The sequence below is a fragment of the Pseudomonas sp. R3.Fl genome (genome assembly GCF_023516765.1).
Taxonomy (GTDB): domain Bacteria; phylum Pseudomonadota; class Gammaproteobacteria; order Pseudomonadales; family Pseudomonadaceae; genus Pseudomonas; species Pseudomonas citronellolis.
Genome location: NZ_JAMGSO010000001.1, coordinates 2,978,539 through 3,091,672, shown reverse-complemented (window position 1 = coordinate 3,091,672; position 113,134 = coordinate 2,978,539). Strand labels below are relative to the sequence as shown.

Sequence of the window (113,134 nt, the reverse complement as noted above, 5' to 3'; positions counted from 1 at the left end):
TCGGCCTGGATGTGGTCAACGCCGAGGTCAAGCAGCTCGGCGGTTCCATGAGCATCCAGTCGGAGCCGGGCAAGGGTACGCGCTTCGCCATCCGCCTGCCCTTCACCGTGTCGGTGAACCGCGCGCTCATGGTGCTTTCCGGCGAGGACCTGTACGCCGTGCCGCTGAACACCATCGAGGGCATCGTCCGCGTTTCGCCCTACGAGCTGGAGGCCCTCTACGAGGAGGGCGGCAGGCAGGGCCATGCGCCGCACTTCGAATACGCCGGGCAGGACTACGAGCTGAAATACCTGGGCGACCTGCTGAACAACGGCCAGCAGCCCAAGCTGGTGGGCCAGTCGCTGCCGCTGCCGGTGATCCTGGTGCGCTCCGCGGAACACGCGGTGGCGGTGCAGGTGGATGCCCTGGCCGGCTCCCGCGAGATCGTGGTGAAGAGCCTGGGCGCGCAGTTCGCCGGGGTCAGCGGCATCTCCGGGGCGACCATCCTCGGCGACGGCCGCGTGGTGGTGATCCTCGACCTGCTGGCGACCATCCGCGCCCGCCTGGCCAGCCTCGCCCTGCACGCCCAGCCGCGCCGCGCGCTGCCCAATGCGCCGCAGGCGGACAGCGAACAGCAGCGCCCGACCCTGGTCATGGTGGTGGACGACTCGGTCACCGTGCGCAAGGTCACCAGCCGCCTGCTGGAGCGCAACGGCATGAACGTGCTGACCGCCAAGGACGGGGTGGATGCCATCGCCCAACTGCAGGAACACAAGCCCGACATCATGCTGCTGGACATCGAGATGCCGCGCATGGACGGCTTCGAGGTGGCCACCCTGGTGCGCCACGACGAACGCCTGAAGGACCTGCCGATCATCATGATCACCTCGCGCACCGGCGAGAAGCACCGCGAGCGGGCCCTGGCCATCGGCGTCAACCGCTACCTGGGCAAGCCCTATCAGGAGTCCGAGCTGCTCGACAGCATCCAGGCGCTGGTGACCGTCCATGCCTGAGCAGAGCGGCGCAAGGATCGCGATCATCGCCGACACCTCGCTGCAGCGCCACGTGCTGCAGCAGGCCCTGGTCGGGCATGGCTACCAGGTGGTGCTCAACGCCGACCCCGGGCGCCTGGACGAGGCCCAGCTGGCCGCCTGCGAGACCGACCTGTGGCTGGTCGACCTGGCCCAGCAGGAAGACACGCCGCTGCTCGACAACCTGCTGGAGCAGGCCCAGGTGCCGGTGCTGTTCGGCGAGGGCCATGCCCCCGAGCGGCTTTCCGAGCACTATCCGCGCTGGGAGCGGCGCCTGGTGGGCAAGCTGCGGCGCCTGGTGGGCGACCCCAGCGCCAGTGTCGGCCAGAGCCTGGAGGCGCTGCTGAGCGAGGCCCAGCGGCCCAACCGCATCGCCTTGCCCGACGGCCTGGCTGCCTCGCCGCTGCAAGTGGGCGAACCGGCGCGCCAGGTCTGGCTGCTGGCCGCCTCCCTGGGCGGCCCGGCGGCGGTCAAGGCGTTCCTCGATGCGCTGCCGGGCGGCCTGCCGCTGGCCTTCCTCTATGCCCAGCACATCGCCCCGTCGTTCGAGCAGAGCCTGCCGCAGGCGGTGGGGCGGCATAGCCAGTGGCGCGTCAACCTCGCCCGCGACGCCGACTGGCTGCGCTGTGGCGAAGTGGTGGTGGTGCCGGTGCAGCACGAGCTGGGCTTCGCCGAGGATGGCCGCATGCGCCTGGGTCAGCGGGCCTGGCCGGAGCCCTACAGCCCGTCCATCGACCAGATGATGCTCAACCTCGCCCAGCAGTTCGGCAGCCGCTGCGGGGTGATAGTCTTCAGCGGCATGTGCAGCGACGGCAGCGCCGCGGCCGCCTATGTGCGCCGCCAGGGCGCCGAGATCTGGACGCAGCGCGCGGACGGCTGCGCCTGCTCGAGCATGCCCGACAGCCTGCGCGAGGGCGGCTACAGTACCTTCTCGGCCGATCCGCGCGAGCTCGCCGCGGCGCTGGTCGAACACCTGGCCGCGCAGTGTGCGGCCACTGGAGTGGAGTCATGAGTGATCTTTCCCTGCCGCAGGAAGCCCCTGTGAACGGCACCCCGGCCAATCTCGGCGCCGACGAGGCACCCGCCAGCCTGACCGGGCTGCTGGTGCCCCTGGCCGACCGTACCCTGCTGCTGCCCAACGTGGCCGTGGCCGAACTGATCGCCTACCGCGCGCCCCAGGCGCAGCCGGGCCTGCCGGCCTGGTACCTGGGCCAGGTGGCCTGGCGCGACCTGCGCCTGCCGTTGCTGTCCTTCGAGGCGGCCTCCGGCGGCGCGGCCCAGGTCGGCCCGGGGGCGCGGGTCATCGTCCTCAACGCCCTGGGCGGCCGGCCCCACGTGAAGTTCCTGGCGTTGCTGGCCCAGGGCATCCCGCGTTCGCTCAAGGTTGGTCCCGAGCTGCCCCGCGCCGAGGCCGAACTGGCGCCGCTGGAACTGGCGGCGGTGAGCGTCGGCGACGATCTGGTGCGCATCCCCGACCTGGTGGCGCTGGAGCAGAAGCTCGCCGACGCCGGGCTGATCTGAGCCCCGGCCATGGCGCTGCGTCACGCTTGGCTGGGCGATGGCTGCGAAGTGGCCAGCGCGGCGCTGAGCGGGCACCGCTTCGACAAGCACAGCCACGACGAATTCGTCATCAGCGCCAACCTCTGCGGCAGCGAGGACATCTGGCTGGACGGCCGCAGCTTCCAGGCCGGCGCCGGCGACATCACTCTCTACAACCCGGGGCAGATCCAGGGTGGCGGCGCCGCCGACGGCCAGCCCTGGCGCTTCGTCAGCCTCTACCTGGCGGAAAGCGTGCTGGCCGAGAGCCTGGGCCTGCAGCGCCTGGCTTTCGAGCGGCCGCTGCTGGCGCATCCGCAGCTGGCGGTGGAACTGGCCCGTGCGGTGGAACTGGCCCTTTCCGGCGACACCTTCCTGCGCGAACGCGGCGAGGAGTGCCTGACTCTGGCGCTGGCCGAACTGGCGCGACACGCGGGCACCCGCCCTCCGGCCACGGCAGCCCTTGGCCGGCGTCCAGTGGAGCGCCTGCAGGAACTGCTCGCCGCCAACCTCGCCGAGCCGCTGAGCCTGGAGGCCATGGCGCAGCAGGTGCAGGTCTCCAGGTTCCACCTGCTGCGGGCCTTCAAGCAGCACACCGGGATGAGCCCGCGGCAGTGGGCCATGCAACTGCGCACCCGGCGCGCGCTGGCGCTGCTGCGGGCAGGCGTCGCCGTGGGCGATGCCGCCCATGCCCTGGGCTTCGCCGACCAGAGCCACCTGACCCGCCACTTCCGCAGCGCCTACGGCATCAGCCCCGGCCGCTACCAGCGCACGCTGCGCGGCTGAAGCGGCGCAATCCGGTTCAAGTTTTTCCGCCGCCGCCTGGCGAGAATGGGCGCATTCCCGCTTTCCGGAGTTCCGCCCCATGCTCGCCATCTTCCTTGCTGCCCTGCTGTTCGGCTTCGCCTTCAACATCTCGCCGGGGGCGGTGTTCAGCGAAACCCTGCGCCGTGGCCTGACCGGCGGTTTCCGTCCGGCGCTGCTGGTGCAGCTCGGTTCGTTGATCGGCGATGCGGTCTGGGCCTTGCTCGGGCTGACCGGCCTGGCCCTGCTGCTGGCCCACGAGCAGGTGCGCGTGCCGCTGACCCTGGCCTGCGCCGGCTACCTGGCCTGGCTCGGCATCCAGGGCCTGCGCGACGCCTGGCGCCCGCCGCTGGACGACCTGGAGGCGGCCACCAGCGCCGGCAACGCCTTCGCCTCCGGGGCGGCCATCTCGCTGTCCAACCCGAAGAACGTGGTCTACTGGGGCGCGCTGGGCAGCGCCCTGGCCGGCATCGTCGAAGGCGCCCCGAGCCAGTCGCAGTCGCTGGTGTTCTTCGCCGGCTTCATGCTCTCGTCGCTGATCTGGTGCTTCCTCTGCGCCGGCCTGGTGGACTGGCTGCGGCGCAACACCTCGCTGTTCTGGCACCGCGTCAGCTACGCCGGCTGCGGCCTGCTGCTGCTCGGCCTGGCCGGCCTGGCTCTGCGCGGGCTTTGAGGACACGCGTCTGGCGCGCCAATCGCTACGGCGATGGGTATCGCTTCGCTCAACCCATCCTAGGGGGCTTCGAACCCACCTGTAGGCGCGGATTCATCCGCGATCCGGCCGACGGCCGGTTCCGGGATATCGCGGACGGAGTCCGCTCCTACGCTGCGCCAGCCACGGTGTTCCCCTGTGGGAGCGCGCCCTGCGCGCGAACCGCGGGCATGGCCCGCCACGATGGGGCCGGGGAGGCACGGTCGCAGGACCTTGTCCGCGATAGCCGAGGGTTCCGGCGGCTACCTCAGAAATCGCCCCACAGCTGCTGCGCCACGCTCAGTGCCACTACCGGCGCGGTCTCGGTGCGCAGCACCCGCGGGCCCAGGCGGGCGGCGTGGAAGCCGGCGGCCCTGGCCTGTTCCACCTCGGCGTCGCTCAGGCCGCCTTCCGGGCCGATGAGGAAGGCCAGGCTGCCCGGGCGGGCGTGGCTGGCCAGGGGCTCGGCCACCGGGTGCAGGACCAGCTTGAGGTCCGCTTCGGTGGCCTGCAGCCATTCGGCGAGGCTGACGGGGGCGTCTATCTGCGGCAGCACCGAGCGGCCGCATTGCTCACAGGCGCTGATGGCGATCTGGCGCCAGTGGGCGGTGCGCTTGTCGGCGCGTTCGTCCTTCAGGCGCACTTCGCAGCGTTCGCTGACGATCGGGGTGATCCGCGCGGCGCCCAGTTCGGTGGCCTTCTGGATCGCCCAGTCCATGCGCTCGCCGCGCGACAGGCCCTGGCCCAGGTGCAGGCGCAGCGGCGACTCGGCCAGGCCGGCGAAGCTTTCGCGCAGCTCCACGCGCACGTTCTTCTTGCCTACTTCCACCAGTTCGCCGAGGAATTCCTGGCCGGAACCGTCGAACAGCTGCACGGCATCGCCAGCGGCATGCCGCAGCACGCGGCCGATGTAGTGGGCCTGGGCCTCGGGCAGCTCGTGCTGGCCGAGGGAGAGGGGGGCGTCGATGAAGAAGCGGGAAAGGCGCATAGGAAACAAAGCCGCTGAAGGCTGGAGGCTGAACGAAGAGCGGCATGGTGCAGCCCGCTTTGCATTTCGTCCAGCCTTCAGCCTCCAGCGCTCTTCTCGGCTCTCAGCCGCTAGCCCGGATCCCGATGATCCGGATACAACCCGCTGACCGCCACGCTCACCGAGTCCCGGCAGGCGATGTCGATGCCTTCGCTGGCCACTTCGGCGAGGAAGTCGATTTCCTCCGGGGTGATCACGTAGGGCGGCAGGAAGTACACCACGTTGCCCAGCGGGCGCAGCATGGCGCCGCGTTCCAGGGCGTGCTGGTAGACCTTCAGGCCGCGGCGTTCCTGCCAGGGGTAGGCCGCGCGGCTGGTCTTGTCCTGGACCATCTCGATGGCCAGGGCCATGCCGGTCTGGCGGACTTCGGCCACGTGGGGATGGTCGGCCAGGTGCGCGGTAGCCGAGGCCATGCGCGCGGCCAGGGCCTTGTTGGCCTCGATCACGTTGTCCTGCTCGAAGATGTCGAGGGTCGCCAGGGCCGCGGTGCAGGCCAGCGGGTTGCCGGTGTAGGTGTGCGAATGCAGGAAGGCGCGCAGGGTGGCGTAGTCGTCGTAGAAGGCCTGGTAGACCTTGTCGGTGGTCAGCACCGCGGCCATCGGCAGGTAGCCGCCGGTCAGCGCCTTGGACAGCACCAGGAAGTCCGGGGTGATGCCGGCCTGCTCGCAGGCGAACATCGTGCCGGTGCGGCCGAAGCCGACGGCGATCTCGTCGTGGATCAGGTGCACGCCGTAGCGGTCGCAGGCTTCGCGCAGCAGCTTCAGGTACACCGGGTGGTACATGCGCATGCCGCCGGCGCCCTGGATCAGCGGTTCGACGATGACCGCGGCGACCTCCCGGTGGTGCTGCTCCAGGGTGCGCTCCATGTGCTCGAACATGGCCCGCGAATGGGCCTCCCAGCTCTCGCCCTCGGCGCGCAGGTAGCAGTCCGGGCTGGGCACCTTGAGGGTGTCCAGCAGCAGCGACTTGTAGGTCTCGGTGAACAGTGCCACGTCGCCAACCGACATCGCCGCCACGGTCTCGCCGTGGTAGCTGTTGGTCAGGGTGACGAAGCGCTTCTTCGCCGGCTGGCCGCAGTTCTGCCAGTAGTGGTAGCTCATCTTCAGCGCCACCTCGATGCCCGAGGAGCCGTTGTCGGCGTAGAACACCCGCGACAGGCCCTCGGGCGTGAGGCGTGCCAGGCGCTCGGACAGCTCGACCACCGGCGCATGGGTGAAGCCGGCGAGGATCACGTGCTCCAGCTGGTCGACCTGGTCCTTGATGCGCTGGTTGATGCGCGGGTTGGCGTGGCCGAAGACGTTCACCCACCAGGAGCTGACCGCGTCCAGGTAGCGCTTGCCCTCGAAGTCCTCCAGCCACACGCCCTTGCCGCGGCGGATGGGGATGACCGGCAGGCGCTCGTGGTCTTTCATCTGGGTGCAGGGGTGCCAGAGCACCTCCAGGTCGCGCTGCATCCACTCGGCGTTCAGGCCCATGGAAGGTCTCCTCTTGAAGTCGTCGGGCAAGCCTATGCAATGGGACATGGACGGACAAGGCGCGCGCCGCGACACACGGCAGAGGGTGGCATCTGGCCGGCCACTGGGCGCTGGCGTATGCTGCGCGCCTTCGCACCATGTTGGGGGATGCACGATGAAGATTCGATGGCTGCGCGCGGCCTCGCTGCTGGCGCTGGCAGCGTTCAGCGCGTTCGCGTTGGGCAAGGACAAACAGCCGACCGCGATCGTGGTCGGCGGCGGGCTGGCGGGCCTCAGCGCCGCCTATGAACTGCAGCAGTCGGGCTGGCAGGTCACCCTGCTGGAGGCCAAGCCGCAGATCGGCGGGCGCTCGGGCCTGGCCACCAGCGAATGGCTGGGCAACGCCAAGGCCCAGCCGACCCTCAACGGCTACCTGGACACCCTCAAGCTGAAAGCGGTGCCGGCGCCGGAATTCGTGCGTACCCCCAGCTACCTGATCGACGGCGTCTACTACAGCTCCGCCGACCTGAAGCAGAAGATGCCCGCCGTGGCCGCCGACCTGGAGCGCTTCGAGAAGTCGCTGAACGATCTCTCGGCGTCCATCGACGACCCGCTCGACCCGCTGGCCAACAAGACCCTGTTCGCCCTCGACCAGCTCAACGTCGCCCGCTGGCTGGACAAGCTGAATCTGTCGCCGACCGCGCGCCTGCTGGTCAACCAGCGCATCCGCTCGCACTACGACGAGCCCTCGCGCCTGTCGCTGTTGTACCTCGCCCAGCAGGGCCGGGTGTACCGCAACGTCGACGACCGCGACCTGCGCGCCGCGCGCCTGCCGGGCGGTAGCCAGGTGCTGGCCCAGGCCTTCGTCAAGCAGTTGAAGACCATCAAGACCAACGCCCGCGTCAGCGCCATCGTGCAGGACAAGGACGGCGTCACCGTCAAGGCCGGCACCACCGGCTACAGCGCCGACTACGTGGTGCTCGCCGTGCCGCTGCGCGCCCTGGCCCAGATCCAACTGACCCCGGGGCTCAACGCCAGGCAGCAGGAAGCGCTGAAGAACACCAACTACGGCTGGCGCGACCAGATTCTGCTGAAGTTCAAGCGCCCGGTGTGGGACGACAAGTCGCGCCTGTCCGGCGAGATCTACAGCGACCAGGGCCTGGGCATGATCTGGGTCGAGCCCGCGCTCAAGGGTGGCGCCAACGTGCTGATCAACCTCTCCGGCGACAACGCCCGCGTGCTGCAGGCCTTCGGCGACCGGCAGATGGTCGACCAGGTGCTGATCCGCATGAACAAGTACTACCCGAAGATGCGCGGCGCCTATTCCGGCTATGAAATGCGCCGCTACAGCACCGACGTCAGCACCGGCGGCTCCTACCTGGCCTACGGCCCGGGGCAGATCAGCCGCTTCTGGCGCGCCTGGGAACAGCCGCTGCCGCGCGTCGCCTTCGCCGGCGAGCACACCGACGCGCTCTACCCGGGCACCATCGAGGGCGCCCTGCGCAGCGGCAAGCGCGCCGCCGCGCAACTGCGCGACCTGGCCGACGGCAAGAGCGTCAGCATCCCCGCGCCGGCCAAGGCCAGCGAAGCGCCGGCGGCGCCGGCCGCGGGCGAGGGCAAGAAGAAGGGCGCGTTCTCCTGGTTCACCGACATGTTCTGAGCCGCGGTTCCCGCCACTGCCTGTGAAAAAGGGGCGCCTTCCAGCGCCCCTTTTTCTTTGGCGGCGAATAATTCCCGCGCCCGGGGTGTTATCTCGAAAGAGGCACAGAAGGCTCTGGAATGGTCGTTAGCCAGCGAAGCTATCTTGTGAATCGATGTTTCAAAGCAGTAATTTCCACTTTTATCCGATCGTTTTGCCGCTAGTCTTGATGCTCCGGCTTTATCAGGAAACCTTTCGATGCAATGGCGTAATTCGCCCTCCCGTTACGGTCTGGTCAGTCTCTTCCTGCACTGGGGCAGCGCCCTGGTGGTCTTCGGCCTGTTCGGCCTGGGCCTGTGGATGCGCGAGCTGGACTACTATGACACCTGGTATCACCGCGCCCCGGAAATCCACAAGAGCATCGGCATCCTGCTGGCCATCGCCCTGATCGTGCGCATCGCCTGGCGCTTCCTCAGCCCGCCGCCGCCGGCCCCGGCCAACCATGGCGCGCTGACGCGCAAGGCCAGCAAGCTCGGCCACCTGGCGCTGTACGGGCTGCTGATCGCGGTGATAGTCGCCGGTTACCTGATTTCCACCGCCGAGGGCAAACCCATCAGCGTGTTCGGCTGGTTCGACGTGCCGGCGACCTTGAGCGGGCTGCCCGAGCAGGCCGACACCGCCGGCGCCATCCACCTGTACCTGGCCTGGGCCCTGGTGGTCTTCGCCGTACTGCACGCCCTGGCGGCGCTCAAACACCATTTCCTCGACCGCGATGCGACACTCACGCGCATGCTCGGCCGTTCCACGGATTGACCCCACCTAGCACCATATGGAGATCACCATGCTGAAGAAGACCTTCGCCGCCCTGGCCCTGGGTACCGCCCTGTTCAGCGCCGGCCAGGCCATGGCCGCCGACTACAAGATCGACAAGGAAGGCCAGCACGCCTTCATCGAGTTCCGCATCAAGCACCTGGGCTACAGCTGGCTGTACGGCCGCTTCGACGACTTCGACGGCGCCTTCACCTTCGACGAGAAGAACCCGGCCGCCGACAAGGTCAAGGTCACCATCAACACCAACAGCGTGAACACCAACCACGCCGAACGTGACAAGCACCTGCGCAGCGGCGACTTCCTCAACGTCTCGAAGAACCCCACCGCGACCTTCGAGTCCACCGGCGTCAAGGCCGACGGCAAGAACGCCGAGATCACCGGCAACCTGACCCTCAACGGCGTGACCAAGCCGGTCACCCTCAAGGCCGAGCTGATCGGCCAGGGCGACGACCCGTGGGGCGGCTACCGCGCCGGCTTCCTCGGCACCACCACCCTGAAGCTGAAGGACTTCAACATCCAGCGCGACCTCGGCCCGGCTTCCCAGGAAGTCGAGCTGACGCTGTCGGTGGAGGGTGTGCGTCAATAAGACGCGGTTGCAGCGAAACGCCGGCGCAAGCCGGCGTTTTCGTTACTGCGGCAGCTCTTCCTGGGCGTCCAGGCAGCGTTGTAGCAGGTGTGCCATGCAGCGCTGCTCCTCGGCATCCAGCGGTGCAAAGAGCCTGTCATGGGTGCATGCGAGAATCGCCTGGGCCTGGGCATGGACGACCTTGCCGGCCTCGGTGAGGAACAGCTGGAAGCTGCGCTGGTCCCCCGGGTTGCGCTCGCGGCGGACCAGGCCGCGGCTCTCCATCTCGCGGACCTTGCGGGTGATCAGCGCCTTGTCGCGGCACATCTGCCGGCCGACGTCCTGCAGGTTGATGAGGCCCTCGGCCTCGGCGATCAGCTCCAGCAGGCGGATGTCCGGCGGCGCCAGGTCGATGCCCTGGGCGAGCAGGCCCATCTGCAGCTGGTTGCGCAGATGCTCGAAGAGCGCCATCAGGTTCTGTGGCAGGTCGGGATTCACGGGACGGGTCATGGCCTGGACGGGGTAAACGGAATGTAAAGCCGATTGATCGGCCGATTCATTTTCCTTATTTTAGTTGACGCTATCAACTTTATGACAAGCCGCTCACGCCGAACGGGAATCGTCTGAAGCACCCGCCATGGGCTAAAACGTTTCAGTTGGTTACCGACAAGGCTTTCGGTCGTTTACAAACAAACCTGAATGTAAGTATTTTGCCAGCCTTTCCGGCCCGGCTGCCGCCGTGGTGCCGGATGCTTTCGCTTACGAGGACAACGATATGCAACGAACGCCAGCCAAGCGCGCCCTGGTTCCGGCCCTGCTCGTCGCCATGGCTACCCTTGCCGGTTGCGGCAAGAACGAGGCCCCGCAGCAGGCGCAGACCCCCGAGGTCGGTGTGGTGACCCTGCAGGCCCAGACGGTGCCGCTGAGCACCGAGCTGCCCGGCCGCACCACGGCGTTCCGGGTGGCCGAAGTGCGGCCGCAGGTCAACGGCATCATTCTCAAGCGCCTGTTCAAGGAAGGCAGCGACGTCAAGGAAGGCCAGCAGCTGTACCAGATCGACCCGGCCACCTACGAAGCCACCTACCAGAGCGCCAAGGCCAACCTGATGTCCACCCAGCAGCAGGCCGAGCGCTACAAGCTGCTGGTGGCCGACGAGGCGGTGAGCAAGCAGCAGTACGCCGATGCCCAGGCCGCCGCGCTGCAGGCCAAGGCCTCCGTCGACCAGGCGCAGATCAACCTGCGCTACACCAAGGTGCTGTCGCCCATCTCCGGGCGCATCGGCCGTTCGGCGGTGACCGAGGGCGCGCTGGTGACCAACGGCCAGGCCACCGCCATGGCCACCGTGCAGCAGCTCGACCCCATCTACGTCGACGTCACCCAGCCCTCCACCTCGCTGCTGCGCCTGCGCCGCGAGCTGGCCGCCGGCAACCTGCAGAAGGCCGGCGACAACGCGGCCAAGGTCAAGCTGTTCCTCGAGGACGGTTCGGCCTATCCGCTGGAAGGCAAGCTGGAGTTCTCCGAGGTCTCGGTGGACCAGGGCACCGGCTCGGTGACCGTCCGCGCGGTGTTCCCCAACCCCAAGCATGAATTGCTGCCGGGCATGTTCGTGCATGCCGTGCTGCAGGAAGGGGTGAAGGACAAGGCCATCCTCGCGCCCCAGCAGGGCGTGACCCGCGACCTGCGCGGCCAGCCCACCGCCCTGGTGCTGGGCGCCGACGACAAGGTCGAGCTGCGCAACATCAAGACCGACCGCACCGTGGGGGCCTACTGGCTGGTCACCGAGGGCCTGAAGCCCGGCGACCGCCTGATCACCGAAGGCCTGCAGTACGTCCAGCCCGGCGCCAAGGCCAAGGCCGTGCCGGCGAAGAACGTCGCCCCCGCGCCGGAGGCCGGCAAGCCCGCCGCCTCGGACAGCCAGGGTTAACCAAGGGGTTTCGCAATGTCGAAGTTTTTCATTGACCGGCCTATCTTCGCCTGGGTTATAGCCCTGGTGATCATGCTGGCGGGCGGGTTGTCGATCCTCTCGCTGCCGGTGAACCAGTACCCGGCCATCGCCCCGCCGGCGATCGCCATCCAGGTCAGCTACCCGGGCGCTTCCGCGGAAACCGTGCAGGACACGGTGGTCCAGGTGATCGAGCAGCAGATGAACGGTCTCGACCATCTGCGCTACATCTCCTCGGAGAGCAACTCCGACGGCAGCATGACCATCACCGTGACCTTCGATCAGGGCACCAGCCCGGACATCGCCCAGGTCCAGGTGCAGAACAAGCTGCAGCTGGCCACGCCGCTGTTGCCGCAGGAAGTGCAGCAGCAGGGCATCCGCGTGACCAAGGCGGTGAAGAACTTCCTGATGGTCGTCGGCATCGTCTCCGAAGACGGCAGCATGACCAAGGAAGACCTGTCGAACTACATCGTCTCCAACATCCAGGACCCGCTGTCGCGGACCGCGGGCGTGGGCGACTTCCAGGTGTTCGGTTCGCAGTACGCCATGCGCATCTGGCTGGACCCGGCCAAGCTCAACAGCTACCAGCTGACGCCCAACGACATCGTCACCGCGGTGCAGGCGCAGAACGTGCAGATCTCCTCCGGCCAGCTGGGCGGCCTGCCCGCGTTGCCGGGGCAGCAGCTCAACGCGACCATCATCGGCAAGACCCGCCTGCAGACCGCCGAGCAGTTCGGCGACATCCTGCTCAAGGTCAACACCGACGGCTCCCAGGTGCGCCTGAAGGACGTCGCCCGGGTGGCGCTCGGCGGCCAGGACTACAGCATCAACGCGCAGTTCAACGGCAAGCCGGCCTCGGGTATCGCCATCAAGCTGGCCACCGGCGCCAACGCGCTGGACACCGCCAAGGCGATCCGCGCCACCATCGGCCGCCTGCAGGAGTTCATGCCCGAGGGCATGAAGGTGGTCTACCCGTACGACACCACCCCGGTGGTCTCCGCTTCCATCCATGAAGTGGTCAAGACCCTCGGCGAGGCGATCCTCCTCGTGTTCCTGGTGATGTACCTGTTCCTGCAGAACTTCCGCGCCACCCTGATCCCGACCATCGCCGTGCCGGTGGTGCTGCTGGGCACCTTCGGCGTGCTGGCGGCGTTCGGCTTCTCGATCAACACCCTGACCATGTTCGGCATGGTGCTGGCCATCGGCCTATTGGTGGACGACGCCATCGTGGTGGTGGAGAACGTCGAGCGGGTGATGGCCGATGAAGGCCTGCCGCCCAAGGAGGCTGCGCGCAAGTCCATGGGCCAGATCCAGGGCGCGCTGGTGGGCATCGCCATGGTGCTCTCGGCGGTGTTCCTGCCGATGGCCTTCTTCGGCGGCTCCACCGGGGTGATCTACCGGCAGTTCTCCATCACCATCGTCTCGGCCATGGCCCTGTCGGTGCTGGTGGCGCTGATCCTCACCCCGGCGCTGTGCGCCACCATGCTCAAGCCCATCGAGAAGGGCGACCACGGCGAGCACAAGCGCGGCTTCTTCGGCTGGTTCAACCGCAAGTTCATCGACACCACCCACGGCTACGAGCGTGGCGTGACCTCGATCCTCAAGCACCGCTCGCCGTACCTGCTGCTGTACGTGGTCATCGTCATCGGCATGGCCTGGCTGTTCACCCGCATTCCCACCTCCTTCCTCCCCGACGAGGACCAGGGCGTGCTCTTCGCCCAGGTGCAGACGCCGCCGGGTTCCACCGCCGAGCGCACGCAGAAGGTGGTCGACCACATGCGCGAGTACCTGCTGGACAAGGAAGGCCAGGCGGTCAGCTCGGTGTTCACCGTCACCGGCTTCAACTTCGCCGGCCGCGGCCAGAGCTCGGGCATGGCCTTCATCATGATGAAGCCCTGGGAAGAGCGCCCCGGCTCGGAGAATAGCGTGTTCGCCGTGGCCGAGCGCGCCCAGCACTACTTCTTCAGCATCAAGGACGCGATGGTCTTCGCCTTCGCCCCGCCGGCGGTGCTGGAGCTGGGCAACGCCACCGGTTTCGACATCTACCTGCAGGACCAGGCGGGCGTCGGCCACGAGGCGCTGATGCAGGCGCGCAACCAGTTCCTCCAGCTCGCCGCGCAGAACCCCGTGCTGCAGCGCGTGCGCCCCAACGGCCTGAACGACGAGCCGCAGTACCAACTGCTGATCGACGACGAGAAGGCCAGTGCGCTGGGCGTTTCGCTGGCGGACATCAACAACACCATCTCCATCGCCTGGGGTTCGAAGTACATCAACGACTTCATCGACCGCGGCCGGGTGAAGAAGGTGTACGCCCAGGGCGAGCCCGGTGCGCGCATGAGCCCGGAAGACCTGGCCAAGTGGTACGTGCGCAACAGCAGCGGCGAGATGGTGCCCTTCACCGCCTTCGCCACCGGCAAGTGGACCTACGGCTCGCCGAAGCTGGCGCGCTACAACGGCGTGCCGGCCATGGAAATCCTCGGTGAGCCGGCCCCGGGCCGCAGTACCGGCGAGGCCATGGCGGCGGTGGAAGAGATCGTCCAGCAACTGCCCAAGGGCGTCGGCTACTCCTGGACCGGCCTGTCCTACGAGGAACGCCTGGCCGGCTCGCAGACCACCTCGCTGTTCGTGCTCTCGGCCATCGTGGTGTTTCTCTGCCTGGCGGCGCTGTACGAGAGCTGGTCGATCCCGTTCTCGGTGATGCTGGTGGTGCCCCTGGGGATCATCGGTGCGCTGCTGGCCACCTCGATGCGCGGGCTGTCCAACGACGTGTTCTTCAAGGTCGGCCTGCTCACCACCATCGGCCTGTCGGCGAAGAACGCCATCCTCATCGTGGAGTTCGCCAAGGAACTGCACGAGCGCGAGGGCAAGCACATCGTCGACGCGGCCATCGAGGCCTGCCGCATGCGTCTGCGCCCGATCGTCATGACCTCGCTGGCGTTCATCCTCGGCGTGGTGCCGCTGGCGATTTCCAGCGGCGCCGGCTCCGGCAGCCAGCACGCCATTGGTACCGGCGTGATCGGCGGCATGGTCACCGCGACCGTGCTGGCGATCTTCTGGGTGCCGTTGTTCTACGTGGTGGTCAGCACCCTGTTCAAGGACAAGGCGTCCAAGGAACAGGCGACCACCGAGAAGGGGCATTGATATGAGAAAGTCCTTACTCAGCCTGGCCCTGGCGACCGCCGCGCTGTCCGGCTGTTCGCTGATCCCGGACTACCAGCGCCCCGAGGCGCCGGTAGCCCAGGCCTACCCCCAGGGCCCGGCCTATGCCGGCGCCCAGGGCGGCGGCGCGAGCGCCGCCGCCGACCTCGACTGGCAGAACTTCTTCAGCGACCCGCAGCTGCGCCGCCTGGTCGAAGTGGCCCTGGACAACAACCGCGACCTGCGCGTCGCCGCGCTGAACGTCGAGGCCTACCAGGCGCAGTACCGCATCCAGCGCGCCGAGCTGTTCCCGGCGGTGAGCGCCGACGTGAGCGGTTCGCGCCAGCGCCTGCCGGAGCGGGTGTCGACCACCGGCAACGACATGATCAGCAGCCAGTACGGCGCCACCCTGGGCGTCACCGCCTGGGAAGTGGACCTGTTCGGCCGCCTGCGCAGCCTGCGCGATGAGGCCCTCGAGCAGTACCTGGCGACCGAAGAGGCGCGCCGCAGTACCCAGACCGCGCTGGTGGCCAACGTCGCCAACGCCTACCTGACGCTGCGTGCCGACCAGGCCCAGCTGAAGCTGACCCGCGACACCCTGGCCACCTACCAGAAGACCTACGACCTGACCAAGCGCAGCAACGAGGTCGGCGTCGCCTCGGCCCTGGACCTGCGCCAGGCGCAGACCTCGGTGGAAAGCGCGCGGGCGACCCTGGCGCAGTACACCCGGCTGGTGGCCCAGGACCAGAACGCCCTGACCCTGCTGCTGGGCAGCGGCGTGCCGGCCGACCTGCCGCAAGGCATGGACCTGGAGCAGCAGGTGCTGGCCCAGGTGCCGGCGGGCCTGCCCTCGGACCTGCTGCAGCGGCGCCCGGACGTGCTCGAGGCCGAGCACCAGCTCAAGGCGGCCAACGCCAACATAGGCGCGGCGCGCGCGGCCTTCTTCCCGAGCATCAGCCTGACCGCCAACGCCGGCAGCCTGAGCCCGGACCTGTCCGGCCTGTTCGACGCGGGTTCCGGCACCTGGCTGTTCAAGCCGTCCATCAGCCTGCCGATCTTCAACGCCGGCAGCCTGAAGGCCAGCCTGGACCTGGCCAAGGTGCAGAAGAACATCTACGTCGCGCAGTACGAGAAGGCCATCCAGAGCGCCTTCTCGGAAGTCGCCGACGGCCTGGCCGCACGGGGCACCTACGGCGAGCAGTTGACCGCCCAGCGCGCCCTGGTCAAGGCCAGCGAGGACTACTACCGCCTGGCCGAGAAGCGCTACCGCACCGGCGTGGACAACTACCTGACCCTGCTCGACGCCCAGCGCTCGCTGTTCAGCGCCCAGCAGCAGCTGATCACCGACCGCCTGAACCAGCTCACCAGCGAGGTGAACCTGTACAAGGCGCTCGGCGGCGGCTGGCAGGAAAGCACCGCGCAGAAGCAGTCGCAGCCACAGCCCAAGGGCTGAGGCCTCGGCCCACGGAAACGCCGCCCCTCGGGGCGGCGTTTTCGTTTGTGGGGCCCAGCGATTTTCGTAGGAGCGGATTTATCCGCGATTTTCGTGCATGGGATCGGCCCATCGCGGACGGAGTCCGCTCCTACGATCGTGCCTCCCGGGAATTGTAGGAGCGGGCCCTGCCCGCGATTCGCGCGCAGGGCGCGCTCCTACAGGGGGAGTGGCGCGGGTAGGGTTGTGTAGGAGCGGATCTCATCCGCGAATCGCGCCGGGACGTCCGGCTATCGCGGACAAGGTCCGCTCCGATCGTGCCTCCCGGGAATTGTAGGAGCGGGCCCTGCCCGCGATTCGCGCGCAGGGCCCGCTCCTACAGGGGGAGTGGCGCGGGTAGGGTTGCGTAGGAGCGGATCTCATCCGCGAATCGCGCCGGGACGTCCGGCCATCGCGGACAAGGTCCGCTCCTACGGGGGAATGGCGCGGGTGGGGTTGCGTCGACATCGTAGGATGGGTTGAGCGGAGCGATACCCATCGCCATGGTCCGATGGGTATCGCAAGCTCAACCCATCCTACGAAGAGCGTCCCTGCACGGTTGGCGTACAACCGCGAACGGTTGTACGCCCTACAACGCGGCGCCTTGCCCCGCCGGGCGGATGTCGTGGTCGGCCAGCCAGTCCAGGGCGCATTCGCGCAGGCGTTCGGATTGATAGTCGTACCAGGCCTGGAGCAGGTCCGGGTAGCCCATGAGCACGTGGCGGAAGGCCTTGAACGGCTTGCGGCCTTCCAGGGCCGAGGCCATTGCAGCGTAGGCGTGGGGTTCGCCGACTTCGCGGAGGAAGTCGCGCATCAGCTCCAGGGATTCGCGGCTGCTCAGCGGCTCGATCGGCAGCAGGCGTTCCGGGTCCTGCTCCAGCAGGAGCAGCAGGTCCGGGTCGGGGGAGTCGCTCAGCAGCGGCACCACCTGGCCGCTGCCCAGGTCCAGGTAGTGCTCTATGTCGCTGGTGTCGAGGGCGACGGCGAGTTCGTCGAGGTCGATGGTCAGCGGGCGCATGGTCACTCTCCGGTTGGGCGAGAGCCCCAGCCTATCCCATGCGCGGCCTTCCTGTCCGCTGCAATCCTGTTACAGGCGGAAGCGCCCGACCTGGCCCTGCAGGTCGCCGCCCAGGCGCGCCAGTTCGTTGCTCGAGGCGGCGGTCTGCTGGCTGGCGGCGGCCGACTGCTCGGCGATGTCGCGGACCTGGCCGACGCTGCGGCTGATCTCGGCGGCGACGCTGCTCTGCTGTTCGGCGGCGGAGGCGATCTGCAGGTTCATGTCCTGGATCTGCGCCACGCTGCGGGCGATGGCGGACAGCGCGTCGCCGGCGCGGCGCGTCAGCTCGACGGAGTCGCCGGTCAGCACGCGGCTGTCGTCCATGCATTGCGCGGCATCCTCGGCGCCGCGCTGCAGGGCGGCGATCAGCGCCTCGATCTCGGCGGTGGACTGCTGGGTGCGCTGGGCCAGCGCGCGTACTTCGTCGGCGACCACCGCGAAGCCGCGCCCGGCCTCGCCGGCGCGGGCCGCTTCGATGGCGGCGTTGAGGGCCAGCAGGTTGGTCTGCTCGGCCACCGACTTGATCACGTCGAGCACGCTGCCGATCTTCCCGCTGTCGCCGCGCAGGCGCGCCATGGCCTGGGTGGAGCGTTCCACCTCGGCGGCCAACTGGTCGATGCGGGCGATGGCCTGGCCGACCACCTGCTCGCCGTCGCGGGCCTGGGCGTCGGCCTGGCGGGCGGTGCCGGAGGCCTGCTCGGCGTTGCGCGCCACTTCCTGCACGGTGGCGGCCATTTCCTCGATGGCGCTGGCCACCTGCTCGGTTTCCAGGCGCTGGCTGTCGACGCCGGCGCGGGTCTGCTCGGTGACCGCCGACAGCTCGTCGGCGGCGGTGGCCAACTGGCCGACGCTGCCGCCGATGTGGCCGATCAGCTCGCCCAGGCTGTCGCGCATGCGCAGCATGGTGCGTTGCAGCTGGCCCAGCTCGTCGCGGCGCTGCAGGTGCAGGTCGCCGCCCAGGTCGCGGGACAGATCGCCCTGGGCGATGTGTTCGGCCAGTTCGAGGGATTCGTGCAGCGGGCGGACGATCTGGCGGTTGATCGCCCACACCGAGAGGGCGCCGAAGAACAGCGCGAACAGGGCGGTCAGCGCCTGGTGCCATTGCGCTTGGCTGGCCGCCGCGTCGCGCTGCTGCAGCCCTTCTTCGAACAGGGCGCCGCTGGCGCGGAACAGGGCTTCGGCACGGCTGTCGAGGCCGGGGTTGGCCTGGCTGCGCTGTTGTGCGTCGGCGCGCAGCAGGTCGTCGGCGGCCTGGGCGTAGTCGGCAAGGGCCTGGCGCAAGGCGTCGAGACGGGGCCCGGCGAAGCCGTCGCGGGCCAGGCGTTCGCTGCCGGCCTGCAGCTCGCCCAGTACCGAACGCAGGCGCTGGGCCTGTTCCGCGCTGCCTTCGAGCTGGTAGCGCAGGCGCGCCAGTTCCGCCTGGCGGGCGCCGGCGTCGAGCTGGCCGATGTGCGTCAGGCGTTCGCTGTAGGCGCCCTGTTCGTTCAGGCCCTGGATGCCGCCGAGCAGCACCAGCAGGGTCAGCAGCAGGCAGATGCCGAAGCCCACGGTGAGCTTGAGGCTGACGTTCATGCGGCCGAGCTGAAGGACCAGCCAATCGTACATGTCGAATACTCCAGGCAGACGAGGCCGCGGGACGGGCCCGAAGCCGGAAATGCAGGCTGTTTTGTCGTTCTTCTTGTCGTGCAGGCGAGGGACTTTTTCGGGACGCATCTGTGTGCGTCAAAGCTTATCGGCGATTTTGTCTGAAACTTCAGTGCCAAATTCGTAATTTTTCGTACGTCGGCAAAGGCCCGCCAGGACGGCGGGCCGGAGGGGGAGGGCTCAGAGGCGGAAACGGCCGACCAGGCCCTGCAGCTCGGTGCCCAGGCGCGCCAGCTCGACGCTGGAGGCGGCGGTTTCCTCGCTGGCGGCGGCGGTCTGCTCGGAGATGTCGCGCACGCTGAGCACGCTGCGGTTGATCTCCTCGGCCACCGCGCTCTGTTGCTCGGCGGCGGCGGCGATCTGCTGGTTCATCGACTGGATGCCGGAGACGGTGCGGGTGATGGCCTCCAGCCGCTCGCCGGCGCGGCGCGCCAGTTCCAGGGTGTTGTCGGTGAGTTCGCGGCTGCTCTCCATGCGCTGCACGGCCTGCTGGGTGCCGCTGTGCAGGCCGGCGATCAGTTCCTCGATCTCCTCGGTGGACTGCTGGGTGCGGCGGGCCAGGGCACGCACCTCGTCGGCGACCACGGCGAAGCCGCGCCCGGCGTCGCCGGCGCGGGCCGCTTCGATGGCGGCATTGAGGGCCAGCAGGTTGGTCTGCTCGGCCACCGCCTTGATCACGTCGAGCACGCTGCCGATCTTCTCGCTCTCGCGCTTGAGCTGCTGCACCGCTTCGTTGGAGCGGCCCACCTCGCCGGCCAGGCGGTCCATCTGCCCGACCGCCTCGCTGACCGCCTGGGCGCCGGCGCCGGCCTCGCGGTCCGCGGCGCTGGCGGCTTCCGAGGCTTCCTCGGCGTTGCGCGCCACTTCCAGCACGGTGGTGGCCATCTCGGTCATGGCCGTGGCCACCTGGTCGGTCTCGCTCTTCTGGTTGTTCACCCCGGCGCTGGTCTGCTCGGTGACCGCCGAGAGTTCCTCCGCGGCGCTGGCGATCTGGGTGACGCCGTCGTGGATGCGGCCGATCAGCTCGCGCAGCGACTGGCTCATGCGCTGCATGCTGGCCTGCAACTGGCCCAGCTCGTCGCGGCGCTCGACGCGCAGTTCCTGGCTGAGGTCGCCGTCGGCGATGCGCGCGGCGGCGGCCAGCGACTGGCGCAGCGGCAGGACGATCTGGCGGGTGATCAGCCAGGCCGCCAGCACGCCCAGCACCAGGACCAGCAGCGAGGCCAGGGCCAGCAGTTGCCTGGCCTGGCTGGCGTCTTCATCGCGCTTGGCCGTCTGGCCGTCGCTCAGTTCGGCGCTGAGTTTCTCGATCAGCAGGCCGCTGTCGCGCATCTGGTTGCGCGCCTGCTGGCTGTTGTTGACTTCGTTGCGGTAGCGGTCCAGCGCCTTGCGGTAGTCGCGCAGGGCGTTCACCACGGCCTGGTAGTTGGCCTGCTGCTCCGGCACGGCGGCCTGGGCGTGCTGTTCCACGGTGGCGGTGACCTGCTCCAGGGCGCTGATCGCGCCCTGTTCGAGGCTGGGGTCTTCGTTGGCGGTGTAGCTGAGCACCTGGAAGCGGGCGTCCATCAGCTGGCGGCCCAGCTCGGAGACGTCGGCGATGGCCTTGAGGGAGTCGACGCTGCCGCTCTCCACCAGGTGCTGCTCCACCAGTTCCAGCCCCTGGGTGACCACCGAAGCCTTGCGGATCAGCGTCTTGCGCGCGCTGTCGCGGCTGTCGAAGGACTTGTGCAGGCCTTTGAACAGGGTGCGGTACTGGCTGGTGAGCTGGCGTTGCCGCTCGACCTTCTCCAGGTCCGAGGAGGCGACGAGCAACTGGCCGACGCGCTGTTGCTGCTGGTCCAGCTCGTTGATGCTCTGTTCCACCAGCTTGGCGTCTTCCGCGGTGCGGCTGGACTGGTATTTCAGGCGGGTGGTGCGCAGGTCCTTGGTCATGGCGAGTAGCTTGGAGATTTCGCCGATCTTGTCGCCCCGGGATATCAGGCTGTTCAGGTTGAGCGCGCCGGTCAGCGCGATGAGCAGGGTGAGCAGCAGCACCAGGCCGAAGCCGATGGCGAGTTTCCAGTTGACCGTGAGATTGCTGAACCAGCGGGACATGAACGCGGCGCTCCAGGGGACGATGGGGCTGCGGCTGCCGCGGGGGCGGCCGCCGATTGACCAATGCCTGTCATATCGGCGAGGCGACACGAATCTGAAATTTCTTTAGTAAATTTCTGACCGACGATTCCCGGTAGGGCTGCCGAGAGGGTTCGGGTCAGAACAGTCGGGCCAGCAGGGCGGTGACCGCGGTTTCCACGCGCAGGATGCGCTCGCCCAGTTGCACCGGGGCCAGCCCGGCCTCGCGCAGTTTCTCGACCTCGTAGGGAATCCAGCCGCCCTCGGGGCCGATGGCCAGGGTCACGGCCTGCTCGACCGCCCGCGGGCAGTCCGGCCAGGGCCCGGGGTGGCCGATCAGCCCCAGGCTGCCGGCGGCCAGAGCCGGTAGGCGGTCTTCGACGAAGGGCTTGAAGCGCTTTTCGATGGTCACTTCCGGCAGCACGGTGTCGCGGGCCTGCTCCAGGCCCAGGACCAGTTGCTCGCGGATGGCCGCGGGCTCCAGGAAGGGCGTCTGCCAGAAGCTCTTCTCCACCCGGTAGCTGTTCAGCAGGACCAGGCGCGGCACGCCCATGGCGGCCACGGTCTGCAGCACGCGGCGGAGCATCTTCGGCCGCGGCAGGGCCAGCAGCAGGGTCAGCGGCAGCTTGGCCGGCGGCGCCTGGGTGAAGCTCACCTGCAGTTCCGCCTCGTCGCGGGAAAGGCTCAGCACGCGGCCTTCGCCCATCAGCCCGCCCAGGCGGCCGACGCGCAGGCTGTCGCCGCTTTCGGCGCGGTGCACTTCGTGCAGGTGGGTGAGGCGGCGGTCGCGCAGCAATACGCGGTCCGCCGCGACGAAGTCGGCGTCGTCGAGCAGCAGCAGGTTCACGGGCGCGTCGCTGGCGGCTGGTCGCCTTTCTCTTCGGATTGCGCATCCTCGTCGCGGTTGCGCTTGCGGATCAGCCGGCTGAACAGCACCCCGGCCTCGAACAGCATCCACATGGGCACGGCCAGCAGCGTCTGCGACATCGGGTCCGGCGGGGTGAGGACCATGCCGACCACGAAGCAGCCGATGATGACGTAGGGGCGGATCTTCTTCAGGTAGGCCACGTCGACCACCCCGATCCACACCAGCAGCACCGTGGCCACGGGGATTTCGAAGGCCACGCCGAAGGCGAACAGCAGGGTGAGGAAGTCCAGGTAGCTGTTGATGTCGGTCATCGGCGTCACCCCTTCCGGGGCCTGGCCGAGGAAGAAGTGGAACATCAACGGGAACACCAGGAAGTAGGCGAAGGCCATGCCGGTGTAGAACAGCACCACGCTGGAGGCCAGCAGCGGCAGGGCCACGCGCTTCTCGTGCTTGTACAGGCCGGGGGCGATGAAGCCCCAGATCTGCGCCAGGATCACCGGCATGGCCAGCAGCACGGCGACGATCATGGTCAGCTTCAGCGGCGCGAGGAACGCCGACGCCGGGTCGATGGCGATCATGGTCGCGCCTTCCGGGAGGAAGCGGCGCAGCGGCGCGGAGGCCAGGGCGTAGATCTTCTGCGAGAAGTACAGCAGGCCGATGAAGATCACGAAGATAGCCACCACGCAACGCAGCAGGCGCGTGCGCAGCTCGGTCAGGTGCGAGACCAGGGGCATTTCCTGGTCGTTTTCGGGCTGTTCGGGTTTTTCGTCGCTCATGGGGTACGCGGCGTCTCGGACGGAGGGGCGGCGGCCGGCGCGGCCGTGGCCTCGGGCGCGGCTGGCGCGGCGGGTGCCTCGGGTGCGGCCGGGATACCGACGCCGGGCATGTTGGCCAGGCGGCTGTTCGGTGCGATGGTCGGCGGCGCAGGCGGCGCCGTGGGCTCGGCCTGCGCGGCGCTATCGGCCGGCGGCTGCTGGCCGGTGAGCGGCGCCATCAGCTTCTGCGCTTCACGCTCCATCTGCAGGATGTGCTCGTTGTGCAGCTGCCGGCGGATTTCGTCGGCGCCCAACTCGCGCTCCACTTCCTGCTTGATGGCGTTGAAGCTGCGTTTCAGCCGGCCGATCCACAGGCCCGCGGTGCGCGCGGCGCCGGGCAGGCGCTCGGGGCCGAGCACCAGCAGGGCGACCAGGCCCACCAGCAGCAGTTCGCTGAAGCTGATTCCGAACATGGCGTTCTTCCCATCAGTCCTTGCGCTGCGGCTCTTCGACCTTCTGCGCCTGGGCGTCGATGGTGTGCGGCTGGTTCAGCGGCGGGTTGGCCGGCGGCTGCTGCTGGGGCTTCTCCTCCTCTTCGGTGTTCATCGCCTTGCGGAAGCCCTTGACCGCCTCGCCGACGTCCGAGCCCAGGGTCTTCAGGCGCTTGGTGCCGAATACCAGCACCACCACGATCAGGATGACGACCCAGTGTTTCCAGTCAAAGATGCCCATCTTGTTCTCCTCGAAGTAATCGGGTTCAGGCCGACGGCTGGCGCGCGGCTTTCTCGTCGTGGCCGGAGAGTCCGAAACGGCGCTCCAGCTCGTCCAGTACCGCCTGGGGATGCTGGCCGAGGGCGGCGAGCATGACCAGGGAATGGAACCAGAGGTCGGCGGTTTCGTAGATCAGGTCCGTGCAGTCGCCGCTCTGCGCGGCGTCCTTGGCGGCGAGGATGGTTTCCACCGATTCCTCTCCGACCTTTTCCAGGATCTTGTTCAGTCCCTTGTGGTACAGGCTGGCCACGTAGGAGCTTTCGGGGGCGGCGTTCTTGCGCCCCTCCAGCACCTCGGCCAGGCGCGCGAGGGTGTTGTCACTCATGGCTGTGCCCCGGCTTGTCGTAGATGGCGTGCGGGTCCTTGAGCACCGCGTCGACGACCGTCCAGCCGCCGTCCTGGTAGACCCGGTAGAAGCAGCTTTCGCGGCCGGTGTGGCAGGCGATGCCGCCGACCTGCTCGACCATCAGGATGACGACGTCGGCGTCGCAGTCCAGGCGCAACTCGTGCAGCTTCTGCACGTGGCCGGATTCCTCGCCCTTGCGCCAGAGCTTGCCGCGCGAGCGCGACCAGTAGATGGCGCGGCCCTCGGCGGCGGTCAGGGCCAGGGATTCGCGGTTCATCCAGGCCATCATCAGCACGCGGCCCGTCTTGTGGTCCTGGGCGATCGCCGGCACCAGGCCGTCGGCGTTCCAGTGAATTTCGTCCAGCCAGTCTTTCATCTTCGCTTCCGTACAGCGGGCGTTCTCACGCCCCGCGGCAGTTTCATCAACGACCAAGTGTGCCAGCAGTGGCGACGACTGGCTATCGGCGCAGAATCAGATACAGACCACCGGCCAGCATGGCCCAGGCCGGCCAGGCCTCGATACTGTGGGTGGCCAGGCCGATCTGGGTGGCGCCGGCCACCAGCACTGCGCCGATCAGTCGCGGCACCCAGGCGCCGGACAGGGGCTGGGCGCCGGTCGCTTGCGGCTCCTGGGGTTGCGCCAGGCGCTCCAGGGTGTCGCGGGTCATCTGCGCCAGGTGCGGCAGCTGCTCGACGTGCTGTTGGGCGTTGCGTAGCAGCTGGGCGGGGCTCATGCGCTCGCGCATCCAGCGTTCCAGATAGGGCTGGGCGGTGCTCCACAGGTCCAGCTCGGGGTAGAGCTGGCGGCCCAGGCCCTCGATGTTCAGCAGGGTCTTCTGCAGCAGCACCAGTTGCGGCTGCACTTCCATGTTGAAACGCCGCGCGGTCTGGAACAGGCGCAGCAGCACCTGGCCGAAGGAGATGTCCTTGAGCGGCTTCTCGAAGATCGGCTCGCACACCGTGCGGATCGCCGCCTCGAAGTCGTTGACGCGGGTTTCCGCCGGCACCCAGCCGGAGTCGATGTGCAACTGGGCGACCTTGCGGTAGTCGCGCTTGAAGAAGGCGATCAGGTTGCGCGCCAGGTAGTCCTGGTCCTCGTCGGTGAGGCTGCCGACGATGCCGCAGTCCACCGCGATGTACTGCGGGCTCCAGGGCGTGCGGGTGCTGACGAAGATGTTGCCCGGGTGCATGTCGGCGTGGAAGAAGCTGTCGCGGAACACCTGGGTGAAGAAGATCTCCACGCCGCGCTCGGCCAGGGCCTTGAAGTCGGTGCGCTGGTCGCGCAGGGTGTTCAGGTCGGTGACCGGGATGCCGTAGATGCGCTCCATCACCAGCACCTTGGGCCGGCACCAGTCCCAGTACACCTGGGGCACGTAGAGCAGCGGCGAGCCGTCGAAGTTGCGCCGCAGCTGGCTGGAGTTGGCCGCCTCGCGCAGCAGGTCGAGTTCGTCGTAGATGGTCTTCTCGTAGTCGCTGACCACCTCCACCGGGTGCAGGCGGCGGGCGTCGGCTGAGACGCGCTCGGCCAGGCGGGCGAGGATGAACAGCCAGGACATGTCGGCGCGGATCACGGGCTTGAGGCCCGGGCGGATCACCTTGACCACCACTTCCTCGCCGCTTTTCAGCTGTGCGGCATGCACCTGGGCCACCGAGGCCGAGGCCAGCGGCTCGCGCTCGAAGCGGGCGAAGACCTGCTCGACCTTCGCCCCCAGCTGCTCCTCGATCAGCGCCACCGAGGCTTCCGGCGGGAACGGCGGGACCTTGTCCTGCAGGCGCGCCAGTTCGTTGGCGATGTCGTCGGGCAAGAGGTCGCGGCGGGTCGAGAGGATCTGCCCGAACTTGATGAAGATCGGCCCCAGGCCTTCCAGGGCCAGGCGGATGCGCTCGCCGCGGCTCAGCTCCAGCTTGCGCCGCGGCAGCCAGCGCCAGGGCAGCAGGCCGCCGAGCAGGCGCAGGTACCAGGGCAGCATCGGCAGTTCGAGAATGAGATCGTCGAGGCGGTAGCGGATCACCACGCTCTGGATGCGCAGCAGGCGGCGGAAGGCGAGCAGCTTCATGCGTCGGGTTTCAGCTTCTTGGACAGGCGCGCCAGGCGCGCGTCGAGGCGATCGAGGGCGATCTTCAACTGGTCGAGTTCGGCGAAGCGCGCTTCGGCCTCGTTGCGCCCGACCAGGGTGCGGCTTTCCTCGGCGAGGTAGTCGGCCAGGCTCAGGCGCAGGCTTTCCAGGCTGTCGCCGGCCCAGCGCGCGCCGCCGCGCAGGCGGCTGCCGAGCAGTTGCGCGGGCAGCGGGCCGAGCCAGCGCTGCACTTCGTATTCCCAGTCCAGCTCCAGGCTCTGGAGGATGTCGGCCAGCTCCAGGAGCAGGGCGCTATCGCCGCCCATTTCCACTTCCGGGCTGTGCAGCACGCTGGTCTTGTCGGCGGCCAGGGCCAGCTGTAGCAGGCGCCCGGCCGGAGCGCGCAGGGTGCAGTCGACCGCGGCCTCGTGGTGCGCGGCCAGGTGCAGGCCATCGGCGTCGGGGAGGATGAACAGGCGCAGCGGCGGCGCCTGGCAATCCACTTCCAGGACCCGCCCGGCGAGCCGGGCGAGACGCTGCAGGGCCACACCGTCCAGGCGCAGCACGTGGTTCACGCCGGCTTCGGCGCTGGCCAGCAGCGCCTGGGTCAGGAGCGCCATTTCAGGGCTTGATGCCGCGGTGCAGAGCGACCACGCCGCCGGTCATGTTGTGGTAGGTGACGCGGTCGAAACCGGCCTCGACCATCATCGACTTCAGGGTTTCCTGGTCCGGGTGCATGCGGATCGACTCGGCCAGGTAGCGGTAGCTCTCGGCGTCGTTGGTGACCAGCTTGCCCATCAGCGGCAGCAGGGTGAAGGAGTAGGCGTCGTAGGCCTTGGACAGCAGGCTGTTGGTGGGCTTGGAGAACTCCAGCACCAGCAGGCGCCCGCCCGGCTTGAGCACCCGCAGCATGGAGCGGATGGCGGCGTCCTTGTGGGTGACGTTGCGCAGGCCGAAGGCGATGCTCACGCAGTCGAAGTGGTTGTCCGGGAAGGGCAGCTTCTCGGCGTCGGCCTGGACGAACTTGACGTTGCCGGCCACGCCGCTGTCCAGCAGCTTGTCGCGGCCGACCTTGAGCATGGAGGCGTTGATGTCCGCCAGCACCACCTCGCCGGTGGGGCCGACCAGGCGCGAGAACTGGCGGGTCAGGTCGCCCGTGCCGCCGGCGATGTCGAGCACGCGGTTGCCGGCGCGCACGCCGGACAGCTCGATGGTGAAGCGCTTCCACAGGCGGTGGACGCCGCCGGACATCAGGTCGTTCATCAGGTCGTACTTGGCGGCGACCGAATGGAAGACCTCGGCGACCTTCTCGGCCTTCTCGCTCTCGCGCACGGTCTTGTAGCCGAAGTGCGTGGTGGGGTCGGCGGGGCCCTGGTCCCCGGCGGGTTTGCGCGGCTCGCTCATGGCGTTTCTACCCTGGAAGTCAGTGGCGGGCATTCTAACAGGATGTGGGAAAAACGCCGCCCCGGGGCGCGGGGTGCGGCGAAACGTCGTGCGGCGTATCATCCACCGGTCTGTCATTCCGGAGTCGCCCATGTCCCGCATCCACGTCGAACGTCCCCATTGCCTCGGCCGCGAAGCCGCCCGCGAGAAGGCCCAGAAGCTGGCCGAGAAGCTCGCCCGCGAGCATGGCGTGAGCTACGAGTGGCATGGTGACGTGCTGGCCTTCAAGCGCAGCGGCGTGGACGGACGCATCGAGGTGGGCGAGGACCGCGTGGCGGTGGAGGTCAAGCTGGGCCTGCTGCTGTCGGCCATGGGCGGGATGCTCAAGGGCGAGATCGAGCGCGCGCTGGACAAGGCGCTGGCCTGACCGGGCCGCACCCGCACTTTGTAGGAGCGAGCTTGCTCGCGAACCCTTCGGTTCCCTTCCAGCTTCCAATATCGTCATCCCCGCGAACGCGGGGAACCAGAGGCTCTGGGCTCCCGCGTTCGCGGGAGTGACGTCTGCGATTTTCGGTGCGGGTGGTGGTTCGCGAGCAAGCTCGCTCCTACAGGGGAAATGCCGACCGCCCCGGCTGGTATGTGTTTTCTAATTTTCCCCGATACCTTGCACTCAAGCTCGCAACGCTGCGGGCCTCTACGGACCCCCGAGAACAGTGTGAGGAAACCATCATGGCCAAGGTCGCCAGCAAGAAGAAAGTCGAGAAAGCCGTCAGCGAATCGTCCCTGATCACCGACGTCAAGCATTACGCCCGCCAGATCTGGCTGGCCGGCTTGGGCGCCTATGCGCGCGTCGGCGCCGAAGGCACCGAGTACTTCAAGTCGCTGGTGAAGGAAGGCGAAGGCCTGGAAACCAAGGGCCGCCAGCTGGTGACCGAGCAGGTCGAGTCGGCCAACGACAGCGTCAAGAGCAGCGTCTCGCTGGTGAAGGACAAGTTCGAGGTGCAGCTGGACAAGGTCGAGAAGGCTTTCGACAGCCGCGTGGCCTCCGCGCTGAACCGCATCGGCATTCCGTCGCGGCAGGATGTCGAGGCGCTCTCTGCTAAGCTTGACGAGCTGAGCGCGGTGCTCGAGCGTGTCGCGAAAACTCATTGAGGAGAGCGGGATGGCTGGCAAGAAACCTACCGATAAAAAAGAGTCCAGTTGGGTCGGCGAGATCGAGAAATACTCGCGGCAAATCTGGTTGGCTGGTCTGGGGGCTTACTCGAAGGTCAGCAAGGACGGCAACAAGCTGTTCGAGACCCTGGTCAAGGATGGCGAGAAGGCCGAGAAGCAGGCCCGGACCGAAGTCGATAAATCCGTCGGCGCGGTGAAGTCCACCGCCCGTTCGGCGCGTTCCAAGGTCGACGAGGTGAAGGACCGCGCCCTGGGCAAGTGGGGTGAGCTGGAAGAGGCGTTCGACAAGCGCCTGAACAGCGCCATCTCGCGCCTGGGCGTGCCGAGCCGCAACGAGGTGAAGGACCTGCATGCGAAGGTCGAGACTCTGACCAAGCAGATCGAGAAACTCACTGGCGTCAGCGTCAAGTCGGTGGCCAAGCCCGCCGCCAAGGCCGCTGCGAAACCTGCGGCCAAGGCTGCAGCGAAGCCCGCAGCCAAGCCGGCCGCCAAGACCGCGGCGGCCAAGCCCGCTGCCAAGGCTGCTGCGAAACCGGCTGCGAAGCCGGCGGCCAAACCGGCTGCGGCCAAGGCAGCGGCGAAGCCTGCAGCCAAGCCGGCCGCCAAGCCTGCTGCTGCGAAGGCCGCGGCGAAACCGGCTGCGAAGCCGGCCGCCAAACCGGCTGCCGCCAAGCCTGCGGCGAAACCGGCTGCTGCGAAACCGGCTGCCAAGCCGGCTGCGGCGAAGAAGCCGGCGGTGAAAAAGCCCGCAGCGCCCAAGGCGGCCAAGCCTGCTGCACCGGCCACGCCGGCCGCGGCTCCGGCTCCGGCGGCCACCCCGGCGCCGGCTGCGGCAGCTCCGGTCGCTCCGGTAGCGGCTCCGGTCACGCCGCCGACCCAGGCCTGACGCGTTACCCGTGGTACCCGACGCCCGGCCTCGTGCCGGGCGTCTTCATTTCGGCTGCGCCTCAGGCGTTCAGGTAGCGCTGCGCCAGGCGCTCGGCGGCCAGCCGCGAGTCGCCGCGCAGGTGCGGCGCCACCAGCATCATCACCTGGTAGACCACCAGGCGTATCTCGCCTTCGCGGCCGAGGATGCGCTGGTAGTCCAGGGAGAACAGCAGGGTCAGGGTGATCTGCTCCACCAGTTGGCCGAGGGCGTCGGTGTCGCTGGTCAGCTCGCCGTCGGCCTTGAGCCGGGCGAGCAGGGCGGCCAGGGTGCGCTTGAGCGCGTTGAGCCAGTTGCGCATGCCGCGGGCCAGCTTGGGCAGGCGCCCGGCCAGGTTGGAGAGGTCCTGGAAGAGGAAGCGGTAGTGCGCCAGGCGCTCGACGATCAGGTGCAGGAACAGCCAGTAGTCCTCGGCCCCCAGGCGCGCGTCGGCAGGCGGGTCGAGCAGCGGCTGCAGCTCTTCCTCGAAGCGGGCGAACAGGGCCAGCACCAGCGGCTCCTTGCCGTGGAAGTGGTAATACAGGTTGCCGGGGCTGATGCCCAGCTCGGTGGCGATCTCCAGGGTGGAGACGTTGGGTTCGCCCTGCTCGTTGAACAACAGCAGGGCGCATTCGAGGATGCGGTCGCGGGTTTTCATCCGTGTGCTGGTTCTGGCCTCGGGAGGTTCGACGATAGCCGGGGTGGGGCGCGCCGGCCAGTCCCTCGAAAGCGTGAGGGGGTGGGTTTTTCGTGGGAGATCCGGCTATCGCGGACAGAGTCCGCTCCGTACGGGCGGGTACGGCTTCTCGTAGGAGCGAGCTTGCTCGCGAACACACTCCGCTGCGGGGCTCGTTCGCGAGCAAGCTCGCTCCTACGAAGAGCATCCCGGCTGCACCGAAGTGCCTTTCGTAGGATGGGTATCGCTTCGCTCCACCCATCCTACGGGGTGTCGTGTCAGGACGTGCAACGGCTGTTCACCGCTCGTGCACGTAAGTCCCCGGCGCCGCTTCCATCGGCGGGTGCTCGGCGTTGCCCAGTTCGAAGCTCACCGGCCGGCGTTCGCCCGAGCGTTCCTGGATCCACGCCAGCCACACCGGCCACCAGCTGCCTTCCTGGCGCTGGGTGTCGTAGTACCAGGCGCGCGGGTCGGAGGCGAGCTTGCCGTTCTCGAAGTAGCAGGCCTTGGGGTTGCCCGGCGGGTTGAGGATGCTCTGGATGTGCCCGCTGTTGGACAGCATGAAGCGGCTGTCGCCGCCCAGCAGCAGGGCCGAGCGGTAGACCGCGTCCCAGGGGGTGATGTGGTCGGTGATGCCGGCGACGTGGAAGTTGTCCACCGCCACCTTCTTCAGGTCGATGGGCGTGCCGCAGATTTCCATGGCGCCGGGCCGGGCCAGCGGGTTGTGCTTGAAGAAGTCGAGGAAATCGCCGTGCAGCGCCGCCGGCAGGCGGGTGTTGTCGTTGTTCCAGTAGAGGATGTCGAAGGCCGGCGGCAGCTTGCCCAGCAGGTAGTTGTTGACCCAGTAGTTCCACACCAGGTCGTTGGGGCGCATCCAGGCGAACACCTTGGCCATGTCCTTGCCCTCCAGCACGCCGTGCTGGTAGGAGCGGCGCTTGGTGCTTTCCAGCGTCTGCTCGTCGGCGAACAGCGCCGCCGGGGTCTCCACCTGGCTGTCCAGCAGGCTCACCAGGTAGGTGGCGCTGCTGATTTTGCGCAGTTGCCGGCGCGCCTGCAGGTGGCCTTGCAGCGCGGCGATGGTCAGGCCGCCGGAGCAGGCGCCCATCAGGTTGACGCTGCGGCTGCCGCTGATCGAGCGGACCACCTCGATGGCTTCGTCCAGGGCCTTCACGTAGGTCGACAGGCCCCATTCGCGGTGGCGCGCATCGGGGTTGCGCCAGCTGACCATGAACAGCTGCAGGTTGTTCTTCAGGGCGTACTGGACGAAGCTCTTTTCCGGGCTCAGGTCGAAGATGTAGTACTTGTTGATCTGCGGCGGGACGATCAGCAGCGGCTTGGCGTGCAGGTGCTCGCCCAGGGGCTTGTACTGGATGAGTTCGAGCATCTCGCTGCGGAACACCACGGCGCCCGGGGTGGTGGCCAGGTTGCGGCCGACCTCGAAGGCGTGCTTGTTGACCTGGCTGGGCATGCCGCCGTTGTGCAGCAGGTCGTCGAGCAGGTGGCGGCCGCCCTTGAGCAGGCTCTGTCCGCCGGTGTTGAACAGTTCCTTCACCGCCAGCGGGTTGATCAGGCTGTTGGTCGGCGCCATGGCGTCGGCGAACAGCGACAGCAGGAAGCGCGCGCGGGCGCGGTCGTCGCCGTCCAGGTCGCTCTCGTCGATCCACGCCAGCAGTTGCTGCTGCCAGGCCAGGTAGGCCTGCAGGGTGCGCCGGTAGAAGGGGTTGAGGCGCCAGGACGGGTCCTGGAAGCGGGTGTCCTGGGGGTTGGGCTGCAACGGCGAGTCACCCAGCAGCACGTGGCCCATCTGCTTGCCGAAGGCCGCCAGGTGGCGGGCGCTGTGCAGCGGCCGGCGTACGCCCTGGACGGCGAGCTGGCGCAGGGTGGACAGCATGTCCTTGCCGCGCAGGCCGACCATGGCGCTCTGGGCGTTCATGAAGTCGGCGGGGGCCGGCAGCCTGCCGGTGCTGGAGTTCTCTCGCATGTGCAGCTCTCCCTGGGAAAAGAACCGTCGTCAGTCGGGCGCAGCAAGGCCCGTACCAGAATCGGCGCAGGTGCATTCCTGACGCACGCAAGGGCTGAAGCATAGGCACGAATCGGCGCGCCTGCCGGTCACCGACGATGAACGTGCACTGTTACGAGGCGATGATCGAGGCCGGGGGTCAGCCGGCCTTGGGGGCGAACGGGCGCGGGTGCATGACCGCGCGCTGCCGTTCCTCGGCTAGGAACTTCATGATGATCGGCGCCACCGTCTCGGCGCGGGTCACCAGGAACAGGTGGCCGTCGTCGATCACGTGCAGCTCCGCGTTGGGGATGCGCCAGGCCAGCAGGCGCATGTTCACCAGCGGGATGATCGGGTCGTCGTCGCCGGCCAGCACCAGGGTCGGCTGCTGGATGCGGTGCAGCCAGTGGATGCTGGTCCAGCCCAGGCCGGCGAACAGCTGCCAGTAGTAGCCCAGCTTGCCCGAGGAGCGCACTTTGGCGGCGAAGGCCATGGCCAGCCGGGGATCGCGGCGGAAGGCCCCGCCGTAGATGTCCGGGGCGATGTGCGCGCCATAGGACGGCTGGATGTAGCGCCGCGGGCTGGCCATGCGCCAGAGCACCTTGGGCTTGCCCGGGACCATCACCGCCCCGGCGGCGGTGGCCGCCAGGATCAGCTTCTTGCAGCGCTCGGGATAGTCATGGGCGAACTGCTGGGCCAGGGCCCCGCCCCAGGACACGCCGATGGCGGTGACCTGCCCGTAGTCGAGGTAATCGAGCATGCGCGCGGCCAGCTTGGCCAGGCCGGGGAAGCGGTAGGGCGTGCTCGGCGTGGACGAGCCGCCGACGCCGGGCACGTCGAAGGCGATCACCTCCAGGTCCGGGTCCAGCGCGGCGACGAAGGGGAACACCAGCTCCAGGTTGGCGCCGATGCCGTTGAAGATCAGCAGCGGCGTCATGTGTCCCTTGCCCGGGCGCACGGCGGTGCGGATGGTCTGCCCGTCGAGGTCGATGGTGCGGAACACGAAGGGCTGCGGCGCGAGCACGCGCGCCCGCGTCTCGGCCGGCTGCTGCGGCTCGGCCGCCTTGGCGGCGGGGCGCGCCTTGCGCTGGCGCGTGGCCTGCGGCGCCGGCTCGGGCTGGGCCGGCGCGTCCTGCTGCTCGGTGGCGTCGGGTAGGTTTTCTGTCTTCATCGTTCGTGTACGTAGGTGCCGGGGGATGCTTCGCCAGCCGGGTGGGCCTTGTTGCCCAGGGCGGTCGGCGCCTTTTTCAGCTTGCCCGCGCGCTCGGCCAGCCACTGTTGCCAGTGCAGCCACCAGGAGTCGGCGTGCTTGCTCGAGTTTTCCTGCCAGGTCTTCGGATCGACGGACAGGTCCGGGCCGGTCATGAAGCGGGCCTTGGGGTTGCCCGGCGGGTTGAGGATGCTCTGGATGTGCCCGCTGTTGGAAAGGATGAACTCGCACTTGCCGCCGAGCAGGCGCGCCGAGCGGTAGCAGGCTTCCCAGGGGGTGATGTGGTCGCTGAGGCCGGCCACGCAGTAGAAGTCGCAGGTGACCTGCTTGAGGTCGATGGGCGTGCCGCCCACTTCCAGGGCGCCGGGGCGCGTCAGTGGGTTGCTCTTGAACATCTCCACCAGCTCGCCGTGCAGCGCGGCCGGCAGGCGCGTGGTGTCGTTGTTCCAGAACAGGATGTCGAAGGCCGGCGGCTCGTTGCCCAGCAGGTAGTTGTTGACCCAGTAGTTCCAGATCAGGTCGTTGGGGCGCATCCAGGCGAACACCTTGGCCATGTCCTTGCCCTCCAGCACGCCGGACTGGTAGGAACGGCGCTTGGCGGCTTCCAGGGTCTTCTCGTCGGCGAACAGGGCGACGGTGGTGTCCAGCTCGAAGTCCAGCACGCTGACCATCTGGGTGAAGGCGTGCACCTTCTCCTCGCCCAGGGCCGCATAGTGGCCGAGCAGGGTGACGGTGGTGATGCCGCCGGAGCAGGCGCCGAGCATGTTCAGGTCCTTGCTGCCGGTGATGGCCAGGACCACGTCGATGGCTTCCTTGAGCGCCTCGATGTAGGTGGTCAGGCCCCATTCGCGCTGGGCCTTGGTCGGGTTGCGCCAGCTGATGATGAAGGTCTGCACCTGGTTGCGCAGGCAGAAGCGCGCCAGGCTCTTCTCCGGCGACAGGTCGAAGACGTAGAACTTGTTGATCTGCGGCGGCACCACCAGCAGCGGGCGTTCATGCACGCTCTCGGTGATCGGCCGGTACTGGATCAGCTCCAGCACGTCGTTGCGGAACACCACCGCGCCCTCGGTCAGGGCCAGGTTCTTGCCCACCTCGAAGGCGTCCATGTTGACCTGGCTGGGCATGCCGCCGTTGTTCACCAGGTCCTTGGCCAGGTGGCTCAGGCCGTCGAGCAGGCTCTTGCCGCCGGTCTCGAAGAAGCGTTTGACCGCGGCCGGGTTGCTCAGGGTGTTGGTCGGCGCCATGGCTTCGGTCATGAGGTTGATGACGAACTGGCCGCGGTTGATGTCCTGGGGCGACAGGTCGCTGTTGCCGATCCACTGATGCAGCTCCTTGCGCCAGGCCAGGTAGGTCTGCAGGTAGCGGCGGTACAGCGGGTTCTGGCTCCAGGCCGGGTCGTTGAAGCGGCGGTCGTCGTCGGCCGGGCGCAGCTCCGAGGTACCGAGCAGGACATTCTTCAGCTCCAGGCCGAAATGGCCGACGTGCTTGACGCTGTGGAAGGGCTGCCGGAGAGCCTGCAGCAGCACCATGCGGGCAGTGGACAACAAATCCTTGCCGCGAATGCCTATCACCGGGTTGAGGTTCAGGGTGTTTTCCGCGGCTTGCTGGGGCAGATCGTTGTTCTTCTTTTCGGTCATCGGCGACGCTCCATTGTCCTGAGACGAATACTGGCGGGGCTGCACCTAGGTGACGGGCCAAGTACTGCTCGGGTTAGCGGAACGTGGAGCAGGCTCCACGCATGTCAACACTTGGCGGCATCGCTGGGGTCCTGGGCCCGCGTCTGCAACGGCGTTGCACTGACTTGGTTACCCGAGATTCCCCCGCCGCGCAAGCTGGTGCAGCGTGGTTCCCTGCGCCCGAGTATGTCGCGAAAGATTAGAAAACGCGCCCTAGAGCGCTCGCTCGTCCGCAGCTCGAATACAGGAAACACGCGGTTTCCAGTGTGCAGGGCGAATGTTGCAAATGACGTGCCCTGATCGGGGGCAGGAGGATGGCGAGGCGCCGGCGCTCGGTAAACCGGCGCAAAGGTGGGTTCAGAGCATCAGCCGGACCACCGACTCGTCGGGGTCGCGGGACTTGCCGGCGGCGGCCAGCTCGGCGAGGTATTCGGCCCACAGCTGGTCCTTGCGGGTGCACAGCTGGTAGAGGTAGTCCCAACTGTACAGGCCGCTGTCGTGGCCGTCGTCGAAGGTCAGCTTGAGCGCGTACTGCCCGGCCGGCTCCAGGCCGATGAGGGCGACGTTCAGCTTGCCTACCTGCAGCACCGGGTTGCCATGGCCCTGCACCTCGGCCGAGGGCGAATGCACGCGCAGAAACTCGGCGGAGAGGTCGTAGGACTGCTCGCCGTACTTCAGCGTGAGGGTGCGCGAGGCCTTGTGCAGCTGGATGGCAGAGGGAATGTGCATGGGGGCTCCCGCATAGAGGCTTGGAGGCTGGAGGCTGGAGGCTGGAGGCTAGGAGCGTACGGCACCGTCGCCGGGACAAAGCTTTTCGCTCTTGCCTATAGCCTTCAGCCTATAGCCTCTAGCGGCTGTTAGAGAATATACCGCGACAGGTCCTCGTCCTGGGCCAGCTCGCCTAGGTGGCCGTTGACGTAGGCGGCGTCGATCACGATCGGCTTGTCGCTGTGCTCGCTGGCCAGGTCCGCCGCATCGAAGGAGACTTCCTCCAGCAGGCGTTCCAGCAGCGTGTGCAGGCGGCGGGCGCCGATGTTCTCGGTCTTCTCGTTGACCTGCCAGGCGATCTCCGCCAGGCGCTGGATGCCGTCGTCGGCGAAGGCGATGTCCAGGCCCTCGGTCTTCAGCAGCGCGGTGTACTGCTCGGTGAGCGAGGCGTGCGGCTCGCGCAGGATGCGCTTGAAGTCGTCCGGGCTCAGGGCCTTTAGCTCGACGCGGATCGGCAGGCGGCCCTGCAGCTCCGGCACCAGGTCGCTGGGCTTGGACAGGTGGAAGGCGCCCGAGGCGATGAACAGGATGTGGTCGGTCTTGACCATGCCCAGCTTGGTGTTGACGGTGCAGCCCTCGATCAGCGGCAGCAGGTCGCGCTGCACGCCCTCGCGGGAGACGTCGGCGCCGCCGACGTTGCCGCGCTTGGCGATCTTGTCGATCTCGTCGATGAAGACGATGCCGTTCTGCTCCACGGCTTCCAGGGCGCGGGCCTTGAGGTCTTCCTCGTTGACCAGGCGCTGGGCCTCCTCGTCGCGGATCAGCTTCATGGCCTCGGCGACCTTCAGCTTGCGCGTCTTGCGCTTGCCCTTGCCCATGTTGGAGAACAGGTTCTGCAACTGGTTGGTCATCTCCTCCATGCCGGGCGGCGCCATGATTTCCACGCCGGCCGGGACGTCGGCCACCTCGATGTCAATCTCCTTGTCGTCCAGCTGGCCTTCGCGCAGGCGCTTGCGGAACAGCTGGCGGGTGTTGGAGTCCTCGCGCGCCGGCTCGTCGCCGAAGCCGGCGGTTCGCGCCGGCGGCAGCAGGGCGTCGAGGATGCGTTCCTCGGCGGCGTCCTCGGCGCGGTACTTGACCTTCTGCACTTCCTGCTCGCGGAGCATCTTGATCGCGGCGTCGGCCAGGTCGCGGATGATCGACTCGACGTCACGGCCGACGTAGCCCACCTCGGTGAACTTGGTCGCTTCCACCTTGATGAACGGGGCGTTGGCCAGCTTGGCCAGGCGCCGGGCGATCTCGGTCTTGCCGACGCCGGTGGGGCCGATCATCAGGATGTTCTTCGGCGTCACCTCGGCGCGCAGCTCGGCCGGCAGCTGCATGCGCCGCCAGCGGTTGCGCAGGGCGATGGCCACGGCGCGCTTGGCGTCGTCCTGGCCGATGATGTGGCGGTTGAGTTCGTGGACGATCTCGCGGGGAGTCATGGACATTTGTTCGGCTACTCCGGAGCGACAGGGCCTCAGACGGCGCTGTCGAGCTCCTCGATGGTGAGGTTCTGGTTGGTGAACACGCAAATGGAGCCGGCGATGTTCAGCGCCGTTTCGGCGATCTCGCGGGCGGACATGGCGTCATCGGCCTTCTGCAGCAGGGCCATGGCCGCGGCCTGGGCGAAGCCGCCGCCGGAGCCCATGGCGATCAGGCCGTGCTCGGGTTCGACCACGTCGCCGTTGCCGGTGATGATCAGCGAGGCGTCCTTGTTGGCCACCGCCAGCATGGCTTCCAGGCGGCTCAGGGAGCGGTCGGTGCGCCAGTCCTTGGCCAGCTCGACGGCGGCGCGGACCAGGTGCCCCTGGTGCTTTTCAAGCTGCTGCTCGAAGCGTTCGAAGAGGGTGAAGGCGTCGGCGGTGGCGCCGGCGAAACCGGCCAGCACCTGGCCGTGGTAGAGGCGGCGGACCTTCTTCGCGTTGCCTTTCATGACGGTGTTGCCAAGGGAAACCTGGCCGTCGCCGCCCATGACGACTTTGCCGTTGCGGCGGACAGAAACGATAGTGGTCAAGGGGGAGTTCTCCACACAGCGGGGCATTGGTGCCCGAATGCGGAGTCATATGGGGATGAAGGACGCGGCCTTCAAGGCAGGGCGACGGACGTGCCTTGAAGGCGGCGTCCGACGGACGCCGCGCGAACCCGCCCAAGGCGGGCCCGCGCGGGGCTTCAGCGGGTCTGGCGCTGCTGTAACAGCAGGTTGCTGAAGCCGTTGGCCGACAGTTGTTTCTGCGCCGCGGAAACCTGCGAGCGGTCGCTGAACGGCCCGACCATCACCCGGTACCAGGTCTCGTCGCGCACCGCGCCGGATTCCACCCGCGCGCTCTGGCCGAGGAGGATCACCTGGGCGCGCACGCGGTCGGCGTCGGCCTGCTTGCGGAACGACCCGGCCTGCAGGAAGAACTGGGTGGCGGCCACCGCCGGCGGGGCGATCGGCTTGCTCGCCGGGGCCGTGGCCGGCGGCGTGGCCTTGGCCTGGGCGGCCGGCTGCTGCGCCGTTGCCGGTTGCGGCGGCGTGGCCGGCTTGACCACCGCCGGCGGCGGCGGGGTCTGGCCGTTGAGCGCGGCCTGGGCGCGGGCGGCGTCGATCTTCGCCGCTTCCTCCGGGGTGCTGACCACCGTCGGCGTCTGCGGCTTCTCCGGCACGGCTTCCGGCGGCACCACCACTTCCGAACCCGGCAGCAGGGTGTAGAAGTCGTACTTGGGCTTCACCGCCACCGCCGAGGGCTGCTGCGCCGGCGTGGCCGGCTTGGCGCCCTGGGCGATGCCCGGCTTCTGCTGCTCGGGCTTCTCCCGGCGCACTTCGTTGCGGCCCGGTTCCAGCTTCATCAGGAACATGATGAAGCCGCCGATGGCAAGGCCTGCGACCAGCCACACCCAGCCGGGGACCGAGGTCTTCTTGGCCGGGGCCTGGTAGCGGCTGGCGCCGCGCTTGGGAGCGGGTTTCTTCTTGGCCATGGAGGGTTACATGCGTTCCAGGGTTTCCAGGCCCAGCAGCTCCAGGCCCTGCTTGAGGGTGCGGCCCGTCAGTGCGGCCAGTTTCAGGCGGCTTTCCTGCTGCTCCGGGGTCTGCGCGGCGAGGATCGGGCAGTGCTCGTAGAAGCTGGAGAACAGCCCGGCCAGTTCGTACAGGTAGGCGCAGAGGATGTGCGGCACGCCCTTGAGCGCGACATTGTTGAGCAGGTCGCCGAACTGCGCCAGTTGCGCGGCCAGGGCCTGCTCCTGCGGAGCCTCCAGGACGATCTTGCCGCCGACTTCGTCATAGCCCTTGCCCAGCTTGCGGAAGATGCTGGCCACGCGGGTGTAGGCGTAGAGCAGGTAGGGCGCGGTGTTGCCCTCGAAGCTGAGCATCTGCTCGAAGTTGAAGCTGTAGTCGCTGGTGCGGTGCTTCGACAGGTCGGCGTACTTCACCGCGCCGATGCCCACGGCATGGGCGATGTGGCGCAGCTCGGCGTCGCCCAGCTCGGGGTTCTTGGCCTTGACCAGGGTGTAGGCGCGTTCCTCGGCTTCGTCGAGCAGGTCGATCAGCTTCACGGTGCCGCCGTCGCGGGTCTTGAACGGCTTGCCGTCAGCGCCGTTCATGGTGCCGAAGCCCATGTGCTCCAGGTCCATGCCGGCCGGGACGAAGCCGGCGCGGCGCGCCACTTCGAACACCTGCTGGAAGTGCAGGGCCTGGCGCTGGTCGACGAAGTACAGCACGCGGTCGCAGTGCAGCACCTTGTTGCGGTAGCGCATTGCCGCCAGGTCGGTGGTGGCGTACAGGTAGCCGCCGCCGGCCTTCTGCACGATCACCGGCAGCGGGTTGCCTTCGGCGTTCTTGAGCTCGTCGAGGAACACGCATAGGGCGCCGTCGTCCTCGGTCAGCAGGCCCTTGGCCTTGAGTTCGTCGACCACGTTGGCGAGGTCGTCGTTGTAGGCGCTCTCGCCCTTGACGTCGGCCATGGTCAGCTTCACGCCCAACTGGTCGTAGACTTTCTGGCAGTGCGACAGGGAGATTTCGTTGAAGCGCGTCCACAGGCGCAGGCACTCGGCGTCGCCGGCCTGCAGCTTGACCACCAGTTCGCGGGCGCGGTCGGCGAACTCGGGGGACTCGTCGAAACGCTTCTTGGCGGCGCGGTAGAAGACTTCCAGGTCGTGCAGTTCGGCCTGGGCGTCCACCGGCTGCTCTTCCAGGTAGGCCAGCAGCATGCCGAACTGGGTGCCCCAGTCGCCCACGTGGTTCTGGCGGATCACGGTGTCGCCGAGGAACTCCAGCACCCGGGCCACGGCGTCGCCGATGATGGTCGAGCGAAGGTGGCCGACGTGCATCTCCTTGGCCAGGTTCGGCGAGGACAGGTCCACGGCCACGCGCTGCGCCGGGCTGGCCTTGCGCACGCCCAGGTGGTCGTCGCGCAGGGCGGCGTCGAGGCTGGCGGCCAGCCAGGCCTGGTCCTGGAAGAAGTTGAGGAAGCCGGGGCCGGCGATCTCCACCTTGGCCACCTGCGGGTTGGCCGGCAGCGCGGCGACCAGCTTGGTGGCCAGGTCGCGCGGCTTCAGGCCGGCGGGCTTGGCCAGCATCATGGCGATGTTGCTGGCGTAGTCGCCGTGGCTGCGGTCCTTGGTGGTCTCGACCTGGATGTCCGGGCTCAGCCCGGCCGGCAGGGTGCCGTCCTCGACGAGGCTGGCGAGGGCGTGCTGGATCAGCTGGCGGATGGTGTCTTTCATGGCGTTTCTCCGTGCTCGCGCGCGACTCGGGGCGCTCGACCGCATATCTGGCTCAGAACCGCGCATTATCGGTGCCCGGAGGGCGCAGCAGCAAGCCGTAAGCTTAAAGCTACAAGCAAAAGCCCATCTGGACCTTGATTTCTGCCAGGGTGGGAGAGGGCGGTGGGGCGTATACCCTACTGCGGCTATGGCGTATCGGGTCGTGATTGCCACTTAAAGAGCGCGCTGCAGTGTCTTTGCGAGCTGTCTTGTCAGGAGCGCCGGTGCTTCTTGGTATGAGCGGGCTTTCATTGAGGCTCTGAATATAACGGCCTCTTTCTTATATTGATGGCACCGTAAATCACTATCTTCCTAATTCAGATATTCGACATGCCGAGCCATCAGGTTGGGGCGCGAGAAGGTATCGATGGCCTCTATTTTCACTGTCATCTCACGGCAGTGAGCCTTGAAGGTTTCATCGTCCATATCGATCCAATAGCGAGGGTTGCGGCCGGTTTTGCGGTCATGCTCGGCAGTGATCGGGTCGTTGGCGCGGTACTCTTCCAGCGCTGGCGTGTCGGGCAGAGGACGACTGGTATCCATGTAGTTCTGAAGTAGATCCCAGAGTGCACAAACTTCCTGCGGAGTCTGTTCGGCTCCGAGCAATGCGCCGACCTTGACCCGGATATCGCGGTAGCGATGCATCAGGAACAGCACATTGAGCGGGGAGCCTTGGCGATCCGGGCTGGTATGGATATAGGCATCGAACTCATAGAAAGGCGCGCTGACTTCACCGATCACACCGGTCTTTTTGAAGGTCTTGTAGTCATACAGCGTGACGAGACCTGTTCGGCGATTCAAGTCCCAGAGTGGGCCTTTGGGAGGGCGGAACCAAAAGCCAGGAAAATAATTAACAACGATATGTCCTACTGCCCAACACACTAGAGTTGGGATGAGTATGGGCAGATATCCTGATAGCAATTTGTACCACTCTCCAGCTTCCCACTGGTAAGTACTTAGCTTTGATAAAATTAATAAGTAGCTGATTGGAAATGCCACCATAAAAAAGATGGTTGATATTTTTCCGAAAAACTCCAGTATCAACCAAAATTGGGAGCTGCCTGGTAATCTGGCCATTCTAAAATTCTGGTGATCATATTTTTGATGTAGCTCTACATCGTCGAAAGGAGTTTTCTTATAGGTTCCATTTTTCAGCTGCTCAGATTTTTCCTGATGTATCTGGTCATGCCTGCGTATAGCTTGGGGCGTTAAAAAGCCCAGAAGATTGGAGGGGATAACATCCTGCGTACATCCCCAGGGCAGACGAGTGCAGGAAAATTTCTGATACAGACCTCGCGCCTGCGAGGCTGGTTGATCCGGAATCCGATCCGGACGGTAGCTGGTAGGCGAGTAGTAGTCCTGGCTTGTCATCAATTGCTTGCCTGATGGGTTTGCTCGTCGGCCCAGAAGGGGCGCCCTGTACTGCCGAAGTCCGGCTTGGCGTACTCCGGCCCATAAACCGTTGCCGCCTTGATGCCTGGCGTGGGGAATATACGGTTTTGCCCTGCGCCCTGAAGGATGAACTGCGCCCGCACGGCCCAGCGCTGGGCCAGAAACTGTTCCGGCTTGTGGGGTTGCAACACATGGACAGCCGGCGTCTGGAAGTACAGTTCCAGTGCATCGGGAAACAGCCGCTGGGCCAGCGGCGCCTGGGGTGGCTCGTGAGTCGCCGAGCGGACCTCCGTATAGGCGGCTTCGCCTTTTACGTTGACGGTATGCACCGGGCGCAACCGGCATTCGGCGCGAATGTCGACGTTACCCAGGTTCGCCAGCAAGCCGGGCAAGGCGCTTTCCAGGCGGATCAACGTGTTGGCCTGGCGGACGCGGAAGGGAATCGGCTCGTTTACATCCAGTTTGGCGGCGGGTTCGAAGCGGGGATTGGGCTGGATGCTGATGCGGATATTCGCGAGCACGCCCACCAGGCGGTAGAACGCCTCGTCGGAGTTAAGTAGGTGGGCGGCCTTTTCGCCCTGCCCTTCGCCAAAGGGACCATTGCTTAGCCAGTCCTGCAAAGGCGTAGAGGACAATGCGTAGACCAGGCCTGCCCCTGCGCCGACCAGTAGCAGGCAGAGCCAACCCGCAGGGGTAAGGCCGAGGAAAGTGGCACTGCCAGCCAACCAGCCTCCCGCCGCCCCAATCAGTGCGCCACTGGCCATGAGCAGGTAGCCATACATGGCTTGATCATGCCATTGCCAAGCGTACCAAGCGTCGTAAAGACTCACACCGCAGAATACTATTCCAGCAAAGGATTGCAGTATCAGCCGCCCCGTGATGCTTTCTATTATCGAGATCCCTAACTCCCCCATGGCTTTTGTAATTACCTGTGGGACCCGAAATAGAGTTTTACGTGCTATAGCTAGGGAAGACTGGTTGCCAGCCAACTTGACCGTCAGAGCCTCCATAGCAACCAACGTGTCAAAAATAGCACTTAAAGTCCCACTAACTGACCTATATTGCCCTTTCTCTCGTGTGTTCTGATCCCACGCATTCCACTCCGCCCTCACATTCCACATCTCCAACATCAACACCGCTGCTGAAAACGGTGTGGAATTGAGTATGCGATAGGCCCGCGCATTCTTCTGCTCTTGCAGTGCTCCCACCGCTTCGCTCAGCGCGGCGCCGCGTACCTGTGCCTCCCGGGCGGCAACCTCGGCGGCGGCGTCGGCGGCCTGGGCCGCGGTGAGGCGCTTGTTCATCTCGCCGACCAGGCGCGCGGTCGAGTGGTTGCGGGGGATGGCGATGACCCAATGATCGCCTTTCACGATGTCGTCGCCCTGGATGCGCTGGCGGTCGGTGCTGCCCAGCACCTTGCCTTGCGGGCTGAGGTATTCGCCATAGTAGCGGGTGGCCGTGCGCGGCCGGGTCGGCAGGTCTTCCATGCCGAACAGGTAGTGAGTGGTCCTGTCGAATTGGTTACGCCGCACGAATACGGCGTAGCCGAAGGTGCCCGGCAGCATGCTGCGCAGTTGCTGCAGCCCGGGGCCATGCAGGCCAAGGGTGATCGGCCGGCCTTGCCGGCCAAGCTGCCGCCGCGTCTGGGCGAGTCGGGCGTCGGCGCTCTTGGCGGCCTGCTGGGTGGCATTGGCGTTGGCGATGGCCTGGCTGGACAACTGACGCACGTTGTCCAGCGCGTCCTGGGCGACTTCCATCGCCCCTTGCAAGGTGTCGAAAACGCTCATCAGCGCGCCGTTGAGGTTTTTGCCGCCGAGCGTCAGGAAGCTGTCCAGGCTGGCGCCGGCGAGCAAGGCGCCGAGCAGTGTTTCATCGAGGGTGAGCCAGTTGTCGGCGGGCGGGACCACGGCGTTTTCCAGCTTCGCCAGTTCTTCTCCACGGAATTGCCCGGTTCCCGGATTGGGCGCGACGGGTTTGGGTTCGTGCGCCTTGCAGAGCCGGGGCTCGTCCACGTCGGGCCAGAGCAGGCGATGCAGGGGGGACCGGGTGTCTTGCTGGAGCTTCGCGAGGAACTTCTGCCCCTCGCTGACGCGCGGGCTGGTGGGGCTGCCGTTACCCGTGGCGTCGTTGAGATCGCCAGTCGGCGCGAGGGGGTCGACCTGTGCAGGATTCAGCGCCAGACAGGCCAGGGTGCGCGTCGTGGCATGCAGCGCGCCCAGGTACTGGAATCCCTCCAGGCTCAGGTGATCGGCCAGCGTGGCGACGCTACGCGTCTGTTCCAGCGCTTCACGCAGCAGGTTCTGCGCGGACATGAAGCCTTGCCACGCCTCGATACGCTCGAGTACCGCGGTATTGCGATTGATATCGTACAACCCCTGGCGGCTGAGCTTGTCGATCTCCTTGTGCAGTGGATTGGGCTTGCCTTGCAGGGTGCGGGCGACAACCAGCTGTTGCACCAGCAATGCGCTGCCATGGTTGGGCTGCGTGGCGGCGTGGCGGGCACAGACCTGCAGCAGCTGACGATGATTGTCTATGCGGCTTTCCAGGTGGCGCATGCGATACCGCGCATCGTCCAGAAGCACGCCGCAGAGCTGCCGTGGGCGTACCTTCGCCAATACGTCCGTCGCTCCCGGCTGCGCTTGCCAGACATCTTCCTCCGGCGGCGCCGCTTCCCCCGCCGGCGGTTGCGCCGTTTTCAGGCTTCTCGACAGGGCATCGGCGACGGCGCTCAGTTCCAGCAGGTGAGTCGGGCTGGTCTTTTCTCCCAGCATGCCCTGGTTGAGGAAGGCCATCGCCCGTCGGTATTCCTGATCGGGAAACTGACCGCTGAGGTCGCAGAGGTAGCGGGCGGGGTGCTCCAGCAGATACTCGAAGATCTGTGCGCGGGCGCGCTGGGGGGCGACCAGCGAAAGCGGGAAGGCGCGGTGGTCCAGGTTCAAGCGCGCGACCTGCGCCGGCACGCTGGTGGATACGGAAACACTGTCGCGGGCGTCGAACTGCGAGAAATGCTCGAGCATGGCGGCGCCATCCGGCTTGCCCCGATAGAGGTCCTTGAAGACGCGCGAGCTTGCCTGCAGCCGGAACGACTGGCAGCGTCGGGCCAGTTCGTCGGGATGGCATTCGAGGAAGTTCAGGCGCGCGGCTCCCAGCTGTATCTCCGAGTAGCAGAGGCGCAGGTCCGAGACGTCCCGGTCGTTCCATCGGGCCGGTAGCCAGATATCTTCCAGCCCCTGCCCCGTGGCCTGGCGTACCTCGGGTTTGAAGCCCTGGCCGGTGCGGTAGCGCGCGACATCGATGTCATGGAAGAGCGTCTTGTCGCTATCGGTGCGAATCTCCAGCTCGCGCCACAACTTGTCTCGATAGAAGACATAGAGGTAACCGGGGCGGCACAGCACGGGCGCACCGAGGTCGTAAGGGCTCTTGGCGCCCCTCAGGGCGGTGAGGGGTAGCACGGGGATGACCTGGTTCCACTGCGCGTCAGCTTGCCTGGGGGTCACCCGCAGGTCGTCGCATAGCGGCACCCGGATGGGGCTCCCTTTCTGCGAGGCGATTTCCAGCCAGAGATGACGCTTGGGTTGCCCGCTCCAGTCCCACACATGCAGAACGCTGCTGCACAGTTCGTCGGCGAGGTTCTCCGGCTTGCCCTGCTTGGTGAGCCACTCCTGCTGCTGGCTATCCTTGTCATCGTAAATCACCAGTTTCTGGCTGGCCGGATGTTCCTTGCCGATAACCTGAACGATGAGTTTGCCGGTCTCGCACGCCGGGCCTCCGCCCAGTTTGCCGATCGATGCGGTCATATATGGTCTTCCTTGTTCATGCTGCCTTGCCGCAGGTGCTCTTCCAGGTAGGCCAGGCGCTCGTCTGCGGTATTTCCGGAGAGTTCCGCGGGCGCCTTCTGGCCGCGATAGGCGACACGAAGGTCGAGGTAGCGCGACATGGGGTCGCTTTCCTCGAAGCCAACGGCCAACCCTTCTCCGAAGTACTCCCAGGCTTCGGCGAAGGGCTGCCCGGGTGTTTCCAGCCACTGGAAGACAAAATGTTCTCGCTGTTGTTGCAGCAATGCGGCTTCCTGCTCGGCGCTGAGGCAGGGGGGCAGCGAGTCCTGGGGGGAGACCCAGCGTTCGAACCGCGGGTTGTCCCGATTCCTCCAGCCTTCGCGCCCCTCGGCCTTTTCGCGCCAGGTCCCGCCATGCCAGCCGAGTCTCTCGATCGGCCCCATCCAGCGGGCCTGTTCCTCCATATTGGCCGAAAAGAAGTAACTGGCGGTTCGAGGGCTCCAGTAGCGCAGCAGGCCCCGGCGCAAGCCACCGTCGAAACGCACCACGAGAATCCGGCGGAGATGACCGAGCAGGGTGCGCTCGTCGGCCCGGCTGTGGATCAACAGGCCCGGCCACTGTTCGGGGGCTTCCTGGAACGCCGACAGCAATGCCTGCCCCGCGGGCATCCATACCGGGCTCTGATCGACGTAGAGCGACAGTTCGGTCTGATGGAAGAGCCGGCGTGGAGCGCGGCCTTCTCCGAGCAGTGCGAGGCGCTGGAGCAGGTCGTCCGAATGGTCCAGCAGAACGGAGGTTGGCATGTTCAGAGCACCTCCTTCATCGCCTTGCGGCATGGGCAGTCACTGAGCGGGCACTGCAGTGGGGTGCCTCCCCTGGGCTTCTGGCACAGTTCTACGATCGGCATTTCCGATTTGAGGCGATGCTGCAGGACAGCACCCGGAGCGCTCTCGTCCGGCGCTTGGAGCTTGCCTGGCAACAACGGCGCCGCCGGCGTGCCCAGGCCCGGGCTGCCGCCGCTGTTGAGCATCACCTCGGCACCGCTGAGGGTGACGCCGCCGGGGTCGAGCTTGACGAAGCTGCCGCCGGCCTTGAGGGTCAGTTCCTGGCCCGCGTCGATCGCCACCTTCTCGCCGGCGTAGTAGTGGATTTCGTTGCCAGCCTCGATGAACTGGCCATTGCCGAGCTTCACGTGCTGGTCATTACCCACCGAGAGATGGTCGTCGGCGCGCACCTCGACCTTGCGGTCGCCATGGGTGGTGCGGTGTTCCTCGGCCTTGAACTCGCTGTAGGCGTTGGCTTCCACGGTGTCGTGGCGTTCGTGGCCGACGCGGATCTTCTGGTCGTGCTCGATGTTCTCGTCCCAGTCGCGCTGGGCATGCAGGTAGATCTGCTCCTGGCCCTTGCGGTCCTCGATGCGCAGCTCGTTGTAGCCACCGCCGCCAGGGCTGGAGAGCGTCTTGAACAGGCTGCGGGTCTTGTTCGCCGGCAGCTCGTAGGCCGGCAGGTGCTCGGCGTGGTACAGGCAGCCGCTGATCAGCGGCTGGTCCGGGTCGCCTTCGAGGAAGGTCACCAGCACTTCCATGCCGATGCGCGGAATGGCGATGGCGCCGTACTGCTTGCCGGCCCAACTGGAGGCCACGCGCAGCCAGCAGCTGGTCTTGTCGTCGGCCGCACCGATGCGGTCCCAGTGGAACTGCACCTTGACCCGCCCGTACTTGTCGCAGTGGATCTCCTCGCCCTTCGGCCCCGTCACCACGGCGGTCTGGCTGCCCAGCACGCGCGGCTTGGGATGCGCCAGCGGCGGGCGGTAGGGCACGTCCCAGGGCGTGGCGAGGAAACGGTTGCGGTAGCCCTGGTGGAAGTCGTCCTGGCCGTCGCGGGTGTTGCTGGTGACCGACTCTTCCAGCACCTGCGGCTGCTTGCCTTCGTGCAGCACTTCGGTAAGCAGCCAGAGGTCGTTCCACTCGCCGCGCGGGTGCTCGCGCAGGGGCAGGAAATGGCCGCTGCGCAGGCTCGGCTGGTCGCTGCGGCCCTCGGCCTGGCGGTAGTCGGCGCGGTGCCTTTCCAGGCTGCGCTGGCTCAGCAGCTTGCCGCGCTCGCGCTCGGTGAAGCGGCCGGGGTAATCGTAGTCCTCGAGATCCGGGCGGCTGTCGCTGCGGGCCATGCTTTCCAGTTGCAGCCTGGGCTTCTCGAAGTCGTAGTCGCGGCGGCTGACGCGGGCGGTACGGGTTTCCAGGCGCTGGCCGAAGCGCTTGATCACCGGCTGGTCGGCAACCAGGCCGGAGTCCTGCTGGTAGGCCACCGGGGCCAGCTTGGGGAAGGCCGTCTGGTCGTCGCCGAACACCAGCAGGTGCCCGTCGGGGCTGTGCTCGAAGTGGTAGTGGAGGCCTTCCTCTTCGCACAGGCGCTGGACGAAGTGCAGGTCGCTCTCGTCGTACTGGGTGCAGTAGTCGCGCGGCGGGTAGACGGTGGGGCCGAGCTGGAGGCGCTGGGCATCGGCGAGGATGCCGTGCTCTTCCAGCACCTGGGTGATGATCTGCGGCACCGTCAGCTGCTGGAAAATGCGCTGGTTATGCCGATGCGCGAGGTAGGCCAAACGTGGCACCAGGCTCACTTGGTAGCGGGTCAGGCGCTGGCCGGATTCGCCCTGGGCCACCCGGTGCAACTGGCCATGGATGCCGTGGCCCTGCCCCAGGTCCAGGTAGGCGCCCTTGTGCAGCAGGCTTTCCAGGTCCAGGTCGGGACGTTCGCTGACCAGCTCGATGTCGAAGCGATAGGGTTGGTTCAGGGCTTCGCGGCCATGGAATTCGAGCACCTGCAGGTCGCTGTCGAGGCCGTCGATATTCAGGCTGAAATGGGGCTGGTTGGCCGGGGCGAACATCCTATGTTCCTCTGCGCGGAGGGCCTGCCCGGCAGTTGCCGCAGCGCCGGCTCAGGCCTGGAAAAGACACATCGGCCGGAAACCCGGCCGATGTGAACAGCACGTGTCGCGACCGATCAGGAGGCGATCGGGGTGCGCCAGTCGTCGGAACCGGAGGTACCGGAAACCTCATGGGTCCAGACGATCTTGCGGTAGGTGAAGTAGACGTCTTCCAGGTGGGTGAAATGCGCCATGTTCGGGTCCTGGCAGTTCGGCATGCGCGACTGCACGTCGACGATCACCGCGTCTTCCAGTTCGATGGTGAAGTAGTGCTCCTGGGTGCCGGTGGAGGAGGTGCGGTACCACTCCAGGCGGCACTTGTTCAGGCGCTCGCCGGAGGTCAGAGCGTTGAAGATCAGCGGCGAGGACTTGTCGAAGACCTTGGTGATCATCAGCGGCTTGTGCACGCGCTGGCCGGTCGGCTGGCCGGACTGCGGGTCGCGCGGGATGATGACCTGGTGGTTGAACGCCTGGACCAGGACCTGGTCTTCGTGGCCTTCCTGGAAGATGTTGCCGACCGAGTCCTCGGTGAAGGTGCCGGCGGTGATCAGGCCCTGTTTGGTGCCTTCGAGGGACAGATACGCGGGTGTTGGCATGAAAGCTCTCCTTGCCGTGTGAGTTGATGGCCCCGGGGTTCACGACCCAGTGGGAGCCCTGGCAACACAATTTGCGTGCCAGCAACCCTGCAGCGCCCGCCTCCTGGGAGCTGCAGCAAACCTGCAGCTGTTGTCCGAAGGCGTTACAGGGACTTTCTGCGCAACTTCTTGCGCGCTGCTGTGCAAGAACTTGCCATCCCCTTGCAGGCAGCGTGAACAAAGGCTTCCAGCGGTCTATCCACAACCCTGCGCAAGATAGGCCGTGCAAGAAGTTGCGCGCCCCGCAAGCCCCTCGCGCCCACGGAGCTTTTCAGCTTGCAGCCGCTTTTCTAGAACAGATCGATCGGATCGACGTCCAGCGACCAGCGCACCTGGCGCCCGCCGGGCATGCTTTCGAGGATCGGCAGCCAGCACGACAGCAGGCGGTGCAGCGGCACGCGGGCGCTGCTCATCAGCAGCAGCTGGGCGCGGAAGCGGCCGGCGCGGCGTTCCATGGGCGCCGGCACCGGGCCGAGCAGCTCGACGTCGCTGCCCAGTTGCGCCTGCAGGCGCTCGGCTTCGGCGCAGGCCTCGTCGAGGAAGCCTTCGGCCTGGCCCGGCTTGTGCGCCTCGGCGCGCAGCAGGGCCAGGTGGCAGAACGGCGGCAGGCCGGCGGCGCGGCGTTCGGCCAGGGCCTGGTCGGCGAAGGCGAAGTAGCCCTGCTCGGTGAGTTGCACCAGCAGCGGGTGGTCGGCCAGGTGCGTCTGGATCAGCACCCGGCCGGGCTCCTCGGCGCGCCCGGCGCGGCCGGCGACCTGGACGATCTGCTGGGCCATGCGCTCGCTGGCGCGGAAGTCGGCGGAGAACAGCCCGCCGTCGGCGTCGAGGATCGCCACCAGGGTGACGCGCGGGAAGTGGTGGCCCTTGGCGAGCATCTGGGTGCCGACCAGGATGCACGGCTCGCCCTTGTTGATGGTGGCGAACAGGTCGCGCATGGCGTGCTTGCGCGAGGTGCTGTCGCGGTCGATGCGCAGCACCGGGTAGTCGGGGAAGAGGATGCGCAGGCGCTCCTCGGCGCGCTCGGTACCGGCGCCGACCGGGCGCAGGTCCAGTTGGCCGCACTTGGGGCATTGGCGCGGCGGGCGCTCGCGGTGGTCGCAGTGATGGCAGCGCAGCTCGCCGGAGCCCTGGTGCAGCGTCATGCGTGCGTCGCAGCGCGGGCACTGGCTGATCCAGCCGCAGTCGTGGCACAGCAGGGTCGGGGCGAAGCCGCGGCGGTTCAGGTACACCAGCACCTGCTGGCCGGCGCCGAGGGTTTCGCCGATGGCGCGCTGCAGCGGCATCGACAGGCCGGCGTCCAGCGGCAGGCTCTTCACGTCCAGGCGCTGGAACTTCGGCGCCTGGGCGCCGCCGGCGCGCTGCGTCAGGCGCAGCAGGCCATAGCGGCCGCTGGCGGCGTTGTGCAGGCTTTCCAGCGAGGGCGTGGCCGAGCCGAGCAGGATCGGCACCTTCTCCAGGCGCGCGCGCACCAGGGCCAGGTCGCGGGCGTGGTAGCGCAGGCCTTCCTGCTGTTTATAGGAGGCGTCGTGCTCCTCGTCGATGATGATCAGCCCGGGGTTCTTCAGCGGGGTGAACAGCGCCGAGCGGGTGCCGATGACGATGTCGGCCTCGCCGTCGCGGGCGGCCAGCCAGGCGTCCAGGCGCTCGCGGTCGGTCAGCGCCGAGTGCAGCAGGGCGATGCGCGCGTTGAAGCGGCGCTCGAAGCGGCTCAGCGTCTGCGGGCCGAGGTTGATCTCCGGGATCAGCACCAGCGCCTGCTTGCCGGCCTCCAGCACCTGGTGGATCAGCTGCAGGTAGACCTCGGTCTTGCCGCTGCCGGTGACGCCGGCCAGCAGGTAGCTGTGGAAGGCGCCGAAGCCGGCGCGCACCGCTTCGCAGGCGGCGCGCTGCTCGGCGTTGAGCGGCAGCTCGGCCTGGGCCAGCCAGCCGCCGTGGTGTTCCGCCGGCACGTGGCGGCGGCTCTCCAGCGTGGCCAGGCCCTTTTCCACCAGCAGGTCGAGGCTGTCCTTGTTGATGTCCAGCTGGCCGAGCAGTTCATGGAGCACGCCGTGGGGGTGCTGCTGCAGCGTCTGCAGGGCCTGGCGCTGGCGCGGCGCACGGGCCAGGCGCGGGTCGTCCAGGCGCGCGCCGGGGACGGCGAGCCAGAAGCGCTGCACCCGCGCCTCGGCCGGCTCGCCCTGGCGCAGCAGGTTGGGCAGCGCCCAGGACAGGGTGTCGCCGAGGCTGTGCTGGTAGTACTGCGCGGTCCAGCGGCACAGCTCCAGCAGGTGCGCCGGCATCGGCGGCTCGCGGTCGAGCACGGCCAGCGCCGGGCGCAGCTTGTCCTCGGGCACTTCCGAGGTGTCCGCCAGCTCCACCAGCACGCCGACGATCTCGCGGCGGCCGAAGGGCACGCGCAGGCGTACGCCGGGCTGCAGGCGGCTGGGGTCGAGCCCGCGCGGCGGCAGGTAGTCGAACAGGCGGCGCAGCGGCGAGGGCAGGGCGAGGCGCAGGATGCTGGGTCGGGGCACGCTGTGGGCTTTCCGGGGCGTCGTGAGGCGGCGATCTTAGCACGGGCCGCGGCGACGGTCGGTCGGCGCCCCGACTTGCGCTGGCGGAAGTCTCTGGTATGATCCACGCCCTTAATTTGCGTGCGGTGCCCGGTAAAGATCCCGCCCGCGGTCCTCGAAGGCCGTGGCTCGGCTTCTGCCAGAGACTGGGTGGCGGCACACCAACCAGAGGAAGACATCATGAAACCGGAAATCCATCCCGCGTACGAAGAAATCGAAGCCACCTGCAGCTGCGGCAACGTGATCAAGACCCGTTCGACCCTGTGCAAAGGCATCCACCTGGACGTCTGCTCCGAATGCCACCCGTTCTACACCGGCAAGCAGAAAGTCGTGGACACCGGTGGCCGTATCGATCGCTTCAACCAGCGTTTCGCCATGTTCGGCGGCAAGAAGTAAGAGCGATTTCCGGAAAAGCCCCGATGGCCTTTCCCGATCTGCTGAAAAAGGCGCCCCTGCGGGGCGCCTTTTTTGTGCTCGCGATTTGCCTGGGCGCACCGGCCCTGGCGGCGTCCTGCCCGGCGCCCAGCGACGCCGGCACGGTGCGCGTGGCGCGGGTGGTGGATGGCGACACCCTGAAGCTGTCCGATGGCCGCAACGTGCGCCTGATCGGTGTCAACGCCCCGGAGCTGGCCCACGGCGGGCGCAGCACCGAGCCCTTCGCTGAGGCCGCGCGGCAACGCCTGCAGGCGCTGGTGGCGACCAACGACGGCGAATTAGGGTTGCAGCTCGGACGCCAGGGCAAGGACCATTACGGCCGCACCCTGGCGCACCTGTACGACCGCCAGGGGCGCAACATCGAGGCGCAACTGCTGGCCGAAGGCCTGGGCTACTTGGTGGCGGTGGCGCCCAACACCGAGCTGACCGCCTGCCAGCAGGCTGCCGAGCGCGAGGCGCGCAAGGCCGGCCGTGGCCTGTGGAAACGCCCACCGGTGCAGGACGCGCAAAGCCTGCGCCAGAGCGGCTTCGCCATCGTCCGCGGGCGCGTCGCCCAGGTGCAGCGCAACCGCGGTGGCCTGTGGCTGGAGATGGACGGTTCGCTGGTACTGCGGATCGAGCCTAAGCTGTTGAAAGCGTTCGATAAGCGCACGCTGGAGGCGCTGCCCGGGCGCACCCTGGAAGCGCGCGGCTGGGTGATCGACCGCTCCGCGCGCGGCGCCGTGAAACCGGGGCAGGCACGCTGGATGCTGCCCATCACCGACCCGGCCATGCTGGAGCTGCTGCCATGACCAAGACAAGGATGCTGTTGCTCACCTGCCTGTTCACGCTGAGCGGCGTGCTGGGCGGCTGCGCGGTCAACCCCGCCACCGGCGAGACCGACTTCGTCACCATGAGCGAGCAGGACGAGCTGGCCCTCGGTCGCCAGGCCAGCCAGGAAGCGGCCAAGCAGTACCCGCGTTACACCGACGAGAAGCTCCAGGCCTACGTGCAGCAGGTGGGCGAGCGCGTCGCCCGGGTCGGCGACCGGCCCACCCTGCAGTACCGCTTCACCGTGGTCGACAGCCCCGACATCAACGCCTTCGCCCTGCCCGGCGGCTACATCTACATCCACCGCGGGCTGATGGCCTACCTCAATTCCGAAGCCGAGCTGGCCGCGGTGCTGGGCCACGAGATCGGCCACGTCACCGCCCGCCACAGCGTGCGCCAGCAGAGCCAGGCCAGCGCCTGGAACGTGCTCGGCGCGGCGGTGGCCATCGGCACCGGGGTCAGCGCCGCCGGCGACCTCACCAACGTCCTCGGCACCGCCGTGGTGCGCGGCTACGGCCGCGACATGGAGCTGCAGGCCGACGGCCTGGGCGCCAAGTACCTGGCCCGTGCCGGCTACGACCCCAAGGCGATGATCCAGGTGGTGCGGGTGCTGAAGAACCAGGAGGACTATGCCCGCCAGGTCGCCCAGGCCAAGGGCGAGGCGGTGCAGCCGGTGGGGTATCACGGCTTGTTCGACACCCACCCGGACAACGACCGGCGCCTGCAGGAGGTGCTGGGCCCGGCCCAGGCCCTGGCCGGCGGCCAGCAGGAGGTCGACCGTGACCGCTACCTGAAGGCCATCGACGGCATGCCCTTCGGCGATTCCGCCGAGTCCGGCATCCGCCGCGGGCAAAGCTTCTACCACGGCGAGCTGGGCTTCACCCTTACCTATCCCAGGGGCTGGGGCATGCTCAACCAGCCCACCGCGCTGATCGGCTACCCCGAGGACCAGCAGGCCTACATCGGCATGAAGCTGGTGCCGCGCGACGGCCAGCTGAGCCCGCTGGAATACCTGCGCAAGGGCGCCGGCGGCCGCCTGGCCGACGAGCAGGAACTGAACCAGGCCGGTCTGAAGGGCGCCGCCGCGGTGATCCCCGGTTCGCCCGCGCGGCGCGTGGCGGTGATCTACAAGGACCAGGGCGCCTACCTGTTCGTGGGTGTGGTCAAAGGCCGCGCCTCGCTGGAAAGCCGCGACGCCGAGTTCCTCTCGGTGATCCGCAGTTTCCGCCCGCTGCGCGCCGACGAACGGAAACTGGCCGAGCCGCGGCGCCTGCAGCTGGTCCAGGCGAAGGCCGGGCAAAGCCTGGAACAGCTGGCAAAGGGCGGAAACGAGCCGGAATCTGACGCGATTTCTCGTATACGATTGCTCAATGATTTGTATCCAACTGGTCAGCCAAAACCCGGGGAATGGTTGAAAATCGTGCGTTAGCAGCATTGACACCGCAGCCCTGAAGCTATCTTGGCAGGCGCTTTCTTCCCGCGTATGCTCGGTCGCCCGTCTGTCCAACAAGCAATAAAGCGGAAGTGCCAAAAATGTCTGATCTCAAGACCGCTGCCCTCGAATATCACGCGCAACCCCGCCCCGGGAAACTCAGCGTCGAGCTGACCAAGCCCACCGTCACCGCCCGCGACCTGTCGCTGGCCTACAGCCCGGGCGTGGCCGAGCCGGTCCGCGAGATCGCCCGTGACGCCGAACTGGCCTACAAGTACACCGGCAAGGGCAACCTGGTCGCGGTGATCTCCGACGGTACCGCCATCCTCGGCCTGGGCAACCTCGGCCCGCTGGCCTCCAAGCCGGTCATGGAAGGCAAGGGCGTGCTGTTCAAGCGTTTCGCCGGCATCGACGTGTTTGACATCGAGGTCGACGCCGAGAGCCCGCAGGCCTTCATCGACACCGTCAAGCGCATCTCCATCACCTTCGGCGGCATCAACCTGGAAGACATCAAGGCGCCGGAGTGCTTCGAGATCGAGCGCGCGCTGATCGAGCAGTGCGACATCCCGGTGTTCCACGATGACCAGCACGGCACCGCCATCGTCACCGCCGCCGGCATGCTCAACGCCCTGGAAATCGCCGGCAAGAACCTGGAAAGCGCGAAGATCGTCTGCCTGGGCGCCGGCGCCGCCGCCATCTCCTGCATGAAGCTGCTGGTGAGCGTGGGCGCCAAGGTCGAGAACATCTACATGATCGATCGCCAGGGCGTGATCCACGCCGGCCGCACCGACCTGAACCAGTACAAGGCAGTGTTCGCCACCGAGACCGACAAGCGCACCCTGGACGATGCCCTCGACGGCGCCGACGTGTTCGTCGGCCTGTCCGGCGCCAACCTGCTCAGCGCCGAAGGCCTCAAGCGCATGGCGCCGAACCCGATCGTCTTCGCCTGCTCCAACCCGGACCCGGAGATCAAGCCGGAACTGGCCCACGCCACCCGCAACGACGTGATCATGGCCACCGGCCGTTCGGACTACCCGAACCAGGTGAACAACGTGCTGGGCTTCCCCTTCATCTTCCGCGGTGCTCTGGACGTGCGCGCCACCCGCATCAACGAAGAAATGAAGATCGCCGCCGCCCTGGCCCTGCGCGACCTGGCCAAGGAGCCGGTGCCCAAGGACGTGTGCGAGGCCTACGGCGTGTCGTCCCTGGAGTTCGGCCGCGAGTACATCATCCCGAAACCCATGGACAAGCGTCTGATCACCGTGGTCTCCGATGCCGTGGCCAAGGCCGCCATCGAGAGCGGCGTGGCTACCCTGCCGTATCCGAAGCACTATCCGCTGCAGTCGGTGGAAGACGTGTTCAAGGGCTGACCGGGCCGCTCTCTTCGGCTTGAGGCCGAAGGTGAAAGCGCCGTTTCTTCCGTGAGGGGGGAACGGCGTTTTCGTTTGTATGTCGGCGCGGGGCGAATGAATCGCGGACAGAGTCCGCTCCTACATCCGGGCGAGCATGGCTTTCCGTAGGATGGTGTTGAGCGAAGCGATACCCATCAGCGCAACCGCATGGGTTTCGCAAGCTCAACCCATCCTACGAAGAGCGCCTCGGCGCGGCCTCTAAACACCCTGCAACAGCCTGCCACAGGCATCCCAGGGCAGGGGACTATGCTGTAGAAAGGCGCCGCCCCTTCATTCGCCCGCGGCGCCGCTTCGGTCCTGGCCGGGGAGGCGTGCCATGCTCACGCTGTTTCGCCGCTGCGCTTTGCTCCTGCTGCTGTTCGCGGCCGGGGCGCTGGCGGCCCCGCCGGCGGTGGTGCTGACGGTGGACGGGGCCATCGGCCCGGCGACTTCCGACTACGTGGTGCGCGGCCTGCAACGCGCCGTGGACGAGGGCGCGCCTCTGGTGGTGCTGCGCATGGACACCCCCGGCGGGCTGGACAGCGCCATGCGCGACATCGTCAAGGCTATCCTCACCAGCCCCATTCCCGTGGTCGGCTACGTCGCTCCCGGCGGCGCGCGGGCGGCCAGCGCCGGCACCTACATCCTCTATGCCTGCCACCTGGCCGCCATGGCCCCGGGCACCAACCTGGGCGCCGCCACCCCGGTGCAGATCGGCGCGCCCGGCGCCCCGGAAAAGCCCCAGGGCAAGGACGGCAAGCCCGCCGTCAGCGAGGAGGACACCCTCAAGCGCAAGCAGGTCAACGACGCGGCGGCCTACATCCGCGGCCTGGCGCAGCTGCGCGGGCGCAATGCCGAATGGGCCGAGCGCGCGGTGCGCGAGGCGGTCAGCCTGTCCGCCGAGGAAGCCGTGAAGCAGAAGGTCGTCGACCTGCAGGCTGGCAACCTCGACCAGTTGCTGCGCGCCATCGACGGACGCAAGGTGCAGGTGGCGGGGCAGGCGCTGAGCATCCACAGCGCCGGTCTCGCCTGGGTCGAGCGCCAGCCCGACTGGCGCACCCGCCTGCTGGCGGTGATCACCGACCCCAGCGTGGCGCTGCTGTTGCTGATGATCGGCGTGTACGGGCTGATCTTCGAATTCGCCAACCCCGGCCTGGCGCTGCCCGGCGTGCTCGGTGGCATCTGCCTGCTGCTCGGGCTCTACGCCATGCAATTGCTGCCGGTGAACTACGCGGGGGTGGCGCTGATCGTCCTCGGCCTGGCCTTCATGGCCGCCGAGGCCTTCGTGCCCAGCTACGGCAGCCTGGGCATCGGCGGCATCGCCGCCTTCGTGATCGGCGGGCTGATCCTGCTGGATACCGACGCGCCGGGCTTCGGCATTCCCCTGGGGCTGATCGTCGGCGTGGCCACGGTCAGCGCGCTGTTCATCGCCGGGGTGCTGGGCGTGGCCATGAAGAGCCGGCAGCGCCAGGTGGTCAGCGGCGCGGCCGGCCTGGTGGGCAGCCTGGCGACGGTGGACGCGGTGGCCGACGGGGATGCCCACGCCGGCTGGGTACAACTGCAGGGCGAACAGTGGCAGGTCCGCTGCGCCCGGACCCTGCGCGCCGGCCAGCGGGTCAAGGTGCTGGCGCGCGACGGCCTGCGCCTGGAGGTGGCGGCCGACGACGAATCGGGAGGTGACTGATGGGTATTCCCTTCGGACTGCTGGTGGCGCTGGTCCTGCTGCTGATGCTGGTGGTCAGCGCCCTGCGCATCCTGCGTGAATACGAACGCGGGGTGGTGTTCCAGCTCGGCCGCTTCTGGAAGGTAAAGGGCCCCGGCCTCGTGCTGGTGATCCCGGTGGTGCAGCAGATGGTCCGCGTCGACCTGCGCACCGTGGTGCTCGACGTGCCGCCGCAGGACGTGATCTCCCGCGACAACGTCTCGGTGAAGGTCAACGCGGTGGTGTACTTCCGCGTGCTCGACCCGCAGAAGGCCATCATCCAGGTGGAGAACTTCCTCGCCGCCACCAGCCAGCTGGCCCAGACCACGCTGCGCGCGGTGCTCGGCAAGCACGAGCTGGACGAGATGCTGGCCGAGCGCGAGCGCCTGAACCTGGACATCCAGAAGGTGCTGGACGCGCAGACCGACGCCTGGGGCATCAAGGTGGCCAACGTCGAGATCAAGCACGTCGACCTCAACGAGTCCATGGTCCGCGCCATCGCCCGCCAGGCCGAGGCCGAGCGCGAGCGGCGGGCCAAGGTGATCCATGCCGAGGGCGAGCTGCAGGCCTCGGAGAAGCTGATGCAGGCCGCGCAGATGCTCTCCCGCGAGCCTGGCGCCATGCAGCTGCGCTACATGCAGACGCTGGGCAGCATCGCCGGCGACAAGAACTCCACCATCGTCTTCCCCATGCCCATCGACCTGCTCAAGGGGCTGCTCGAAACAAATGGACAGACTAAGAAGTGACTGACGGCAGGTCGGATGGGACTGAGGCGTCTACCCTGTAGGTTTTCTGAAAATTCCTTACCGTCCCCTTGCGGACGGACTACGGGGGAAACCATGAGCTACCGCACCCTGGCGGCCCTGACCCTATTGTCATCCGCCCTTTTCGCCGGCTGCGCCGGCTCCCCGCAGATGAGCTGGTCGCGCGTCGGCGACTCCGCCCAGCGCGCCGTGCTCGACCCCGGCACCTGGGCGCCGGTGGCCGGCGCGGCGGTGATCGCCGCCGGCAACTGGGACCACAAGTGGCAGAAGTCCGCGGCCAACCACGAATGGCTGTTCGGCGGCGACGCCAACTCCGCCGCCGACCACATGCTCAACGCCAGCACCGCGCTGAGCGTGGTCACCGGCCTGGTGGCTGCGCCCAGGGGCAGCGAGGGCGAGGAGAAGTGGGCCTGGCGTGGGCGCAACCTGGCGCTGCTGGCCACCGACCGCTACGCGGTGACCGGCCTGGTGGAGGAGTGGAAGGAGGTGTCCGGGCGCGACCGCCCCGACGGCATTCCCGACGACTCCTTCCCCTCCAAGCACACGGCCGTGACCGCCGTGCACAACAGCTTCACCCGGCGCAACCTGGACTACATCGACATGGACCCGACCCTGCGCTTCACCACCAAGGCCGGGCTCTACACGGTGGACGGGCTGACCGCGCTGGCGCGGGTGGAAGGCTCCAAGCACTACCCAACCGATACCTTGGTGGGCATGGCGGTGGGCAACCTCGCTGCCAACTTCACCTACAATCTGTTCCTTGAGGGATCGCCAGACAGCGCCTATTCCTTCGGTGTTCTGCCCGAAGCCGGTGGGGGAATGAGCCTGCGCGCGGCGATGCTTTTCTGAGTCCGCCCGCTTGCCGGTAGCGGGGCGCGGGCCTCGAGCAAGGAGAGCCATGCTGCTGCGTGCCCTGCTGATCGCCCTGGTCCTGCCGTTCTGCGCCCAGGCCGAGGAGCCGCTGAACCTGGTCGCCGACCGCTGGCCGCCCTACGCCGACGCGCAGATGCCCGGCCGCGGCCTGGCGGTGCATTTCGTCAGCACCGCGCTGACCCGCGCCGGCTACGCCATCCATTACGCCCAGGTGCCCTGGCCGCGGGCCCTGCACGGGGTGCGCAACGGCGAGTACGACGTGCTGGTGGACTCCTGGTACAGCGCCGAGCGCGAGACCTTCGGGCAGTATTCCGAGCCCTACCTGGTGAACCGCCTGCGCTTCCTCAAGCGCAAGGGCTCGCCCATCGTCTTCGAGCGCCTGGCCGACCTCTACCCCTTCCGCATCGCCGTGGTCCGCGGCTACAGCTACACCCCCGAGTTCAACGAGGACAGCCGGTTGCACAAGGTGCCGGTGCTGTCCTTCCCCAATGCCGCGATGATGGTGGTCGCCGGCCGCGTCGAGCTGACCCTGGAGGACGAGTGGACGGCCCGCTACATCCTCGAGCACGACCTGAAGGACGAGCGCCACAAGCTGGAGTTCCTGCCCCAGCCGCTGGCGGAGAATCCGCTGTACATCCTGGTCAGCCGCGCCAACCCGCGCCACGCGCAGATAATCGAAGACTTCAACCGCGAGCTGCGGCTGATGCGCGAGGACGGCAGCTACGACGCCTTCATGGACCTGCGCGGGCCCTGAGCCGGATTCAGGCGGCCGCTTCCTGTTCGGCGCCGATCTCCTTCTTCAGCAGGTGCGCGGCCAGGCTGCGCAGCGGCGCCAGCTCGCGGCAGATCAGCGCCAGTTGCGTCTGCACCAGGCGCTGCGGGTCCTCCAGCTCCTCCGGCACCTGTTCCAGGCGCTTGGCCAGGTCTTCCTCGGCATCGCTGTGGATGGCCACCGGCTTGCGCTGGGCGAGGCTGGCGGCGATGTCGTCGAGGCTGGCGGTGAGCTGTGCGGCGGCCTCGTCGATCAGCGCGTTGGCCGGCGACTCCGGCAGGCGGTTGCGGTGCGCGCCCAGGGCCGAGAGGTAGCTGAGCAGGGTGTGCGAGAGCACCAGGAAGCGGAAGCCCAGCTCGGCGTCCTTGCGGAAGTGACCGGGCTCCAGAAGCATGTTCGACAGCGTGGTGGAGAGCGTCGCGTCGGCGTTGTGGGCGTTGCGCCGGGCGGTGCGGTAGGCCAGGTCGTCGCGCTTGCCGCTGGCGTACTGCTGCATGATCTCGCGCAGGTAGCGGGCGTTGCAGGCCAGGGTGCCGCCGACCAGGCTGTGCAGGCGCCGGCCCTGCCAGTCGGGGAGGATGAGGAACACCGCCAGGCCGGCGATGAAGGCGCCCAGCAGGGTGTCGAACAGGCGCGGCAGGATCAGCCCGTAGCCGTTGCCCACCTGGTTGAAGCACAGCAGCACCAGCAGGGTGATGGCCGCGGTAGCCAGGGTGTAGCGGGTGCTGCGGGTGGCGAAGAAGGCCACCCCGGCGACCACCGCCAGCAGCGACTGCACCAGCGGGTTGGGGAACAGGTCGATCAGCGCCCAGCCGGCCACCAGGCCGACGAGGGTGCCGAGGATGCGCTGCACCAGGCGGATGCGCGTGGCGCCGTAGTTGGGCTGGCAGACGAACACCGTGGTCAGCAGGATCCAGTAGCCCTGGGTCGGGTGGATCAGGTGCAGCATGCCGTAGCCGGCGGTCAGCGTCAGGCCCAGGCGCAGGGCGTGGCGGAACAGCAGCGAGGTGGGCGTGAGCTGCTGGCGGATGCGCTCGAAGGCATCGCGCAGCGAGCGTGGCGAGCGGTCCAGCAGGGCGCTGTCCTGTTCCTCGGCGAGGGCGTCGGGGTTGCTCGCGCCGCTGAGCTTCTGGTCGAGGGTGGTGAGGTTGGCGGCCAGGGCGCCGAGGGAGCGCAGCAGCGAGCGCCAGGCCGGGTTGCCCTGCTGGCGCAGGTATTCCAGCGAGGCCTGCAGGTCGGCCAGGGCCTGCTCGCTGTCGTTGTAGTCGAACGGCTGGCGCAGGCGGATGGCCCGCGACAACGCCCGGCAGGCCTTGCCCTGCTGGTTGAGCAGGCGCTGGCAGCGGAACAGCACGTCGCTGTGGAAGAAGGCCTCGGCCAGGCGGTTGTAGGGGTAGTGCGAGGAGCTGGCGCGCTCGTGGACGTCCTGGGCGATGAAGTACAGCTTCAGGTAGCGCCTCAGCTTGGGCCCCGGGCGGCCGTGGCTGAGGCGGCTGAGGATGGTTTCCTTGGCCTGGTTGAGCGTCACCACCAGCCTGCCGTTCTGCCGCGCCAGGGCCAGGCGCCGGTCCTCGACGTCGAGCTGGCGCAGCGGTTCGAACAGCGTCGACTTGATCTTCAGGTACTCGCCCAACTCGAAGTAGGCGCGGGCCAGCACCTGCTGCACCGGCTGGTTGGCGAAGAGCGCGTTCCACAGCACCGAGAGCGCGCCGTACCAGGCCGCGCCGGCCACCAGCAGCAGCGGCTCCTGCCACAGGTCGCCGGGGGCGCCGCCGCGCTGGTCGACGCCGATCATGGTGTAGATGGACAGGATCAGCGTGGCCGAGGCGATGGCCGCATAGCGCTCGCCCAGCGCGCCCAGCAGCGTCATGCCGAAGGCCGACAGGGCCAGGCCGGCGACGAACAGCCAGGGGTAGGGGAACAGCAGTTCCACCGCCAGCGCGGCGATGAGGAAGCATACCAGGGTCACCAGCAGCGCCTTCAGGCGGCCCAGCCAGTGGTCGTCGGTCTCGGCCAGGGCGCTGGCGATGATGCCGAGGAACAGCGGGATCACCAGCTCGGTGCGGCCCAGCAGCAGGCACGCGGCCATGGCCCCGGCCAGGGCGATGAACACCCGCAGGCTGTAGGCGAACTTGTCCAGCGCCCACAGGCGCCGCAGGGACTCGAACAACGGGGAGGAAAGCATGCGCGTCGGGGACTTCCGAGTGTCTCTGCGCTGAGACTAGCGGATCGCCTGGCGCGCGGCTATTGGTTGCAGGGGGAGGTTTTCGTGGGAGCGAGCTTGCTTGCGAATGGTGCTTGCGCTGAAGAGCGCCCTCTCCCTAACCCTCTCCCTGAAGGGAGAGGGGACCGTTCGGAGTGGATGAGTATCCCGCAGTCAGCCGGCAGCTCCGTCGGTTTTCGGCTGAAACCATTCCTCCTCTCGGCACGGAAAAGCCCCCTCTCCCTTCAGGGAGAGGGCTGGGGAGAGGGGCTCTTCGGGATGAGCACCAAGCGTCCCCCGTAGGGCGAATAACGTTCGACGTTATCCGCCGGCTGGCCTCAGCTGCAAAGCTTGCCGGGTTCGACCTCGGAGCGGGCCGTGGGGCCGGTGTGGCGGCGTATAACCGCGAACGGTTATACGCCCTACGCACGGAATTCCCTTGCGCGTCAGAGGATGCGCACCTTGAACGAACGCCCCTTGATCCTGCCTTCCTGCAGGCGCTTGAGCGCCGACTTGGCCTGGTCGCGCTGCACCGCCACGTAGGCCTGGAAGTCGAAGATGGCGATCTTGCCCACCGCGCTGCCGGGCAGGCCGGCGTCGCCGGTGAGGGCGCCGAGGATGTCGCCGGGGCGCAGCTTGTCCTTGCGCCCGCCGGCGATGTTCAGGGTGGTCATCGGCGGCAGCAGCGGCGCCGGGTTGGCGCGCAGGAAATCGATGCGCTCCCAGTTCAGCGGCTTGCCCTGCAGGTCTTCGATGGCCTGGGCGCGGGAGGCTTCGGCCGGGGCCACCAGGGACAGCGCCAGGCCCTTCTCGCCGGCGCGGCCGCTGCGGCCGATGCGGTGCACGTGGACCTGGGCGTCACGGCTCAGCTCGACGTTGATCACCGCCTCCAGGCCCTCGATGTCCAGCCCGCGGGCGGCCACGTCGGTGGCCACCAGCACGCTGCAGCTGCGGTTGGCGAACATCGCCAGCACCTGGTCGCGCTCGCGCTGCTCCAGCTCGCCGTGCAGGGCCAGGGCGGAAATCTTCTGCGCGTCCAGCGCCTGGGCCAGCTCCACGCACTGCTGGCGGGTGTGGCAGAAGGCTACGGCGGACTGCGGGCGGAAGTGCTGCAGCAGGCGCACCACGGCGTCCATGCGCTGGCGTGGTTCGATTTCGTAGAAGTGCTGTTCGATCTGGCTGTCGTCGTGCAGCGCCTCCACTTCGACGCGCTCGGGCTGGCGCAGGAACTTCGCCGCCAGTTGCTCGATACCGGCCGGGTAGGTAGCGGAGAACAGCAGGCTCTGCCGGCGCGCCGGGAGCTGGCCGATGATGTCGGCGATGCTGTCGTAGAAGCCCATGTCGAGCATGCGGTCGGCCTCGTCCAGCACCAGGGTGTTCAGCCCGTCGAGCACCAGGGAACCGCGGCGCAGGTGCTCCTGCACCCGCCCCGGGGTGCCGACCACCACGTGGGCGCCGTGCTCCAGCGAGCCGATCTGCGGGCCGAAGGGCACGCCGCCGCAGAGGGTGAGCACCTTGATGTTGTCGGCGGCGCGGGCCAGGCGGCGGATCTCCTTGGCCACCTGGTCGGCCAGCTCGCGGGTCGGGCACAGCACCAGCGCCTGGCAGCCGAAGTAGCGCGGGTTCAGCGGGCTGAGCAGGCCGATGCCGAAGGCCGCGGTCTTGCCGCTGCCGGTCTTGGCCTGGGCGATCAGGTCGCGGCCCTTGAGGATGACCGGCAGGCTGGCGGCCTGGATCGGCGTCATCTCGGTGTAACCGAGGGCCTCGAGGTTGGCGAGCAGGTCGGCGGAGAGGGGCAGGCTGGAGAAGGCGGTGGAGGTCACGAAGAAAAAACCCGACAGGCGTGTGGGCGCGCAGTGTAGCAGCACAGGCCCCGCCGGGCCCTGGAAAAACCGGTAAAACCCGCGAATCCACTGGCTTTGCCCGCCACCCGTCTGAAACGGACGGACGGTCGAATAGTGTATTTTTATACAGATTCGCTTTCCGCAGGTTTTTGTCGTAGAGTGCCTGCACTGTGTTTGCATGGGTCGCCGTCGATCGTGACCTGATGCGGTCGGTTATTCCACCCCGTCCTGCTCGACTCCTTGTAACTCCTTGCAACTCAGTTCCTGCCACTCTTTTGTGGCTATTTCTACATCTACGTTCCAAGGAGAACACCATGTCGAATCGTCAGAACGGCACCGTCAAATGGTTCAACGAGACCAAAGGCTACGGCTTCATCACCCCTGAGAGCGGCCCGGACGTCTTCGTTCACTTCCGCGCCATCGAAGGCCACGGCTTCAAGACCCTGGCCGAAGGCCAGAAGGTCAGCTTCGAAGTCGTGCAAGGCCAGAAAGGCATGCAGGCCGAGCGCGTTCAGGTAATCAACTAAGATTCCCTGGCGTCGCCGAAAACCCCGGATGGAAACATCCGGGGTTTTTTGTTGCCTGATTGGCGTAGGCCATCTGTACTGCCATTGCCCCCGACTCCGGAGCCCGATCCATGAAACCGCGCCTCGCCGGCCTGTTGCTGGCCTTCATCTGCCCCACGCTGTTCGCCGCGCAGCCGGCCACCTGGGGCTGGGTCGAGCAGGCCAGGCTGATGCCGGAGAACGCGTTGCTCAAGGTGCGCCTGGACACCGGCGTGCAGACCTCGGTGATGGACGCGCGCAACCTGGTGAAAATCCGCAAGAACGAGCAGCGCTGGGTGCAGTACGACATCCTGGTCAAGGACGTGACCACCGGCCAGGTGCAGCGCCTGCCCTTCGAGCGGCCCATCGAGCGCACCCTCAAGGTCCGCGGCGCCAACGGCATCGAGCATCGCCCGGTGGTGAGCATGGACCTGTGCCTGGGCGACAAGGTCTACCGCGAGCAGTTCGCCCTCGCCGACCGCGACGGCAGCGAGTATCCGGTGCTGCTGGGCCGCCGCAGCCTGGAGCACCTGGGCGCCGTGGACGTGTCGAAGACGCTGACCACGCCGCCCACCTGCAAGCCCTGACTCAGTGCCCGTCGTCGGGCTCCAGGCGCCGCGGCGCCTGGGCCGAGAGGCCGTCGTCGCGGGCCAGCTGGAAGAAGATCGCCGCCGCCGCCATCGACATCAGCCCGACGCTCAGGTAAGTCGCGTGGAAGGCACCCAGCACGTCGCCGGCGTTGATCTCGACATCGCTCTTGAAGCCGCCCAGCAGCGCCGCCGCGCAGGCCACGCCGAGGCCGATGGACAGCTGCATCACCACCGACAGCAGGCTGTTGCCGGCGCTGGCGTTGTCGTCGCGTAGGTCGATCAGCGTCAGGGTGTTCATCGCCGTGAACTGCAGCGAGTTGACCCCGCCCAGCAGGCCCAGGTGGATCAGCAGCCAGAGGTAGGGCGTGTCCTGGTCGATCAGCCCCAGGCCGGCGATCAGCGCGCCCAGCAGCAGGGTGTTGCCGACCAGCAGGCGGCGGTAGCCGAACAGGTCGAGGATGCCCTTGGCCAGTGGCTTGACCACCATGGCCATGGCCGCCAGCGGGATCATGGTCATGCCCGCCTTGGCCGGCGCGAAGCCCAGGCCGACCTGCAACAGCAGCGGCGTGAGGAACGGCAGCGAGCCGCTGCCCAGGCGGGCGAACAGGTTGCCGAGCACGCCGACGGCGAAGGTGCGCGTCTTGAACAGGCTGGGCGGGAACAGCGGCGCCTCGACGTTGAGGGCGCGCAGCCAGTAGGCGGCCAGCAGCACCAGGCCGCCGATCAGCAGCATCACCACCCGTACGTGGGGCATGTGCAGCTCGCCCAGGCCTTCCAGGGCGATGGTGATCAGCACCATGGCGCCGCCGAAGAGCAGGAAGCCGGGGCCGTCGAAGCGGCTGATCGCGGCGCCGCGCAGGTCGGGCATGAGGCGGATGGCGAAGACGATGCCGAGCAGGCCCACCGGGATGTTGATGAGGAAGATCCAGTGCCAGCTGGCGTATTCCACCAGCCAGCCGCCGAGGGTCGGGCCGGTCAGTGGGCCGAGCAGGCCGGGGATGGTGACGAAGCTGAGCACCCGCACCAGGTCGCTGCGCGGGTACACGCGCAGGATCACCAGGCGCCCCACCGGCATCATCAGCGCGCCGCCCAGGCCCTGCACCACGCGGGCGATGACCAGCGCCCCGAGGCTTGGCGAGAGCGCACAGAACAGCGAGCCGAGGCTGAACAGGAAGATCGCGAAGATGAATACCCGGCGCGTGCCGAAGCGGTCGGCGATCCAGCCGGAGGCGGGGATCAGCAGCGCCACCGTGAGCAGGTACGAGATGACCACCGCCTGCATGCGCAGCGGGTCCTCGTTCAGCGAACGGGCCATGCTCGGCAGCGCGGTGTTGAGGATGGTGCCGTCCAGCGCCTGCATGAAGAAGGCGACGGCCACCAGCCAGGGAAGGATACGGGCGATGCGCGGGGTGAGGATGAAGGGCTCGCTCATGATGGGTCCTTGTTCGGCTCCCGCAAGCATAGGCGGGGAGGGCGGTGCTGCGCGAGGGGCGCGCCAGAGCCGTTGCGCTGGCGCGGCGGTGCGCCTGTGCTGGACCTGAAGGGGCTTTCGAGGGGATCGGCAGGCATTCGCCGCGGCCCGGGCGCAGGCGCTGCAAGTTCGCGCCGAGGTGGCGGAACAATGGCACCCGCCGCCAGTCCAATCTGCGTCCCGCGCACCTTCGGCGCCGGACGCCACTGCATCAGGAGATGTCGATGACCGTCAGATTCCGTGTCACCTGCGCCGCCGCGGCGCTGCTCGCCGCCAGTTCCGCCTTCGCCTTCAACCTGGGGGACGCCGCCAAGGCAGTGTCCGGCGTGGCCGAGGGCGGCAACCCGGCCCAGGTGGCCTCCACCCCGCAGACCAGCGGCCTGCTCGGCGCCCTCACCGGGCAACTGGGCGTCAGCGACGAGCAAGCCATCGGCGGCACCGGCGCGCTGCTCGGCCTGGCCAAGAACAAACTCAGCGGCACCGACTACACCCAGCTGGTGAAGGCCGTGCCGGGCCTGGACAAGCTCAGCGGCGCCAACGCCCTGGGCGGCCTCGGCGGCAGCCTGGGCAACCTCGGCGGCGCCGGCGCCAAGGGCTTGCTGGGCAATGTCGACAGCATGGGCGACGTGAACAGCGCCTTCAGCACCCTGGGCATGGACCAGGGCATGACTGGCAAGTTCGCCAGCGTGCTGCTGGACTACTTCGGCAAGCAGGGCGTGAGCAGCGACCTGCTGGGCAGCCTGGGTAGCCTGTGGGGCGTGGGCGGCTGACGCCCGATTACAGTCCACCGAGAGGCATGGCGTTCCATTGTAGGAGCGGACCTTGTCCGCGATAGCCGGACATCCCGGCGCGATTCGCGGATACCCCTTCACACCATTCCCTTTGTAGGAGCGCGCCCTGCGCGCGAAATCGCGGATAAGATCCGCTCCTACAGGGGTACGGTGTAGGAGCGGATCTTATCCGCGATTCCGACGGCGAGGCCGGCGCCTGGTGGGGCGATGGGTATCGCTTCGCTCAACGCCATCCTACGACGGTGTTCCTCCCGGCATGTAGGAGCACCTGTCTATTGGGTTCCCGCGAACGCGGGACGCGGCTCCATCGCGAACAGCGCTTGCGCTGGCCCGAAGGGGAATAACCCAGAAAACAACGTAGGGGCGCTCGGAACGAAGGACGCGGTCGTCAGTCGAATCCGTTGACCGCCCATGCCGAGGCGGGACCTGCCTGTCGCGGAGCCTCCGATGATCGCCCGAGCCCTTCCCATCCTCGCCGCCTGCGCCTGGCTGGTGGCCTTCCCGGCCGCCGCCGAGACCTTCGAGGAAATCCCCAGCGCCGAGTCCGGTGCCGCAGCAACGGCTGCCAACGGCCTGGTGGAGACCCTCGGCCAGCGCCTGAACATCAGCGACGAGCAGGCCATCGGCGGCGCCGGCGCCTTGATCGGCCTGGCCATGAACCGCCTCGACGACAGCCAGGGCACGCAGTTGCAGAAGAGCCTGCCGGGACTGGACCAGCTGTCCTCGGGCAACCTCGGCGGCGGCATCGGCGCCCTGCTGGGCGGCGCCGGGCAGTTGCTCGGCGGCATCCAGAACCTGCAGGACGTCGACCAGGTGTTCAACGTGCTGGGCATGAGCGAAGGCATGGTCGACCGGTTCGCCAGCGTGATGCTCGACTACCTGGTCAAGCAGGGCCTGAACAGCCAGTTGCTGGGCACCCTCGGCAAGCTCTGGGAGAGCGCCCCGCTGCCTTCCACCCCGGCCACCACGGTGGCAGGCAAGGCGATCTAGCTCAGAACTCGGCGCGCAGCGCGTCGATGCGCGCGTCCTTCTCTTCCCACAGGCGCGACACCCAGGCCTGCACGTACTGGCGGAATTCCGCGTCGTTCTCGTAGTCACCCTGCCACAGCGCGGGGTCGATCCCGTGGGTGCGGATGTCGACGATCACCCGCGGCACCTTGCCGCTAAGCAGGTCCCAGAAGCCCGGCTTGGGGCCCTTGGGGTAGACCACGGTGACGTCGAGCATGGCGTCCAGTTGCTCGCCCAGGGCGGCCAGCACGAAGGCCACGCCGCCGGCCTTGGGCTTGAGCAGGTTCTGGTAGGGCGACTGCTGCTGAGCCTGCTTGGCCGGGGTGAAGCGGGTGCCTTCCAGGTAGTTCACCACCGTCACCGGCATGCCCTTGAACTTCTCGCAAGCGGCCTTGGTGATCTCCAGGTCCTTGCCCTTGAGCTGCGGGTTCTTCTCCAGGAAGGCCTTGGAGTAGCGCTTCATGAAGGGGTAGTCCAGGGCCCAGAAGGCCAGGCCGAGGAAGGGCACCCAGATCAGCTCCTTCTTCAGGAAGAACTTGAAGTAGGGCGTCTTGCGATTGAAGGCCTGGACCAGGGCCGGGATGTCGACCCAGGACTGGTGGTTGCTCACCACCAGGTAGGAGGTGTCGCGGCGCAGCTGGTCGCCGCCGCGGATGTCCCAGACGGTGGGCGTCATCAGGGCGAAGATGGCCTTGTCGATCTCCGCCCAGGTCTCGGCGATCCACATCACCCCGTTGGAGCAGGCGTCCTTCAGCGCCTTGCCCGGCAGCACCAGCTTGAGCAGGGCGATCAGCAGCATCGGGCCGATCAGGATCAGGGTGTTGAGCAGCAACAGGAGGCTGGTGACGATTCCGGTCAGCGTGGCCCACATGGCGGTGCGATTCCTTGTTCCGGTTGGCGCGGCCATGATACGCAGGCGGCGCGGCCAGCCCAAGCCACCCCCTCCCGCGACGTGCGCCGGCGCACTATGCTCTGGGAACCTGCCCCGATGATTGCCTGCCATGCCTGACTCCTTCTATGTGCGCCTGCCGGTCAAGGACGTGACCCTCGGTATGTACGTCCACGAACTGTGCGGCTCCTGGATGGAGCACCCGTTCTGGCGCCGGCGCTTTTTGCTGGAAGACCCCGAGGACCTCAAGCGCCTGCGCGAGAGCGGCGTGCACGAAGTGCTGATCGACCCGGCCAAGGGCCTCGCGCCCCGCCCCGCGCTGACACCCGGCGAGCCCGCCGCACCGCCGCCGGCCTCGCCCGAGGAGGCGCCGGAGAAGCCCTGGCGCGCCATGGAAGACGAACTGCGCGCGGCGCACCGGCTGTGCGTGCAGTCCAAGCGCGCGGTCATGGCGATGTTCCAGGACGCGCGCATGGGCAGGGCGGTGAATGGCGAGCACGCCCAGGAACTGGTGGAGGAAATCGCCGCCTCGGTGCAGCGCCATCCCAATGCGCTGATCAGCCTGGTGCGGCTGAAGAACGCCGACGAATACACCTACCTGCACTCGGTGGCGGTGTGCGCGCTGATGATCGCCCTGGCGCGCCAGCTCGGCCTGGACGAGGCGCTGGTGCGCGAGGCGGGCGCGGCCGGGCTGCTGCACGACATCGGCAAGATGCACGTGCCCATGGAGCTGCTGAACAAGCCGGGGCGCCTGGACGAGCAGGAGTTCGCCCGGGTCCGCGAGCACCCGCAGCGCGGCCTGGACATCCTCATCCAGGGCCGCCAGGTCGGCGCCCTGGTGCTGGACGTGTGCCTGCACCACCACGAGAAGCTCGACGGCAGCGGCTACCCGCACCACCTGGCCGGCGAGCAGATCAGCCTGTTCGCGCGCATGGGCGCGGTCTGCGACATCTACGACGCCATCACCTCCGACCGCCCCTACAAGGCCGGCTGGGACCCCGCCGAGTCGATCCGGCGCATGGGCCAGTGGTGCGGCACGCACCTGGACGAGCAGGTGTTCCGCGCCTTCGTCAAATGCCTGGGCATCTACCCGGTGGGCTCGCTGGTGCGCCTGGAGAGCGAGCGCCTGGCGGTGGTGCTGGAGCAGCATCCCGAGGCGTTGCTCACCCCGGTGCTCAAGGTGTTCTATTCGATCCGCACGCGCGCGGCGATTCCCCAGCAGGTGCTCGACCTGGCCACGCTCAAGGGCCGCGAGCGCATCGTCGGCCGCGAGTCGCCGGCGCAGTGGGGCTTCCGCAACCTGGAAACGCTGTGGAGCGGCCTGGACCGCCGCCGCGGCTCGCTGTTCGACGCCTGACAGCGGCCGCTGGCGAACCCCGGGCTGGCGTGGTAGTCCTATGCGCCATGCATCCCGAACTGCCCTGGAGATTCCCGTGAAACCCGTTCTCGCCCTGCTTTCGCTGCTCGTCCTGCCCGGCCTGGCCCTCGCCGCCGAGCCCAAGCTGTACGGGCGCTACGAATGGGTCGGCCTGCCCGAGCTGAGCCAGACGCTGCAGGCCAAGATGGACACCGGCGCCTACACTTCGTCGCTGTCGGCCAAGGACATCCAGCTGTTCCAGCGCGACGGCGACGAGTGGGTGCGCTTCCGCCTGGCCACCAAGGACGGCGGCGACTCGCAGTACGAGCACAAGCTGGCGCGCATCTCCAAGATCAAGAACCGCGCCGACGGCCGCGAGGAAGACGACGAGGAGGAGAACCCGGTCGCCCTCAGCGAGCGCCCGGTGATCCTGCTGCCGGTGTGCCTGGGCGGCGACCAGCAGGTGATCGAGGTCAACCTGGTCGACCGCAGCCACTTCAACTACCCCTTCCTGATGGGCGCCAAGGGCCTGCGCAAGTTCCACGTGGCGGTGGATGCCAGCGAGCGCTTCGCCGCCGGCAAGCCCAACTGCTCGGGCAGCCGCGAAGCCGATTGACGGGACGCGGGCCTTGCGGCTTGATGGAAGGCCCGCCACACCGCGCACGGAAGCCATGCCGCACATCCTCATCGTCGAAGACGAAGCCGCCATCGCCGACACCCTGCTCTACGCCCTGCAGGCCGAAGGCTTCGCCACCACCTGGCTGAGCCTGGCCGGCGAGGCCCTGCAGCGCCTGCGCGAGGAGGCCTTCGACCTGGTCGTCCTCGACGTCGGCCTGCCCGACATCAGCGGCTTCGAGGCCTGCCGCCAGCTGCGCCGCTTCTCCGAGGTGCCGGTGATCTTCCTCACCGCCCGCGACGCCGAGATCGACCGCGTGGTGGGCCTGGAGATCGGCGCCGACGACTACGTGGTCAAGCCCTTCAGCCCACGCGAGCTGGCCGCGCGGGTCAAGGCCATCCTCCGTCGCGGGCCGCCCCGCGCCAGCGCCGAGGCGGCCCCGGCCGGGCCCTTCCGGGTGGACGAGGAGCGCTGCCTGATCCACTACCGCGGCCAGGCGCTGAACCTCACCCTCCACGAATTCCGCCTGCTCCAGGCGCTGCTGGCGCGCCCGGGCCGGGTGTTCAGCCGCGAGCTGCTGCTGCAGGCCCTGGGCGTGGCGGCCCAGGCCGGCTACGAGCGCAACATCGACAGCCACATCAAGAGCCTGCGCGCCAAGCTGCGCCAGGTGGCCGCGGACGCCGAACCGATCCAGACGCACCGCGGCCTGGGCTACAGCTACGCGGCGGAGAAGGCCTGATGCCGCTGGGCGTGCGGATCTTCCTGGCGTACTTCCTGTTCGTCGGGCTGACCGGCTACTTCGTGCTGAGCACGGTGATGGAGGAGATCCGCCCCGGGGTGCGCCAGTCCACCGAGGAAACCCTGGTGGACACCGCGAACCTGCTGGCCGAGATCCTGCGCGAGGACCTGAAGAACGGCACCCTGGTCCACAGCCAGTTGCCGGAACTGCTCAAGGCCTATGGCGCGCGCAGCCCGCAGGCGGACATCTGGGGCGTGCGCAAGAACGCGGTGAACCACCGCATCTACGTCACCGACGCCCGCGGCATCGTCCTGCTGGATTCGGCGGGCGAGGCGGTGGGCCAGGACTACTCGCGCTGGAACGACGTCTACCTGACCTTGCAGGGCAAGTACGGCGCGCGCTCCAGCCGCGAATCGGCGGACGACCCGGACTCCTCGGTGATGTACGTGGCGGCGCCGATCAAGGATGGCGAGAAGATCATCGGCGTGGTCTCCGTCTCCAAGCCCAACCGCACCCTGCAGCCCTACATCGAGCGTTCGCAACGGCGCCTGGCCTGGCTCGGCGGCGGCCTGATCGTGCTCGGCCTGCTGGTTGGCGGGCTGCTCTCCTGGTGGCTGAGCGGCGCCCTGCGCAAGCTTACCCGCTACGCCCAGGCGGTCAGCGAGGGCCGCCGCGCCGAACTGCCGCGCTACCGCGGCGGCGAGATGGCGCAACTGGCCGAGGCGGTGGAGCGCATGCGCGTACAACTGGAGGGCAAGGCCTACGTCGAGCGCTACGTGCACACCCTGACCCACGAGCTGAAGAGCCCGCTGGCGGCCATTCGTGGCGCCGCCGAACTGTTGGAAGGCGAGATGCCGGCGGAGCAGCGCAGGCGCTTCGTCGACAACATTGCCGGCGAGAGCCAGCGTTTGCAGCAACTGGTGGAGCGCCTGCTGAACCTGGCCCAGGTGGAGCAGCGGCAGGGGCTTGAGGATAGCGAGCCGGTGTCGCTGCGTGAGTTGGTGGCGGAGCTGTTGCAGGCCAACCTGGCGCGGCTGGCAGGTTTGCGGGTGGAGAACGCGGTGCCGGCGGAGGCAGTGGTGACGGGGGAGCGTTTCCTGTTGCGCCAGGCGTTGGGCAACCTGTTGGACAATGCGCTGGATTTCACGCCGGTTGGTGGGGTGATTCGCTTCGGTGCGCTGCGCGAGGATGGGCGCTGGCGGCTGGGGGTGTTCAACGAGGGACCGGTGATTCCGGGCTATGCGCTGGAGCGGCTGACGGAGCGGTTCTACTCCTTGCCGCGGCCGGGGACGGGGCGCAAGAGCACGGGGCTGGGGTTGAACTTCGTTGCCGAGGTGGCGGGGTTGCATGGTGGAAGGTTGGGCGTGGGGAATGTCGAGGGTGGGGTGGAGGCTTGGCTGGAGTTGCCGGGGGCTGACAAGGGAAGAGCCTGAGAGCCCCTCTCCCCAGCCCTCTCCCTGAAGGGAGAGGGGGCTTGTCCGTGCCGAGAGCAGAAATGGTTTCAGCCGGGGACCTTCGGTGTTGCCGGCTAACTCCAAAATACCCAAGCACTCCGAACGGCCCCCTCTCCCTGAAGGACGAGGGGGCTTGTCCGTGCCGAGAGGAGGAATGGTTTCAGTCGGAGACCTTCGGTGTTGCCGACTAACTCCAAAATACCCAAGCACTCCGAACGGTCCCCTCTCCCTTCAGGGAGAGGGTTAGGGAGAGGGAAAGGCGCCCACCCACCACACCAAAGCCAAGCCTCCACACAATCCCCACAATCTCCCCATCCCCCCACCACAAATCCCCCACAGTACCGACCCAGACTCTCCACCACCCCAACCCCCGGAGAGTCCCCCATGAACCGCCCCCTGCTCCTCAAGCTCGGCGCCATCGCCGTGCTCATGCTCCTGCTACTGGTCCCCCTGCTGATGATCGACGGCCTGGTCGGTGAGCGGCAGGCCTACCGTGACGGCGTGCTGCAGGATATCGCCCGCAGCTCCGCCTACGCCCAGCGCCTGCGCGGGCCGCTGCTGGTGGTGCCCTACGTGCGCCAGGTGCTGGAGTGGGAGCGCGACGAACGCAGCGGCACCCGCGTGCAGGTGCAGCGGGAGAAGCGCGGGCGCCTGTACTTCCTGCCGGAGACCTTCCTGGTCGATGGCCAGATGACCACCGAGCTGCGCCACCGCGGCATCTACGAGGCGCGCCTGTTCCACCTGGAAAGCCGCGTCAGCGGCAGCTTCGTGGTACCGGCGCACTACGGCGTGGGCGACGACCTGGCCAGCTACCGCTTCGAGCAGCCGTTCCTGGCGGTGGGCATCAGCGACGTGCGCGGCATCCAGAACGCCCTCAAGCTGAGCCTTGACGGCCGCACCCTGGACTTCGCCCCGGGCAGCCGCTCGCAGCGCCTGGGCGAGGGCGTGCACGCGCCGCTGCCGCTGGAGGCCAGCGCCGCCGAGCAGCGCCTCGACTACGCCTTCGAGCTGGCCCTGCTGGGCAGCTCGCGGCTGGACATCACCCCGGTGGGCCGCGACAGCCAGGTCAGCCTCAAGGCCGACTGGCCGCACCCCAGCTTCGGCGGCGAGTTCCTGCCGGTGGAGCGCAGCATCGGCGCCGACGGCTTCAGCGCGCGCTGGCGCACCAGCTTCTTCGCCAGCAGCATGGAAGAGGCGCTGCAGAACTGCTTCGCCGGCAAGGGCTGCGACACTTTCGACTCGCGTGGCTTCGGCGTCAGCCTGGTGGACCCGGTGGACCAGTACCTCAAGGCCGACCGCGCGCTGAAGTACGCCCTGCTGTTCATCGGCCTGACCTTCGCCGGCTTCTTCCTCTTCGAGGTGCTCAAGGGCCTGGCCCTGCACCCGGTGCAGTACGCCCTGGTCGGCCTGGCCCTGGCGCTGTTCTACCTGCTGCTGCTGTCGCTGGCCGAGCACGTCGGCTTCGAGCGCGCCTACCTGGCCTCCGCCGGCGCCTGCGTGGCGCTGATCGGCTTCTACCTGTGCACGGTGCTGCGCAGCGTGGTGCGTGGCTGTGCCTTCGGCGCCGGACTGGGCGCGCTCTACGCCATGCTCTACGGCCTGTTGCGGGCCGAGGACTATGCGCTGCTGATGGGCTCGCTGCTGCTGTTCGCGGTGCTCGCCGGGGTGATGGCGCTGACCCGCCGGCTGGACTGGTACGGCGTCGGCCGGCGCACGGACGAGCCGAGCTTCTCCCTGGACGAAGTGAGCCACGAAGGCTGAAGGAGGCCGCCATGCACCTGCTGACGCGTTTCACCCTGTGCCTGGCCGGCGGCCTGCTGCTGAGCGTGATGGCCCTGCCGCTGCTGATGTTCGTCGGCCACTTCGAGCTGATCGCCTGGCTCGCCGCCAGCGGCAAGCCGCTGGCCTGGCTGGCGCTGCACCTGCCGCCGGCGGATTTCTGGGATGGCCTCACCGGCGCCCGGGACGCGGCGAACAACCCCCACGTGCGCTCCTTCCTGGAACTATGCGCGGGCTTCGCTCAGCTCGGCCTGCTGCTGGCGCTGCCGCTGTACTACTGGGGCGCGCGGCGATGAGCGCCTGGCGCGGGTTGCGCGAGGAGCGCCAGGCCGGGCGGCGCTTGGCGCGGCAGATCGCGGTGCTGGTGCTGCGGGCGCGCGGGGAAGGGTTCGCGAGCAAGCTCGCTCCTACAAATGCCCCTTCCCGCCTGTCATCCAGTCACGGAATGGGGCGCCGCTCTTCGTAGGAGCGAGCTTGCTCGCGAACGGCGGCATGCGCATCGGGCGCCGACGTTTGGCCATGGCGTTCGGGGCGACGGCGTATAACCGCGAACGGTTATACGCCCTACGGTTAACGCGTCAGCGCCGGGCTGTCAGACCGGCTGCGTGGCCTGCAGGGACGGGCGCTGGGCGGCCTCGGCGTACCAGGCCGCGAGCTTCGGGTACTGCTCACGCCAGGCCCAGTCGGGGCGGCGGAAGTCGAGGTAGCCCAGGGCGCAGGCCAGGCCGATGGCGGCGATGTCGAAGCGCTCGTTCAGCGCCGCGAAAGCCTCGCCCTCGAAGTGCGCCAGGGCGCGTTCGATCTTCTGCTGCTGACCTTGCAGCCAGCCGTCCCAGCGCTTCTCCTCGGGGCGCACGAAGGTTTCGTAGCGGCTGATCACGGCGGCGTCCATGATGGCGTCGGCCAGTGCGGCGAGGGTCAGGCGCTGCCAGCGTTGCGGGCCTTCGCGGGGGATCAGTGGTGCGCCGGCGTGCTGCTGGTCGAGGTATTCGACTATCACCCGGCTGTCGTACAGGGCCTGGCCGTCGGCCAGGCGCAGGCAGGGGATCTTGCCCGCCGGGTTGCAGGCATTGACGCCGCTGTCCGGGCTCACCGGGCTGAGGTTGGCGGCCTGCAGGCGCACCTGGTCGAGTTGGCTGGTCTCGTGCAGCAGCACCATGACCTTGCGCACGAAGGGCGAGGCGGGGGCGTGGAACAGGGTGAGGGTGGGGCTCATGGTATCTCCTGGTTACTCGCGGATGACCAGCAGGCGGTCGCTGCCGGCGTCGGCGCCCCAGACCTCGCCGGGGCGGCCGCTGAGCTGGCTGACGCGGGCCTCGGTCTGGTCGCTGGGGTAGGCGGTGAATTTCTCGCTCTGCGGGTCGAAGCGCAGCACGGCGTCGCCGCCGAGGTCGCTGAGCCACACGCGGTCCATGGCATCGACGTAGAGCGCGCCGGGCTGCGGGAGGTCGCCCGGCAGGCGCCAGCTCTTCCACTTGCCATCGCTGGGGTCGAAGCGGCCGAGCCGGCCGCTGCCGGCCTCGCTCACCCACAGCCGGCCGATGGAGTCGGCGCCCAGTTGCTGCGGCCGGCCGCCCTGTTCGGGCAGCGGGAAGCGGGTGACGGCCTGGCCGAGTGGGTCGATGCGGTTGATGCTGTCGTCGTCGGCGGAGGCGTACCAGAGCTGGCCGTCGGGCGTCACCGCCAGGCCCTGGGCACTCTTGCCGCCGGGCGTGGCCCAGACTTCGAGCTTGCGCGTGGCGGGGTCGATGCGGCCGTAAAAGCCCTTCTCGCCGGTGAACCAGATGTCGTGGTCGTCATCGAACACCAGGCTGTCCAGGCCGGCGTCGGCGGCTTCCTTGGGCAGCGGCACGACTTCGCTGCCAAGGCGGTCCGGGTCGACGCGGACCAGGGCGTTGAGGCCGCTGTCGGCGACCCAGGCTTCGCCATCCGGGCCGGCCAGCACGGCGCGCGGCACCGAGCCCTTGCCCAGGCTGACCTGCTCGTCCTGCCCGCTTTGCGGGTCGAAGCGGCCCAGCGAGCCGTTGCCTTCGGCGACGTACCACAGCCGGCCATCGTCGAGCATGGCCACGGCCTGGGGCGCGGCGCCCTTGGTCAGGGGGTAGTACTGCGGGTCGGCGGCGTGGGCGGCGCAGCTCAGCAGCAGGCCGAGCAGGGTGGGCAGGAGTCGCGGGCTTTGCGGCATTGGGGTGCTCCCGGGCGTGGCCGTTGGAAGGCGCACTGTAGCGCGCCACGCGCCGGGAGGCGAACGGCGCGCGGGGAACGCGCCGTGTGGGGTGGCCGCCGCGGCGGCCGGAGGTCAGAACTTGTAGTCGAGGCTGGCGACCACGTTGCGGCGGTCGCCGTAGTAGCAGTAGAAGCCGTCGCAGGTGGAGATGTATTCCTTGTCGAATACGTTGTTCGCGTTCACCGCCACGCTCAGCCCTTTCAGGCTGTTGTCCAGGCGGCCGAGGTCGTAGCGCACCGCGGCGTCGTACAGGGTGTAGGAGCCAGTGTGGCCGTCCGACTTGTCGCGCACGTAGGCCATGCTGCCGATGGCGATGTTGTCGGTCTCGCCCACGTAGCGGGTGCCGAAGCCGATGCCGAAGCCGTCGAGCAGGCCTTCGTGCCAGGTGTAGTCGGCCCACAGCGAGGCCTGGTTCTCCGGCGTCAGCGGCAGCGGACGGTTCTTGTCCAGCGGGTCGGCGACCTTGGTCATCTTGCTGTTGGAGTAGGTGTAGGCGGCGGTCACCTTGAGGTTGTCGGTGACGTTGCCGACGGCTTCCAGTTCGAGGCCGCGCACCTGCGCCTCGCCCACCGGGTTGCTGCGGCCCAGGGAGTCGGAGAGCACGATGTTCTGCCGCTTCAGGTCGTAGACGGCGGCGCTGAGCAGCAGGTCGCGGCCGGGCGGCTGGTACTTGATGCCCAGTTCGTACTGCTTGCCGGTGCTCGGTTCGAAGGCCATGCCGTTGTTGCCGCCGGCCTCGGTCTGGAACGACTCGGCGTAGGAGATGTAGGGCGCCAGGCCGTTGTCGAACACGTAGCTGAGCGCCGCGTTGCCGCTGAACTGGCTGTCGCGGCGGGTGTCGGTGGCGCCGCCGGCGTTGTAGAACTTCGAGCCGGTGTGGGCCCAGTCATGGCGGCCGCCGAGGGTCAGGCGCCAGTTGTCCAGGGACATCTGGTCCTGGGCGTAGAGGCCGGTGTCGCGCATCTTCTGGTTGTAGTCGTTGTACGCGGTGTAGCTGACGTTGCTGAAGTCCTGGCCGTAGATCGGCTGCTTGATGTTGCTGCTCGGCGCGCTGCCGTACAGCCACTGGTAGTTGGTGTTGGCGCGCTGGTGGTCGAGGCCCAGCAGCAGGGTGTGCTTGACCGGGCCGGTGGCGAAGTCGGCCTGGAAGTTGTTGTCGATGGCGAACTGGCTGATGTCTTCGTTGACCACGTTGGCGCCGCGCGCCACGGTGCCGTCGTCGCTCACCGCGGTGGCCCAGCCGCCGGCGGTGATGCCCTGGAACGACAGGTCGCTCTTGGTGTAACGCAGGTTCTGGCGGAACTGCCAGACGTCGTTGAAGCGGTGCTCGAAGGCGTAGCCCAGGGCGTAGTAGGTCTTGTCGTAGAACTCCCAGTCCGGGTCGCCCAGGTTCTCGTGGTACTTCACCTTGCCCGCCGGGGTCGACAGCTTGGTGCCCTGCAGCGGCAGGAACTGGCTGGTGATGCCGGTATCGTCGCGGTTGAACTGCGAGAGGAAGGTCAGGCGGGTGTCTTCGTCGAAGTTCCAGGTCACGCTGGGCGCGATGTTGTAGCGCTTGCTGTCGACGTGCTCGACCTGGGTGTTGCTGTCGCGCACCACGCCGCTGACGCGGTAGAGCATCTTGCCCTGGTCGTCGATCTTGCCGGTGCTGTCGAAGGAAATCTGCTTGTGCTCGTAGCTGCCGACCTGCAGCTGCACTTCATGGCTGCTTTCTTCCTGCGGGCGGCGGCTGACCATGTCCAGCAGGCCGCCGGGCGGGGTCTGGCCGTACAGCGAGGAAGCCGGGCCGCGCAGCAGGGCGACGCGCTCCAGGTCCCAGGTTTCCAGCTTGGGCATGGTGTAGGAGCCCTTGGGCAGGGGCAGGCCGTCGAGGAACTGGGTGGGCTCGAAGCCGCGCACCTTCAGCCATTCGGCGCGGGTGTCGCTGCCGTAGCTGCTGGCGATCACGCCGGGCATGTAGCGCACCGCGTCGTCGAGGTTCTGTACGTTGCGGTCCTGCATCTGCTCGCGGGTGGCCACGGAGATCGACTTGGGCGTCTCGAGGATCGAGCTGTCGGTCTTGGTGCCGGCGCGGGTGCGGGTGGCGAGGTAGCCCACGGCCGGGCCGTCCGGGTCTTCCTGCACGGCGCTCACGGTGGTGGCGCCCATGGCCAGGGTGTCCTTGGGCAGTGGGCGCACGCTGTAGCTGCCGGATGCGTTCTCCACCAGCTCCAGGCCGGTGCCTTCCAGCGCCTGGCGCAGCGCGCCGAGGCCGTCGAAGCGGCCCTGCACGGCATGGGCGCTGCGGCCGTTGGCCAGGGCCGGGTCGATGCTCAGGCTGATGCCGGCTTGCGCGGCGATGCGGTTGAGGGTGCTGGCCAGCGGGGCGGCGGGCAGCTGGTAGTCGCGCGCGACATCGGCGGCGACGGAAGCCAGCGGGCTGGCGAGCAGAATGGCGGCGGCCAGCAGGTGCGGGCGGAAGGCCATGGTGGGGGACGGCATCGGGGATTCACTCCTGGGTGTGAATATGTCTCGTTCGCCTCATTGCCGGACGACAATCGGAAAGTGATAGGGCTGCGCGAAAAAAAATTTCGGATGGTGCTACGGCGTATGACGCTCTGGCTTTCGTAGGAGCGAGCTTGCTCGCGAACAGACTCCGCAGCGGGGTTCATTCGCGAGCAAGCTCGCTCCTACGAAGAGCGTTTTTACGAAGAGCGTTTCGCGCGGCCGGCAAGGGGCTCAGCCGCGCGGCACCACCTTCGTCCACCAACCGCCGTGCCGCTCGATGCGCACCGGCAGGCTCGGTGGCAGCGAATCCAGGGCCAGGTCCGTGTCGCGCAGGGAGAAGCTGCCGCTGATGCGCAGGTCGGCTAGCGCCGGGTCCAGGCCCAGGTAGCCGCTGCGGTACTGGCCGAGTTTCTCCAGCAGGTCGGCCAGCCGTATGTTGTCGGCCACCAGCATGCCGTGGGTCCAGGCGTCGGCGGTGGCGCTGTTGGCCTCCAGCGGGCCCAGGCCGTCGGCGCGCAGCAGCACGTGGCGGCCCTGGGGGACGACGGTTTCGTCGCGGCCCCGCTCGGGCTTGGCCGCCACCGCCGACTGCAGCACGCTGAGCAGGGTGCCGTCGGCCTGGCGTTCCACCAGGAAACGGGTGCCCAGGGCGCGCAGGCGGCCATCGCGGGTTTCGACGATGAATGGGCGGCTGTCGCCATGGGCGGTCTGCACCATGATTTCGCCGCTGAGCAGGACGATGCGCCGCTCGCTGGCGTCGAAACGGATGTCCAGGGCGGTGCGGCTGTCGAGCTGCACCAGGGTGTCGTCGGGCAGGCGCAGTTCGCGCAGTTCGCCGGTGCCGGTGACCACGTCGGCCAGGGCGTAGCGCAGCGGCAGGTAGCGGTTGCCCACGCCCAGCGCCAGCACCCCGGCCAGCAGTAGCGACAAACCGGTGCCGGCCAGCCGGCGCAGCTTGCGCCGCGATTCGCCCGGCGCGCGCAGCAAGGCGCTGCGCGCCGCGGGGGCGGCGGCCGCGCCCAGGTTGTGGTCGAGCATGCCCAGTTGGTGCCAGGCGCGGGCGTGTTCGCTGTGGGCGGCATGCCAGTGGGCGAAGGCGGCTTCGTCCTCGGCATGGGCCTCGCCCGAACCCAGGCGCAACTGCCAGGCGATGGCTTCGTCGAGGATGCGGACCGAGACCGGGCCCTTCATGTCGGCTCGCCGTACAGGGCGATGTAACACTGGCGCAGGCCCTGGGCGATGTACTGGCGCACCCGCGGCACCGACACGCCCAGGCGCTCGGCGATCTCGGCGTGGCCCAGGCCGTCCAGGCGGTTGAGCAGGAAGGCGCTGCGCGCGCGGCTGGACAGCTTGCCCAGCAGGCGGTCGATCTCGCGCAGGTCGGCGAGGATGAGGAACTGGGTTTCCACCGAGGGCTGCTCGGCCTCGGGCAGTTGCAGCAGCTCGTCGAGGTAGGCCTGCTCCAGCGCCTGGCGGCGCCAGTGGTCGACCAGCAGGCCCTTGGCCACGGTCACCAGGAAGGCCCGCGGTTCGCGCAGGCTGGGCAGCTCGCGGCGGCCGAGGATGCGCACGAAGGTGTCCTGGCCGAGGTCCTCGGCGCGCTGCGGGCAGCCGACGCTGCGATTGAGCCAGGCAAGTAGCCAGTCGCGGTGGTCGCGGTAGAGCGCGCCTACGAATTCGCCATTGCCAGTCTGGACTGCCGACACCTTTGCTCCCCCACCCCGATTCGGAATGAACGACAAAACGATAACTATTCGCAAATGATCGCAAAGTGCAACCAGCCTGCGCAATCGGCGCCTGTCGGTTTTCGGGAAAAAGGCGGGCCGGAAATGAAAAAACCGCCCCGAAGGGCGGTTTTTCAGCTCACGCAGGCGCGAATCAGAGGCCGTTTTTCGCCTTGAATTCGCGACGACGGCGGTGCAGCACCGGCTCGGTGTAGCCGTTGGGCTGCTTGGTGCCTTCGACGACCAGTTCCAGCGCGGCCTGGAAGGCCACGTTGTCGTCGAAGTCCGGCGCCATCGGGCGGTACAGCGGGTCGTTGGCGTTCTGCCGGTCGACCACCGCGGCCATGCGCTTGAGGCTCTCGACCACCTGCTCCCGGGTGATCACGCCGTGGCGCAGCCAGTTGGCCAGCAGTTGGCTGGAGATGCGCAGGGTGGCGCGGTCTTCCATCAGGCCGACGTCGTTGATGTCCGGCACCTTGGAGCAGCCGACGCCCTGGTCGATCCAGCGCACCACGTAGCCGAGGATGCCCTGGGCGTTGTTGTCGATCTCGTTCTTGATCTCTTCCGCGCTCCAGTTGGTGTTGGGCGCCAGCGGAATGCTCAGGATGTCGTCGACCGAGGCCGGTGCGCGCTTGGCCAGTTCGGCCTGGCGGGCGAACACGTCGACCTTGTGATAGTGCAGGGCATGCAGGGTGGCGGCGGTGGGCGAGGGCACCCAGGCGGTGTTGGCGCCGGCCAGCGGATGGGCGATCTTCTGCTCGAGCATGGCGGCCATCAGGTCGGGCATGGCCCACATGCCCTTGCCGATCTGCGCCTTGCCCTGCAGGCCGGTGGCCAGGCCGACGTCGACGTTGTTGTTCTCGTAGGCGCCGATCCACTTCTCGGTCTTCATGGCGCCCTTGCGCACCACGGCGCCGGCTTCCATGGAAGTGTGGATTTCGTCACCGGTGCGGTCGAGGAAGCCGGTGTTGATGAACACCACGCGCTCGCGGGCTTCCTTGATGCACGCCTTGAGGTTGATGGTGGTGCGGCGCTCCTCGTCCATGATGCCGACCTTCAGGGTGTTGCGCGGCAGGCCCAGCACGTCTTCGACGCGGCCGAACAGCTCGTTGGTGAAGGCGACTTCTTCCGGACCGTGCATCTTCGGCTTGACGATGTATACGCTGCCGGTGCGGGTGTTCTTGCGGGTGGTGTTGCCGTTGAGGTTGTGCACCGCGATCAGGCTGGTGAACAGGCCGTCCTGGATGCCCTCGGGCACCTCGTTGCCGTCCTTGTCGAGGATGGCGTCGTTGGTCATCAGGTGACCGACGTTGCGCACGAACAGCAGCGAGCGGCCGTGCAGGCTCAGCTCGGAACCGTCGGCCTTGGTGTAGACGCGGTCCGGGTTCATGGTGCGGGTGAAGGTGGTGCCGCCCTTGCTGACTTCCTCAGCGAGGTCGCCCTTCATCAGGCCCAGCCAGTTGCGGTAGATCACCACCTTGTCGTCGGCGTCGACCGCGGCGACCGAGTCTTCGCAGTCCATGATGGTGGTCAGCGCGGCCTCCATCAGCACGTCCTTCACGCCGGCGGCGTCGGTCTGGCCGATGGGGCTGGCGGGGTCGATCTGGATCTCGAAGTGCAGGCCGTTGTGCTTGAGCAGCACGGCTTGCGGCTTGGCCGCCTCGCCCTGGAAGGCGATGAACTGGGCGGCGTTCTTCAGGCCGCTCTGGCTGCCGTTCTTCAGGGCGACGACCAGCGCGCCGTTGTTCACGCTGTAGGCGGTGGCGTCGACGTGGCTGCCGGATTCCAGCGGCGCGGCTTCGTCGAGGAAGGCGCGGGCGAAGGCGATGACCTTGTCGCCGCGAACCTTGTTGTAGCCCTTGCCCTTCTCGGCGCCGTTCTCTTCGCTGATGGCGTCGGTGCCGTACAGCGCGTCGTACAGCGAGCCCCAGCGGGCGTTGGAGGCGTTCAGGGCGAAGCGCGCGTTCATCACCGGCACCACCAACTGCGGGCCGGCCATGTGGGCGATTTCTTCGTCGACGTTCTGGGTGCTGGCCTGGAAGTCTTCGGCTTCGGGCAGCAGGTAGCCGATTTCCTGGAGGAAGGCCTTGTAGGCCGCGGCGTCATGGGCCTGGCCAGCGCGAGCCTGGTGCCAGCCATCGATCTTGGCCTGCAGCTCGTCGCGCTTGGCGAGCAGGGCTTTGTTCTTCGGGGCCAGGTCGTTGACCACGGCCTCCACACCTGCCCAGAACTTGCCGGCGTCGAGGCCGGTACCGGGGATGGCTTCGTCGTTGACGAAGTCGAACAGGACTTTGGCGACCTGCAGGCCACCGACTTGAACGCGTTCAGTCATTGCTTGCCTCACTCTGCTCAGGACCAGCTCGGAACCCAGGCAAGACGCCTTGTAGTCCGAGCCGCGGAATACTACATGATGCCGTGGGAAAAATCAGTGGGCTGGCGTCGCGGTTAGACCAAAGAACGCATCTCAGTCACGTAGCAGCAATAATGTTCGCAAAAAACTGGTGGATTGTTCCAGATAAATCTGAAAACAGTACACGATTAATTCGGCGAGGAACCTGCGACGCCCCGTCGCAGCTGGCTCCGCGCCGCAGCCTATACTCAGGCTTCACCCTCGGAGGATCACCATGCCCATCGCCCGCGCCACCCTTGCCGACCTCGACGACCTGGTACCGCTGTTCGCCGGCTACCTGGACTTCTACGAAGTGCCGGCGCCCCCGGCGGACATCCGCGACTTCCTCGGCCAGCGCCTGGAGCGCGGCGAATCGGTGATCTACCTGGCGCGCAGCATCGACGGCGTGGGCCTGGGCTTCGTCCAGTTGTACCCCTTCTTCGCCTCCCTGGCACTACGCCCGGCCTGGCTGCTCAGCGACCTCTACGTGATCCCCGCGGCGCGCCGCGACGGCTATGGCGAGGCGCTGATGAACGCCGCCCGCGCCCACGCCGAGGCCAGCGGCGCCTGCGGCCTGCAGCTGGAAACGGCGAAGGACAACCGCAACGCCCAGGGCCTGTACGAGCGCCTGGGCTACCAGCGGGACGAACGTTTCTACACCTACTGGCTGGACCTGGGCCAGGCCCGGGGCTGACGCATCGACTCTGGAGGCTGCCATGAATCATCTCGTGCTCACCATCATCGCCCAGGACCAGCCGGGGCTGGTGGAACGCATCGCCCAATGCATCGCCGGCCACGGCGGCAACTGGCTGGAGAGCCGCATGTCGCGCATGGCCGGGCAGTTCGCCGGGATCCTGCGGGTGGCGGTGCCGGCCGAAGGCTACGACGAACTGGTGGAAGGCCTGCAGGAACTGGGCGACCACGGCATCCGCGTGCTGCTGGCCGACAGCGGCATCGAGCCCTCCTGCAACTGGAAGCCGATCCACCTCGACCTGGTGGGCAACGACCGCCCGGGCATCGTCCGCGACATCACCCGCCTGCTGGCCGAACACGGCGTCAACCTGGAGCGGCTGACCACCGAGGTGTTGCCGGCGCCCATGAGCGGCGAGCCGCTGTTCCACGCCGACGCGGTGCTGGCGGTGCCGCTGACGTTGCCGCTGGAGCAGTTGCAGCAGCACCTGGAGGCCCTGGCCGACGATCTCATGGTGGACCTGAATTTCCACAAGGAGGACTGATGCACAGGTGAAAGGCCTCCGGCCTGTGCATAAGTCTGTTGAGGAAATGTGTGTGAAGCGCTGCGAGGCCTGCCAGGCAGTGCTTTAGAGCGCAACGCTCGGCTGTGAACAGCCTGCCCGGCATTGCCCACAGTTACCGTGGGTTGTCCTGTTGGTGGGCTGTGGATGGATGGCTGCAAGCCGTGCAGCACGAGGACTTTGGCGGATCGGTCAGAAAATGATCCGTGCATGGGGCGGGTTGCATGGACGGCGGTTTATCCACGTCTTTGCACAGAAACCGTGGGTCGCGCTGTGGGCAACTGTTGTATGCCTGGCTACAGGCAGCGTGGATGCTGGGTTTGCGGGAAGTGATCAAAAATGCGCCAGGGCCGTCGCAGCCCTGCACAGAAACCCGGGAAAGCCCTGTGGAAAACCCCTGGGTAGATTGCCAGGGGCCTTTATCGGCGAGCCTTACAGGCGTTTGTACGAGTTCTGAGCAGCCATTCTCGCCGCCGTTAGGGTGTTCCGGTTGTGCGGCGGCGTTGTGGGGTTATCCCCGGCAACGCTGGATGAAGCTGTGGAAAAGTTTCGGATACCTGGCTGCAGGCCCTGCCCGTCGGGGCCTGCAGCTTGTCGCTCAGGAAATGATCAGGCGCGCCGCAGGCGGTACCAGATGTCCACGCTGTACACCACCAGCGCCAGCCAGATGCAGCCGAAGGCCACCAGGCGGGTGGAGTCCAGGTGTTCGCCGAACAGCAGAACGGCCTGCAGCAGCACCAGGGTCGGCGCGATGTACTGCAGGAAGCCCAGGGTCGCGTAGGGCAGGTGGCGGGCGGCAGCGTTGAAGCACACCAGCGGCACCAGGGTGATGGGGCCGGCGGCGGCCAGCCAGAGCGCCTGCGGAGTGGTCCAGAAGGCCAGGTGGGCGCTGGGGCCGTCGGCGAACAGCAGCAGCCAGCCCAGGGCCAGCGGCAGCAGCATCCAGGTTTCCACCACCAGGCCGGGCAGGGCGTCCACCGGCGCCTGCTTGCGGATCAGCCCGTAGAAGCCGAAGGTCAGCGCCAGCACCAGCGACACCCAGGGCAGGCTGCCCAACTGCCAGACCTGCTGGGCCACGCCCAGCGCCGCCAGGCCCACGGCCACCCATTGCAGCGGGCGTAGGCGCTCGCGCAGCACCACCAGGCCGAGCAGAACGTTGATCAGCGGGTTGATGTAGTAGCCCAGGCTGGCTTCGAGCATGTGCCCGTTGTTCACCGCCCAGACGTAGACCAGCCAGTTGCTGGCGATCAGCACCCCGCTGGCGCCGAGCACGGCCAGGCGCCGCGGGTTGTCCAGCAGCTCGCGCCACCAGCCGGGGTGTTTCCACACCAGCAGCAGGGCGGCGCCGAACAGCGCCGACCAGATGGCCCGGTGGGTGATGATTTCCAGGGCGGGGATGCGTTCCAGCAGTTTGAAGTAGACCGGGAAGAGTCCCCAGATGACATAGGCGGTCAGGCCCAGGGCATAGCCCCGGCGGGGATTGGCGGTGGCCATCGGACGTCCTTGCGGCAGAAGAAAAGAGTGGCCGCGCCATTCTAGGGGGCGCGGTCGATGTTGTCTGTGCGTTCAGTTTCCGTCGCCGGGCGGCGCGGGGAATAACCCAGAAAACAACGTAAGCGGGCCCTGCCCGCGATTTCGCGCGCAGGGCGCGCTCCTACAGGGAATGGCATCGGCGCTCGGGCTATCCCCTCACCCCAGCCCTCTCCCGGAGGGAGAGGGAGCTAGTCCGTGCCGAGAGGAGGCCTGGTTTCAGCCGGCGATCCCCGTGCTAGCCGGCTAACGCCGAAACACCCATGTACTCCGAACGGTCCCCTCTCCCTTCGGGAGAGGGTTAGGGTGAGGGGGCCGCAGGCCTGCTCGCTCGATTCCGTGCACCTATGCGCTCCGTGAGGCACGGCGTTTCTCCCGCACCTGTAGGAGCGGGCCCTGCCCGCGAAATCGCGCGCAGGGCGCGCTACTGCATGGGCACGATGGGATGGCTCAGAACAACCGCAGCGGCTCTTCGTCCAGCGCCGCCAGCTGCTCGCGCAGCACCAGCACCTGCTCGCCCCAGTAGCGCTCGCTGCCGAACCAGGGGAAGCTCGGCGGGAACGCCGGGTCGTCCCAGCGCCGCGCCAGCCAGGCGCTGTAGTGCATCAGGCGCAGGGCGCGCAGGCCCTCGATCAGCGGCAACTGGCGCGGGTCGAAGTCGTGGAATTCCTGGTAGCCATCGATAAGCTCGGAGAGCTGCAGCAGGCGCTCCTGGCGCTCGCCGGCCAGCATCATCCATAGGTCCTGCACCGCCGGGCCCATGCGGCAGTCGTCGAGGTCGACCATGTGGTAGACCTCGTCGCGGCACAGCAGGTTGCCCGGGTGCAGGTCGCCGTGCAGGCGGATGGAGGTGTAGCGGTTGTCGGCGAACAGGGCGTCCAGGCGCTTGAGCAGGTCGCGGGCCACCGATTCGTAGGCCGGCAGCAGGCTCTTGGGCACGAAGTTGCCTTCCAGCAGGGTGGCCAGGGACTCATGGCCGAAGTTATCCACAGTCAGCTGCTCGCGGTGCAGGAAGGGGCGGATGGCGCCAACCGCGTGCAGGCGGCCGAGCAACTGGCCGAGGCGGTACAACTGATCCAGGTTGCCCGGTTCCGGCGCGCGGCCGCCGCGGCGGGGGAACAGGGCGAAGCGGAAGCCGGCGAACTCGAACAGGCTTTCGCCGTCGCGCACCAGCGGCGCCACCACCGGCACCTCGCATTCGGCCAGCTCGGCGGAGAAGGCGTGTTCCTCGCGGATGGCCGCGTCGCTCCAGCGCCCGGGGCGGTAGAACTTGGCCACCAGCGGCTCGCTGTCCTCGATGCCCACCTGGTAGACGCGGTTCTCGTAGCTGTTGAGCGCCAGCACCCGGGCGTCGCTGAGGTAGCCCAGGCTTTCCACCGCGTCGAGGACCAGGTCGGGCGTGAGGGCGGAGAAGGGATGGGACATGGCGGCGATCCAGGGCAGTGAACAGGCCCCTAGTCTACGCACACCGCCACGGGATTGCTGGCCCCTGCGCCATTACGCCTGGGGGACAAAACGATGGGTATCGCTTCGCTCAACGCCATCCTACGTTGGGGTTCTCCTGCGGGCCCGGCTTCTCGTAGGAGCGAGCTTGCTCGCGAACGGGCCCCGCAGCGGAGTCGGTTCGCGAGCAAGCTCGCTCCTACGGCGTCAGTTGCCGCAGGCGCTGAACTGGAAGCCGGCCTTTGCCAGCGCCTCGGGATGCGCCTTCAGGTAGCTGAAGAAACGCTCCGCCAACTCGCGCCGCGGGCCTTCCACCAGTACCACGTAATACTGCGCGTGCGGGGCGCAGGCATAGGGCAGCGGCGCTTCGCCGCGGCCCCGGGTGTGCAGCACCTGCACGCTGTGGGCGCCGTCGTCGGCGAAGAACAGGTCGAAGGCCATGCCCTGGCCGATGTCGCGGGCCAGCTCGGCGCTGTCGCCCTCGATCAGCAGGACCTTGTTGCCGGTCTGCAACTGGTACTGGTCGGCCAGCGCCTCCAGCGCCGCCATCGGCTGGTGGCCGCTGGCTACGCGCAGGACGTCGGGGGTGGCCTGGCCGAGCGACGGCAGCAGGGCGCTGCATGTCAGCAGCAGGGGGATCAGGAAGCGGCGCATGGGCGGGGGCTCCGGCAGTGGGATGGCCTATTGGAACCCCACGGCCGGCGCCGGCCCTTGACTCAAGGCAGGCTTCGCTCAGACCGGCGTGCCGAGGATCACCTGGGCCGGGGAGAATTGCGTGCGCACCCGGCTGCCGGGGACCAGGCGCAGGATGTCGATGCGTTCCTGATCCACCAGGGCGCAGAGCATCTGCCCGCCGGGCAACTGGATGCGCACCTCGCTGGGGCCGTCGCCGGCCTCGCGGATGTCCTCGACCCGCCCCTCCAGGGCGTTGAGCCCGGCCGGGCATTCGATCTGCGGCAGGTCGACGTAGAGCCAGCCGGCCTTCATCAGCGCGACCACCGGCAGGCCCTCACGCAGCTCCAGCTTCTCGGTGCTCTCGCGGGTGATGCGCGCCTGGATGCGCGCGCCGCCGGGCAGGTCGACGCCGATCAGGTCGTTCAGGCCTGCCGGCTCGATGCTGCAGACGCGCCCGTGCAATTGGTTGCGCGCGCTGGTGCGGAGCATCAGGCGGCCGATCAGCTCCAGGTCCTCGCCGTCTTCCTCGAGGGTTTCGAGCATCCGCTCGCGCAGCTCCTCCAGGCGCTGGTACAGCGCCAGCAGGCGCTCGCCGGCCGGCGTCAGGCGCGCGCCGCCGCCGCCCTTGCCGCCGACGCTGCGTTCCACCAGCGGGCGCTCGGCCAGGTTGTTCAGCTCGTCCACCGCATCCCAGGCGGTCTTGTAGCTCATGCCGGCGGCCTTGGCGGCCTGGGTGATGGAGCCCAGCGCGGCGATCTGCGCGAGCAGGGCGATGCGTTGCGGGCGGCGGGTGACGTGCTGGGTGAGAAGGCTGAGGCTGGTCATCGTTTTCGTTGTTGTGTTCGCGATAGGGCGAGGCTGGTAGCTGCGCGGGCAAAAGGCAAGTGGAATCCGTCGGGTGCCCACGGCGGGCTCAGCCCGGCTTCGGCGTGCGGGCCAGGCAATAGACGTCCACCCGCTCTGCGCCGGCACGTCGCAGCAGTTGCGCCAGGGCCGTGGCGGTGGCGCCGGTGGTCAGCACGTCGTCCACCAGCGCCAGGTGCAGGCCGCGCAGGGCCGCGCCGTCGTCCAGGGCGAAGGCCTGGCGCAGGTTGCGCTTTCGCTCGGCCTTGTCCAGGCCCTGCTGCGCCGGGGTGTCTCGCACCCGGCGCAGCGGCTGGCGCCAGGGCAGGCCGAGGTCTGCGGCCAGGCGCCGGGCCAGCAGCTCGGCCTGGTTGAAGCCGCGCTGGCGCTGCCGGCGCGGAGCCAGGGGCACCGGCAGGAGCAGGTCGGGCAGCGGCAACCCCTCGGCGAAGGCATGGCGCAGGTGGCGCCCCAGCAACTGGCCGAGCAGCCGGCCCAGGGGCCGGTCGGCCTGGTGCTTGAAGCGGGTGATGGCGCCGTCCACCGGGAAGGCGTAGCGCCAGGGCGCCAGGACCTGGTCGAAGGGCGGCGGCTGGCGCAGGCATTCGCCGCAGGTCAGGCCGTGTTCCGGCAGCGGCAGGGCGCAGGTGTTGCAGTGGCCGCCGATCCAGGGCAGGTCGGCGTCGCAGCCGGCGCACAATGCCAGGCCGGTGTCGGCCGGGCCGCCGCAGAACAGGCACTCCGGGCGCGGGGCGAGAAGCTTGCGCAGGCGGGCGAAGGTGAGCAGGGTGGCGTCCTCCGGGTGAAGCCCCGGCGGACGCTCAGTGGATCAGCCAGCTCATCACGATCAGGCCGAGCACGGTGAGCAGGATGCCGCCGAAGAAGGAGCGCCGGACGAAGGCGCGGATGCCACTGTAGAGCAGCAACAGGCCGAGGAAGAGTAGGACGAAGCTGAAGATCGACACGTCCATTCCGATGGCCCGGGCCAGGCCGTGGAGGAACTGGTCCATGGCCGCCCAGATGGCGCCCAGCAGGCCGGAAAGGAGGTCGACGACGAAGCGGATCGCCTTGCCGAGGGTCTGGCCGAGCCAGTCGAAAGTGCCTTCTGTTTCCATGTCCGTAGCGGTTCCCGATTGTTCCGTTCATTGGAGTGGCGCAGGGGCCGCCGGGTTCAGCGCCGTGTGCTGCTCAGCTGCGGGGCCAGGAAGGACTGCCGGAAGTATTCGCGGAACGCCTTCATCGCCGGGGTGAACTCGCGGTCGCGGTGCCAGGCCAGGCCGACGCTCATCGAGGGCACCGCGTCGACCAGGGTGAGCGTCTCGATGCGTTTGCCCTCCAGCGACCAGGGACGGTAGACGAGGTCGGAGAGGATGGCCACGCCGGAGCCGTTGGCGACCATGCTGCGTACCGCCTCCACCGAGCTTGTGCGCAGGATCACCCGCGGCTGCTGGCCGCTGTGCTGCCAGTAGCGCATGGAGGATTCGCCCGCCTCGTCGACGGTCAGCATGATGTACGGCTCGCTGGCCACGTCGGCCAGGCCCACGGCGGTGCGCTCGGCCAGCGGGTGGCGCAGCGGCAGCCAGAGGCGGCGGGTGGAGCTGAACAGCGTCTCCGCGGTTATCTGTGGCTCGGTGAGGTTGCCGGTGAGCACCACGGCCATGTCGTAGCGTCCTTCGAGCAGGCCGCGCTCGATGTCCACCCGTTCCTGCTCGTGCAGGTGCAGATTCAGGTCCGGGTACCACTGCGCCAGGCGCTGCAGGTGGTGCGGCAGGAAGTAGCCCATCACGGTGTAGCTGGCCGCCACGTTCAGGCTGCCGCTGAGGTGGGTGTCCGGCAGCGGGCTGTTCAGGGCGTCCTCGACGCTGCGCAGGATGGAATAGGCGTGGTTGAGGAAATGCCGGCCGTTGTCGGTGAGGGTCATGCCCTGGGCCGTGCGGGTGAACAGCGCGGCGCCCAGCAGGCTCTCCAGTTCCTGGATGGCGCTGGTCACGGCCGACTGCGAGATGTGCAGGTTCAGCGCCGCCTGGGAAATCTGCCCGACTTCGGCGGTGGCCACGAAATAGCGCACCTGGCGCAGGGTGAAAGCCATGGGGCCGTGCTCCGAGAGGTATCTGTTTTTCAGAATCTACTGTATCGGATAATAAATCTACCCAATGCCACCCCTGCGACTTAAGGTCACCCCAACGACCTCAACAACAACGCATACAGGGGCCTGCGGCGATGCGGACAGTCGATCTCAATTCCGACATGGGCGAGGGCTTCGGCCCCTGGACCATCGGCGACGGCGTGGACGCGGCGATCATGCCGCTGATCAGCAGCGCCAACATCGCCACGGGCTTCCATGCCGGCGACCCGAACATCATGCGCCGCACCGTCGAGCTGGCCCTGGAACATGGCGTGGGCATCGGCGCGCACCCCGGCTTCCGCGACCTGGTCGGCTTCGGCCGGCGGCATGTGAACGCGCCGGCCGCCGAGCTGGTCAACGACATGCTCTACCAGCTCGGCGCGCTGCGTGAGTTCGCCCGCCTGCAGGGCGCGAGCCTCCAGCACATCAAGCCCCACGGCGCGCTCTACATGCACCTGGCCCGCGACGAGGAGGCGGCCCATGAGTTCGTCGCCACCCTGCAGCGCCTCGACCCGCAGCTGGCGCTGTTCTGCATGGACGGCTCGGCCACCTGGCGCGCTGCCCAGGCGCTGGGCCAGCCGGTGGTGCGCGAGTTCTACGCCGACCGCGACTACGACCGCAGCGGCTCCATCGTCTTCATCCGCCGGGTGCGCGCGCTCGACCCCCGGGAGGTGGCCGCCAAGGTGCTGCGCGCCTGCCAGGAGGGCAGGGTGCGCACGGTGGAGGGCGAGGACATCCCCATCGCCTTCGACTCCATCTGCATCCACAGCGACACCCCCGGCGCCCTGGCGCTGGTCGAGGCCACCCGCGCCGCGCTGCTGGGCGCCGGCATACGCATCGAGGCGCCACGCTGAGCGCCAGTCTCCACCACTGCATCTGCCATCCACACATTCGAACAATGAGGAACAGTCATGGCCGAACATCATGTGCAGTCGCCCTTGCCGGGCACCTTCTACCGCAAGCCGAGCCCGGATGCGCCCAACTACGCCGAGGTCGGCCAGCGTGTCGAGCCGGGCAGCGTGATCGGCCTGGTGGAGGTGATGAAGCAGTTCTCCGAGGTGCAGGCCGAATGCGCCGGCACCCTGCGCGCCTTCCTGGTCGAGGATGGCGAGCCGATCGAGCCCGGCCAGGAGCTGGCGACCATCGACGGCGACGCGTGAGGGCCCGACCATGCTGAAGAAACTGCTGGTGGCCAACCGCGGCGAGATCGCCGTGCGCATCATCCGCGCCGCGCGGGCGCTGGGAATCCCCACGGTCGCGGCGTGCAGCGAGGCGGATGCCGACTCCCTGGCCGCGCGCCAGGCCGACGAGGTGCGCATCATCGGCCCGGCCCGCGCCGATCGCAGCTACCTGAATGCCGAGGCGCTGCTGCAGGCGGCGCGCGACAGCGGGGCGGACTCGATCCACCCCGGCTACGGCTTCCTCTCCGAGAACGCCGCGTTCGCCGAGGCGGTGAGCGCTGCCGGGCTGATCTTCGTCGGCCCCGACGCGCGGACCATCCGCCGCATGGGCGACAAGGCCGAGGCGCGGCGCACGGCGATGGCGGCCGGGGTGCCGGTGGTGCCGGGCTCGCCGGGCGAGTTGGAGGACATCGAGGCGGCGCTGCGCTGTGCCGAGGACGTCGGCTACCCGCTGCTGATCAAGGCTTCGGCCGGTGGCGGCGGCCGCGGCATCCGCATCGCCCACGACGCCGAGGAATTGCGCCGCGAATTCCCCATCGCCCAGCGCGAGGCCCAGGCGGCCTTCGGCTCCGGCGCGGTGTACCTGGAGCGCTTCATCCGCCAGGCGCGGCACATAGAGGTGCAGATTCTTGGCGACGGCGAGCGGGTGGTGCATCTGTTCGAGCGCGAGTGCTCGCTGCAGCGGCGCCGGCAGAAGGTCTTCGAGGAAGCACCCTCCGCGGCGCTGAATCCAGCCCAGCGCGAGGCTCTCTGCGCCAGCGCCGTGCGCCTGGCCGAGAGCCTCGGCTACCGTGGCGCCGGCACCCTGGAGTACCTGTTCGATTCCCACAGCGGCGAGTTCTTCTTCATCGAGATGAACACCCGCATCCAGGTCGAGCACCCGGTCAGCGAGATGATCACCGGCGTCGACCTGGTCCAGGTCATGCTGCGCATCGCCGGCGGCGAGCCGCTGGCGCTGCGCCAGGAAGACATCCGCCTGAACGGCGCGGCGCTGGAAATGCGCATCAACGCCGAGGACCCGGCGCGCAACTTCTTCCCCTGCCCGGGCGTGGTCGAGAGCCTCGGCTGGCCCCAGGGCGACGGCGTGCGGGTGGATAGCCACCTGTACCCCGGCTACCGTGTGCCGCCTTACTACGACTCGCTGCTGGCGAAGATCATCGTCCACGGCAGGGACCGCGAAGAGGCCTTCGCCCGCGCCGAACGGGCCCTGGAGGAAACCCAACTGAGCGGCATGGCCACCACCCTGTCGCTGCACCGCTGGCTGCTGGCGGAGCCGCGCGTGCGCGCCGCGCAGTTCGACACCGGCACCCTGGAAACCTGGCTGGCCGAACGCGCGGCCGCCCTGGAGGTGTGACATGCACGAGCAGATCCGCTACAGCTTCGGCGGCGACGAGCACCTGTTCGCCGAGGTCGCCGAATCCATGTCGCTGGAAGCCTTCTTCCGCGGCATGGCGGTGACCCGCGCCGTCGAGCGCCAGGCCATCCCCGGCGTGCTGGACGTGTGCCTGGCCAACGCCTCCTTCCAGATTCGCTTCGACCCCGACCAGGTGGCCCCGCAGGCGCTGCTGGAGCAGGTGCGCGAGCTGGAGTCCCATGCCACCACCGAGCGCAGCATCCACACGCGGATCATCGAGATCCCGGTGCTGTACAACGACCCCTGGACCCACGAGACGCTGATGCGCTTCCGCGACCGCCACCAGGACCCGGCCTCCACCGACCTGGAATATGCCGCGCGGATCAACGGCTACCAGGACGCCCAGGCCTTCATCGAGGCGCACAGCGGCACGCCTTGGTTCGTCTCCATGGTCGGCTTCGTCGCCGGCCTGCCGTTCATGTACCAGATGGTCGAACGCGAGCGGCAACTGCAGGTGCCCAAGTACCTGCGCCCGCGCACCGACACGCCGAAGCTGACCCTCGGCCACGGCGGCTGCTTCGGCTGCATCTACTCGGTGCGCGGCGCCGGCGGCTACCAGATGTTCGGCGTCACCCCGGCGCCGATCTACGACCCGCAGCAGCGCCTGGGCTACCTGCGGGATTCCATGGTGTTCTTCCGCGCCGGCGACATCGTCCAGTTCCGCCCCATCGACCGCGAGGAATACGACCGCGCCGTGGCCGAGGTGGAGGCGGGCAGCTTCGCGCTGCGCATCCGCCCGGTCGAGTTCGACCTCGACGCTTTCCTCGCCGACCCGCAAGGCTGCAAGCAACGACTGCAGGAGGTGCTCCATGTCGCTTAAGGTGCTCAAGCCCGGCCTCGCCACCTCGGTGCAGGACGCCGGCCGCGAAGGCTACTACCACCTGGGCATCCCGCCCTCCGGCGCGCTCGACCAGTACGCCCTGCGCGCGGCGAACCTGCTGGTGGGCAACCCGGCCACCGCCGCGGCGCTGGAATGCACCCTGCTCGGGCCGCAACTGGAATTCCAGCGCGACGCCCTGGTGGCGGTCTGCGGCGCGGCCATGACGCCACGCCTGGACGGCGCCGAGATGCCGCTGGATTGCGCCTTCCGCGTGTGCGCCGGGCAGGTGCTGGGTTTCGACTTCATCAAGGCCGGCGCCCGTGGCTACATCGCCATCGATGGCGGCATCGACGTGCCGGAAGTGCTGGGCAGCCGCTCCACCTACGGCCTGGGCAGCATCGGCGGCTTCGCCGGGCGGCGCCTGCAGGCTGGTGACGAATTGCCCCTGGGCGCTCCCACCGGCGCTGGTCGCGAGGGCCTGGCGCTGCCACGCTCGTTGCAGATCGAGGTCGGTGGCGAAGTCAGCCTGCGGGTGGTGCCGGGGCTCTATCACCATCGCCTGACGGCCCGGGCCGCCGAGCAGTTCTTCGCCGATACCTGGACCGTGGGTTCCGAGGCCGACCGCACCGGCTTCCGCTTCAAGGGCGGCACGCCGCTGGATTTCGAGCCGCGCGAGCAGCCGTTCGGCGCCGGCTCCGACCCGTCGAACATCGTCGACGCCTGCTACCCGATCGGCTCCATCCAGGTGCCCGGCGGCCTGGAGCCCATCGTCCTGCACCGCGATGCGGTGTCCGGCGGCGGCTACGCGATGATCGGCACGGTGATCAGCGCCGACCTCGACCGCATGGCCCAGCTGCAGCCCAACCAGAAGGCCCGTTTCGTCGCCATCACCCTGGAAGAGGCGCTGGCGGCGCGGCGTCGCTACAAGCAGCAGGTCGAAAACCTGTACCGCTTCTTCCTTGCCTAGATGAGCGCGGTGGCGCCTGTGCCGGGTGCCGCCTGCGTCGTGGCGCAAGCTGGTCAATTAATAGTCACTTGTCGACTTGTGACTTCAACTTGGTTGACAGCGACCAAGGCTTACATATCATGCCTCCAAAGCCTGAACCGCCACGCCCTGCCGTGGCGGCCGAGAACAACGAGGCGTCAGCCCGCGTCCGAAGGAACTCCCCATGAGTGCAACCGCATCCATCGCCACCCGCCACGACTGGACCCTCGCCGAAGTGAAGGCGCTCTTCGAGCAGCCCTTCAACGACCTCCTGTTCCAGGCGCAGACGGTGCACCGCGCGCACTTCGACCCGAACCGCGTGCAGGTCTCGACCCTGCTGTCGATCAAGACCGGCGCCTGCCCGGAAGACTGCAAGTACTGCCCGCAGTCCGGCCACTACAACACCGGCCTGGACAAGCAGAAGCTGATGGAAGTGCAGAAGGTGCTGGAAGCGGCCGCCGAGGCCAAGGCCATCGGCTCCACCCGCTTCTGCATGGGCGCCGCCTGGAAGCACCCCTCGGCCAAGGACATGCCCTACGTGCTGGAAATGGTGAAGGGCGTGAAGAAACTCGGCCTGGAAACCTGCATGACCCTCGGCAAGCTGACCCAGGAGCAGACCCAGGCCCTGGCCGAGGCCGGGCTGGACTACTACAACCACAACCTCGACACCTCGCCGGAGTTCTACGGCAACATCATCACCACCCGCACCTACGGCGAGCGCCTGCAGACCCTGGCCTACGTGCGCGAAGCGGGGATGAAGATCTGCTCCGGCGGCATCCTCGGCATGGGCGAGTCGGTGGCCGACCGCGCCGGCCTGCTGATCCAGCTGGCCAACCTGCCGGAACACCCGGAGTCGGTGCCGATCAACATGCTGGTCAAGGTCAAGGGCACCCCGCTGGCCGAAGAGAAGGACGTCGATCCCTTCGACTTCATCCGCACCCTGGCCGTGGCCCGCATCATGATGCCGAAGTCCCACGTGCGCCTGTCCGCCGGCCGCGAGCAGATGAACGAGCAGATGCAGGCCCTGGCCTTCATGGCCGGCGCCAACTCGATCTTCTACGGCGAGAAGCTGCTGACCACCCGCAACCCGCAGGCCGACAAGGACATGCAACTGTTCGCCCGCCTGGGCATCAAGCCCGAGGAGCGCGAGGAGCACGCCGACGAGGTGCACCAGGCCGCCATCGAGCAGGCCCTGGTCGAGCAGCGCGATTCGCAGCTGTTCTACAACGCCGCATTGTAAAGCCGCTGAAGGCTAGAGGCTGAAGGCTGGACGAGGTCGCTCTTTCGTTTAGCCTTCAGCCTCCAGCCGCTTTTATCGAGGCGCCTCATGTCCTTCGATCTCGCCGCCCGTCTGGCCCAGCGCCAGGCGGACGATCTCTACCGCCAGCGGCCGTTGCTGGAGTCGCCGCAGGGCCCGCTGGTGCGGGTGGACGGCCGGCCGATGCTGGCCTTCTGTTCCAATGACTACCTGGGCCTGGCCAACCATCCCGAGGTGATAGCCGCCTTGCGCACCGGCGCCGAGCGCTGGGGCGTGGGCGGTGGCGCCTCGCACCTGGTCAACGGCCACTGCGGCCCGCACCACGAACTGGAGCTGGCGCTGGCCGAATTCACCGGGCGGCCGCGGGCGCTGCTGTTCTCCACCGGCTACATGGCCAACCTGGGCGCGGTGACCGCGCTGCTGGGCAAGGGCGACACGGTGCTGGAAGACCGCCTCAACCATGCCTCGCTGCTGGACGCCGGGCTGCTCAGTGGCGCGCGTTTCTCGCGCTACCTGCACAATGACGCGGCCAGCCTGGCGCAGCGCCTGGGCAAGGCCGAGGGCAACACCCTGGTGGTCACCGACGGCGTGTTCAGCATGGACGGCGACCTCGCCGAGCTGCCCGCGCTGTGCGCCGAGGCCAAGCGCCGCGGCGCCTGGGTGATGGTCGATGATGCCCACGGCTTCGGTCCGCTGGGCGCCAATGGCGGCGGCATCGTCGAACACTTCGGCCTGGGCCTGGACGACGTGCCGGTGCTGGTCGGCACCCTGGGCAAGGCCTTCGGCACCGCCGGCGCCTTCGTCGCCGGCAGCGAGGAACTGGTGGAGACGCTGATCCAGTTCGCCCGCCCGTACATCTACACCACCAGTCAGCCGCCGGCGCTGGCCTGCGCCACGCTGAAGAGCCTGGAGCTGCTGCGCGCCGAGAGCTGGCGCCGCGAGCACCTGGGCAGGCTGATCGCGCGCTTCCGCCGTGGCGCCGAGGCCATCGGCCTGACGCTGATGGACAGCTTCACGCCGATCCAGCCGATCCTCATCGGCGGCAGCCGCCAGGCCATGGCGCTGTCGGCCGCGCTGCGCGACCACGGCATCCTGGTCGGCGCCATCCGCCCGCCCACCGTGCCGGCCGGCAGCGCGCGCCTGCGCGTGACCTTCAGCGCCAGCCACAGCGAGGAGCAGGTCGACCGCCTGCTCGAAGCCCTGGAACAGAGCTGGCGCCAGGTCTCCACCAGCCTGCTGGCGGAACTCGACGCCGAGGAGGGCGAGGATGCGTGACCAACTGATACTGCTACCCGGCTGGGGCCTGGGCACTGCGCCCCTGGAGCCGCTGCGCGACGCGCTGCTGGAGCAGGCGCCGCACCTGCACGTCCACATCGAGCCGCTGCCGCGCGAGGCCGACCCGGCGCTATGGCTGGACGAACTGGACGACGAGCTGCCCGAAGGCAGCTGGCTGGCCGGCTGGTCCCTGGGCGGCATGCTCGCCGCCGAGCTGGCCGCGCGCCGCGGCGAGGCCTGCCGGGGCCTGATCACCCTGGCCGCCAACGCCAGCTTCCGCCAGCTCGACGACTGGCCGCAGGCCATGCCCAACAGCGTCTTCGAGGACTTCTTCGAAGCCTTCCTGCTGGAGCCGGAGCTGACGCGCAAGCGCTTCACCCTGCTGGTCAGCCAGGGCGCCCGCGACGCCCGCACCCTGGCGCGGCAACTGCAGGTGGCGCTGCCGGCGCTGGAGACCGGGGCGCTGAGCGCCGGCCTGCAACTGCTGGGGCGCCTGGACACCCGCGCGGCGCTGGAGCGCTACGACGGCCCGCAACTGCACCTGTTCGCCGGCAACGACGCGCTGGTCCCGGCCGGCGCCGCCGAGGCGCTGCTGGGCTGGTTGCCGGACGTGGAAGTGAGCACCATCGCCGGCGCCAGCCACGGCTTGCCGCTGGAGCGCCCGGACGAGGTGGCCGCGGCCATCCTGACTTTCATCCACGAGGGCGACGATGTCTGATCCCCTGGGCGGCGCGCTGCCGGACAAGCGCCAGGTCGCCGCTTCCTTCTCCCGCGCGGCCGCCACCTACGATGCGGTGGCCGAACTGCAGCGCGGCGTCGGCGACAGCCTGCTGGCGCGCCTGCCGGCCGACCTGGCGGTGCGTCGCTGGCTCGACCTGGGTTGTGGCACCGGCCACTTCAGCCGCGCCCTGGCCCGGCGTTTCGGCGAAGCCGAAGGGCTGGCCGTAGATATCGCCGAAGGCATGCTGCGCCACGCCCGCGAGCACGGCGGCGCGCAGCACTTCATCGGCGGCGACGCCGAGCGCCTGCCGTTGCGTGGCGAATGCTGCGACCTGCTGTTCTCCAGCCTGGCCATCCAGTGGTGCGCCGACCTGCCGGCGGTGCTGAGCGAAGCGCGCCGGGTGCTGCGCGAGGGCGGCGTGTTCGCCTTCAGCAGCCTGTGCGTCGGCACCCTTGGCGAGCTGCGCGCCAGCTGGCAGGCGGTGGACGGCTTCGTCCACGTCAACCGCTTCCGCGCCTTCGCCGACTACCAGGCGCAATGCGCGGCCAGCGGGCTGGAAGTGCTGCAGCTGTCCACCGAAGACCGCGTGCTGCACTTCCCCGATCTGCGCAGCCTGACCCACGAACTCAAGGCCCTGGGCGCCCACAACCTCAACCCCGGCCGCCCCGACGGGCTCACCGGGCGGGCGAGGGTGCGGGCGCTGATCGAGGCCTACGAACGCTTCCGCCAGCCCGAGGGGCTGCCGGCGACTTATAGGGTGGTCCACGCCATCCTGCGCAAACCCATCTCTTCGTAGGAGCGAGCTTGCTCGCGAACCCGTCTCGGGCTGTTCGCGAGCAAGCTCGCTCCTACAAGGGCGTTTCCAGAGGAACCCCATGCCACACGCGTTTTTCATCACCGGCACCGACACCGAAATCGGCAAGACCACCATCGCCGCCGGCCTGCTGCACGCCGCGCGCATGGCCGGGATGTCCACCGCCGCCGCCAAGCCGGTGGCCTCCGGCTGCGAGCGCCGCCCCGAGGGCCTGCGCAACGGCGACGCCCTGGCCCTGCTGGGCGAGTGCAGCCTGCCGCTGACCTACGAGGAAGTGAACCCCTTCGCCTTCGAGCCGGCCATTGCCCCGCACCTGGCTGCCCGCGAAGTCGGCGTGGCGCTGAACGTCGACACCCTGGCCGGGCCTGTACGCCACGTGCTGGCGCGCGGCGCCGACTTCACCCTGGTGGAAGGCGCCGGTGGCTGGCGCGTGCCGCTGGCCGGCGAGGAGAGCCTGTCGGACCTGGCCATCCGCCTCGACCTGCCGGTGATCCTGGTGGTGGGCGTGCGCCTGGGCTGCATCAACCATGCGGTGCTCAGCGCCGAGGCCATCCTGCGCGACGGCCTGCCGCTGGCCGGCTGGGTGGCGAACATCGTCGACCCCAGGACCTCGCGCCTGGAAGAGAACCTGGCGACCCTCGCCGAACGCCTGCCGGCGCCCTGCATTGGCCGCGTGCCGCACCTGGCCGAGCCGACGCCGTTCGCCGTGGCCGGGCACCTGGACCTGGGCATTCTCGATCTTCCGGACTGATGGCCTTTGAATATCATCGGCGATCCTGTTTGAATAGGCGGCAGGTTCCAGCGAGGAAGATCGACCATGGAAATCTCCGGTAACGCATTCAGTGCCGGTCTGCAGGGGCTGCAACGCGGCCTGCAGCAGGTCGACCGTGCCGCCGCCCAGGTGGCCGCGCAGCCCGTGGCCAAGGACGACATCGCCCGGCCCGCCGTGGACATGGAAATGAACAAGTACGCCGCCCTGGCGTCCAGCCGCGTCCTGCAGACCGCCGACGAAACCCTCGGGACGCTGATCGACATCAGCGTCTGACGCCTTTCCTCCCTTCAGAATTTCCTTTCAGCGGATTCGGGTAGTCGCCTGTCGACGGCCTGCGGCTGGGCTTTACTTGTCCCTATCGATACCCGCAAACGCAGCGCTCTGGCTCGAGCCCTCGCGCGTGACCGGGCGGTCGGTTGGCGCGCTTGACAAGGGTAGGGCGTAAACGTATGTTTCAAACGCCTGTTTGAGAGTCGAGGCGCGCGGCGCATCGGCTGGGCGGCCGGGAACGCTCCCGCACAGCGACCGCAAGCACCGGTCGCCCATTAACCAGAACCCTTCGTAGAGGTTTACCGCTATGCCTGATTACAAGGCCCCCTTGCGTGATATCCGTTTCGTTCGCGACGAGCTGCTGGGCTACGAAGCGCACTACCAGAACCTGCCGGGCGCCCAGGACGCCACGCCGGACATGGTCAATGCCATCCTCGAAGAGGGTGCCAAGTTCTGCGAACAGGTGATCGCTCCGCTGAACCGCGTCGGCGACCAGGAAGGCTGCACCTGGAGCCCCGAGGGTGTGAAGACCCCCACCGGCTTCAAGGCGGCCTACGAACAATTCGTCGAAGGCGGCTGGCCGAGCCTGGCCCATGACGTCGAGCACGGCGGCCAGGGCCTGCCGGAATCCCTGGGCATGGCCATCAGCGAGATGGTCGGCCAGGCCAACTGGTCCTGGGGCATGTACCCGGGCCTGTCCCACGGCGCCATGAACACCCTGCACGCCCACGGCACCCCGGAGCAGCAGTCCACCTACCTGACCAAGCTGGTGTCCGGCGAGTGGACCGGCACCATGTGCCTGACCGAGCCGCACTGCGGCACCGACCTGGGCATGCTGCGCACCAAGGCCGAGCCCCAGGCCGACGGCACCTACAAGGTCACCGGCACCAAGATCTTCATTTCCGCCGGCGAACACGACATGGCCGACAACATCGTCCACATCGTGCTGGCCCGCCTGCCCGACGCCCCGCAGGGCACCAAGGGCATCTCGCTGTTCATCGTGCCGAAGTTCCTGCCCAACGCCGAAGGCGGCGTAGGCGAGCGCAACGCCGTTTCCTGTGGCTCCATCGAGCACAAGATGGGCATCCACGGCAACGCCACCTGCGTGATGAACTTCGACGCCGCCACCGGCTTCCTGATCGGCCCGCCGAACAAGGGCCTGAACTGCATGTTCACCTTCATGAACACCGCTCGCCTGGGCACCGCCCTGCAAGGCCTGGCCCACGCCGAGATCGGTTTCCAGGGCGGTATCGCCTACGCCCGCGAGCGTCTGCAGATGCGTTCGCTGACCGGCCCGAAGGCCCCGGAAAAGGCCGCCGACCCGATCATCGTGCACCCGGACGTGCGCCGCATGCTGCTGACCGCCAAGGCGTTCGCCGAAGGCAACCGCGCCATGCTGTACTTCGCCGCCAAGCAGGTCGACATCGTCCAGCGCAGCCAGGACGAAGAGCAGAAGAAAGCCGCTGACGCGATGCTGGCCTTCCTCACCCCGATCGCCAAGGCGTTCATGACCGAAGTCGGCTTCGAAGCGGCCAACCACGGCGTGCAGATCTACGGCGGCCACGGCTTCATCGCCGAGCACGGCATGGAGCAGAACGTCCGCGACAGCCGCATCTCCATGCTGTACGAAGGCACCACCGGCGTTCAGGCGCTGGACCTGCTGGGCCGCAAGGTGCTGATGACCCAGGGCGAGGCGCTCAAGGGCTTCACCAAGATCGTGCACAAGTTCTGCCAGGCCAACGAAGCCAACGAGGCCGTCAAGGAACTCGTCGCGCCGCTGGCCGCGCTGAACAAGGAGTGGGGCGAACTGACCATGAAAGTCGGCATGGCCGCCATGAAGGACCGCGAGGAAGTCGGTGCCGCTTCGGTGGACTACCTGATGTTCTCCGGCTACGCCTGCCTGGCCTACTTCTGGGCCGACATGGCCCGCCTGGCCGCCGAGAAACTGGCTGCCGGCACCAGCGAGGAGGGCTTCTACAAGGCCAAGCTGCAGACCGCGCGTTTCTACTTCCAACGCATCCTGCCGCGTACCCGCACCCACGTTGCCGCCATGCTGTCCGGCGCGGGCAACCTGATGGACATGGCCGAGGAAGACTTCTCCCTCGGTTACTGATGGCCAGCGGCCGCTTCCGGCGGCCGCTCCGCCTTCCGGCGTAATGCTGTTCAGTTAAGAAAGAATGCCGTTTCTCTGTTTGGGGGAAACGGCATTTTTTTATGTGGGAGGGGCTGTGGCTTCGTTTGCAAATTCTGCCCCCTCGCTCCGATCCTCACCCCCGTCATTCCTGCGAACGCGGGAACCCAGAGACTTCTTGTTTGGGTGTGTTTGCGCCGCTCCGAGTGTTCGGATGTCTCTGGTTTCGCCCCCTCGGGCGAGTCCCTTTTGTCAAACGCCACAAAAGGAACCAAAAAGGCTTGCCCCGCATACGGGCCCGATGGAGCCGGGCTACCCTCACGAACTCCCCCGCCACGGAGGCCCGCCCCGAGGGTACGTCCCTGTAGCCCGCGGGGCTCTCGCGACATCCATGTCGCATGACCTCCTGAGCGCGGGTTTCGCTCGGCCTTCTGAAGGGGCGTTCCGGTGCGCTCGGCTATTTCTCTGGAAGTCCAAGAGCAAACGCGCTTTTGCTTTTGCTTTTCGTAGGAGCGAGCTTGCTCGCGAACCCGCCAGTCACTGGATTCCCGCGTTCGCGGGAATGACGGGGGATGGTTAGGCATTTCAGGATGACTCAGGATTCTCCACCCACTCCGAACGGCCCCCTCTCCCTCCGGGAGAGGGCTGGGGTGAGGGAGCGGAGCCAGGCCTGGGCACCTCCGCTAATCCAACGCATCGCTTGAATGAACAACATTTCGCCATATGGCAGGCTTTTTTGCGCTGTTGCAGGCGGTGGGCGCCCTACAGCCAGAACTATCCCAGCACGCTGCGCAGCCCCTGGGACGGCGCCGGTTATGGCCGCGCATTCATCGCGCGCAGAGTGATTGCCGGGGCTTTCCGGCGCACAGTAGGTTCGGGGTTGATCCGCGCCGCTTTGGCGCCGAACCGACTGGAGAACCGCCATGCCCGAGTACAAGGCTCCCCTGCGCGACATGCGCTTCCTGATCGACGAAGTCTTCGACTTTGCCGGCCGCTACCAGGCCCTGGGAGCGACCGACGCCAGCCCGGACATGGTTTCCGCCATCCTCGAGGAGGGCGCCAAGTTCTGCGAGCAGGTGCTGGCCCCGCTGAACCGTTCCGGCGACGAGGAAGGCTGCCACTTCGACAACGGCGTGGTGACCACGCCCAAGGGCTTCAAGGAGGCCTTCGCGCAGTACGTCGAGGGTGGCTGGAACGGTGTGTCCTCCGACCCGGCCTACGGTGGCCAGGGCCTGCCGCATTCCCTCGGCCTGCTGGTCAGCGAGATGATCGGCGCGGCCAACTGCTCCTGGGCCATGTACCCCGGCCTGACCAAGGGCGCCATGGCCGCCATCCACGCCCACGGCAGCGCCGAGCAGAAGCAGGCCTACCTGCCGCGCATGACCGCCGGCACCTGGACCGGCACCATGTGCCTGACCGAACCGCACTGCGGTACCGACCTAGGCATCATCAAGACCCGCGCCGTGCCCAACGCCGACGGCAGCTACGCCATCAGCGGCACCAAGATCTTCATCTCCGCCGGCGAGCACGACCTGAGCGAGAACATCATCCACCTTGTGCTGGCCAAGCTGCCCGACGCGCCGGCCGGCACCAAGGGCATCTCGCTGTTCATCGTGCCCAAGTTCCTGCTCGACGCCAGCGGCGAGGCCGGCGCGCGCAACGCCGTGGCCTGTGGCTCCATCGAGCACAAGATGGGCATCAAGGCCTCGGCCACCTGCGTGATGAACTTCGACGGCGCCACCGGCTACCTGATCGGCGAGGCCAACAAGGGCCTGGCCTGCATGTTCACCATGATGAACCACGCGCGCCTGGGCACCGGCATGCAGGGCCTGTGCCTCGGCGAAGTGAGCTACCAGGGCGCCGTGAAGTACGCCCAGGAGCGCCTGCAGATGCGCGCCCTGACCGGACCCAAGGCGCCGGACAAGCCGGCCGACCCGATCATCGTCCACCCCGACGTGCGGCGCATGCTGCTGACCATGCGCGCATTCAACGAGGGCAACCGCGCCCTGGCCTACTTCACCGCGCAACTGCTGGACATCGAGCACCTGTCCGACAACGCCGAGGAGCGCGAGCAGGCCGCCAACCTGCTGGCCTTCGTCACCCCGATCTGCAAGGCCTTCATGACCGACACCGGGCTGGAGGTGACCAACCACGGCATGCAGGTGTTCGGCGGCCACGGCTTCATCCGCGAGTGGGGCATGGAGCAGTTGGTGCGTGACTGCCGCATCGCCCCGATCTACGAAGGAACCAACGGCATTCAGGCGCTGGACCTGCTGGGCCGCAAGGTGCTGGGCAGCCAGGGCAAGCTGCTGCTGGGCTTCACCAAGCTGGTCCACCAGCTGTGCCAGGCCAATGCCGAGCACCCGCAGCTCAAGGCCCAGGTGGCGCAGTTGGCGGCGCTGAACAAGCAGTGGGGCGAGCTGACCCAGAAGGTCGGCATGGCGGCCATGAAGAACCCCGACGAAGTCGGCGCGGCGGCGGTGGACTACCTGATGTTCTCCGGCTACGTCACCCTCGGCTACTTCTGGCTGCGCATGGCCCTGGTGGCCCGGCAGAAGCTGGAGGAGGGCGCCGCCGAGGCGGACTTCTACCAGGCCAAGCTGGCCACCGCGGACTTCTACTTCGCCCGCCTGCTACCGCGCGCCGCGGCGCACCTGGCGGCGGTGGAGGCCGGTGGCGAGACGCTGATGCGCCTGTCCGCCGAGCAGTTCGCCCTCTGATCGCGGCGCCAGCGGCCCCGGTTGCCCCAGGGTGGCCGGGGCCGCTGGCTGTCCGGTGGATAAATATTGTGACCAATAATTAATTATTCGTTCACAACATGACGCTATGTCTCTGAAGTGTTTGCGGAGTAAGCTCCGCCGGCGTACCCTTGCGTACCTTCTATCCTGAATACCGCTGGCTGCTTGTTCAGCCGTTGTTTCGCTCGAGGATTCCCAACATGGCTGACTACAAAGCACCCCTGCGCGACATGCAATTCGTCCTCAACGAAGTCTTCGAGGTCAGTAAGCTGTGGGCCGAACTACCCGGCCTGGCCGAGATCGTCGACGTCGATACCGCCGGCGCCATTCTCGAGGAAGCCGGCAAGGTCACCGCGGGCGTGATCGCCCCGCTCAACCGCAGCGGCGACGAGGAAGGCTGCAGCTGGAGCGCCGAGGGCGTGAAGACCCCGGCCGGCTTCCCCGAGGCCTACCGCACCTACGCCGAAGGCGGCTGGGTGGGCGTGGGTGGCTCGCCGGAGTTCGGCGGCATGGGCATGCCCAAGGTGATAGGCGCGCAGGTCGAGGAAATGGTCAACTCGGCCAACCTGTCCTTCGGCCTGTACCCGATGCTCACCGCCGGCGCCTGCCTGTCGCTGCTCAACCACGCCAGCGAAGAGCTCAAGGCCAAGTACCTGCCGAACATGTACGCCGGCACCTGGGCCGGTTCCATGTGCCTGACCGAACCCCACGCCGGCACCGACCTGGGCATCATCCGCACCAAGGCCGAGCCCCAGGCCGACGGCAGCTACAAGGTCAGCGGCACCAAGATCTTCATCACCGGCGGCGAGCACGACCTGACCGAGAACATCGTCCACCTGGTGCTGGCCAAGCTGCCCGACGCGCCGGCCGGCTCCAAGGGCATCTCGCTGTTCCTGGTGCCGAAGGTGCTGGTCAACGAAGACGGCTCCCTGGGCGAGCGCAACGCCGTGTCCTGCGGCTCCATCGAGCACAAGATGGGCATCAAGGCCTCGGCCACCTGCGTGATGAACTTCGACGGCGCCACCGGCTGGATCGTCGACGCGCCGAACAAGGGCCTGGCGGCCATGTTCACCATGATGAACTACGAGCGCCTGGGCGTCGGCATCCAGGGCCTGGCCACCGGCGAGCGTTCCTACCAGAGCGCCGTGGAATACGCCCGCGAGCGCATCCAGAGCCGCGCGCCGACCGGCCCGGTGGCCAAGGACAAGGCCGCCGACCCGATCATCGTGCACCCCGACGTGCGCCGCATGCTGCTGACCATGAAGGCGCTGAACGAGGGCGGCCGCGCCTTCTCCAGCTACGTCGCCATGCAGCTGGACACCGCCAAGTACAGCGAGGAGCCGACCACCCGCAAGCGCGCCGAGGACCTGGTGGCGCTGCTGACCCCGGTGGCCAAGGCCTTCCTCACCGACATGGGCCTGGAAACCACCGTCCACGGCCAGCAGGTGTTCGGCGGCCACGGCTTCATCCGCGAGTGGGGCCAGGAGCAGCTGGTGCGCGACTGCCGCATCACCCAGATCTACGAAGGCACCAACGGCATCCAGGCGCTGGACCTGATGGGCCGCAAGATCGTCGGCAGCGGTGGCGCCTTCGCCAAGCTGTTCAGCGACGAAATCCGCGCCTTCACCGCCTCGGCCGGCGCCGAGCTGGCCGAGTTCACCGGCCCGCTGAACGCCGCCGTGCAGAACCTGGAAGAACTGACCGCCTGGCTGCTGGACCGCGCCAAGGCCAACCCCAACGAGATCGGCGCGGCCTCGGTCGAATACCTGCACGTGTTCGGCTACACCGCCTACGCCTACATGTGGGCGCTGATGGCCCGCGCGGCGCTGGGCAAGGAAGGCCAGGACGACTTCTATGCCAGCAAGCTGGGCACTGCGCGCTTCTACTTCGCCCGCCTGCTGCCGCGCATCCACTCCCTGACCGCCTCGGTGAAAGCCGGCAGCGAGTCGCTGTACCTGCTCGACGCTGCGCAGTTCTAAGTCGCTCAACCTGACAGGGCCCCGCTTCGGCGGGGCCTTGTCGTTTCAGGGGCGCAACGGTTTTGTAAGCCTAGGCTTACACGCCGTGGTGTCATTTGGCGTCTATCGGCTCGTCGGCGCGAGGGGTAATCTTCTCCTCAGTCAGGACATTGCGCAGGAAGCGCCAACGACAAAACGGAAAGAAAGGGATTCCACCACGGACGGTGGCTAGCACGGATGTCAGGATATCGGTCTGCAAAACCCCGCTCGCAAGGCGGGGTTTTCTTTTGCCTGCGATTTTTGTAGGAGCGGGCCCTGCCCGCGATTCGCGCGCAGGGCGCGCTCCTACAGGGGGAATGGCGTGGGTGGGCCGGCGTAGGAGCGGATCTCATCCGCGATCCGCGCTGGGACGCCCGGCTATCGCGGACAAGGTCCGCTTCTATGGGGGAGGAATACCGTGCCTCCCGGCAACCTGTAGGAGCGGGCCCTGCCCGCGATTCGCACGCAGGGCGTGCTCCTACAGGGGGACGGTGCGGGTGGGGCGGCGTAGGAGCGGATCTCATCCGCGAAACGCGCCGGGACGCCCGGCTATCGCGGACAAGGTCCGCTCCTACGAAGAGCACTCCGGCGCGGCCTGCAAGACCGGTGCGCCTACGAAAAACTCTGCACCACGCCTTCCAGCAGCGAGCGCAGCAGCTCAACGGTGCTGTGCTGGCGCTGTGCATCGCGATACACCAACCCCACGCTCAGCGGAATGCGCGGCTCGCTCAACGGCTTCCACAGCAGGTCGCGGTTGCTGTGCAGTTGCCGCGCGCGGCCCGGCAGCACCGTGGCGAAGCGGCTGTGGGGCAGGCTGTCGAGGATGCCGCTCATGTGGTTCAGCTCGGCCTGCACCCGCGGCCGGCGGCCGATGGCGGCCAGTTGTTCCTGCCAGATCTGCCGGGCGCGGAATTCCTCGCCGAGCAGCAGCATCGGCAGCTCCGCGGCCTGGGCCAGGGACACCTTCTTGAATTCGCGCAACGGGTGGTCGGCGGGGATCACCAGTTGCAGCTCGTCCGGGTACAGCTCCACGCCGTGCAGCGCCGGCTGGCGCGGCGGCAGGAAGCCGATGCCGATGTCCAACTGCCCGGCCAGCAGCCGGCGCTCGATCTCCACCCCGGACAGTTCGTAGATGCGCACCTGCAAATGCGGCTGCGCGGCGTGCAGGCGTTCCACCAGGTAGGGCACCAGGCTGGCGTTGACCGTCTGCAGCACGCCAATGGCCAGGCTGCGCGCGGCCTGGCCGCGGAAGCCGCGCAGGGCCTCGTGGGCGCGCTCCAGGCCTTCGAGCAGCGGCACGGCATGGTTGTACAGCGTGTGCGCCGCCACGGTCGGCACCAGGCGTTTGCCGACGCGCTGGAACAGGGCCACGTCGAGGCTCCGCTCCAACTGGCGGATCTGCTGCGACAGCGCCGGCTGCGACAGGGCCAGGCGCTCGGCGGCACGGCCGACGTGGCCTTCCTCGTAGAGCGCGACGAAATAGCGGAGCTGGCGGAAATCCATAAGCGTGGCTTATCAACGAAACTGGAAAATCGAAATGGATAGGAGCCTATCCGAGGCTCTAGTCTAGTGCCTGTCCACTGCTGCAGACGGGTAGACAAAGGTGGAAGGCATCGTCATCCAGGGTGTTTTCATAGGCAAAGTCGAAGAGTGCTGGGGCGGCCTGGTCAGCGCCATCGACAAGCTGGAAACCCGCGAGGAAGTCTGGCTGGGCAGCGAAGGCCTGCCCGGCGACGAACAGGCCGACCTGCGCCACCATGGCGGCCTCGACCGCGCGCTGCACCACTACCCGGCCGAGCATTACCGCCACTGGCGCAAGCAGCACCCGCAACAGCGCTGGCAGCAACCGGCCTTCGGCGAGAACCTCTCGACCTTCGGCATCAGCGAGGCGGACGTGTGCATCGGCGACCTGTTCCGCTGGGGCGATGCGCTGATAGAAGTCAGTCAGCCGCGCTCGCCGTGCTACCGCCTGGGGCGCCGCTGGAACCTCCCGGAACTGCCGCTGGAGTTGCAGCAGCAGGGCCGCTGCGGCTGGTTCTACCGGGTGCGCCGCGCCGGCATGGTCAGCGCCGCCGCGCCGCTGGAGCTGGTGCAGCGGCACTACCCGCAGCTGAGCGTCGCCAGCCTGTTGCGCTGGTACTTCGGCGAACCGCTGGAGCGTTGCGGCCTGCGCCAGATGATGGCGTGCGACGCGCTCTCGCTGCGCTGGCGCAAGACCGCCGCGCAACGCCTGGCCAGTGGCGTGGTGGAAGACTGGACGGCCCGCCTGCAGGGCCCTGAATGCCTGGGCAGCGGCCCCGCCTGACGCGGCGGCTGCCCACAACCTGCCTCGCGCCCGCCCCCGGACGTCGTTTTGGTCCATCGGGGCGGCTTTTATTCCCGGCCGGGGCGTTCTGCCCCGGGACCGGCGGCGGCCTGCCGGCCGCATCGCGGATGAATCCGCTCCTACGCTGCATCAGCCATGGCGTAGCCCATGTAGGAGCGCGCCCTGCGCGCGAATCGCGGGCAGGGCCCGCTCCTACACCCTCAGGCGAACACACACCGTAGGATGGGTTGAGCGGAGCGATACCCATCGCCAATGACCGCATGGGTTTCGCAGGCTCAACCCATCCTACGAAAGAAACCTGGCGCGGCCGTATGCCATCGGCATGCTCCCGTAGGAGCGGACTCCGTCCGCGATAAAGGCCTTACAGCTCGATCTCGCCACCCGCCAGCGCGCACAGCTCGGTGAAGTCGACGATCTCCGTCTCCCGCCCGTTGACCCGCAGCAGGCCGTTCTTCTGCAGGCGGGTGAAGCTGCGTGACACAGTTTCCACCGCCAGTCCCAGGTAGTCGCCGATCTCGTGGCGCGACATGCTCAGGCGGAAGCGCAGGGCGGAGAAGCCGCGCTCGCGGAAGTGTGCGGAGATGTTCAGCAGGAAGGCGGCGATCCGCGAATCGGCGTTGAGCCGCGAGAGCAGCAGCTTCATCTGCTGGTCCTCGCGGATCTTGCGGCTCATCATCAGCAGCAACTGGTGCGACAGCCCGGGAATCTGCTGCGACAGCAGCTCCAACTGGTCGAAGGGAATCTCGCTGCACAGGGTGCTTTCCAGGGCGATGGCCGACACCGGGTAGCGGCCCTCGTCCATGCCGGAGAAGCCGAAGATCTCGTTGGCGTAATAGAAGCCGGTGATCTTCTCCAGGCCCTGCTCGTTGGTGGTCACCGTCTTCAGCGAGCCGGAACGCACCAGGTAGACGTTGTGGAAGGCGTCGCCCTGGCGGAACAGGTGGTCGCCCTTGTGCAGCAGGTGGCCGGGCTTGATGAGGGCTTCCAGCTCCTGGAGCTTGTCGTCGCTGAGGGTGGGCGGTGCCAGTCGGCAATTCTTGCAATAAGGCTGCGGCTTCAGCATCCGATTCATCCGGTTATCCCCTGTACGCCCGACCGAACCGCGTCCGGCGGCCTTTTTATCTCCTAAGAACATAGCAACAGATGGGCGTCTGTCATCCCGCGCGCACGGCCCGGCTTCCCCCTGTCTGGGCTGCCGCGGGTCGCTGTGGATTCGCGCCGGGCTGGCTTCGTGAAATTATTTGTGTTATTTTTCATGAAAAACAAGCATGACAATTTCACGAGGTCGCCATGTTCCTGCAATCCAGCCAGCCCGTCGGCACCTACTACGCCGCCGCCAACCCGGAATTGCTGCAGCCCCGCGCGCAGCTGACGGATGCGCTGGAGGTCGAGGTGCTGGTGATCGGCGCCGGCTTCAGCGGCCTGCACACCGCGCTGCAACTGGCCGAAGGCGGCCGCCAGGTCTGCGTCATCGAGGCCAGCCGCATCGCCTGGGCGGCGTCCGGGCGCAATGGCGGCCAGGCGCTGCCGGGCTGGTCCAGCGACCTCGGTCCGATCGAAGCCGACCTCGGCCATGAAGGCGCCCTGCGCCTGTGGCAGGGCATGCTCTGGGCCGCGCGGGAAATGCGCGACCTGCCGCAGCGCCACGGCTTTGACTGCGACTACCGCGTCGGCCACCTGTGGACCGCCGTGCTGCCGCGCCGCGTCGGCATGCTCGAAGAGTGGCAGGGCGAGGCTGCGCGCCGCTGGGGCTACGAAGGCCTGCAGATGGTTTCCCGCGCCGAGCTGCCGCAGTGGATCGCCAGCGAACGCTACCTGGCCGGCCTGTACGACCCGAACTCCGCGCACCTCAACCCGCTGAAACTGGCCTACGGCCTCGCCGGCGCGCTGGAGAAGGCCGGCGGGCGCATCTTCGAGCAGACCCGCGCGCTGCGCTACAGCGAGCAGGGCAACGGCTACCTGGTCGAGACCGAGCATGGCAGCATCCGCTGCGCCGCCCTGGTGCTGGCCTGCAACGCCTACATCGACGGCCTGGACAAGGAAGTCTCCGCGCGCATCCTGCCGGTGGGCACCTACCAGGTCGCCACCGCGCCGCTGGGCGCGGAGCTTGCGCACTCGCTGCTGCCGAAGAACTGCTGCGTCACCGACAACCAGTTCGTCCTCGACTACTTCCGCCTCACCCCCGACCACCGCCTGCTGTTCGGCGGCGGCTGCACCTACTTGGGCGGAATGCCCTCGGATATCCGCGCCGCCACCCGGCCCTACGTTGAGCGGGTGTTCCCGCAACTGCGCGGGGTGGAGCTGGAATACGCCTGGGGCGGGCACATCGACTGCAGCATGCGGCGTACTCCGGACGTCGGCCGCCGCGGCGACCTCTACTGGCTGCAGGGCTATTCCGGGCACGGCGTGCTGCCGAGCCTGGCCGCCGCCCGCGCGGTCAGCCAGGCCATGCTCGGGCACGGCGAGGAGCTCGACCTGTACCAGCGCCTGAGCAATCCCGGCTTCCCCGGCGGCCAGCGCTTCGCCGCGCCACTGGAAGCCGTCGGCAAAGCCTGGTATCGCTTGCGGGACTTCTTCTGACCCGAGCCGGACAGCGCCTATGCAAGAACACCAGAACGAACACCTCGCGACCCTGATCCGCGACCTGCGCAAGCACAAGAACCTGACCCTCGGCGCCCTGGCCGAGCGCATCGGCCGCTCGGTGGGCTTCCTCTCCCAGGTCGAGCGCGGCCTGTCGCGCCCGACTGTGGCCGACCTCACCGCC

100 protein-coding genes and 1 pseudogene (2 of these 101 running past the window's edge) are annotated in these 113,134 nt (G+C 67.9%); 51 read left to right on the top strand and 50 right to left on the bottom strand.

The features are described 5' to 3' along the window. The 5 genes from M8R19_RS13600 to M8R19_RS13580 all read left to right on the top strand — a co-directional run. Positions 1-992: the 3' portion of an Hpt domain-containing protein gene (locus tag M8R19_RS13600; RefSeq protein ID WP_249918051.1), read on the top strand. 6,898 nt of this gene lie to the left of the window's left edge; the window shows 992 of its 7,890 coding nt (coding positions 6,899-7,890); the start codon falls outside the window, past its left edge; it ends in the stop codon at positions 990-992. Continuing rightward, positions 985-2,022 (top strand): chemotaxis protein CheB, encoded by a 1,038-nt coding sequence (locus tag M8R19_RS13595; protein ID WP_249918050.1) that lies wholly within the window; start codon positions 985-987, stop codon positions 2,020-2,022. The genes M8R19_RS13600 and M8R19_RS13595 overlap by 8 nt, the downstream gene beginning before the upstream one ends. Next, a complete protein-coding gene (locus M8R19_RS13590; RefSeq protein ID WP_058072684.1) occupies positions 2,019-2,531 on the top strand; it encodes a chemotaxis protein CheW in 513 nt (170 codons plus the stop codon). The genes M8R19_RS13595 and M8R19_RS13590 overlap by 4 nt, the downstream gene beginning before the upstream one ends. Positions 2,532-2,540: 9 nt before the next feature. Next, positions 2,541-3,332 carry an AraC family transcriptional regulator gene (locus M8R19_RS13585; RefSeq protein WP_249918049.1) on the top strand — a complete coding sequence of 264 codons (792 nt, stop codon included), beginning with the start codon at positions 2,541-2,543 and terminating at the stop codon, positions 3,330-3,332. Between the two features lie 79 nt (positions 3,333-3,411). Then, complete coding sequence (locus tag M8R19_RS13580) at positions 3,412-4,023, top strand: LysE family translocator (RefSeq protein ID WP_249918048.1); 612 nt, start codon at positions 3,412-3,414, stop codon at positions 4,021-4,023. A 286-nt stretch (positions 4,024-4,309) separates the two neighbouring features. Here M8R19_RS13580 and M8R19_RS13575 read toward each other — a convergent pair whose 3' ends face one another. Beyond that, positions 4,310-5,029 carry a 16S rRNA (uracil(1498)-N(3))-methyltransferase gene (locus M8R19_RS13575; RefSeq protein ID WP_043269475.1) on the bottom strand — a complete coding sequence of 240 codons (720 nt, stop codon included), beginning with the start codon at positions 5,027-5,029 and terminating at the stop codon, positions 4,310-4,312. Positions 5,030-5,139: 110 nt separating this feature from the next. Further along, complete coding sequence (locus tag M8R19_RS13570; protein ID WP_249918047.1) at positions 5,140-6,543, bottom strand: adenosylmethionine--8-amino-7-oxononanoate transaminase; 1,404 nt, start codon at positions 6,541-6,543, stop codon at positions 5,140-5,142. 154 nt (positions 6,544-6,697) lie between these two features. Between M8R19_RS13570 and M8R19_RS13565 the strand changes: the two genes are divergently transcribed. The 3 genes from M8R19_RS13565 (at position 6,698) to M8R19_RS13555 (ending at position 9,578) form a co-directional block, all read left to right on the top strand. Further along, positions 6,698-8,182 carry a flavin monoamine oxidase family protein gene (locus M8R19_RS13565; RefSeq protein WP_074984238.1) on the top strand — a complete coding sequence of 495 codons (1,485 nt, stop codon included), beginning with the start codon at positions 6,698-6,700 and terminating at the stop codon, positions 8,180-8,182. 237 nt (positions 8,183-8,419) lie between these two features. After that, positions 8,420-8,974 (top strand): cytochrome b, encoded by a 555-nt coding sequence (locus tag M8R19_RS13560; RefSeq protein ID WP_009615275.1) that lies wholly within the window; start codon positions 8,420-8,422, stop codon positions 8,972-8,974. A gap of 28 nt (positions 8,975-9,002) precedes the next feature. Further along, complete coding sequence (locus M8R19_RS13555; RefSeq protein ID WP_074984255.1) at positions 9,003-9,578, top strand: YceI family protein; 576 nt, start codon at positions 9,003-9,005, stop codon at positions 9,576-9,578. Between the two features lie 42 nt (positions 9,579-9,620). On the opposite strand, the gene M8R19_RS13550 is transcribed toward M8R19_RS13555, so the two are convergent. Then, entirely contained in the window at positions 9,621-10,067 is a 447-nt protein-coding gene (locus tag M8R19_RS13550; protein ID WP_074984235.1) for a MarR family transcriptional regulator, read from the bottom strand. A gap of 265 nt (positions 10,068-10,332) precedes the next feature. Here M8R19_RS13550 and mexA point away from each other — a divergent pair, with 265 nt between their 5' ends. The 3 genes from mexA to M8R19_RS13535 are packed head-to-tail and all read left to right on the top strand — an operon-like array spanning position 10,333 to position 16,090. Next, positions 10,333-11,481 carry a multidrug efflux RND transporter periplasmic adaptor subunit MexA gene (gene mexA, locus M8R19_RS13545; protein ID WP_074984233.1) on the top strand — a complete coding sequence of 383 codons (1,149 nt, stop codon included), beginning with the start codon at positions 10,333-10,335 and terminating at the stop codon, positions 11,479-11,481. 15 nt (positions 11,482-11,496) lie between these two features. Then, positions 11,497-14,640, top strand: coding sequence for an efflux RND transporter permease subunit (locus M8R19_RS13540; protein ID WP_249918046.1), 3,144 nt, complete (start codon positions 11,497-11,499; stop codon positions 14,638-14,640). 1 nt (position 14,641) lies between these two features. Next, positions 14,642-16,090, top strand: coding sequence for an AdeC/AdeK/OprM family multidrug efflux complex outer membrane factor (locus M8R19_RS13535; protein ID WP_249918045.1), 1,449 nt, complete (start codon positions 14,642-14,644; stop codon positions 16,088-16,090). Positions 16,091-16,697: 607 nt separating this feature from the next. On the opposite strand, the gene M8R19_RS13530 is transcribed toward M8R19_RS13535, so the two are convergent. The 13 genes and pseudogenes from M8R19_RS13530 to ubiE all read right to left on the bottom strand — a co-directional run bounded on the left by M8R19_RS13530 (position 16,698) and on the right by ubiE (position 27,122). Next, complete coding sequence (locus M8R19_RS13530; protein WP_074984225.1) at positions 16,698-17,126, bottom strand: UPF0158 family protein; 429 nt, start codon at positions 17,124-17,126, stop codon at positions 16,698-16,700. Between the two features lie 69 nt (positions 17,127-17,195). Beyond that, positions 17,196-18,770 carry a methyl-accepting chemotaxis protein gene (locus M8R19_RS13525; protein WP_249918044.1) on the bottom strand — a complete coding sequence of 525 codons (1,575 nt, stop codon included), beginning with the start codon at positions 18,768-18,770 and terminating at the stop codon, positions 17,196-17,198. Between the two features lie 219 nt (positions 18,771-18,989). Next, positions 18,990-19,853: a methyl-accepting chemotaxis protein gene (locus M8R19_RS33430; protein ID WP_371857773.1), complete on the bottom strand. Its 864-nt coding sequence runs from the start codon at positions 19,851-19,853 to the stop codon at positions 18,990-18,992. Further along, positions 19,845-20,741 (bottom strand): annotated as a pseudogene (locus M8R19_RS33425) (methyl-accepting chemotaxis protein); the annotation flags it as partial. The gene M8R19_RS33430 and the pseudogene M8R19_RS33425, both read right to left, overlap by 9 nt. 319 nt (positions 20,742-21,060) lie before the next feature. After that, positions 21,061-21,768 carry a 16S rRNA (uracil(1498)-N(3))-methyltransferase gene (locus M8R19_RS13515; RefSeq protein WP_249918043.1) on the bottom strand — a complete coding sequence of 236 codons (708 nt, stop codon included), beginning with the start codon at positions 21,766-21,768 and terminating at the stop codon, positions 21,061-21,063. Next, positions 21,765-22,565 carry a twin-arginine translocase subunit TatC gene (gene tatC / locus M8R19_RS13510; protein WP_249918042.1) on the bottom strand — a complete coding sequence of 267 codons (801 nt, stop codon included), beginning with the start codon at positions 22,563-22,565 and terminating at the stop codon, positions 21,765-21,767. Before tatC ends, M8R19_RS13515 begins: the two co-directional genes overlap by 4 nt. Continuing rightward, positions 22,562-23,017 (bottom strand): Sec-independent protein translocase protein TatB, encoded by a 456-nt coding sequence (gene tatB / locus M8R19_RS13505; RefSeq protein ID WP_249918041.1) that lies wholly within the window; start codon positions 23,015-23,017, stop codon positions 22,562-22,564. The genes tatC and tatB overlap by 4 nt, the downstream gene beginning before the upstream one ends. 13 nt (positions 23,018-23,030) lie before the next feature. Continuing rightward, positions 23,031-23,276 (bottom strand): twin-arginine translocase TatA/TatE family subunit, encoded by a 246-nt coding sequence (locus M8R19_RS13500; protein WP_043319122.1) that lies wholly within the window; start codon positions 23,274-23,276, stop codon positions 23,031-23,033. Positions 23,277-23,301: 25 nt separating this feature from the next. Further along, entirely contained in the window at positions 23,302-23,640 is a 339-nt protein-coding gene (locus M8R19_RS13495) for a phosphoribosyl-ATP diphosphatase (RefSeq protein ID WP_009615404.1), read from the bottom strand. Next, the gene (gene hisI, locus M8R19_RS13490; protein ID WP_249918040.1) at positions 23,633-24,037 is read right to left on the bottom strand and encodes a phosphoribosyl-AMP cyclohydrolase; all 405 of its coding nucleotides are present in this window, start codon (positions 24,035-24,037) and stop codon (positions 23,633-23,635) included. The genes M8R19_RS13495 and hisI overlap by 8 nt, the downstream gene beginning before the upstream one ends. 82 nt (positions 24,038-24,119) lie before the next feature. After that, positions 24,120-25,718, bottom strand: coding sequence for a ubiquinone biosynthesis regulatory protein kinase UbiB (ubiB, locus tag M8R19_RS13485; protein WP_249918039.1), 1,599 nt, complete (start codon positions 25,716-25,718; stop codon positions 24,120-24,122). Further along, the gene (locus M8R19_RS13480) at positions 25,715-26,338 is read right to left on the bottom strand and encodes a ubiquinone biosynthesis accessory factor UbiJ (RefSeq protein ID WP_249918038.1); all 624 of its coding nucleotides are present in this window, start codon (positions 26,336-26,338) and stop codon (positions 25,715-25,717) included. The genes ubiB and M8R19_RS13480 overlap by 4 nt, the downstream gene beginning before the upstream one ends. 1 nt (position 26,339) lies before the next feature. Then, on the bottom strand, positions 26,340-27,122 hold the full coding sequence (gene ubiE / locus M8R19_RS13475) for a bifunctional demethylmenaquinone methyltransferase/2-methoxy-6-polyprenyl-1,4-benzoquinol methylase UbiE (RefSeq protein ID WP_249918037.1): 783 nt from the start codon (positions 27,120-27,122) through the stop codon (positions 26,340-26,342). Positions 27,123-27,252: 130 nt separating this feature from the next. Between ubiE and M8R19_RS13470 the strand changes: the two genes are divergently transcribed. The 3 genes from M8R19_RS13470 to M8R19_RS13460 all read left to right on the top strand — a co-directional run bounded on the left by M8R19_RS13470 (position 27,253) and on the right by M8R19_RS13460 (position 29,160). Continuing rightward, positions 27,253-27,528 (top strand): polyhydroxyalkanoic acid system family protein, encoded by a 276-nt coding sequence (locus M8R19_RS13470; RefSeq protein WP_249918036.1) that lies wholly within the window; start codon positions 27,253-27,255, stop codon positions 27,526-27,528. 302 nt (positions 27,529-27,830) lie between these two features. Beyond that, positions 27,831-28,253 (top strand): phasin family protein, encoded by a 423-nt coding sequence (locus M8R19_RS13465; RefSeq protein WP_116425508.1) that lies wholly within the window; start codon positions 27,831-27,833, stop codon positions 28,251-28,253. Between the two features lie 10 nt (positions 28,254-28,263). Then, on the top strand, positions 28,264-29,160 hold the full coding sequence (locus M8R19_RS13460) for a phasin family protein (RefSeq protein WP_249920176.1): 897 nt from the start codon (positions 28,264-28,266) through the stop codon (positions 29,158-29,160). A gap of 61 nt (positions 29,161-29,221) precedes the next feature. Here the strand turns inward: M8R19_RS13460 and M8R19_RS13455 are convergent, their stop codons facing one another. The 15 genes from M8R19_RS13455 to M8R19_RS13385 form a co-directional block, all read right to left on the bottom strand. After that, positions 29,222-29,836: a TetR/AcrR family transcriptional regulator gene (locus tag M8R19_RS13455; RefSeq protein WP_249918035.1), complete on the bottom strand. Its 615-nt coding sequence runs from the start codon at positions 29,834-29,836 to the stop codon at positions 29,222-29,224. Between the two features lie 316 nt (positions 29,837-30,152). Continuing rightward, positions 30,153-31,835, bottom strand: coding sequence for a class II poly(R)-hydroxyalkanoic acid synthase (gene phaC / locus M8R19_RS13450; RefSeq protein WP_249918034.1), 1,683 nt, complete (start codon positions 31,833-31,835; stop codon positions 30,153-30,155). Positions 31,836-32,013: 178 nt separating this feature from the next. Then, positions 32,014-33,024, bottom strand: coding sequence for a poly(3-hydroxyalkanoate) depolymerase (phaZ, locus tag M8R19_RS13445; RefSeq protein WP_245322974.1), 1,011 nt, complete (start codon positions 33,022-33,024; stop codon positions 32,014-32,016). Then, entirely contained in the window at positions 33,021-34,700 is a 1,680-nt protein-coding gene (phaC, locus tag M8R19_RS13440) for a class II poly(R)-hydroxyalkanoic acid synthase (RefSeq protein WP_249918033.1), read from the bottom strand. The genes phaZ and phaC (M8R19_RS13440) overlap by 4 nt, the downstream gene beginning before the upstream one ends. A gap of 396 nt (positions 34,701-35,096) precedes the next feature. Continuing rightward, entirely contained in the window at positions 35,097-35,468 is a 372-nt protein-coding gene (locus M8R19_RS13435) for a gamma-butyrobetaine hydroxylase family protein (protein WP_249918032.1), read from the bottom strand. 128 nt (positions 35,469-35,596) lie between these two features. Next, positions 35,597-36,937 carry an ATP-dependent protease ATPase subunit HslU gene (hslU, locus tag M8R19_RS13430; RefSeq protein WP_043319135.1) on the bottom strand — a complete coding sequence of 447 codons (1,341 nt, stop codon included), beginning with the start codon at positions 36,935-36,937 and terminating at the stop codon, positions 35,597-35,599. Between the two features lie 29 nt (positions 36,938-36,966). After that, on the bottom strand, positions 36,967-37,503 hold the full coding sequence (gene hslV / locus M8R19_RS13425; RefSeq protein WP_024128800.1) for an ATP-dependent protease subunit HslV: 537 nt from the start codon (positions 37,501-37,503) through the stop codon (positions 36,967-36,969). A gap of 155 nt (positions 37,504-37,658) precedes the next feature. Next, positions 37,659-38,447 (bottom strand): SPOR domain-containing protein, encoded by a 789-nt coding sequence (locus M8R19_RS13420; protein WP_249918031.1) that lies wholly within the window; start codon positions 38,445-38,447, stop codon positions 37,659-37,661. Between the two features lie 6 nt (positions 38,448-38,453). Beyond that, positions 38,454-40,193 (bottom strand): arginine--tRNA ligase, encoded by a 1,740-nt coding sequence (argS, locus tag M8R19_RS13415; RefSeq protein ID WP_249918030.1) that lies wholly within the window; start codon positions 40,191-40,193, stop codon positions 38,454-38,456. Between the two features lie 351 nt (positions 40,194-40,544). After that, positions 40,545-41,429 carry a hypothetical protein gene (locus M8R19_RS13410; RefSeq protein ID WP_502943064.1) on the bottom strand — a complete coding sequence of 295 codons (885 nt, stop codon included), beginning with the start codon at positions 41,427-41,429 and terminating at the stop codon, positions 40,545-40,547. A 173-nt stretch (positions 41,430-41,602) separates the two neighbouring features. Then, on the bottom strand, positions 41,603-45,421 hold the full coding sequence (locus tag M8R19_RS13405) for a hypothetical protein (RefSeq protein ID WP_249918028.1): 3,819 nt from the start codon (positions 45,419-45,421) through the stop codon (positions 41,603-41,605). Further along, entirely contained in the window at positions 45,418-46,203 is a 786-nt protein-coding gene (locus M8R19_RS13400) for a DUF4123 domain-containing protein (RefSeq protein ID WP_249918027.1), read from the bottom strand. The genes M8R19_RS13405 and M8R19_RS13400 overlap by 4 nt, the downstream gene beginning before the upstream one ends. 2 nt (positions 46,204-46,205) lie before the next feature. Continuing rightward, positions 46,206-48,284 carry a type VI secretion system Vgr family protein gene (locus M8R19_RS13395; RefSeq protein ID WP_249918026.1) on the bottom strand — a complete coding sequence of 693 codons (2,079 nt, stop codon included), beginning with the start codon at positions 48,282-48,284 and terminating at the stop codon, positions 46,206-46,208. Between the two features lie 116 nt (positions 48,285-48,400). Continuing rightward, positions 48,401-48,919 (bottom strand): Hcp family type VI secretion system effector, encoded by a 519-nt coding sequence (locus tag M8R19_RS13390; protein ID WP_043269424.1) that lies wholly within the window; start codon positions 48,917-48,919, stop codon positions 48,401-48,403. 329 nt (positions 48,920-49,248) lie between these two features. Continuing rightward, complete coding sequence (locus M8R19_RS13385) at positions 49,249-51,468, bottom strand: primosomal protein N' (protein ID WP_249918025.1); 2,220 nt, start codon at positions 51,466-51,468, stop codon at positions 49,249-49,251. 219 nt (positions 51,469-51,687) lie between these two features. On the opposite strand from M8R19_RS13385, the gene rpmE reads away from it, so the two are divergent. The 8 genes from rpmE (at position 51,688) to M8R19_RS13345 (ending at position 59,668) form a co-directional block, all read left to right on the top strand. Further along, positions 51,688-51,903 carry a 50S ribosomal protein L31 gene (gene rpmE, locus M8R19_RS13380; protein WP_009615432.1) on the top strand — a complete coding sequence of 72 codons (216 nt, stop codon included), beginning with the start codon at positions 51,688-51,690 and terminating at the stop codon, positions 51,901-51,903. A 23-nt stretch (positions 51,904-51,926) separates the two neighbouring features. After that, positions 51,927-52,733, top strand: coding sequence for a thermonuclease family protein (locus M8R19_RS13375; protein ID WP_249918024.1), 807 nt, complete (start codon positions 51,927-51,929; stop codon positions 52,731-52,733). Beyond that, positions 52,730-54,181 (top strand): M48 family metalloprotease, encoded by a 1,452-nt coding sequence (locus M8R19_RS13370; protein ID WP_249918023.1) that lies wholly within the window; start codon positions 52,730-52,732, stop codon positions 54,179-54,181. Before M8R19_RS13375 ends, M8R19_RS13370 begins: the two co-directional genes overlap by 4 nt. Before the next feature lie 104 nt (positions 54,182-54,285). Next, a complete protein-coding gene (locus tag M8R19_RS13365; RefSeq protein WP_116425500.1) occupies positions 54,286-55,554 on the top strand; it encodes a malic enzyme-like NAD(P)-binding protein in 1,269 nt (422 codons plus the stop codon). Positions 55,555-55,912: 358 nt separating this feature from the next. Next, positions 55,913-57,259 (top strand): NfeD family protein, encoded by a 1,347-nt coding sequence (locus M8R19_RS13360; protein WP_249918022.1) that lies wholly within the window; start codon positions 55,913-55,915, stop codon positions 57,257-57,259. Continuing rightward, positions 57,256-58,023, top strand: a complete 768-nt coding sequence (locus M8R19_RS13355; RefSeq protein ID WP_116425498.1) for a slipin family protein — start codon at positions 57,256-57,258, stop codon at positions 58,021-58,023. Before M8R19_RS13360 ends, M8R19_RS13355 begins: the two co-directional genes overlap by 4 nt. Positions 58,024-58,116: 93 nt before the next feature. Further along, the gene (locus M8R19_RS13350; protein ID WP_074984169.1) at positions 58,117-58,890 is read left to right on the top strand and encodes a phosphatase PAP2 family protein; all 774 of its coding nucleotides are present in this window, start codon (positions 58,117-58,119) and stop codon (positions 58,888-58,890) included. Between the two features lie 49 nt (positions 58,891-58,939). Beyond that, entirely contained in the window at positions 58,940-59,668 is a 729-nt protein-coding gene (locus M8R19_RS13345; protein ID WP_249918021.1) for a substrate-binding periplasmic protein, read from the top strand. Positions 59,669-59,675: 7 nt separating this feature from the next. Here M8R19_RS13345 and yccS read toward each other — a convergent pair whose 3' ends face one another. Further along, positions 59,676-61,871, bottom strand: a complete 2,196-nt coding sequence (yccS, locus tag M8R19_RS13340) for a YccS family putative transporter (RefSeq protein ID WP_249918020.1) — start codon at positions 61,869-61,871, stop codon at positions 59,676-59,678. 464 nt (positions 61,872-62,335) lie between these two features. Continuing rightward, positions 62,336-63,712 carry an ATP-dependent RNA helicase DbpA gene (gene dbpA / locus M8R19_RS13335; protein ID WP_249918019.1) on the bottom strand — a complete coding sequence of 459 codons (1,377 nt, stop codon included), beginning with the start codon at positions 63,710-63,712 and terminating at the stop codon, positions 62,336-62,338. Positions 63,713-64,047: 335 nt separating this feature from the next. On the opposite strand from dbpA, the gene M8R19_RS13330 reads away from it, so the two are divergent. Continuing rightward, complete coding sequence (locus M8R19_RS13330; protein WP_009615451.1) at positions 64,048-64,260, top strand: cold-shock protein; 213 nt, start codon at positions 64,048-64,050, stop codon at positions 64,258-64,260. A 110-nt stretch (positions 64,261-64,370) separates the two neighbouring features. Then, complete coding sequence (gene rloA3, locus M8R19_RS13325; RefSeq protein ID WP_249918018.1) at positions 64,371-64,865, top strand: retropepsin-like aspartic peptidase RloA3; 495 nt, start codon at positions 64,371-64,373, stop codon at positions 64,863-64,865. 1 nt (position 64,866) lies between these two features. Here rloA3 and mdtD read toward each other — a convergent pair whose 3' ends face one another. Beyond that, positions 64,867-66,300, bottom strand: coding sequence for a multidrug transporter subunit MdtD (gene mdtD, locus M8R19_RS13320; RefSeq protein ID WP_249918017.1), 1,434 nt, complete (start codon positions 66,298-66,300; stop codon positions 64,867-64,869). Positions 66,301-66,563: 263 nt separating this feature from the next. On the opposite strand from mdtD, the gene M8R19_RS13315 reads away from it, so the two are divergent. Then, positions 66,564-67,109: a DUF2780 domain-containing protein gene (locus M8R19_RS13315; protein ID WP_249918016.1), complete on the top strand. Its 546-nt coding sequence runs from the start codon at positions 66,564-66,566 to the stop codon at positions 67,107-67,109. A 468-nt stretch (positions 67,110-67,577) separates the two neighbouring features. Further along, a complete protein-coding gene (locus M8R19_RS13310; RefSeq protein ID WP_009615455.1) occupies positions 67,578-68,120 on the top strand; it encodes a DUF2780 domain-containing protein in 543 nt (180 codons plus the stop codon). Between the two features lies 1 nt (position 68,121). Here M8R19_RS13310 and yihG read toward each other — a convergent pair whose 3' ends face one another. Then, positions 68,122-69,009, bottom strand: coding sequence for a 1-acylglycerol-3-phosphate O-acyltransferase, YihG family (gene yihG / locus M8R19_RS13305; RefSeq protein WP_074984150.1), 888 nt, complete (start codon positions 69,007-69,009; stop codon positions 68,122-68,124). 130 nt (positions 69,010-69,139) lie between these two features. Between yihG and M8R19_RS13300 the strand changes: the two genes are divergently transcribed. The 6 genes from M8R19_RS13300 (at position 69,140) to M8R19_RS13275 (ending at position 75,268) form a co-directional block, all read left to right on the top strand. Beyond that, complete coding sequence (locus M8R19_RS13300) at positions 69,140-70,384, top strand: HD-GYP domain-containing protein (protein WP_249918015.1); 1,245 nt, start codon at positions 69,140-69,142, stop codon at positions 70,382-70,384. 76 nt (positions 70,385-70,460) lie between these two features. Continuing rightward, the gene (gene rloA2 / locus M8R19_RS13295) at positions 70,461-71,000 is read left to right on the top strand and encodes a retropepsin-like aspartic peptidase RloA2 (RefSeq protein WP_074984146.1); all 540 of its coding nucleotides are present in this window, start codon (positions 70,461-70,463) and stop codon (positions 70,998-71,000) included. Positions 71,001-71,055: 55 nt separating this feature from the next. After that, on the top strand, positions 71,056-71,739 hold the full coding sequence (creB, locus tag M8R19_RS13290) for a two-component system response regulator CreB (RefSeq protein ID WP_249918014.1): 684 nt from the start codon (positions 71,056-71,058) through the stop codon (positions 71,737-71,739). Then, positions 71,739-73,172 carry a two-component system sensor histidine kinase CreC gene (gene creC / locus M8R19_RS13285; RefSeq protein WP_074984141.1) on the top strand — a complete coding sequence of 478 codons (1,434 nt, stop codon included), beginning with the start codon at positions 71,739-71,741 and terminating at the stop codon, positions 73,170-73,172. The genes creB and creC overlap by 1 nt, the downstream gene beginning before the upstream one ends. A 405-nt stretch (positions 73,173-73,577) precedes the next feature. After that, a complete protein-coding gene (creD, locus tag M8R19_RS13280) occupies positions 73,578-74,954 on the top strand; it encodes a cell envelope integrity protein CreD (RefSeq protein ID WP_249918013.1) in 1,377 nt (458 codons plus the stop codon). Between the two features lie 11 nt (positions 74,955-74,965). Further along, the gene (locus tag M8R19_RS13275) at positions 74,966-75,268 is read left to right on the top strand and encodes a hypothetical protein (RefSeq protein ID WP_009615462.1); all 303 of its coding nucleotides are present in this window, start codon (positions 74,966-74,968) and stop codon (positions 75,266-75,268) included. Positions 75,269-75,564: 296 nt separating this feature from the next. On the opposite strand, the gene M8R19_RS13270 is transcribed toward M8R19_RS13275, so the two are convergent. The 6 genes from M8R19_RS13270 to M8R19_RS13245 all read right to left on the bottom strand — a co-directional run bounded on the left by M8R19_RS13270 (position 75,565) and on the right by M8R19_RS13245 (position 83,742). Beyond that, positions 75,565-76,188 carry a glutathione S-transferase gene (locus M8R19_RS13270; RefSeq protein WP_249918012.1) on the bottom strand — a complete coding sequence of 208 codons (624 nt, stop codon included), beginning with the start codon at positions 76,186-76,188 and terminating at the stop codon, positions 75,565-75,567. A gap of 12 nt (positions 76,189-76,200) precedes the next feature. After that, a complete protein-coding gene (locus M8R19_RS13265) occupies positions 76,201-77,157 on the bottom strand; it encodes a Vgb family protein (RefSeq protein ID WP_249918011.1) in 957 nt (318 codons plus the stop codon). A 114-nt stretch (positions 77,158-77,271) separates the two neighbouring features. After that, positions 77,272-79,680: a TonB-dependent siderophore receptor gene (locus M8R19_RS13260; RefSeq protein WP_074984131.1), complete on the bottom strand. Its 2,409-nt coding sequence runs from the start codon at positions 79,678-79,680 to the stop codon at positions 77,272-77,274. Positions 79,681-79,917: 237 nt separating this feature from the next. Further along, positions 79,918-80,877, bottom strand: a complete 960-nt coding sequence (locus M8R19_RS13255; protein WP_249918010.1) for a FecR family protein — start codon at positions 80,875-80,877, stop codon at positions 79,918-79,920. Then, positions 80,874-81,392 carry an RNA polymerase sigma factor gene (locus tag M8R19_RS13250; protein ID WP_009615470.1) on the bottom strand — a complete coding sequence of 173 codons (519 nt, stop codon included), beginning with the start codon at positions 81,390-81,392 and terminating at the stop codon, positions 80,874-80,876. The genes M8R19_RS13255 and M8R19_RS13250 overlap by 4 nt, the downstream gene beginning before the upstream one ends. A gap of 172 nt (positions 81,393-81,564) precedes the next feature. Continuing rightward, positions 81,565-83,742, bottom strand: coding sequence for a malate synthase G (locus M8R19_RS13245; RefSeq protein WP_249918009.1), 2,178 nt, complete (start codon positions 83,740-83,742; stop codon positions 81,565-81,567). A gap of 292 nt (positions 83,743-84,034) precedes the next feature. Here M8R19_RS13245 and M8R19_RS13240 point away from each other — a divergent pair, with 292 nt between their 5' ends. After that, positions 84,035-84,493 (top strand): GNAT family N-acetyltransferase, encoded by a 459-nt coding sequence (locus tag M8R19_RS13240; RefSeq protein WP_116425480.1) that lies wholly within the window; start codon positions 84,035-84,037, stop codon positions 84,491-84,493. A gap of 22 nt (positions 84,494-84,515) precedes the next feature. After that, positions 84,516-85,034 (top strand): glycine cleavage system transcriptional repressor, encoded by a 519-nt coding sequence (locus M8R19_RS13235; RefSeq protein WP_043269369.1) that lies wholly within the window; start codon positions 84,516-84,518, stop codon positions 85,032-85,034. 627 nt (positions 85,035-85,661) lie between these two features. Here M8R19_RS13235 and rarD read toward each other — a convergent pair. The 7 genes from rarD to M8R19_RS13200 all read right to left on the bottom strand — a co-directional run bounded on the left by rarD (position 85,662) and on the right by M8R19_RS13200 (position 91,632). Then, positions 85,662-86,546 carry an EamA family transporter RarD gene (gene rarD / locus M8R19_RS13230; RefSeq protein WP_074984122.1) on the bottom strand — a complete coding sequence of 295 codons (885 nt, stop codon included), beginning with the start codon at positions 86,544-86,546 and terminating at the stop codon, positions 85,662-85,664. Positions 86,547-87,032: 486 nt separating this feature from the next. Continuing rightward, complete coding sequence (locus M8R19_RS13225; protein WP_249918008.1) at positions 87,033-88,007, bottom strand: serine/threonine protein kinase; 975 nt, start codon at positions 88,005-88,007, stop codon at positions 87,033-87,035. Positions 88,008-88,232: 225 nt separating this feature from the next. Further along, positions 88,233-88,679, bottom strand: a complete 447-nt coding sequence (locus M8R19_RS13220) for a substrate-binding domain-containing protein (RefSeq protein ID WP_249918007.1) — start codon at positions 88,677-88,679, stop codon at positions 88,233-88,235. 78 nt (positions 88,680-88,757) lie between these two features. Next, positions 88,758-89,525: a TOBE domain-containing protein gene (locus M8R19_RS13215; protein WP_074984114.1), complete on the bottom strand. Its 768-nt coding sequence runs from the start codon at positions 89,523-89,525 to the stop codon at positions 88,758-88,760. 88 nt (positions 89,526-89,613) lie between these two features. Beyond that, positions 89,614-90,312, bottom strand: a complete 699-nt coding sequence (locus M8R19_RS13210) for a ComF family protein (RefSeq protein ID WP_502943063.1) — start codon at positions 90,310-90,312, stop codon at positions 89,614-89,616. Between the two features lie 52 nt (positions 90,313-90,364). Continuing rightward, complete coding sequence (locus M8R19_RS13205; protein WP_009615487.1) at positions 90,365-90,658, bottom strand: hypothetical protein; 294 nt, start codon at positions 90,656-90,658, stop codon at positions 90,365-90,367. Positions 90,659-90,714: 56 nt separating this feature from the next. Next, complete coding sequence (locus tag M8R19_RS13200) at positions 90,715-91,632, bottom strand: LysR family transcriptional regulator (protein ID WP_249918006.1); 918 nt, start codon at positions 91,630-91,632, stop codon at positions 90,715-90,717. A gap of 131 nt (positions 91,633-91,763) precedes the next feature. Here M8R19_RS13200 and M8R19_RS13195 point away from each other — a divergent pair, with 131 nt between their 5' ends. The 14 genes from M8R19_RS13195 (at position 91,764) to M8R19_RS13130 (ending at position 108,026) form a co-directional block, all read left to right on the top strand. Then, positions 91,764-92,522 carry a 5-oxoprolinase subunit PxpA gene (locus tag M8R19_RS13195; protein WP_249918005.1) on the top strand — a complete coding sequence of 253 codons (759 nt, stop codon included), beginning with the start codon at positions 91,764-91,766 and terminating at the stop codon, positions 92,520-92,522. A gap of 57 nt (positions 92,523-92,579) precedes the next feature. Then, positions 92,580-92,828 (top strand): acetyl-CoA carboxylase, encoded by a 249-nt coding sequence (locus M8R19_RS13190; protein ID WP_249918004.1) that lies wholly within the window; start codon positions 92,580-92,582, stop codon positions 92,826-92,828. A 10-nt stretch (positions 92,829-92,838) separates the two neighbouring features. Beyond that, positions 92,839-94,203 carry an acetyl-CoA carboxylase biotin carboxylase subunit gene (locus M8R19_RS13185; protein WP_249918003.1) on the top strand — a complete coding sequence of 455 codons (1,365 nt, stop codon included), beginning with the start codon at positions 92,839-92,841 and terminating at the stop codon, positions 94,201-94,203. A 1-nt stretch (position 94,204) separates the two neighbouring features. Next, the gene (locus tag M8R19_RS13180) at positions 94,205-95,083 is read left to right on the top strand and encodes a 5-oxoprolinase subunit B family protein (protein ID WP_116425471.1); all 879 of its coding nucleotides are present in this window, start codon (positions 94,205-94,207) and stop codon (positions 95,081-95,083) included. Then, positions 95,073-96,050 carry a 5-oxoprolinase subunit C family protein gene (locus tag M8R19_RS13175; protein WP_249918002.1) on the top strand — a complete coding sequence of 326 codons (978 nt, stop codon included), beginning with the start codon at positions 95,073-95,075 and terminating at the stop codon, positions 96,048-96,050. Before M8R19_RS13180 ends, M8R19_RS13175 begins: the two co-directional genes overlap by 11 nt. A gap of 202 nt (positions 96,051-96,252) precedes the next feature. After that, positions 96,253-97,308 carry a biotin synthase BioB gene (bioB, locus tag M8R19_RS13170; protein ID WP_074984094.1) on the top strand — a complete coding sequence of 352 codons (1,056 nt, stop codon included), beginning with the start codon at positions 96,253-96,255 and terminating at the stop codon, positions 97,306-97,308. Between the two features lie 87 nt (positions 97,309-97,395). Further along, positions 97,396-98,601, top strand: coding sequence for an 8-amino-7-oxononanoate synthase (gene bioF / locus M8R19_RS13165; RefSeq protein ID WP_249918001.1), 1,206 nt, complete (start codon positions 97,396-97,398; stop codon positions 98,599-98,601). Further along, the gene (locus M8R19_RS13160; protein ID WP_249918000.1) at positions 98,594-99,319 is read left to right on the top strand and encodes an alpha/beta fold hydrolase; all 726 of its coding nucleotides are present in this window, start codon (positions 98,594-98,596) and stop codon (positions 99,317-99,319) included. The genes bioF and M8R19_RS13160 overlap by 8 nt, the downstream gene beginning before the upstream one ends. Further along, positions 99,312-100,118 (top strand): malonyl-ACP O-methyltransferase BioC, encoded by an 807-nt coding sequence (gene bioC / locus M8R19_RS13155; protein WP_249917999.1) that lies wholly within the window; start codon positions 99,312-99,314, stop codon positions 100,116-100,118. The genes M8R19_RS13160 and bioC overlap by 8 nt, the downstream gene beginning before the upstream one ends. 79 nt (positions 100,119-100,197) lie before the next feature. Further along, entirely contained in the window at positions 100,198-100,887 is a 690-nt protein-coding gene (gene bioD, locus M8R19_RS13150; RefSeq protein WP_249917998.1) for a dethiobiotin synthase, read from the top strand. A gap of 66 nt (positions 100,888-100,953) precedes the next feature. Next, positions 100,954-101,181, top strand: coding sequence for a hypothetical protein (locus tag M8R19_RS13145; RefSeq protein WP_249917997.1), 228 nt, complete (start codon positions 100,954-100,956; stop codon positions 101,179-101,181). Between the two features lie 304 nt (positions 101,182-101,485). Next, positions 101,486-103,291, top strand: coding sequence for a phenylacyl-CoA dehydrogenase (locus M8R19_RS13140; protein ID WP_249917996.1), 1,806 nt, complete (start codon positions 101,486-101,488; stop codon positions 103,289-103,291). Positions 103,292-104,232: 941 nt separating this feature from the next. Further along, positions 104,233-106,029, top strand: coding sequence for an acyl-CoA dehydrogenase C-terminal domain-containing protein (locus tag M8R19_RS13135; RefSeq protein WP_249917995.1), 1,797 nt, complete (start codon positions 104,233-104,235; stop codon positions 106,027-106,029). A gap of 218 nt (positions 106,030-106,247) precedes the next feature. Next, entirely contained in the window at positions 106,248-108,026 is a 1,779-nt protein-coding gene (locus M8R19_RS13130) for an acyl-CoA dehydrogenase C-terminal domain-containing protein (RefSeq protein WP_249917994.1), read from the top strand. A 630-nt stretch (positions 108,027-108,656) separates the two neighbouring features. Here the strand turns inward: M8R19_RS13130 and M8R19_RS13125 are convergent. Beyond that, a complete protein-coding gene (locus tag M8R19_RS13125; RefSeq protein ID WP_043319194.1) occupies positions 108,657-109,547 on the bottom strand; it encodes a LysR family transcriptional regulator in 891 nt (296 codons plus the stop codon). 100 nt (positions 109,548-109,647) lie between these two features. On the opposite strand from M8R19_RS13125, the gene M8R19_RS13120 reads away from it, so the two are divergent. Further along, entirely contained in the window at positions 109,648-110,349 is a 702-nt protein-coding gene (locus M8R19_RS13120; protein WP_074984382.1) for an MOSC domain-containing protein, read from the top strand. Between the two features lie 382 nt (positions 110,350-110,731). Here M8R19_RS13120 and M8R19_RS13115 read toward each other — a convergent pair whose 3' ends face one another. Beyond that, positions 110,732-111,433, bottom strand: coding sequence for a transcriptional regulator FNR (locus M8R19_RS13115; protein WP_009615508.1), 702 nt, complete (start codon positions 111,431-111,433; stop codon positions 110,732-110,734). 227 nt (positions 111,434-111,660) lie between these two features. On the opposite strand from M8R19_RS13115, the gene M8R19_RS13110 reads away from it, so the two are divergent. Then, positions 111,661-112,950, top strand: coding sequence for an NAD(P)/FAD-dependent oxidoreductase (locus M8R19_RS13110; RefSeq protein ID WP_249917993.1), 1,290 nt, complete (start codon positions 111,661-111,663; stop codon positions 112,948-112,950). 19 nt (positions 112,951-112,969) lie between these two features. Further along, positions 112,970-113,134: the 5' portion of a helix-turn-helix domain-containing protein gene (locus M8R19_RS13105; RefSeq protein ID WP_043319201.1), read on the top strand. Its footprint extends 384 nt past the window's final position; only the first 165 of its 549 coding nucleotides appear in the window; the start codon lies at positions 112,970-112,972; its stop codon lies beyond the right edge, outside the window.

Bases quoted from the DNA above. Each gene is read 5' to 3' on its own strand.
- M8R19_RS13595 (WP_249918050.1), top strand. From the start codon at position 985: ATGCCTGAGCAGAGCGGCGCAAGGATCGCGATCATCGCCGACACCTCG.
- M8R19_RS13590 (WP_058072684.1), top strand. From the start codon at position 2,019: ATGAGTGATCTTTCCCTGCCGCAGGAAGCCCCTGTGAACGGCACCCCG.
- M8R19_RS13585 (WP_249918049.1), top strand. From the start codon at position 2,541: ATGGCGCTGCGTCACGCTTGGCTGGGCGATGGCTGCGAAGTGGCCAGC.
- M8R19_RS13580 (WP_249918048.1), top strand. From the start codon at position 3,412: ATGCTCGCCATCTTCCTTGCTGCCCTGCTGTTCGGCTTCGCCTTCAAC.
- M8R19_RS13575 (WP_043269475.1), bottom strand. From the start codon at position 5,029: ATGCGCCTTTCCCGCTTCTTCATCGACGCCCCCCTCTCCCTCGGCCAG.
- M8R19_RS13570 (WP_249918047.1), bottom strand. From the start codon at position 6,543: ATGGGCCTGAACGCCGAGTGGATGCAGCGCGACCTGGAGGTGCTCTGG.
- M8R19_RS13565 (WP_074984238.1), top strand. From the start codon at position 6,698: ATGAAGATTCGATGGCTGCGCGCGGCCTCGCTGCTGGCGCTGGCAGCG.
- M8R19_RS13560 (WP_009615275.1), top strand. From the start codon at position 8,420: ATGCAATGGCGTAATTCGCCCTCCCGTTACGGTCTGGTCAGTCTCTTC.
- M8R19_RS13555 (WP_074984255.1), top strand. From the start codon at position 9,003: ATGCTGAAGAAGACCTTCGCCGCCCTGGCCCTGGGTACCGCCCTGTTC.
- M8R19_RS13550 (WP_074984235.1), bottom strand. From the start codon at position 10,067: ATGACCCGTCCCGTGAATCCCGACCTGCCACAGAACCTGATGGCGCTC.
- mexA (WP_074984233.1), top strand. From the start codon at position 10,333: ATGCAACGAACGCCAGCCAAGCGCGCCCTGGTTCCGGCCCTGCTCGTC.
- M8R19_RS13540 (WP_249918046.1), top strand. From the start codon at position 11,497: ATGTCGAAGTTTTTCATTGACCGGCCTATCTTCGCCTGGGTTATAGCC.
- M8R19_RS13535 (WP_249918045.1), top strand. From the start codon at position 14,642: ATGAGAAAGTCCTTACTCAGCCTGGCCCTGGCGACCGCCGCGCTGTCC.
- M8R19_RS13530 (WP_074984225.1), bottom strand. From the start codon at position 17,126: ATGCGCCCGCTGACCATCGACCTCGACGAACTCGCCGTCGCCCTCGAC.
- M8R19_RS13525 (WP_249918044.1), bottom strand. From the start codon at position 18,770: ATGTACGATTGGCTGGTCCTTCAGCTCGGCCGCATGAACGTCAGCCTC.
- M8R19_RS33430 (WP_371857773.1), bottom strand. From the start codon at position 19,853: ATGAGCCAGTCGCTGCGCGAGCTGATCGGCCGCATCCACGACGGCGTC.
- tatC (WP_249918042.1), bottom strand. From the start codon at position 22,565: ATGAGCGACGAAAAACCCGAACAGCCCGAAAACGACCAGGAAATGCCC.
- tatB (WP_249918041.1), bottom strand. From the start codon at position 23,017: ATGTTCGGAATCAGCTTCAGCGAACTGCTGCTGGTGGGCCTGGTCGCC.
- M8R19_RS13500 (WP_043319122.1), bottom strand. From the start codon at position 23,276: ATGGGCATCTTTGACTGGAAACACTGGGTCGTCATCCTGATCGTGGTG.
- M8R19_RS13495 (WP_009615404.1), bottom strand. From the start codon at position 23,640: ATGAGTGACAACACCCTCGCGCGCCTGGCCGAGGTGCTGGAGGGGCGC.
- hisI (WP_249918040.1), bottom strand. From the start codon at position 24,037: ATGAAAGACTGGCTGGACGAAATTCACTGGAACGCCGACGGCCTGGTG.
- ubiB (WP_249918039.1), bottom strand. From the start codon at position 25,718: ATGAAGCTGCTCGCCTTCCGCCGCCTGCTGCGCATCCAGAGCGTGGTG.
- M8R19_RS13480 (WP_249918038.1), bottom strand. From the start codon at position 26,338: ATGGCGCTCCTGACCCAGGCGCTGCTGGCCAGCGCCGAAGCCGGCGTG.
- ubiE (WP_249918037.1), bottom strand. From the start codon at position 27,122: ATGAGCGAGCCGCGCAAACCCGCCGGGGACCAGGGCCCCGCCGACCCC.
- M8R19_RS13470 (WP_249918036.1), top strand. From the start codon at position 27,253: ATGTCCCGCATCCACGTCGAACGTCCCCATTGCCTCGGCCGCGAAGCC.
- M8R19_RS13465 (WP_116425508.1), top strand. From the start codon at position 27,831: ATGGCCAAGGTCGCCAGCAAGAAGAAAGTCGAGAAAGCCGTCAGCGAA.
- M8R19_RS13460 (WP_249920176.1), top strand. From the start codon at position 28,264: ATGGCTGGCAAGAAACCTACCGATAAAAAAGAGTCCAGTTGGGTCGGC.
- M8R19_RS13455 (WP_249918035.1), bottom strand. From the start codon at position 29,836: ATGAAAACCCGCGACCGCATCCTCGAATGCGCCCTGCTGTTGTTCAAC.
- phaC (WP_249918034.1), bottom strand. From the start codon at position 31,835: ATGCGAGAGAACTCCAGCACCGGCAGGCTGCCGGCCCCCGCCGACTTC.
- phaZ (WP_245322974.1), bottom strand. From the start codon at position 33,024: ATGAAGACAGAAAACCTACCCGACGCCACCGAGCAGCAGGACGCGCCG.
- phaC (WP_249918033.1), bottom strand. From the start codon at position 34,700: ATGACCGAAAAGAAGAACAACGATCTGCCCCAGCAAGCCGCGGAAAAC.
- M8R19_RS13435 (WP_249918032.1), bottom strand. From the start codon at position 35,468: ATGCACATTCCCTCTGCCATCCAGCTGCACAAGGCCTCGCGCACCCTC.
- hslU (WP_043319135.1), bottom strand. From the start codon at position 36,937: ATGTCCATGACTCCCCGCGAGATCGTCCACGAACTCAACCGCCACATC.
- M8R19_RS13420 (WP_249918031.1), bottom strand. From the start codon at position 38,447: ATGGCCAAGAAGAAACCCGCTCCCAAGCGCGGCGCCAGCCGCTACCAG.
- argS (WP_249918030.1), bottom strand. From the start codon at position 40,193: ATGAAAGACACCATCCGCCAGCTGATCCAGCACGCCCTCGCCAGCCTC.
- M8R19_RS13405 (WP_249918028.1), bottom strand. From the start codon at position 45,421: ATGACCGCATCGATCGGCAAACTGGGCGGAGGCCCGGCGTGCGAGACC.
- M8R19_RS13400 (WP_249918027.1), bottom strand. From the start codon at position 46,203: ATGCCAACCTCCGTTCTGCTGGACCATTCGGACGACCTGCTCCAGCGC.
- M8R19_RS13395 (WP_249918026.1), bottom strand. From the start codon at position 48,284: ATGTTCGCCCCGGCCAACCAGCCCCATTTCAGCCTGAATATCGACGGC.
- M8R19_RS13390 (WP_043269424.1), bottom strand. From the start codon at position 48,919: ATGCCAACACCCGCGTATCTGTCCCTCGAAGGCACCAAACAGGGCCTG.
- rpmE (WP_009615432.1), top strand. From the start codon at position 51,688: ATGAAACCGGAAATCCATCCCGCGTACGAAGAAATCGAAGCCACCTGC.
- M8R19_RS13375 (WP_249918024.1), top strand. From the start codon at position 51,927: ATGGCCTTTCCCGATCTGCTGAAAAAGGCGCCCCTGCGGGGCGCCTTT.
- M8R19_RS13370 (WP_249918023.1), top strand. From the start codon at position 52,730: ATGACCAAGACAAGGATGCTGTTGCTCACCTGCCTGTTCACGCTGAGC.
- M8R19_RS13365 (WP_116425500.1), top strand. From the start codon at position 54,286: ATGTCTGATCTCAAGACCGCTGCCCTCGAATATCACGCGCAACCCCGC.
- M8R19_RS13360 (WP_249918022.1), top strand. From the start codon at position 55,913: ATGCTCACGCTGTTTCGCCGCTGCGCTTTGCTCCTGCTGCTGTTCGCG.
- M8R19_RS13350 (WP_074984169.1), top strand. From the start codon at position 58,117: ATGAGCTACCGCACCCTGGCGGCCCTGACCCTATTGTCATCCGCCCTT.
- M8R19_RS13345 (WP_249918021.1), top strand. From the start codon at position 58,940: ATGCTGCTGCGTGCCCTGCTGATCGCCCTGGTCCTGCCGTTCTGCGCC.
- yccS (WP_249918020.1), bottom strand. From the start codon at position 61,871: ATGCTTTCCTCCCCGTTGTTCGAGTCCCTGCGGCGCCTGTGGGCGCTG.
- M8R19_RS13330 (WP_009615451.1), top strand. From the start codon at position 64,048: ATGTCGAATCGTCAGAACGGCACCGTCAAATGGTTCAACGAGACCAAA.
- rloA3 (WP_249918018.1), top strand. From the start codon at position 64,371: ATGAAACCGCGCCTCGCCGGCCTGTTGCTGGCCTTCATCTGCCCCACG.
- mdtD (WP_249918017.1), bottom strand. From the start codon at position 66,300: ATGAGCGAGCCCTTCATCCTCACCCCGCGCATCGCCCGTATCCTTCCC.
- M8R19_RS13315 (WP_249918016.1), top strand. From the start codon at position 66,564: ATGACCGTCAGATTCCGTGTCACCTGCGCCGCCGCGGCGCTGCTCGCC.
- M8R19_RS13310 (WP_009615455.1), top strand. From the start codon at position 67,578: ATGATCGCCCGAGCCCTTCCCATCCTCGCCGCCTGCGCCTGGCTGGTG.
- yihG (WP_074984150.1), bottom strand. From the start codon at position 69,009: ATGTGGGCCACGCTGACCGGAATCGTCACCAGCCTCCTGTTGCTGCTC.
- M8R19_RS13300 (WP_249918015.1), top strand. From the start codon at position 69,140: ATGCCTGACTCCTTCTATGTGCGCCTGCCGGTCAAGGACGTGACCCTC.
- creB (WP_249918014.1), top strand. From the start codon at position 71,056: ATGCCGCACATCCTCATCGTCGAAGACGAAGCCGCCATCGCCGACACC.
- creC (WP_074984141.1), top strand. From the start codon at position 71,739: ATGCCGCTGGGCGTGCGGATCTTCCTGGCGTACTTCCTGTTCGTCGGG.
- creD (WP_249918013.1), top strand. From the start codon at position 73,578: ATGAACCGCCCCCTGCTCCTCAAGCTCGGCGCCATCGCCGTGCTCATG.
- M8R19_RS13275 (WP_009615462.1), top strand. From the start codon at position 74,966: ATGCACCTGCTGACGCGTTTCACCCTGTGCCTGGCCGGCGGCCTGCTG.
- M8R19_RS13270 (WP_249918012.1), bottom strand. From the start codon at position 76,188: ATGAGCCCCACCCTCACCCTGTTCCACGCCCCCGCCTCGCCCTTCGTG.
- M8R19_RS13265 (WP_249918011.1), bottom strand. From the start codon at position 77,157: ATGCCGCAAAGCCCGCGACTCCTGCCCACCCTGCTCGGCCTGCTGCTG.
- M8R19_RS13260 (WP_074984131.1), bottom strand. From the start codon at position 79,680: ATGCCGTCCCCCACCATGGCCTTCCGCCCGCACCTGCTGGCCGCCGCC.
- M8R19_RS13255 (WP_249918010.1), bottom strand. From the start codon at position 80,877: ATGAAGGGCCCGGTCTCGGTCCGCATCCTCGACGAAGCCATCGCCTGG.
- M8R19_RS13245 (WP_249918009.1), bottom strand. From the start codon at position 83,742: ATGACTGAACGCGTTCAAGTCGGTGGCCTGCAGGTCGCCAAAGTCCTG.
- M8R19_RS13240 (WP_116425480.1), top strand. From the start codon at position 84,035: ATGCCCATCGCCCGCGCCACCCTTGCCGACCTCGACGACCTGGTACCG.
- M8R19_RS13235 (WP_043269369.1), top strand. From the start codon at position 84,516: ATGAATCATCTCGTGCTCACCATCATCGCCCAGGACCAGCCGGGGCTG.
- rarD (WP_074984122.1), bottom strand. From the start codon at position 86,546: ATGGCCACCGCCAATCCCCGCCGGGGCTATGCCCTGGGCCTGACCGCC.
- M8R19_RS13225 (WP_249918008.1), bottom strand. From the start codon at position 88,007: ATGTCCCATCCCTTCTCCGCCCTCACGCCCGACCTGGTCCTCGACGCG.
- M8R19_RS13220 (WP_249918007.1), bottom strand. From the start codon at position 88,679: ATGCGCCGCTTCCTGATCCCCCTGCTGCTGACATGCAGCGCCCTGCTG.
- M8R19_RS13215 (WP_074984114.1), bottom strand. From the start codon at position 89,525: ATGACCAGCCTCAGCCTTCTCACCCAGCACGTCACCCGCCGCCCGCAA.
- M8R19_RS13205 (WP_009615487.1), bottom strand. From the start codon at position 90,658: ATGGAAACAGAAGGCACTTTCGACTGGCTCGGCCAGACCCTCGGCAAG.
- M8R19_RS13200 (WP_249918006.1), bottom strand. From the start codon at position 91,632: ATGGCTTTCACCCTGCGCCAGGTGCGCTATTTCGTGGCCACCGCCGAA.
- M8R19_RS13195 (WP_249918005.1), top strand. From the start codon at position 91,764: ATGCGGACAGTCGATCTCAATTCCGACATGGGCGAGGGCTTCGGCCCC.
- M8R19_RS13190 (WP_249918004.1), top strand. From the start codon at position 92,580: ATGGCCGAACATCATGTGCAGTCGCCCTTGCCGGGCACCTTCTACCGC.
- M8R19_RS13185 (WP_249918003.1), top strand. From the start codon at position 92,839: ATGCTGAAGAAACTGCTGGTGGCCAACCGCGGCGAGATCGCCGTGCGC.
- M8R19_RS13180 (WP_116425471.1), top strand. From the start codon at position 94,205: ATGCACGAGCAGATCCGCTACAGCTTCGGCGGCGACGAGCACCTGTTC.
- M8R19_RS13175 (WP_249918002.1), top strand. From the start codon at position 95,073: ATGTCGCTTAAGGTGCTCAAGCCCGGCCTCGCCACCTCGGTGCAGGAC.
- bioB (WP_074984094.1), top strand. From the start codon at position 96,253: ATGAGTGCAACCGCATCCATCGCCACCCGCCACGACTGGACCCTCGCC.
- bioF (WP_249918001.1), top strand. From the start codon at position 97,396: ATGTCCTTCGATCTCGCCGCCCGTCTGGCCCAGCGCCAGGCGGACGAT.
- M8R19_RS13160 (WP_249918000.1), top strand. From the start codon at position 98,594: ATGCGTGACCAACTGATACTGCTACCCGGCTGGGGCCTGGGCACTGCG.
- bioC (WP_249917999.1), top strand. From the start codon at position 99,312: ATGTCTGATCCCCTGGGCGGCGCGCTGCCGGACAAGCGCCAGGTCGCC.
- bioD (WP_249917998.1), top strand. From the start codon at position 100,198: ATGCCACACGCGTTTTTCATCACCGGCACCGACACCGAAATCGGCAAG.
- M8R19_RS13145 (WP_249917997.1), top strand. From the start codon at position 100,954: ATGGAAATCTCCGGTAACGCATTCAGTGCCGGTCTGCAGGGGCTGCAA.
- M8R19_RS13140 (WP_249917996.1), top strand. From the start codon at position 101,486: ATGCCTGATTACAAGGCCCCCTTGCGTGATATCCGTTTCGTTCGCGAC.
- M8R19_RS13135 (WP_249917995.1), top strand. From the start codon at position 104,233: ATGCCCGAGTACAAGGCTCCCCTGCGCGACATGCGCTTCCTGATCGAC.
- M8R19_RS13130 (WP_249917994.1), top strand. From the start codon at position 106,248: ATGGCTGACTACAAAGCACCCCTGCGCGACATGCAATTCGTCCTCAAC.
- M8R19_RS13125 (WP_043319194.1), bottom strand. From the start codon at position 109,547: ATGGATTTCCGCCAGCTCCGCTATTTCGTCGCGCTCTACGAGGAAGGC.
- M8R19_RS13115 (WP_009615508.1), bottom strand. From the start codon at position 111,433: ATGCTGAAGCCGCAGCCTTATTGCAAGAATTGCCGACTGGCACCGCCC.
- M8R19_RS13110 (WP_249917993.1), top strand. From the start codon at position 111,661: ATGTTCCTGCAATCCAGCCAGCCCGTCGGCACCTACTACGCCGCCGCC.